This window comes from Nonomuraea sp. NPDC048882, assembly GCF_040649755.1.
GTDB lineage: Bacteria > Actinomycetota > Actinomycetes > Streptosporangiales > Streptosporangiaceae > Nonomuraea > Nonomuraea maheshkhaliensis.
Window position 1 is genome coordinate 56,077 of record NZ_JBEZGB010000020.1, and the last position, 115,343, is coordinate 171,419.

General features: G+C 69.7%; 98 protein-coding genes (2 of these 98 only partly in view). 38 read left to right on the plus strand and 60 right to left on the minus strand.

The annotated features are described in order from the left end of the window. From AB0C27_RS46330 to AB0C27_RS46340, 3 genes are all read right to left on the minus strand, one after another. Positions 1–2,620, minus strand: the 5' portion of a protein-coding gene (locus AB0C27_RS46330) for a LamG-like jellyroll fold domain-containing protein (RefSeq protein ID WP_357859224.1). It extends 635 nt beyond the left edge of the window; the window shows 2,620 of its 3,255 coding nt (coding positions 1–2,620); it begins with the start codon at positions 2,618–2,620; the stop codon falls past the left edge of the window. A gap of 171 nt (positions 2,621–2,791) precedes the next feature. Next, a complete protein-coding gene (locus AB0C27_RS46335) occupies positions 2,792–3,496 on the minus strand; it encodes an alpha/beta fold hydrolase (protein WP_357859490.1) in 705 nt (234 codons plus the stop codon). An 11-nt stretch (positions 3,497–3,507) separates the two neighbouring features. Beyond that, complete coding sequence (locus AB0C27_RS46340) at positions 3,508–3,798, minus strand: ATP/GTP-binding protein (protein ID WP_106248199.1); 291 nt, start codon at positions 3,796–3,798, stop codon at positions 3,508–3,510. 80 nt (positions 3,799–3,878) lie between these two features. Here AB0C27_RS46340 and nucS point away from each other — a divergent pair, with 80 nt between their 5' ends. The 3 genes from nucS (at position 3,879) to AB0C27_RS46355 (ending at position 7,010) form a co-directional block, all read left to right on the plus strand. Further along, complete coding sequence (gene nucS / locus AB0C27_RS46345) at positions 3,879–4,541, plus strand: endonuclease NucS (protein ID WP_357859228.1); 663 nt, start codon at positions 3,879–3,881, stop codon at positions 4,539–4,541. Between the two features lie 312 nt (positions 4,542–4,853). After that, positions 4,854–6,323, plus strand: a complete 1,470-nt coding sequence (locus AB0C27_RS46350) for an aldehyde dehydrogenase family protein (RefSeq protein WP_357859231.1) — start codon at positions 4,854–4,856, stop codon at positions 6,321–6,323. Positions 6,324–6,467: 144 nt separating this feature from the next. After that, the gene (locus tag AB0C27_RS46355; RefSeq protein WP_357859234.1) at positions 6,468–7,010 is read left to right on the plus strand and encodes a TetR/AcrR family transcriptional regulator; all 543 of its coding nucleotides are present in this window, start codon (positions 6,468–6,470) and stop codon (positions 7,008–7,010) included. 113 nt (positions 7,011–7,123) lie between these two features. Here the strand turns inward: AB0C27_RS46355 and AB0C27_RS46360 are convergent, their stop codons facing one another. From AB0C27_RS46360 to AB0C27_RS46375, 4 genes are all read right to left on the minus strand, one after another. Further along, positions 7,124–7,441: an STAS domain-containing protein gene (locus AB0C27_RS46360; protein WP_357859237.1), complete on the minus strand. Its 318-nt coding sequence runs from the start codon at positions 7,439–7,441 to the stop codon at positions 7,124–7,126. A gap of 84 nt (positions 7,442–7,525) precedes the next feature. Continuing rightward, positions 7,526–8,719, minus strand: coding sequence for a histidine kinase (locus AB0C27_RS46365; RefSeq protein WP_357859240.1), 1,194 nt, complete (start codon positions 8,717–8,719; stop codon positions 7,526–7,528). Beyond that, on the minus strand, positions 8,720–9,832 hold the full coding sequence (locus AB0C27_RS46370) for an ABC transporter permease (protein WP_357859243.1): 1,113 nt from the start codon (positions 9,830–9,832) through the stop codon (positions 8,720–8,722). After that, a complete protein-coding gene (locus AB0C27_RS46375) occupies positions 9,829–10,725 on the minus strand; it encodes an ATP-binding cassette domain-containing protein (RefSeq protein ID WP_357859246.1) in 897 nt (298 codons plus the stop codon). The genes AB0C27_RS46370 and AB0C27_RS46375 overlap by 4 nt, the downstream gene beginning before the upstream one ends. A gap of 228 nt (positions 10,726–10,953) precedes the next feature. Here AB0C27_RS46375 and AB0C27_RS46380 point away from each other — a divergent pair, with 228 nt between their 5' ends. Then, complete coding sequence (locus tag AB0C27_RS46380) at positions 10,954–11,544, plus strand: cob(I)yrinic acid a,c-diamide adenosyltransferase (protein ID WP_357859249.1); 591 nt, start codon at positions 10,954–10,956, stop codon at positions 11,542–11,544. 60 nt (positions 11,545–11,604) lie between these two features. Here AB0C27_RS46380 and AB0C27_RS46385 read toward each other — a convergent pair whose 3' ends face one another. The 24 genes from AB0C27_RS46385 to thrC all read right to left on the minus strand — a co-directional run bounded on the left by AB0C27_RS46385 (position 11,605) and on the right by thrC (position 36,028). Next, positions 11,605–11,985 carry a DUF2550 domain-containing protein gene (locus AB0C27_RS46385; protein ID WP_357859253.1) on the minus strand — a complete coding sequence of 127 codons (381 nt, stop codon included), beginning with the start codon at positions 11,983–11,985 and terminating at the stop codon, positions 11,605–11,607. A 30-nt stretch (positions 11,986–12,015) separates the two neighbouring features. Next, entirely contained in the window at positions 12,016–12,417 is a 402-nt protein-coding gene (locus AB0C27_RS46390; protein ID WP_357859255.1) for a F0F1 ATP synthase subunit epsilon, read from the minus strand. 69 nt (positions 12,418–12,486) lie between these two features. Then, on the minus strand, positions 12,487–13,935 hold the full coding sequence (atpD, locus tag AB0C27_RS46395) for a F0F1 ATP synthase subunit beta (RefSeq protein WP_346106004.1): 1,449 nt from the start codon (positions 13,933–13,935) through the stop codon (positions 12,487–12,489). 1 nt (position 13,936) lies between these two features. Continuing rightward, on the minus strand, positions 13,937–14,839 hold the full coding sequence (locus AB0C27_RS46400; RefSeq protein WP_357859258.1) for a F0F1 ATP synthase subunit gamma: 903 nt from the start codon (positions 14,837–14,839) through the stop codon (positions 13,937–13,939). Positions 14,840–14,842: 3 nt separating this feature from the next. Beyond that, positions 14,843–16,492 carry a F0F1 ATP synthase subunit alpha gene (gene atpA, locus AB0C27_RS46405; RefSeq protein ID WP_357859261.1) on the minus strand — a complete coding sequence of 550 codons (1,650 nt, stop codon included), beginning with the start codon at positions 16,490–16,492 and terminating at the stop codon, positions 14,843–14,845. Between the two features lie 23 nt (positions 16,493–16,515). Then, positions 16,516–17,325 (minus strand): F0F1 ATP synthase subunit delta, encoded by an 810-nt coding sequence (locus AB0C27_RS46410; RefSeq protein ID WP_357859264.1) that lies wholly within the window; start codon positions 17,323–17,325, stop codon positions 16,516–16,518. Continuing rightward, positions 17,325–17,885 carry a F0F1 ATP synthase subunit B gene (locus AB0C27_RS46415; protein WP_357859267.1) on the minus strand — a complete coding sequence of 187 codons (561 nt, stop codon included), beginning with the start codon at positions 17,883–17,885 and terminating at the stop codon, positions 17,325–17,327. Before AB0C27_RS46415 ends, AB0C27_RS46410 begins: the two co-directional genes overlap by 1 nt. 31 nt (positions 17,886–17,916) lie before the next feature. Continuing rightward, entirely contained in the window at positions 17,917–18,147 is a 231-nt protein-coding gene (gene atpE / locus AB0C27_RS46420) for an ATP synthase F0 subunit C (protein ID WP_138666586.1), read from the minus strand. 71 nt (positions 18,148–18,218) lie between these two features. Then, a complete protein-coding gene (atpB, locus tag AB0C27_RS46425) occupies positions 18,219–19,016 on the minus strand; it encodes a F0F1 ATP synthase subunit A (RefSeq protein WP_357859270.1) in 798 nt (265 codons plus the stop codon). A 67-nt stretch (positions 19,017–19,083) separates the two neighbouring features. Then, complete coding sequence (locus tag AB0C27_RS46430; protein ID WP_245956295.1) at positions 19,084–19,299, minus strand: AtpZ/AtpI family protein; 216 nt, start codon at positions 19,297–19,299, stop codon at positions 19,084–19,086. Between the two features lie 65 nt (positions 19,300–19,364). Continuing rightward, positions 19,365–19,787: a hypothetical protein gene (locus AB0C27_RS46435; protein WP_357859273.1), complete on the minus strand. Its 423-nt coding sequence runs from the start codon at positions 19,785–19,787 to the stop codon at positions 19,365–19,367. A gap of 130 nt (positions 19,788–19,917) precedes the next feature. Beyond that, the gene (locus AB0C27_RS46440) at positions 19,918–21,210 is read right to left on the minus strand and encodes an MraY family glycosyltransferase (RefSeq protein ID WP_357859276.1); all 1,293 of its coding nucleotides are present in this window, start codon (positions 21,208–21,210) and stop codon (positions 19,918–19,920) included. 57 nt (positions 21,211–21,267) lie between these two features. Next, positions 21,268–22,533 carry a serine hydroxymethyltransferase gene (gene glyA / locus AB0C27_RS46445; protein WP_357859278.1) on the minus strand — a complete coding sequence of 422 codons (1,266 nt, stop codon included), beginning with the start codon at positions 22,531–22,533 and terminating at the stop codon, positions 21,268–21,270. Between the two features lie 315 nt (positions 22,534–22,848). After that, complete coding sequence (locus AB0C27_RS46450; protein ID WP_357859281.1) at positions 22,849–23,208, minus strand: hypothetical protein; 360 nt, start codon at positions 23,206–23,208, stop codon at positions 22,849–22,851. Further along, entirely contained in the window at positions 23,208–26,120 is a 2,913-nt protein-coding gene (locus tag AB0C27_RS46455; RefSeq protein ID WP_357859284.1) for a hypothetical protein, read from the minus strand. The genes AB0C27_RS46450 and AB0C27_RS46455 overlap by 1 nt, the downstream gene beginning before the upstream one ends. An 88-nt stretch (positions 26,121–26,208) precedes the next feature. Continuing rightward, positions 26,209–26,856 (minus strand): L-threonylcarbamoyladenylate synthase, encoded by a 648-nt coding sequence (locus tag AB0C27_RS46460; protein ID WP_357859287.1) that lies wholly within the window; start codon positions 26,854–26,856, stop codon positions 26,209–26,211. Positions 26,857–26,975: 119 nt separating this feature from the next. Further along, positions 26,976–27,830 (minus strand): peptide chain release factor N(5)-glutamine methyltransferase, encoded by an 855-nt coding sequence (prmC, locus tag AB0C27_RS46465; protein ID WP_357859290.1) that lies wholly within the window; start codon positions 27,828–27,830, stop codon positions 26,976–26,978. Next, the gene (prfA, locus tag AB0C27_RS46470; RefSeq protein ID WP_357859293.1) at positions 27,827–28,879 is read right to left on the minus strand and encodes a peptide chain release factor 1; all 1,053 of its coding nucleotides are present in this window, start codon (positions 28,877–28,879) and stop codon (positions 27,827–27,829) included. Before prfA ends, prmC begins: the two co-directional genes overlap by 4 nt. Positions 28,880–28,963: 84 nt before the next feature. Continuing rightward, positions 28,964–29,182, minus strand: a complete 219-nt coding sequence (rpmE, locus tag AB0C27_RS46475; RefSeq protein ID WP_357859296.1) for a 50S ribosomal protein L31 — start codon at positions 29,180–29,182, stop codon at positions 28,964–28,966. A gap of 209 nt (positions 29,183–29,391) precedes the next feature. After that, positions 29,392–30,027 (minus strand): response regulator transcription factor, encoded by a 636-nt coding sequence (locus AB0C27_RS46480; RefSeq protein WP_346105985.1) that lies wholly within the window; start codon positions 30,025–30,027, stop codon positions 29,392–29,394. A 59-nt stretch (positions 30,028–30,086) separates the two neighbouring features. Then, on the minus strand, positions 30,087–31,355 hold the full coding sequence (locus AB0C27_RS46485; protein WP_357859300.1) for a sensor domain-containing protein: 1,269 nt from the start codon (positions 31,353–31,355) through the stop codon (positions 30,087–30,089). Positions 31,356–31,497: 142 nt separating this feature from the next. After that, the gene (gene rho, locus AB0C27_RS46490; protein WP_357859304.1) at positions 31,498–33,567 is read right to left on the minus strand and encodes a transcription termination factor Rho; all 2,070 of its coding nucleotides are present in this window, start codon (positions 33,565–33,567) and stop codon (positions 31,498–31,500) included. Positions 33,568–34,024: 457 nt separating this feature from the next. Then, complete coding sequence (gene thrB / locus AB0C27_RS46495) at positions 34,025–34,930, minus strand: homoserine kinase (RefSeq protein ID WP_357859306.1); 906 nt, start codon at positions 34,928–34,930, stop codon at positions 34,025–34,027. A 39-nt stretch (positions 34,931–34,969) separates the two neighbouring features. After that, positions 34,970–36,028: a threonine synthase gene (gene thrC, locus AB0C27_RS46500; RefSeq protein ID WP_346105981.1), complete on the minus strand. Its 1,059-nt coding sequence runs from the start codon at positions 36,026–36,028 to the stop codon at positions 34,970–34,972. Between the two features lie 198 nt (positions 36,029–36,226). Here thrC and AB0C27_RS46505 point away from each other — a divergent pair, with 198 nt between their 5' ends. Then, positions 36,227–37,657 (plus strand): glycosyltransferase, encoded by a 1,431-nt coding sequence (locus tag AB0C27_RS46505; RefSeq protein ID WP_357859309.1) that lies wholly within the window; start codon positions 36,227–36,229, stop codon positions 37,655–37,657. A gap of 172 nt (positions 37,658–37,829) precedes the next feature. Here AB0C27_RS46505 and AB0C27_RS46510 read toward each other — a convergent pair whose 3' ends face one another. From AB0C27_RS46510 to AB0C27_RS46535, 6 genes are all read right to left on the minus strand, one after another. Further along, the gene (locus AB0C27_RS46510) at positions 37,830–39,500 is read right to left on the minus strand and encodes a glycosyltransferase (protein WP_357859312.1); all 1,671 of its coding nucleotides are present in this window, start codon (positions 39,498–39,500) and stop codon (positions 37,830–37,832) included. A gap of 242 nt (positions 39,501–39,742) precedes the next feature. Continuing rightward, positions 39,743–40,819 carry a family 2 glycosyl transferase gene (locus tag AB0C27_RS46515; protein ID WP_357859315.1) on the minus strand — a complete coding sequence of 359 codons (1,077 nt, stop codon included), beginning with the start codon at positions 40,817–40,819 and terminating at the stop codon, positions 39,743–39,745. Between the two features lie 210 nt (positions 40,820–41,029). Further along, positions 41,030–42,319 carry a homoserine dehydrogenase gene (locus AB0C27_RS46520; protein ID WP_357859318.1) on the minus strand — a complete coding sequence of 430 codons (1,290 nt, stop codon included), beginning with the start codon at positions 42,317–42,319 and terminating at the stop codon, positions 41,030–41,032. Further along, a complete protein-coding gene (gene lysA, locus AB0C27_RS46525) occupies positions 42,316–43,698 on the minus strand; it encodes a diaminopimelate decarboxylase (RefSeq protein WP_357859321.1) in 1,383 nt (460 codons plus the stop codon). Before lysA ends, AB0C27_RS46520 begins: the two co-directional genes overlap by 4 nt. A gap of 124 nt (positions 43,699–43,822) precedes the next feature. Beyond that, the gene (locus AB0C27_RS46530) at positions 43,823–44,446 is read right to left on the minus strand and encodes an anticodon-binding protein (RefSeq protein ID WP_357859324.1); all 624 of its coding nucleotides are present in this window, start codon (positions 44,444–44,446) and stop codon (positions 43,823–43,825) included. A 12-nt stretch (positions 44,447–44,458) separates the two neighbouring features. Then, positions 44,459–46,303 carry a glycosyltransferase family A protein gene (locus AB0C27_RS46535; protein WP_357859327.1) on the minus strand — a complete coding sequence of 615 codons (1,845 nt, stop codon included), beginning with the start codon at positions 46,301–46,303 and terminating at the stop codon, positions 44,459–44,461. Positions 46,304–46,373: 70 nt separating this feature from the next. Between AB0C27_RS46535 and AB0C27_RS46540 the strand changes: the two genes are divergently transcribed. Together AB0C27_RS46540 and treS are read left to right on the plus strand one after the other, a co-directional pair. Continuing rightward, positions 46,374–48,008 carry an asparagine synthetase B family protein gene (locus AB0C27_RS46540; RefSeq protein ID WP_357859330.1) on the plus strand — a complete coding sequence of 545 codons (1,635 nt, stop codon included), beginning with the start codon at positions 46,374–46,376 and terminating at the stop codon, positions 48,006–48,008. A gap of 263 nt (positions 48,009–48,271) precedes the next feature. After that, a complete protein-coding gene (gene treS, locus AB0C27_RS46545; RefSeq protein WP_357859333.1) occupies positions 48,272–49,984 on the plus strand; it encodes a maltose alpha-D-glucosyltransferase in 1,713 nt (570 codons plus the stop codon). Here treS and AB0C27_RS46550 read toward each other — a convergent pair. Genes AB0C27_RS46550 through AB0C27_RS46560 form a run of 3 tightly spaced genes read right to left on the minus strand, consistent with a single transcriptional unit; the run spans position 49,971 to position 53,466 of the window. Then, positions 49,971–52,238 carry an FtsX-like permease family protein gene (locus AB0C27_RS46550; protein WP_357859337.1) on the minus strand — a complete coding sequence of 756 codons (2,268 nt, stop codon included), beginning with the start codon at positions 52,236–52,238 and terminating at the stop codon, positions 49,971–49,973. The two genes, treS and AB0C27_RS46550, sit on opposite strands and share 14 nt — an antisense overlap. Next, positions 52,235–52,963 (minus strand): ABC transporter ATP-binding protein, encoded by a 729-nt coding sequence (locus tag AB0C27_RS46555; RefSeq protein ID WP_106248131.1) that lies wholly within the window; start codon positions 52,961–52,963, stop codon positions 52,235–52,237. The genes AB0C27_RS46550 and AB0C27_RS46555 overlap by 4 nt, the downstream gene beginning before the upstream one ends. Then, on the minus strand, positions 52,960–53,466 hold the full coding sequence (locus AB0C27_RS46560; RefSeq protein ID WP_357859340.1) for a PadR family transcriptional regulator: 507 nt from the start codon (positions 53,464–53,466) through the stop codon (positions 52,960–52,962). The genes AB0C27_RS46555 and AB0C27_RS46560 overlap by 4 nt, the downstream gene beginning before the upstream one ends. Positions 53,467–53,595: 129 nt before the next feature. Here AB0C27_RS46560 and AB0C27_RS46565 point away from each other — a divergent pair, with 129 nt between their 5' ends. From AB0C27_RS46565 to AB0C27_RS46600, 8 genes are all read left to right on the plus strand, one after another. Then, the gene (locus AB0C27_RS46565) at positions 53,596–54,843 is read left to right on the plus strand and encodes an ABC transporter substrate-binding protein (protein WP_357859343.1); all 1,248 of its coding nucleotides are present in this window, start codon (positions 53,596–53,598) and stop codon (positions 54,841–54,843) included. Positions 54,844–54,850: 7 nt separating this feature from the next. Then, a complete protein-coding gene (locus AB0C27_RS46570) occupies positions 54,851–56,176 on the plus strand; it encodes an ABC transporter substrate-binding protein (RefSeq protein ID WP_357859345.1) in 1,326 nt (441 codons plus the stop codon). A 12-nt stretch (positions 56,177–56,188) separates the two neighbouring features. After that, on the plus strand, positions 56,189–57,568 hold the full coding sequence (locus tag AB0C27_RS46575) for an ABC transporter permease subunit (protein WP_357859348.1): 1,380 nt from the start codon (positions 56,189–56,191) through the stop codon (positions 57,566–57,568). Further along, complete coding sequence (locus tag AB0C27_RS46580) at positions 57,565–58,464, plus strand: carbohydrate ABC transporter permease (protein WP_357859351.1); 900 nt, start codon at positions 57,565–57,567, stop codon at positions 58,462–58,464. The genes AB0C27_RS46575 and AB0C27_RS46580 overlap by 4 nt, the downstream gene beginning before the upstream one ends. 83 nt (positions 58,465–58,547) lie before the next feature. After that, on the plus strand, positions 58,548–59,225 hold the full coding sequence (locus tag AB0C27_RS46585; protein WP_346105960.1) for a uracil-DNA glycosylase: 678 nt from the start codon (positions 58,548–58,550) through the stop codon (positions 59,223–59,225). A gap of 10 nt (positions 59,226–59,235) precedes the next feature. Beyond that, the gene (locus AB0C27_RS46590) at positions 59,236–59,556 is read left to right on the plus strand and encodes a hypothetical protein (protein ID WP_346105959.1); all 321 of its coding nucleotides are present in this window, start codon (positions 59,236–59,238) and stop codon (positions 59,554–59,556) included. Positions 59,557–59,667: 111 nt separating this feature from the next. After that, entirely contained in the window at positions 59,668–59,958 is a 291-nt protein-coding gene (locus AB0C27_RS46595) for an MTH1187 family thiamine-binding protein (protein WP_357859355.1), read from the plus strand. A gap of 92 nt (positions 59,959–60,050) precedes the next feature. Beyond that, positions 60,051–61,646, plus strand: coding sequence for an FAD-dependent monooxygenase (locus AB0C27_RS46600; RefSeq protein WP_357859358.1), 1,596 nt, complete (start codon positions 60,051–60,053; stop codon positions 61,644–61,646). A gap of 51 nt (positions 61,647–61,697) precedes the next feature. On the opposite strand, the gene AB0C27_RS46605 is transcribed toward AB0C27_RS46600, so the two are convergent. Next, entirely contained in the window at positions 61,698–62,762 is a 1,065-nt protein-coding gene (locus AB0C27_RS46605) for a serine hydrolase domain-containing protein (RefSeq protein WP_357859361.1), read from the minus strand. Between the two features lie 1,990 nt (positions 62,763–64,752). Between AB0C27_RS46605 and AB0C27_RS46610 the strand changes: the two genes are divergently transcribed. Then, complete coding sequence (locus AB0C27_RS46610) at positions 64,753–65,733, plus strand: hypothetical protein (RefSeq protein ID WP_357859364.1); 981 nt, start codon at positions 64,753–64,755, stop codon at positions 65,731–65,733. A 145-nt stretch (positions 65,734–65,878) separates the two neighbouring features. On the opposite strand, the gene treZ is transcribed toward AB0C27_RS46610, so the two are convergent. The 3 genes from treZ to glgX are packed head-to-tail and all read right to left on the minus strand — an operon-like array spanning position 65,879 to position 72,333. Continuing rightward, positions 65,879–67,594 (minus strand): malto-oligosyltrehalose trehalohydrolase, encoded by a 1,716-nt coding sequence (gene treZ, locus AB0C27_RS46615; RefSeq protein ID WP_357859367.1) that lies wholly within the window; start codon positions 67,592–67,594, stop codon positions 65,879–65,881. Next, positions 67,584–70,247 carry a malto-oligosyltrehalose synthase gene (gene treY, locus AB0C27_RS46620; protein ID WP_357859371.1) on the minus strand — a complete coding sequence of 888 codons (2,664 nt, stop codon included), beginning with the start codon at positions 70,245–70,247 and terminating at the stop codon, positions 67,584–67,586. Before treY ends, treZ begins: the two co-directional genes overlap by 11 nt. Then, entirely contained in the window at positions 70,240–72,333 is a 2,094-nt protein-coding gene (gene glgX, locus AB0C27_RS46625) for a glycogen debranching protein GlgX (RefSeq protein WP_357859374.1), read from the minus strand. The genes treY and glgX overlap by 8 nt, the downstream gene beginning before the upstream one ends. Positions 72,334–72,559: 226 nt before the next feature. On the opposite strand from glgX, the gene mscL reads away from it, so the two are divergent. From mscL to pip, 3 genes are all read left to right on the plus strand, one after another. Next, on the plus strand, positions 72,560–72,982 hold the full coding sequence (gene mscL, locus AB0C27_RS46630; protein WP_357859377.1) for a large conductance mechanosensitive channel protein MscL: 423 nt from the start codon (positions 72,560–72,562) through the stop codon (positions 72,980–72,982). A gap of 130 nt (positions 72,983–73,112) precedes the next feature. Further along, a complete protein-coding gene (locus AB0C27_RS46635; protein WP_357859379.1) occupies positions 73,113–73,691 on the plus strand; it encodes a hypothetical protein in 579 nt (192 codons plus the stop codon). A 229-nt stretch (positions 73,692–73,920) separates the two neighbouring features. Then, a complete protein-coding gene (gene pip, locus AB0C27_RS46640; protein WP_357859382.1) occupies positions 73,921–74,904 on the plus strand; it encodes a prolyl aminopeptidase in 984 nt (327 codons plus the stop codon). Positions 74,905–75,544: 640 nt separating this feature from the next. Here pip and AB0C27_RS46645 read toward each other — a convergent pair. Together AB0C27_RS46645 and AB0C27_RS46650 are read right to left on the minus strand one after the other, a co-directional pair. Next, complete coding sequence (locus AB0C27_RS46645; RefSeq protein ID WP_357859385.1) at positions 75,545–76,375, minus strand: phosphatase PAP2 family protein; 831 nt, start codon at positions 76,373–76,375, stop codon at positions 75,545–75,547. 58 nt (positions 76,376–76,433) lie between these two features. Then, entirely contained in the window at positions 76,434–76,736 is a 303-nt protein-coding gene (locus AB0C27_RS46650; RefSeq protein ID WP_357859388.1) for a hypothetical protein, read from the minus strand. A 79-nt stretch (positions 76,737–76,815) separates the two neighbouring features. Between AB0C27_RS46650 and AB0C27_RS46655 the strand changes: the two genes are divergently transcribed. Continuing rightward, positions 76,816–77,610 (plus strand): universal stress protein, encoded by a 795-nt coding sequence (locus tag AB0C27_RS46655; protein ID WP_357859391.1) that lies wholly within the window; start codon positions 76,816–76,818, stop codon positions 77,608–77,610. 140 nt (positions 77,611–77,750) lie between these two features. Here AB0C27_RS46655 and AB0C27_RS46660 read toward each other — a convergent pair whose 3' ends face one another. Further along, positions 77,751–78,866, minus strand: a complete 1,116-nt coding sequence (locus AB0C27_RS46660) for a glycosyltransferase (protein ID WP_357859394.1) — start codon at positions 78,864–78,866, stop codon at positions 77,751–77,753. Continuing rightward, positions 78,863–79,825: a glucosyl-3-phosphoglycerate synthase gene (locus AB0C27_RS46665; protein WP_357859397.1), complete on the minus strand. Its 963-nt coding sequence runs from the start codon at positions 79,823–79,825 to the stop codon at positions 78,863–78,865. The genes AB0C27_RS46660 and AB0C27_RS46665 overlap by 4 nt, the downstream gene beginning before the upstream one ends. A 119-nt stretch (positions 79,826–79,944) precedes the next feature. Here AB0C27_RS46665 and AB0C27_RS46670 point away from each other — a divergent pair, with 119 nt between their 5' ends. Both AB0C27_RS46670 and AB0C27_RS46675 read left to right on the plus strand, forming a co-directional pair. Then, positions 79,945–80,886, plus strand: coding sequence for a Gfo/Idh/MocA family oxidoreductase (locus AB0C27_RS46670; RefSeq protein ID WP_357859400.1), 942 nt, complete (start codon positions 79,945–79,947; stop codon positions 80,884–80,886). Further along, complete coding sequence (locus tag AB0C27_RS46675) at positions 80,879–81,982, plus strand: zinc-binding dehydrogenase (RefSeq protein WP_357859403.1); 1,104 nt, start codon at positions 80,879–80,881, stop codon at positions 81,980–81,982. The genes AB0C27_RS46670 and AB0C27_RS46675 overlap by 8 nt, the downstream gene beginning before the upstream one ends. 1,184 nt (positions 81,983–83,166) lie before the next feature. On the opposite strand, the gene AB0C27_RS46680 is transcribed toward AB0C27_RS46675, so the two are convergent. Both AB0C27_RS46680 and AB0C27_RS46685 read right to left on the minus strand, forming a co-directional pair. Further along, positions 83,167–83,952 (minus strand): sugar phosphate isomerase/epimerase family protein, encoded by a 786-nt coding sequence (locus AB0C27_RS46680; protein ID WP_357859406.1) that lies wholly within the window; start codon positions 83,950–83,952, stop codon positions 83,167–83,169. Further along, a complete protein-coding gene (locus AB0C27_RS46685) occupies positions 83,949–84,983 on the minus strand; it encodes a zinc-binding dehydrogenase (protein ID WP_357859409.1) in 1,035 nt (344 codons plus the stop codon). Before AB0C27_RS46685 ends, AB0C27_RS46680 begins: the two co-directional genes overlap by 4 nt. Before the next feature lie 113 nt (positions 84,984–85,096). On the opposite strand from AB0C27_RS46685, the gene AB0C27_RS46690 reads away from it, so the two are divergent. Genes AB0C27_RS46690 through AB0C27_RS46710 form a run of 5 tightly spaced genes read left to right on the plus strand, consistent with a single transcriptional unit; the run spans position 85,097 to position 90,294 of the window. Beyond that, a complete protein-coding gene (locus AB0C27_RS46690; RefSeq protein ID WP_357859412.1) occupies positions 85,097–85,984 on the plus strand; it encodes a sugar phosphate isomerase/epimerase family protein in 888 nt (295 codons plus the stop codon). A 32-nt stretch (positions 85,985–86,016) separates the two neighbouring features. Beyond that, on the plus strand, positions 86,017–87,381 hold the full coding sequence (locus AB0C27_RS46695; RefSeq protein ID WP_357859415.1) for an ABC transporter substrate-binding protein: 1,365 nt from the start codon (positions 86,017–86,019) through the stop codon (positions 87,379–87,381). Positions 87,382–87,434: 53 nt separating this feature from the next. Next, positions 87,435–88,301 (plus strand): sugar ABC transporter permease, encoded by an 867-nt coding sequence (locus AB0C27_RS46700; RefSeq protein ID WP_357859418.1) that lies wholly within the window; start codon positions 87,435–87,437, stop codon positions 88,299–88,301. Further along, a complete protein-coding gene (locus AB0C27_RS46705; protein WP_346105915.1) occupies positions 88,288–89,133 on the plus strand; it encodes a carbohydrate ABC transporter permease in 846 nt (281 codons plus the stop codon). The genes AB0C27_RS46700 and AB0C27_RS46705 overlap by 14 nt, the downstream gene beginning before the upstream one ends. 3 nt (positions 89,134–89,136) lie before the next feature. Then, entirely contained in the window at positions 89,137–90,294 is a 1,158-nt protein-coding gene (locus AB0C27_RS46710) for an ROK family transcriptional regulator (protein ID WP_357859421.1), read from the plus strand. A 15-nt stretch (positions 90,295–90,309) separates the two neighbouring features. On the opposite strand, the gene AB0C27_RS46715 is transcribed toward AB0C27_RS46710, so the two are convergent. Continuing rightward, positions 90,310–91,056, minus strand: coding sequence for a helical backbone metal receptor (locus AB0C27_RS46715; protein WP_357859424.1), 747 nt, complete (start codon positions 91,054–91,056; stop codon positions 90,310–90,312). 87 nt (positions 91,057–91,143) lie between these two features. On the opposite strand from AB0C27_RS46715, the gene AB0C27_RS46720 reads away from it, so the two are divergent. Then, positions 91,144–91,950, plus strand: a complete 807-nt coding sequence (locus AB0C27_RS46720) for an SAM-dependent methyltransferase (protein WP_357859428.1) — start codon at positions 91,144–91,146, stop codon at positions 91,948–91,950. A gap of 43 nt (positions 91,951–91,993) precedes the next feature. Here AB0C27_RS46720 and tpx read toward each other — a convergent pair whose 3' ends face one another. Together tpx and icmF are read right to left on the minus strand one after the other, a co-directional pair. Further along, positions 91,994–92,494, minus strand: a complete 501-nt coding sequence (gene tpx / locus AB0C27_RS46725; protein ID WP_357859431.1) for a thiol peroxidase — start codon at positions 92,492–92,494, stop codon at positions 91,994–91,996. 84 nt (positions 92,495–92,578) lie between these two features. Next, a complete protein-coding gene (gene icmF / locus AB0C27_RS46730) occupies positions 92,579–95,764 on the minus strand; it encodes a fused isobutyryl-CoA mutase/GTPase IcmF (protein ID WP_357859433.1) in 3,186 nt (1,061 codons plus the stop codon). Positions 95,765–95,882: 118 nt separating this feature from the next. Between icmF and AB0C27_RS46735 the strand changes: the two genes are divergently transcribed. Then, positions 95,883–96,938 carry a glucose 1-dehydrogenase gene (locus AB0C27_RS46735; protein ID WP_357859436.1) on the plus strand — a complete coding sequence of 352 codons (1,056 nt, stop codon included), beginning with the start codon at positions 95,883–95,885 and terminating at the stop codon, positions 96,936–96,938. 15 nt (positions 96,939–96,953) lie between these two features. Here the strand turns inward: AB0C27_RS46735 and AB0C27_RS46740 are convergent, their stop codons facing one another. Beyond that, positions 96,954–97,910 (minus strand): CHAP domain-containing protein, encoded by a 957-nt coding sequence (locus tag AB0C27_RS46740; protein WP_357859439.1) that lies wholly within the window; start codon positions 97,908–97,910, stop codon positions 96,954–96,956. 181 nt (positions 97,911–98,091) lie between these two features. Beyond that, positions 98,092–98,862 (minus strand): protein phosphatase 2C domain-containing protein, encoded by a 771-nt coding sequence (locus AB0C27_RS46745; RefSeq protein ID WP_346105901.1) that lies wholly within the window; start codon positions 98,860–98,862, stop codon positions 98,092–98,094. A 76-nt stretch (positions 98,863–98,938) separates the two neighbouring features. Between AB0C27_RS46745 and AB0C27_RS46750 the strand changes: the two genes are divergently transcribed. From AB0C27_RS46750 to AB0C27_RS46785, 8 genes are all read left to right on the plus strand, one after another. Then, on the plus strand, positions 98,939–100,771 hold the full coding sequence (locus AB0C27_RS46750) for an N-6 DNA methylase (RefSeq protein ID WP_357859442.1): 1,833 nt from the start codon (positions 98,939–98,941) through the stop codon (positions 100,769–100,771). A 151-nt stretch (positions 100,772–100,922) separates the two neighbouring features. Then, positions 100,923–101,813, plus strand: coding sequence for a serine/threonine-protein kinase (locus AB0C27_RS46755; protein WP_357859445.1), 891 nt, complete (start codon positions 100,923–100,925; stop codon positions 101,811–101,813). A gap of 214 nt (positions 101,814–102,027) precedes the next feature. Next, positions 102,028–103,326 carry an ABC transporter substrate-binding protein gene (locus tag AB0C27_RS46760; RefSeq protein WP_357859448.1) on the plus strand — a complete coding sequence of 433 codons (1,299 nt, stop codon included), beginning with the start codon at positions 102,028–102,030 and terminating at the stop codon, positions 103,324–103,326. Next, positions 103,323–104,285 carry a sugar ABC transporter permease gene (locus AB0C27_RS46765; RefSeq protein ID WP_357859451.1) on the plus strand — a complete coding sequence of 321 codons (963 nt, stop codon included), beginning with the start codon at positions 103,323–103,325 and terminating at the stop codon, positions 104,283–104,285. Before AB0C27_RS46760 ends, AB0C27_RS46765 begins: the two co-directional genes overlap by 4 nt. Then, entirely contained in the window at positions 104,282–105,085 is an 804-nt protein-coding gene (locus tag AB0C27_RS46770) for a carbohydrate ABC transporter permease (RefSeq protein WP_357859454.1), read from the plus strand. The genes AB0C27_RS46765 and AB0C27_RS46770 overlap by 4 nt, the downstream gene beginning before the upstream one ends. Continuing rightward, positions 105,082–106,452 carry a GH1 family beta-glucosidase gene (locus AB0C27_RS46775; RefSeq protein ID WP_357859457.1) on the plus strand — a complete coding sequence of 457 codons (1,371 nt, stop codon included), beginning with the start codon at positions 105,082–105,084 and terminating at the stop codon, positions 106,450–106,452. Before AB0C27_RS46770 ends, AB0C27_RS46775 begins: the two co-directional genes overlap by 4 nt. Positions 106,453–106,485: 33 nt before the next feature. Further along, positions 106,486–107,481 carry a LacI family DNA-binding transcriptional regulator gene (locus AB0C27_RS46780; protein WP_357859460.1) on the plus strand — a complete coding sequence of 332 codons (996 nt, stop codon included), beginning with the start codon at positions 106,486–106,488 and terminating at the stop codon, positions 107,479–107,481. Positions 107,482–107,483: 2 nt separating this feature from the next. Continuing rightward, entirely contained in the window at positions 107,484–108,464 is a 981-nt protein-coding gene (locus AB0C27_RS46785; RefSeq protein ID WP_357859463.1) for an aminoglycoside phosphotransferase family protein, read from the plus strand. 72 nt (positions 108,465–108,536) lie between these two features. Here AB0C27_RS46785 and AB0C27_RS46790 read toward each other — a convergent pair whose 3' ends face one another. Then, a complete protein-coding gene (locus tag AB0C27_RS46790) occupies positions 108,537–109,067 on the minus strand; it encodes a carboxymuconolactone decarboxylase family protein (protein WP_357859466.1) in 531 nt (176 codons plus the stop codon). A 138-nt stretch (positions 109,068–109,205) separates the two neighbouring features. Between AB0C27_RS46790 and AB0C27_RS46795 the strand changes: the two genes are divergently transcribed. Next, positions 109,206–110,693 (plus strand): nitrilase-related carbon-nitrogen hydrolase, encoded by a 1,488-nt coding sequence (locus tag AB0C27_RS46795; RefSeq protein ID WP_357859469.1) that lies wholly within the window; start codon positions 109,206–109,208, stop codon positions 110,691–110,693. Positions 110,694–110,773: 80 nt separating this feature from the next. Here AB0C27_RS46795 and AB0C27_RS46800 read toward each other — a convergent pair whose 3' ends face one another. The 4 genes in view from AB0C27_RS46800 to AB0C27_RS46815 are tightly spaced (at most 5 nt apart) and all read right to left on the minus strand, a layout consistent with a single transcriptional unit that may run on beyond the window. After that, positions 110,774–112,285 (minus strand): glycoside hydrolase family 13 protein, encoded by a 1,512-nt coding sequence (locus AB0C27_RS46800; RefSeq protein WP_357859472.1) that lies wholly within the window; start codon positions 112,283–112,285, stop codon positions 110,774–110,776. A 4-nt stretch (positions 112,286–112,289) separates the two neighbouring features. Next, positions 112,290–113,222, minus strand: a complete 933-nt coding sequence (locus AB0C27_RS46805; protein WP_357859475.1) for a carbohydrate ABC transporter permease — start codon at positions 113,220–113,222, stop codon at positions 112,290–112,292. Then, on the minus strand, positions 113,219–114,085 hold the full coding sequence (locus AB0C27_RS46810; protein WP_357859478.1) for a sugar ABC transporter permease: 867 nt from the start codon (positions 114,083–114,085) through the stop codon (positions 113,219–113,221). The genes AB0C27_RS46805 and AB0C27_RS46810 overlap by 4 nt, the downstream gene beginning before the upstream one ends. Before the next feature lie 5 nt (positions 114,086–114,090). Next, positions 114,091–115,343, minus strand: partial view of an extracellular solute-binding protein gene (locus AB0C27_RS46815; RefSeq protein WP_357859481.1) — the 3' portion only. It continues 103 nt past the right edge of the window; only the last 1,253 of its 1,356 coding nucleotides appear in the window; its start codon lies off the right edge, out of view — the gene reads right to left on this strand; its stop codon occupies positions 114,091–114,093.

A 115,343-nucleotide genomic window follows, 5' to 3' on the forward strand; every position in this document is an offset into this window, starting at 1 on the left:
CCAGCGTGGCAGCGCTGTTGACCAGGTCGGCGACCTCGTCGGCGAACATGGCGCGGCCGTAGGCGCGCACCTCGTCGACGTCTCCCTGCCAGTTGTCCGCAGCCGCCCCGCCGGCCTTTCCGCGGCCGATCGTCAGGGGGCCCGTGGCGTTCCATGGTTGCGGAACGGCGACCGTGGACTCCAGCCGTCCGTTCACGTAGAGCGTGATCTGGCCCGCCGCGCTGTCGTAGACGCCGGTGAGGTGGGTCCATTCGTTCAGCCTCGGCGCGGCGGCGGACTTGGCGCGCACGGTGGCCGCGCCGTCGGCGTCGGAGCCGGTCACGCTGAGCGCCCACCGGTCGTCGGCCTTGGAGTACTGCAGCGCGAACGCGCCCGTCCTGCCGCCCTCCTGGGTGACGGCGGTGGCGGTGGCGCCGTTGCCGGTGAGCCTGGCCCAGGCGGAGACGGTGAAGTTGCGGCTGGTGTCGATGACGGGGCGGGCGGTCTGGCCGTAGCCGCCGGTCAGCTTCAGCCCGCCGCCAGTCCTGCCCGAGGTCCAGGTGGCGGAGGTCAGGGTGGCGGGATGGGCGCCGGTGGCGTCGGCGGCCACGCTGCCCGTGCCCTCGTTCATCGGCCAGTGACCGCTGGGCCCGCGGCCGGCGTTGATGTTGAAGACGTAGGTGCGGATGGGGCCGAGCTGGCCCGCGCGGTCCTTGCTGCGCACGACGAGCACGTTGGGGCCGTCGTGGCGCGGGGTCAGCGCGATCGTGGCCGTGCCGTCCTGGTTCGCCGCCACCTCGGTCTTGGGCGTGGTGTCCAGGCCCCAGACGTAGGAGGTCACGTCGGTGATGCCGTTCGGGCCGAACGCGAACGTGCCGGGCAGGCCGACGCCGTCGCTCCAGCCGTTCTCGGTGAAGGTGGGCGAGGAGACCAGCGGCTCACGGCCGGGGGCGGTGGCGTCTACGGTGGCCTCGCACCAGGGGCTCCACGCGCTGTTGGCCTTGCCGTCCTCGGCCCGCACGCGCCAGCGGATCAGCTGGCCGTCGGCGTACAGGGTGGTCGGGATCGACGCGGAGAAGGCGGTGCCGGTGGAGCCGAGCGCGGTGACGTACTCGCCGATCTTGGTGCCGTCCTCCTTGTACCACTCGAAGCGGCCCTTGACCGAGTTGTCGGTGTCCTTCAGCTTCGCCCACAGCTTGGGGGCGTTGGTGCTGATGATCGGGCGGTCGTCACCCGAGACGCAGGGGCCGCCCGGGTCCGACCACACGTCGGCGGCCACGGGGGCGGCCGGCAGCGAGTTGTACTCGATGACCAGGCTCGGGTTGTTCTTGAACTTCTTCCAGGCGTAGACGTCGGTCTCGCTGGTGGCCCGCAGGCCGATGGTGACGTTGGCCCAGTTCTTGGCGGCGGCGTCCACGACCTGCGGGGTGACGTCGAACTCGACGCCGCCGGGCAGGCAGGACGCGCCCCAGCCCTTGGCCACGTTCACGGTGGAGAGCTTGGTGACCCAGGCGGGCTGCTTGTTCCAGGTCGTGCTCTTGCTGATCGTGTTGGTCGCCCACGCCTCGACCTTGCGGGCGCTGCACGAGTACGACCACGTCTCGTACGTCCGCAGCGTGGCCTTGATGATCTGCTTGCCGTGGATCGTCGAGCCGGTGTTCATCTGGTAGAACGTGCGGTTCTTCTGCGACTCCACGTGCCCCACCCGGGCGACGTCGCTGGAGTTGAGGTAGTTGGAGTTGGGCCAGTTGCTCCAGACCGCGGTCCAGGCGTTGCGCGCGGCCGAGAAGTACGGATCGAGGTAGACGGGGAACTTCGTGTCCGGGTCCGTCATCATCTTGCGGTCGGGCTTGAGCCGCAGCTGCCTGCCGGCCAGCTCCACGCCCATCGTGGCCTCGCGGGCCTCGGGCGAGCGGCCCTCCTTGAGCGCCTGCGGGCTGGAGATCCCCTCGGAGTCCCACATCTTGGGGGTGGGGGCGATGAAGATCGTGCCCTCGTTCTTGTCGGTGGCCTCCAGGTTGCCCGCCTTGTCCGACTCCAGCGTCAGGCCGGTCGCGGACAGCGGGAAGGCCAGCTCGGTCAGCTTCGCCGCGGCGTCCCTGTTCTTGACCACCAGGACGTGCGAGAAGCCGTCCACGTCGGCGGTGACCTGGAGGTCCACGCCCGGCATGACCTCGGCGTAGGTGGCGGTGTCGCCGTTGAGCGTCGGAGTGGGCAGCGTGCCCGTCCAGCCGAGCTCCATCGACTTGGCGCCGCGCGCGAGCCGGGCGAGCGGGGCGGAGCCGCCGCCGGAGAAGGTCAGGCCGACCGCCGTGGCCACCGGCTCGACGGCGCCGTCGGGGCGCAGGCGCAGGGTGGTGTCCACGGGCACCCAGCGGTCGTTCTTGCGCACGCGGATGGGCCTGACGTTCAGCTCCATGGACAGCGTGCCGTCGGGCTTGGCGAAGACCGTGCGGGTCTCGCTGCGCATCGACTCGATCTCGACCGGCCGGCCGGCGCCGCGCGCCTGGGCGACCGCCGCTAGCTCTTTGTCCGGAGGGGGTTGCGTCGTCTGTGGCCGTTCCTCCGCCACCACCGGCCGCACCACCGCCAGGGTGGTGAGAGATAACGCCGCCGCGACCAGCCCGTGCAGTACCCGCATACGTGACCGCCCATGCTGAGCAGAGGTTACGCGCGGGCAGCGCGCACCCGGCGTCTCCACGATCTTCGGTTGACGATCGGATTCTCACCCTGGGTGGAGGCCGGGGTCCAGAGTTTTGTGCATTGTGCTCAAAATATCTTTCATGACCGGAACCCCCAAGGGAGATAACCGTCAGACCTCGGTCGGGAGCGGATGGGCGGCCGGATTGACCCGCTTGACGATCTCGTCGAGGGCGATGCGCACGTACGGTTCACCCACCCACAGGTGCTTGGCGCCCTCCACCCCGATCACCTCGGCCTGCGGAACCCGGGCGAACCGCGTACGCGCCTCCTCCGGCCGCAGGTAGTCGTCGAACTCCGGCACCAGCGCCACCAGCGGCCGGCCGAAACGGGCCCAGGCGTCCAGATCGGCGTCCGTGGCCCTGTGCAGCGGCGGGGAGAGCAGGATCGCGCCCTCCACCAGCGGGTCGTGCGCCCACTTGAGCGCCAGCTCGGTGCCGAACGACCAGCCGACCACCCACACGTTGGGCAGATCGTGATATTCGGCGTATTCCAGCGCCGCGGCCACGTCGAACCGCTCACCCTCGCCCCCGTCGAACGCCCCCTGCGAGGTGCCCCGGTCGGAGGAGGTGCCGCGGGTGTTGAAGCGCAGCACGGCCAGGTCGGCGAGCGCGGGCAGCCGGTTGGCGGCCTTCTTGTACACGTGGCTGTCCATGAACCCGCCGTGGGTGGGCAGCGGGTGCAGGGTCACCAGCGTGGCGACCGGGGGGCGGTCGAGCGGCTGGGCCAGCTCGCCGACCAGGGTCAATCCGTCGCCCGTGTGCAGTTCGATCGGCTCACGCCGGGCGGGCAGCACGGTCGCCGCGCGAATCTCCACCATGGATCCCTTCAGTAACGGCTGCGGCCGGGGCCGCGGTCGAGTCTCTTACGCCAGCAGGTCTGGTGCCAGTGCCGGCGCTCCTCGTCGCCGCCCGGCCAGTTGGGCCAGGCCACCACGTGCGGCTGGCCGCTGCGGATCTCCTGGTCGCAACCGGGGCACCGGTAGTTCTTGGCGGAGGAGGCGCCGGTGAGCATGCGGACCTTCCACTCGCCGTCGGGCCACTCCTCCACCTTGTCCAGGCCGGTCGGGAAACCGAAGGGACGGGAGGACTCCCTGCGGCGGGCGCGACGCGGACTCATCGTGGGGGGAGCTCGGTCGTCGGCCTCACCCGTTCAAACGCCATGCGTCCAGTTTTCCAGAGGCACTAAGGTGGATGGTCATGCGGCTGGTCATCGCGCGCTGCAGCGTGGATTACATCGGACGGCTCACGGCACACCTGCCGATGGCGCCCAGGCTCGTGCTCATCAAGGCGGACGGCAGCGTGAGCATCCACGCTGACGACCGCGCCTTCAAGCCGCTCAACTGGATGAATCCGCCGTGCAAGCTCAAGGAGGACGGCGCGACCTGGACGGTCACCCACGGCAAGACCGGCGAGAAGCTGGTCCTGACCATGGAGGAGGTCCTCCACGACTCCAGCCACGAGCTGGGGGTGGACCCGGGGCTGATCAAGGACGGCGTCGAGGCCCATCTGCAGGAGCTGCTCGCCGAGCACATCACGACGTTGGGCGACGGCTACTCGCTCATCCGCCGCGAATACATGACGGCGATCGGCCCGGTCGACATCCTGTGCCGGGACGCGACGGGGGCGACGGTGGCGGTGGAGATCAAGCGGCGGGGCGAGATCGACGGGGTCGAGCAGCTGACCCGCTACCTGGAGCTGCTCAACCGCGACCCGCTGCTGTCGCCCGTGCGCGGGGTCTTCGCGGCTCAGGAGATCAAACCCCAGGCCCGCGTGCTGGCCACCGACCGCGGCATCGCCTGCCACACGCTGGATTACGACGCCCTTCGCGGCATCGAACCAGAAAATCCAACTCTGTTCTGATCTTTTACGGCTTCGCGGCGGCCTGCCTCCCGCCGCACTTCGGCTGAGGGCCCTCCAGGGAAACGGCTGCTGACCCTTCAGTGGTGACCCGCCATAACGGAGCGTTTTGTGGGCCGCCTTCGTGGTTCCAACGCCCCTTGCCGAGCGCTCACGGCCCGTCATGTCCCGGCATGGCCTCGTGCACCCCTGCCCCGTCTACGGCGCTGAGGGGCGGGATCAGGCGCGTCGAGGGGCCATTGTGGCGGTGGCGCGTGTGTTCCCACGGGTTCGGATGGTCTAGTAAGTAGTAAGTTACCGGATTATCGTGGCGTCATGACGACGACGTTCGACTCACTCAATCCGGCGACCGGTGAGGTCGTCGGGAGCCATCCCAAGCACTCCGCCGACACCGTGCACGAGGCCGTCGGGCGGGCGGAGGAGGCGGCCGCGTGGTGGGGCGGGCTGGGGCACGCCGAGCGCAGGCGCCGGCTGCTCGACTACAAGGCGGTCCTCACCCAGCACCTCAAGGAGCTGACCGGGCTCGTGCACCGGGAGACCGGCAAACCGGTCGGCGACGCCACCCTTGAGGTGGTGCTGGCGATCACCCACCTCGACTGGGCCGCCCGCAACGCCCACAAGGTGCTCGGCCGCCGCCGCGTCTCCACCGGCATGATCGGCCTCAACCTGGTCGCCACGCTCGAATACCTCCCGCTCGGCGTCGTCGGCGTCATCGGCCCGTGGAACTATCCGGTCTTCACCCCCATGGGCTCCATCGCCTACGCGCTCGCCGCGGGCAACGCCGTGGTGTTCAAGCCCAGCGAGCTGACGCCGGGCATCGGCGTGCGGCTGGCCGAGCTGTTCAGGGAGTCGGTCCCCGAGCACGAGGTGTTCCAGACCGTCACCGGCCTCGGCGAGACGGGCGCGGCGCTGGCCGCCGACCCCAGGGTGCGCAAGATCGCCTTCACCGGCTCCACCGCCACCGCCAAGCGCGTCATGGCGGCCTGCGCCGAGAACCTCACGCCCATCGTGGCCGAGTGCGGCGGCAAGGACGCGTTCATCGTGGACGCCGACGCCGACCTCGCGGCCGCCGCCGACGCCTGCCTGTGGGGCGCCCTGTCCAACGCCGGGCAGACGTGCGTGGGCGTCGAGCGGGTCTACGTCGTCGACGCCGTCTATGAAAGTTTCATGCGGGAGCTGTCCGAGAGGGTGACAAAGGTGAGGGCCGGCGAGGACTACGGCCCGATCACGATGCCCGGCCAGGTCGACATCATCAAGCGGCACATCGACGACGCCACCAAGTCGGGGCGCACGGTCGCGGGCGGCCCCGCGTCGGTGCGGGCCCCGTACGTCGACCCGGTGATCGTCGAGGACGTTCCCGAGGACTCCCCCGCGGTGCGCGAGGAGACGTTCGGCCCGACCATCACCGTGCGCCGCACCCGCGACGCCGCCGAGGCGCTGGAGCTGGCCAACGCCTCGGCGTACGGGCTGGGCGGCACGGTCTTCAGCCGTAACGCCCGCCGCGCGACGGAGCTGGCCCGCCGGATGCGCAGCGGCATGACGGCGATCAACTCGGTCATCTCCTTCGCCGGAGTGCCCGCCCTGCCTTTCGGCGGAATCGGCGATTCAGGTTTCGGCAGGATCCACGGGGCCGACGGACTGCGTGAGTTCGCCAGGCCCAAAGCGATCTCGCGGCAGCGCTTCGCCATGCCCGGCATGAACCTGACCTCGTTCACAAGGGGCCCCGCCGAGCTTGAGCGGCTGATCAGGCTTGTCACGTTCTTGCACGGCCGACGTAAAAGTTAATCTTCTTACCCTTTCCCAAAACGGATCATCCGACCATAATTGTGTGCTCTGGGGGCCACGATCATGTTGGACGGGTGGAATGTGAACCGGTCTTACCGGGGAATGTCGGCTGAGCAAAGGCTGGCGGACAGACGCGAGCGGCTGATGACGGCCGCGTACACGCTATACGCGAAGCCTGGTTTCGCGGCGACGACCATCGAAAGGCTGTGCTCGGAGGCGCGGATCTCCAACCGCGCCTTCTACGAATGTTTCGGCGGGCGCGAGGAGCTCCTGCGGGCCCTGCACGAGCGCTGCGTCGAGGAGAGCTTCGCGGTCGTCGCCAAGGCGCTGGAGGAGGCGCCCGCCTCGATCGAAGGAAGGGCCAAGGCGGGGATTCGCGCCTATATCGAGTTCGCCACCGCGGACTGGCGGCGGGCCCGCATCATGCATGTCGAAGTGCGGAGATCGGGTGATGTCCTGGCCGTGTCGCGGCAGCGCGCGGTGGACGCGTTCGCGCGTCTGGTGCAGGACGCTTCCGCCGATTTCCCGCAGGCCGCCCCGGTGAATCCGCGGCTGCTGGCACTCGGTGTCGTCGGAGCGTTACAAGAGTTGCTGATCGAATGGCTCCTGTCGGAAGAGCAGCCGGAGATCGACGAGTTGGTGGCCGCGGCCGTGCACATCTTCAACCGAAGTCTCGGCGACACATGATCGCGTCAAGAATGCCATTCCTGTTTCGCACAATCGGACATCCGTAATCGCCATTTTGTCTATCCAGAGAAAGAGCGGGTGACGGCTGATCGTCACCCGCTCGATATGTCACATCAGGCCACCGCGGCCGCCGGAGCCTCCACGTGCAGCACCCGATTCAGCCGGGTCACCGCGAGTATCCGCATGATCCTCGGTGGCACCCCCCGAAGAACGAGGCGGCGCTGCACGCTCAGCGCGCGCCGATGCGCGCCCACGAGCACCCCGAGCCCGGTCGCGTCGATCATCTCCAGCTTGGAGAGATCGAGGATGAGGTCACCCTCGCCAGAGTCCAGAGCCTTGTGCAGCCGCTCACGTACTCCCGCCGACGTGCCGGCGTCGAGCCGGGCGCCGATCCGCACCACCTGGGCTCTCGGATTGCCCCGGACGCGCATGCCACCTCCTCAGTCACGCGCGTAGCGTAGTCAGATGCCTTCGCCAAGCGCTCACAGGGGTCGAAACCCCCCACATGACTTCCCCTACCCATCTATCGGCAATGACACGACAGCATGGAGCAGGAACTCCCGGTCCTCGACCAGCCGGGCCTTCATCGTGCCGCCCACGGCGGCCAATCGCTCGGACATCCCGGTCAGGCCGCTGCCCAGATCGTCGGCCTGCCGCCGGGCCACTCCGTCGTTGCGCACCGTCAGCTCCGCCTCCTGCTCGGTGAAGCGGATCGTGATGTCGCAGAAGGTCGCGGTGCTGTGCTTGAGCACGTTGGTCACCGCTTCGCGCACGGCGTACGCGAACACCGGGGCCACGCCCGCGGGCAGGTCGCGGTAGGGCAGACGCACCTCGCAGCGGACTCCCGCCGCTTCGAGCACACCTTTAACGCTATTCAGCTCAGCGGCCAAGTCAAGCTCGCGGTAGCCCCGTACGGCCTCGCGCAGGTCCTTGAGCGCCTTCCTGGTCAGCCGGTTGACCTCGGCCATCTCCTCCTTGGCCCGGCCCGCGTCCACGTCGGACAGCCGTACGGCGAGCTCGGTCTTCACGGCGATGGCCGACAACTGGTGCCCGACGAGATCGTGCAGGTCCCTGGCGAAGCGCAGCCGCTCCTCCGCCAGCGCCAGCCGGGTGTGGGCCTCCCTGCCCCGGTGCGCCTCCACGGCCAGCCGCCAGATCCACACCCAGATCCGGTTGGAGGGCGGCACGATCACGCAGAAGACGCCGAAGGCGATCGCGTGGTAGCCCAGCGCCTGCAAGCTGGCCGGCTCCACGTCCATCCCCGTCAGCACGGCCCCCAACCCCAGCATGCCCGCCTGCCAGGGCAGGGTGCTCAGCCCCACACAGAGCACGAACGTGCCGATCTGCAGCAGCCGGACCACGCGCTTGGGGATCTCCAGCGTGGCCACGCCCAGCCAGCACAGCGCCACGAAGCCCCAGCCGAACGGATCGGCCCCGCCGAGCCCGGTCGCCACCATGGCGAGGACCGCCGCCACCGCCACCTGCTTGGTGGGGTAGTGACGGCGGTCCAGGAGCGGGCCCATGATGCGGGTGCAGATCCAGGTGAAGCAGGCGGCGGCGACCAGCGCGGGCCCGATCCGCCACCATCCGTCGAACCGGCCCGCCCAGAGCGGGACCAGGACGCTGATGGCGATCAGCACCCACATGGCCACGAAGTTGAAGACCAGGACCTTCCAGGTCGTCCGCCGCGCCTGCTCGATCGTGTCCATCTACCGGCTACGCAACACGTCGCCGATTTTCAACCGGGCCCCCGTCCGCAGCACGGCCCGCTCGTACACCTTGGCGCCGAAAGCAAGCGCCGCGAGCACGCCCAGCACCATCGCGGCCATCGACAGACCCACCTGCCACATCGGCACCTCCGTCGCCGCCATCCGTACCGGCATGACCATGGAGGAGAACGGCGGGATGTACGAAATGACCGTGGCCAGCGTACCCGTGGGATCGTTCGTGGCATAGAAGCTGACGAAGTACGTGCCCATGATGACCATGGTGAGCGGCGTCAGGACGCTGTTCACCTCCTCCTGGCGCGAGACCAGCGAGGCGAAGGCCGCCGCCAGCGTGGCGAAGAAGGCATAGCCGAGCACGAACCAGGCCAGCACCGCCGCCACCAGCCCGGGGATGCCGGGCGGGAACTCGGCGGCCAGCCCCGAGGCCATCGCCGCGCCGAGCCCGACCCCCAGGATCACGACCAGGTTGATCAGGCCGAGCACGCCCAGGCCGACGATCTTGCCACCGAGCAGTTGCCACGGCCGTACGGAGGAGAGCAGGATCTCCACGATCCGGCTGCCCTTCTCCTCGACCACGCCCATGGCGACCATCACGACCTGCCCGATGATCAGCATGAAGAGCACCAGGACGAGCACGGTGGCGATGCCCTTGCGGGCCGATTCGTACCGAGTGTCGGCCCCCACCGACTGCATCTCCAGCGGCGGGATGGCCACGCCGGCCGCGCCGAGCTTGAACTCCCGGTTCACGCTCTGCATGAGGACGCCCAGCTGAGTGTCGATCTCGCCGTCCGTGAGCACCCTGGCGCCGTCGACCAGCACCGCGTCCACGTCACCGTCCAGCACGGCCTGCTTGGCGGCCGGCTCGTCGGCGAACTTGCGCCACTCGAACTCGATGTCGGGCGCGGCGGTGTGCAGCGGCAACTGCTGGGAGTTGACCAGGCCGATCTTGTAGACGTCGCCGTCCCCGCCCAGCAACTTGGGGGCGAAGGAGAGCGCCGCCACCAGCAGGCCCGTGACGATCAGGCCGATGACGAACGCCTTCGTCCTGACCTGGGTGGCCACCTCGCGGCGCGCCACCAGCAACAATCCGTTCACGCCACGGCCTCCTTGAAGATCTCGGTGAGGGTCGGCTGCTCGACGCCGAAGTGCTCGACCCGCCCGGCCTTCACGGCGCGGCGCAGGATCTCCTGGTCGTCGCCGCCGGCCGTACGCAGGGTGTGGCGGTCACCGTCCACGGTGACCGTGCCGGGCAGGCCGTCGGCCCAGCCGGGGGCCGGGTCGCGGACGACCACGCGCAGCATGTTGCTCTCGGCCGCGCGCAGCTCCTCCACCGTGCCGGTGGCCACCATCCGGCCGGCCGAGACGATGCCGACGGAGTCGCACAGCCGCTCGACGAGTTCGAGCTGGTGGCTGGAGAAAATCACCGGCACGCCGCCCCTGCACCGCTCCTGCAGCACCGTGGCCAGCGCGTCCACCGCGATCGGGTCCAGCCCGGAGAACGGCTCGTCCAGGATGAGCACCTCGGGGTCGTGCACCAGCGCCACGGCGAGTTGCACGCGCTGCTGGTTGCCCAGCGACAGCGCCTGCACGGTCTCGCCCCTGCGCTCGGTGAGCCCGAGCCGTTCCAGCAGGTCGTCGGTGGCCTTCCTGGCGACCGGGATGGCCATGCCGTGCAGACGGCCGAAGTACTCGATCTGCTCGGCGACCCGCATCTTCTGGTACAGGCCGCGCTCTTCCGGCATGTAGCCGAACCGCTGGCGGTCGTCGTACGCGAGGGGCCTGCCCTGCCAGCTCACCGAGCCGGAGTCCGCCTGGAGCACGCCCATCACGATGCGCATCGTCGTGGTCTTGCCCGCGCCGTTCGCGCCGACGAAGCCGTACATCTCGCCCGGCTTCACGGTGAAGCCGATCCCGTCGAGGGCGACCTTGCCGCCGGGGGCGTCGGGGCCGCCCGCGAAACGCTTGCGCAGCTCGTTGATCTCGAGCATCAGGTCATCTCCTTCATCATGGGTCCATAGTGGCTTTCGCGGTGTTCGGCCTGGTAGTCGCGGAAATCATCCACCCGATATGGATCTCGCGTCCGATCGAGATGACATTTGTCATCTCGCGGCGATCAGCGCAGGCGGAACGCCTCTCACGGCCTGACGCCGCCGCGGGCAGGACGCCGGCGCGGGCTGTCAGCGGGAGCCGCCGGCGGAGGCCGTTACGCTGTGGCCATGACGCGCGCCGACAAGGACAAACCGGTCGTCCTCTCCAAGATCTACACCCGGGCCGGTGACGACGGCACCACGGGGCTGGTCGACGGGAGCCGCACCGCGAAGACCGATCCCCGGCTGGCCGCCTACGCCGACGTGGAGGAGGCCAACGCCCACCTCGGCCTGGCGCTCGCGCACGGCACGCTGCCGGCCGACCTCGTGGCGGTGCTGATCCGGGTGCAGAACGAACTCTTCGACGTCGGGGCCGACCTGGCCACGCCGGTCGTCGAGAATCCCGAGTTCCCGCCGCTGCGGGTGGAGCCGTCGTACATCGAGTGGCTGGAAGAGCAGTGCGACCGCCTCAACGCGGACCTCAAGCCGCTGCGGAGCTTCATCCTGCCGGGCGGCGACCCCGCCACGGCGGCGCTGCACGTGGCCCGCGTGACCGTGCGCAGGGCCGAGCGTACGGCCTGGGCGGCGCTACAGGCCCACGACGACGTCAACCCGCTGACCGCGAAATACCTCAACCGCCTGTCGGACCTGCTCTTCATCGCCTGCCGCGTGGCCCACGCCGGCGACGAGATCCTCTGGAAGCCCGGCGGCACCCGCTGATCGAAGCCGCACCCGCCCGCGCCGTTCGCCGGGCGATCGCGTGACTGCTCCGGCCGATCGCTAGGCGACGTCGAGATAGGCGCTGGGCGGGGCGGACTCCAGCCAGGCCAGGAAGCCGGTGAGCGCGTCGGCGCTCATCGCGAGGGAGATGCCCCGCGTGGTGCCCCCACAGTCGACCGCGTACAGGCCGCCGTCGATCTCACGACGGGCGGAAACGACGAGGCCGCGCCTCGCGATAGCGTGGCGCGGCCTCAGTCGGACGCCCAGGAGCGGAATCCAGTGGAGCTCCCCGTCTGCGTAGCGGGCTATCCCGCTCTGCCATCCTTGCTCCGCTACGCGCAGGCGACAGGGTACGCTCCCGCGCGAGCGCGTCAGCATGACCGCGCGCAACGCGACGAGGGCGGCCAGCAGCACCACGAGAATCACAACCGTCGCTACCATGCCGCCCCCCTGAGCACCGCTTACCTGTTATTAAACCTCTTCGCCCGCCGCGCGCAGACGTGCCCTGGCACGCTTGGCCTCGACAGCCGCGTCGGCGTCCTCCTGGTCGGCCTCGATCGAAGCCTGGGCCCGGTCGAGAGCGTCACGGGCCGCCGCGACGTCCACCTCGGAACCGAGCTCGGCCATCTCGGCCAGCACGGAGACCTCGTCGTCGGCGACGGAGATGAAACCCCCGTGCACCGCGGCGACCAGCTCCTGCTCGCCTTCCCGCTTCACGCGAAGCACGCCGCCCTCGACGAGGACGCCGAGAACAGGTGCGTGTTGCGGCATAATACCGATCTCGCCGTCCACGGTCTTGGCAATCACCATGTCGGCCTCGCCCGACCAGATCTCACGCTCGGGTGAGACAACCCCTACGCGTAGCTTCGCCACCTTTGTAGGTTCCTTTCCGATCAGATGACGGCGCGGGCTACGGGAAGCCCGCGCCGCCACCATGGGCGATTAGCGGCGCTCGAGTTCCTTGGCCTTGGCGATGGCCTGCTCGATGCCACCGACCATGAAGAACGCCTGCTCGGGCAGGTGGTCGTACTCGCCGGCGCACAGGCCCTTGAACGAGGCGATGGTCTCGTCCAGCGGCACGGTCTCGCCCGGCTGGCCGGTGAAGGCCTCGGCCGCGTACATCGGGTGCGACAGGAAGCGCTCGATGCGGCGGGCCCGCTGCACGGTGACCTTGTCCTCTTCGGACAGCTCGTCGATACCGAGGATCGCGATGATGTCCTGGAGCTCGCGGTACTTCTGCAGGATCCGCTTGGTCTCCTGGGCCACCCGGTAGTGCTCCTCGCCGACGATCTGCGGGTCGAGGATCCGGGAGGAGGAGTCGAGCGGGTCCACCGCGGGGTAGATGCCCTTCTCCGAGATCGGCCGCGAAAGCACGGTCTGCGCGTCGAGGTGCGCGAACGCGTTGTGCGGGGCCGGGTCGGTGATGTCGTCGGCGGGCACGTAGATCGCCTGCATCGAAGTGATCGAGTGACCGCGCGTCGAGGTGATGCGCTCCTGGAGCACACCCATCTCGTCGGCCAGCGTGGGCTGGTAACCCACGGCGGACGGCATACGGCCGAGCAGGGTCGAGACCTCGGAACCTGCCTGGGTGAAGCGGAAGATGTTGTCGATGAACAGCAGCACGTCCTGCTTCTGCACGTCGCGGAAGTATTCCGCCATCGTCAGCGCCGACAGGGCGACCCGCAGCCGGGTGCCCGGCGGCTCGTCCATCTGGCCGAAGACGAGCGCGGTGTCCTTGAGGACGTCCGCCTCCTCCATCTCCAGCCAGAGGTCGTTGCCCTCACGGGTGCGCTCGCCCACACCGGCGAAGCACGAGGTGCCACCGAAGTTACGGGCGACCCGGCGGATCATCTCCTGGATGAGGACGGTCTTGCCGACGCCGGCGCCGCCGAACAGGCCGATCTTCCCACCCTGCACGTACGGGGTGAGCAGGTCGATGACCTTGATGCCGGTGACCAGCAGCTCGGTGCGCGACTCGAGCTGGTCGAAGGCCGGGGACGGACGGTGGATGCCCCACCGCTCCTCGATCTTCAGCGACGAGGTCGGCACGTCGAGCGTCTCGCCCAGCGCGTTCCACACGTGGCCCTTGACGACGTCGCCGACGGGCACCGAGATCGGCGCGCCGGTGTCGGTGACCGCCTGGCCGCGGACCAGGCCGTCGGTGGGCTGCATGGAGATGGCGCGGACGATGTTGTCACCCAGGTGCTGGGCGACCTCGAGGGTCAGCGCCTTCGTCTCACCGCCGAGGGTCACCTCGACCTTGAGCGCGTTATAGATGTCGGGCATCGCCTCGACGGGGAACTCCACGTCGACGACGGCGCCGGTGACTCGGGCCACGCGGCCAGTGCCGGCCGCGGCGGCTTCTACAGTTTCAACAGCCTCTGCAGTCATTTCACTCTTTCCCCGCTGCGGCGTCAGCGAGCGCGTTGGCGCCACCGACGATCTCGCTGATTTCCTGGGTGATCTCGGCCTGGCGAGCCTGGTTCATCTGCTGGGTGAGCACCCGCATCAGCTCGTTGGCGTTGTCGGTCGCGGACTTCATCGCGCGCCGCCGCGCGGCCTCCTCGGAGGCCGCGGACTGGAGCAGCGCGGTGAAGATGCGCGACTCCACGTAACGCGGGAGCAGCGACTCCAGCACGTCGCCCGCGGTCGGCTCGAACTCGAAGTACGGCGGGATCGCGGTGGACTCCGACGCCTCGGTCTCCTCGACCTCCAGCGGCAGGACCCGCTTGACCACGACGTTCTGCGTCAGCATCGAGACGAACTCGGTCGAGACGATGTGGATCTCGTCGATGCCGTTGTCGTCCTTGAACGAGTCGATCAGCGTGTTCGCGATCTCCTTGGCGTCGGCGTAGGCCGGCTTGCGCGAGAACCCGACCCAGTTGCCGCCCATCTCCCGGTTGCGGAAGGTGTGCCAGGTGACACCCTTGCGACCGGTGACGAACGGCACCACGTCGAGCCCGCGGCTCTCCAGCAGGCCGCGCAGGGCCTCGGCCTCGCGCAGCACGTTGGCGTTGAAGCCGCCGCAGAACCCGCTGTCGCTGGTGACGATGAGGACGCCCGCCTTGGCGGGGTTCTCCTTCGCCACGGTCAGCGGATGGTCGACGCTCGCGGCGTTGCTGACGACGCCCGTGACGGCGCGAGTGATCTCACGCTCGTACGGCAGCGCCGCCTGCATCCGCTGCTGCGCCCTCACGATCCGTGAAGAGGCGATGAGCTCCTGGGCGCGCGTGATCTTCGCGGTCGACTTGACCGAGCTGATCCGCCGCCGCAGCAGCCTTAGCTGGGCACCCATGTCCTACTTCTTCTCCGCCGGCCGGACGACCTTCTTGATCTTCTCCTGGCCCACCTCGGCGGCGGCCAGCGGCTCGACCGGCTCGTCCTTGACCAGCAGCTCGCCCGAAGAGGTGGTGAAGCCCTTCTTGAACTCCGTGATGGCGTCCTTCAGAGCGGTCACCGTGTCGTCGACCAGTTCCCTGGTCTCACGGATGGTGTCGAAGATGCCCTTGTGCGAGGACTGGAGGTAGTCCAGGAACTCGGTCTCGAAGCGGCGGACGTCCTCGATCGGCACGTCGTCCAGCTCGCCCGTGGTGCCCGCCCAGATGGAGGCCACCTCGCGCTCCAGCGAGAACGGGCTGTACTGGGCCTGCTTGAGCAGCTCGACCAGCCGCTGACCACGCTCCAGCTGAGCCTTGGAGGCGGCGTCCAGGTCGGAGGCGAAGGACGCGAACGCTTCGAGGTCGCGGTACTGCGACAGCGACAGACGCAGCGTGCCCGCGACCTTCCGCATGGCCTTGGCCTGGGCGGAACCACCGACTCGGGACACCGAGACGCCGACGTTGATCGCCGGGCGCACACCGGCGTTGAACAGGTCGGTCTCAAGGAAGACCTGGCCGTCGGTGATGGAGATGACGTTGGTCGGGATGAAGGCCGAGACGTCGTTGCCCTTGGTCTCGATGATCGGCAGGCCGGTCATCGAGCCACCGCCCATGTCGTCGGAGAGCTTGGCGCAGCGCTCCAGCAGCCGGGAGTGGAGGTAGAAGACGTCGCCGGGGAAGGCCTCACGGCCCGGCGGGCGGCGCAGCAGCAGCGAGACGGCGCGGTAGGCGTCCGCCTGCTTGGTCAGGTCGTCGAAGACGATCAGGACGTGCTTGCCCTGATACATCCAGTGCTGACCGATCGCCGAGCCGGCGTAAGGGGCGATGTACTTGAAACCCGCGGCCTCGGACGCGGGCGCGGCCACGATGGTGGTGTATTCCATCGCGCCGGCCTCCTCCAGGCGGGCGCGCACCTGCGCGACGGTCGAGCCCTTCTGGCCGATCGCGACGTAGACGCAGCGGACCTGCTTGGCGGGGTCGCCGGAGGCCCAGTTTTCGCGCTGGTTGAGGATGGTGTCCACGGCGATCGCGGTCTTGCCGGTGCCGCGGTCGCCGATGATCAGCTGGCGCTGACCGCGGCCGATCGCCGTCATGGCGTCGATCGCCTTGATGCCCGTGGCCAGCGACTCCTTCACGGGCTGGCGCTGGACGACCGAGGGGGCCTGTAGCTCGAGGGCACGCGTGGCCTCGGCCTCGATGGCTCCCTTGCCGTCGAGCGGGTTGCCCAGGGGGTCGACCACGCGGCCGAGGAAGTTGTCGCCGACGGGCACGGACAGGACCTCGCCCGTCCTGCGGACCGTCTGGCCCTCCTCGATGCCGCTGAACTCACCCAGGACGACGACACCGATCTCGCGGGTGTCGAGGTTGAGTGCCAGGCCGCGCGTGCCGTTCTCGAACTCAAGCAGTTCGTTCGCCATCGCCGAGGGAAGGCCGGAGACATGGGCGATGCCGTCGCCGGCGTCGACGACGGTCCCGATCTCCTCGCGCGCGGCGCCTTCCGGTTCGTACGCCTGGACGAAGCGCTCAAGCGCGTCCCGGATCTCGTCCGGCCGGATCGTAAGCTCCGCCATCTCTACTCTGTCTCCCTCTTCGCCTAGCCGGCCAACCGGCGGCGGACTTCTTCGATTCGTCCCACGATTGTGGTGTCGATGATCTCGTCGCCGATGCGGACCGAGAACCCACCGAGCACTCGCTTGTCCACCTCGACATTCAGGTGCACGTCACGCCCGTAAGAGGTGCTCAGCCACGTCACCAGGCGCGCCTTCTGCGCCTCGGTCAGCTCGACCGCGGTGCGCACCACCGCCACAAGGCGCTGGCGCTGCTGGGCCACGAGCTGGCCGACCTCTTCCAGGCCTGTCTCCAGGCTACGCCCGCGCGGGTGCACAACCAGCTGCGCGATCAGGCGCAGGCTGGACTGGGCCACCTTGCCCTCGAGCAGGCCGCGCAGCAGTTCGCGCTTGCCCTCCTCGGGAGCGGCCGCGTCGGCGAGCGCGCGACGCAGTTCGGCGTTGCCGGCGACGATGCGGCCGAAGCGGAAGAGCTCGTCCTCCACCTCGTCGAGCTTGCCCTGACCCTCGGCCTCCGCCGCAGCGGCGACGACACCGAGCCGTTCGAGCACGTCGGCCAGGTCACCGGCCCGCGACCACTTCGCCGAGACCGCGGCCTCGGTGGTGGCCAGGGCCGCCGCGCCGACCTTGCCGTCGAGCAGGTTGCCGACGACGCGCGCCTTCTGCTCGGCCGGCCTGGCCGGGTCGGACAGGGCGCGGCGCAGGCCGTGCTCGCGGTCGAGCAGATCCGCGACCGCGAACAGCTCGTCGGAGAGCGCACCGAGGTCGGCGCTACCGGCGACCGCGTTGAACCGCTCTTCGACGTCGGCCAGCGAGGCCCTGCTCAGACCGCGCATCAGCGCACCGCCTGCGCGTTCGAGCTCTCCAGCTCGTCGAGGAACCTGTCGACGATGCGGCTCTGGCGAGCCTCGTCTTCAAGGGACTCGCCGACGATGCGGCCGGCCAGATCGGTCGACAGGCGGCCGATCTCCGTGCGGAGCTGGGCGAAGGCCGCCTGGCGGTCCGCCTCGATCTGCGCGTGCGCGGCCTCGACGAGGCGGCGGGCCTCGGCCTGGGCCTCCTCGCGAAGCTCGGCCTTGATCTGCGCGGCCTGCTCGCGAGCCTCCTCGCGCAGCCTGGCGGCGTCGCGACGGGCCTCTTCGAGCTGCTCGGTGTAGCGCTTCTGCAGGGCCTGGGCCTCCGCCTGCGCCTCCTCCGCCCTCTTGATGCCGCCCTCGATGGCGTCGGTGCGCTCGGCCAGCGTCTTCTGGATCCGCGGGACGAGCATCCGGCCGACGACGAAGAAGACGACGGCGAACGCGAAGATACCGACGACCAGCTCGTACGTGTGCGGGATGAGCGGGTTGCTTGCGTGCTCCTCCGGCGCGGCGAGAAGCCTAGCTGCCATGTAAGTCATGAGTGCAGCCTTTCGTCAGAAGGGCGGTCTATCAGATGCCCTGGAAGATGAACGGCGCGACGAGGCCGATCAGGGCGAGGGCCTCGGTGAGGACGAAGCCGAGGAGCATGTTCTGGCGGATCAGACCGTAAGCCTCCGGCTGGCGGGCGATGGCCTGCACGCCCTGACCGAAGATGATGCCGACGCCGATGCCGGGGCCGATGGCGGCGAGACCGTAACCGATGGCGGTGACGTTGCCGGAGACCTCAGCGAGAACGCTCATTGCTGTTATTCCTTTACTGGACGGCCGGCGACTCGGGTGTCACCGGTCATGGATATTCCGGTATGTGGATCTCAGTGCTCTGCGTGCAGCGAGCCGCCGATGTACATCGCGGCCAGCATCGCGAACAGGAATGCCTGCAGGAACTGGATGAACATCTCGAAACCCGTGAGGATGATGGTCATCACCACGCCGACGACACCGATCGGGGCGCCCAGCGGCGAGAGCTTTTCGAAGAGGAACCAGAAGCCGACCATGCTGAAGAACGCCAGCAGCATGTGACCGGCGAACATGTTGGCGAACAGTCGGACCGCGTGCGTGAACGGCGCGATGATCAGGTTCGACAGGAACTCGATCGGCGACAGCAGCAGGTAGATCGGCTTAGGCAGCCCCGGGGGGAACAGCATGTTCTTGAAGTAGCCCCAGGGACCCTGGTGCTTCATGCCGAGGTAGACCTTGAGCACGTAGATCACGATCGCGAGCACGGCGGGGAAGGCGATGTGCGAGGCCACCGGGAACTGCAGCACCGGGACGACGCCCATCAGGTTCCAGACCAGGACCGTGAAGAACAGCGTCACCAGCAGGCCCATCCACCGGTCGGCGTCCTTCCCCAGGAAGGGGCGGGCGACCTGGTCGCGGACGAACATGTAGCCGTACTCGACGACGTTCTGCACACCCCTCGGGACGACCTTGGGGCTGGCGAACGCGGCCCAGCACAGGCCGATCACGAACACTCCGCTGAGCAGCGCGAGCAGGACCGGCTTGGTGAACCATTCGACCCCGGGAATGATGGGGGGCAGGTTGAACAGCTCTTCAGGCGTAGGCGCCCCGAACTGGTCGGCTGGTGGAGCGAGGACCGTCAGCGCGTTCACGCGGCGTTCCCTTCAACGTCGTAGTGATTCACAAGGGTTTCCTCAGCGAAGCGATCGCTGCGTCGGGCTAGCGACCGGACTTCCGGTAGGCCAGATAGCCACCGAGCACGACCCCCAGGACGACGCCTATGGGGAAGAACGCGGACATGTCCAACCAGCGGTCCAGCAACCAGCCGAGACCGCCGTAGAAAGCCATCCCTGCGAGCAGATAGCTGGGGACTGACCACATGGCGTCGGCGAAGTCGCGACCGTCTTCTTCCGGTCGGCGTTCCTGTGCGCTCATCGCGGCCCCGACGATAGCAGGCGAGTGGAGGACTAGTCATATCGGACCCCGTCCGGGAACCGGACTCATGAGTCACCCTTACCGGGGACCCGGCCCTCGGGGTCGACGTAAAGCATCTTCGTCTTGACGAAAGCGCGCACTTCGAAGGCGGTCCACACCAGCGTGCAGATCACGACCGTCCAGGCGAAAGCCCTGGAGTTCCAGGCCGTGGTGTCACCGAAGGCGCTCAGCACGAGCATGATGACGACGACCTTGACGAGATAGCTGAGCATCGCGGCGATCGCCATCATTTGCGGGGAGACACGGGCGGCGTACGACACCGCGACCACGCTGATGCTGAAGAAGATCCCGACGAGCAGAGCGCCGATGGCCGCGCCGAGCGCTCCCTTGCCACCTGCCATCAGCAGCGCCACGACCACGGCGACCACTCCGACCGCCAGGGTCGGGATCGCGGCGCTCTTGAGTACGCGCACGTCGTTGGCCTGCATCAAAGCTCCATCAGCAAGTTATCAAGCGAGCGTTTGCTACCCCCAGAACCGGTACGTCTGGAGTCCCTGCTCGTGAAAGATATCACAAGCTCACGGAAGACCGCTTTTACCTGCCGTTTCTAGTTCGCGATCAAGAACGGCTCGGAAATGCTGGAATGACCGGATTGCCATCGGCGGTCGCGCGCTGCGCGGACGGGCCGCCCTCCGCGGGCGGCGGCTGCTGTCTGACCTGGGCCTCCGGCACGATCGGCGGCATCGGCCCGGTCGGCGGGCCGTCGTCGTCCTCGGGCTGCTTGCCTCTCGGCGCCGAGTGGGACCCGCCTCTGCCGCGCCAGCGCGGGGCGGCCATCAGCACGAGCACGGCCACCGCGAGGATGATGACCACCGGGAACATCAGCACCGGCACACCCTGGCGGGACATCAGCACCACGCCGAAGGCGAACAGGAACGCCCACGCGTACATGATCAGCACCGACTGGCGCATCGAGTGGCCGATGTCGAGCAGCCGGTGGTGCAGGTGGCCGCGGTCGGGCGCGAACGGCGACAGGCCCTGCGAGGTGCGCCGCACCACGGCGGTGATCAGGTCGATCAGCGGCAGCACCAGCACCGCGGCCGGCAGCATCAGCGGGAGCAGCACGGGGACCTTGTTCATGTCCTCGATGGCCGCCGGGTCGAGCGGGGTCACGGTGACGATCGAGGAGGCCAGCACGAGGCCGATCAGCATCGCGCCGGTGTCGCCCATGAAGATCTTCGCCGGATGGAAGTTGTGCGGCAGGAAGCCCAGGCAGGTGCCGATCAGCACGGCGGCGATGGCGGCGGTCGTGGTGATGTTGCCGACGCTCATGCTCTGCGCCAGGAAGATCGAGTAGGCCCAGGTGGCCATGGCCGCGATGCAGACGATCCCGGCGGCGAGCCCGTCGAGGCCGTCGACGAAGTTGACCGCGTTGATGGTCACCACCACGACCAGGATCGTGATGATCGTGCTGAGCGTGTAGTCGAGGCTGGTCGAGCCGCCCCAGTCCTTCGGCAGCGGGATGTAGAGCAGGCGCAGGTTGAAGGAGACCAGCACCCCGGCCGCCGCGATCTGGCCCGCGAGCTTGATGAAGGCGTCCATGCCCCACCAGTCGTCGAGGAACCCGGTCACCGTGATGAGCCCGCCCGCGACGATGAGCGCCGTGACCGCGTTGGCCTCGGACTCGGCCAGCGCCTGTCCGGTATGGGTGAGCTGGCTCGCCGTCAGCAGGCCCACCACCAACCCGCCGTACATCGCCAGCCCGCCGAGCCTGGGCGTCGGCGTGGTGTGCACGTCGCGCTCGCGAACCTCGGGCATGGCGCCGATACGGATGGCGAAGCGGCGCACCAGCGGGACCAGGAGGTAGGTCACCGCTGCTGAGATGAGCGCCATGAAGAGGTATTCGCGCACGTACCTAGTTTCCCGGATGCTCCGGCCGACTGTGACCGGAAAACGACACAGACCCTCTTAAAATTCGCTCAGATATGGCTGATGGATGGCGAGAAGCGCCGCCACTCTTGCCCTTACCTCCCCTGCGCGGGCCGGTTCCAGCACCGCCCGCGCCACCAGGGCGCCCACCTCTTTCAGATCTTGGGGCCCCATCCCCTGCGTGGTCACGCACGGGGTGCCGACCCGGATCCCCGAGGTGACGGCCGCGGGCTCGGGATCGTACGGGATCACGTTGCGGTTGAGCGTGATGCCCGCCGCCGCGCACCTGCGCTCCGCTTCGGCCCCCGACACCCCGACCCCGCGCAGGTCGATCAGCGCCAGGTGGGTGTCCGTGCCACCCGACACCGCCCGCATCCCCTGCACCGCCAGCGCCTCCGTCAGCGCCCGCGCGTTCACGATCACCTGCCTGGCGTAACCGGCGAACTCCGGCCGCATCGCCTCGCCGAACGCCACCGCCTTGGCCGCCACCACGTGCATCAGCGGCCCGCCCTGCACGAACGGGAACACCGCCCGGTCGATCCGCCTGGCCAGCTCCTCCGTGCACAGGATGGCGCCGCCGCGCGGCCCGCGCAGCGCCTTGTGCGTGGTGAACGTCACAACATCCGCGTACGGGACCGCCGACGGGATCGCGCCGCCGGCCATCAGCCCGATCGGATGTGCCACGTCGGCCAGCAACCAAGCGCCCACCTCGTCCGCGATGCCGCGAAACGCCGAATAGTCGATGAGCCTCGGGTACGCGGTCGCGCCGCACACGATGAGCTTCGGCTGATGGCGCAGTGCCAGGTCGCGCACCTCGTCGTAGTCGATGAGTTCGGTGTCGCGACGCACGCCGTACGACACGACGTCGAACCATCTTCCCGAGAAATTCACCTTCGAGCCGTGGGTGAGGTGGCCGCCGTGCGGGAGCGCCATGGCCAGCATGGTGTCGCCGGGCTGCAGCAGCGCGGCATAGGCGGCCAGGTTCGCCGAGGCGCCCGAATGGGGCTGCACGTTGGCGTGCTCGGCCCCGAACAACTCGCGCGCCCGGTCGATCGCCAGCCGCTCGGCCCGGTCGACGACCTCGCAGCCGCCGTAGTAGCGCCGGCCCGGGTAGCCCTCGGCGTACTTGTTGGTCAGGGTGGAGCCCAGAGCGGCCATGACGGCCGGCGAGGTGAAGTTCTCGCTCGCGATCAGCTGGATGCCGCCGCGTACCCGGTCGAGCTCGTCGATCAGGATCCGGGCGATCTCGGGATCCCGCCTCCGCAGCATCCCGAAGTCCGGACCGTAGTAGGGCTCCGTACCCATTTCCCCACTGTACGACCGTATGTCCGTTTCTCCCATACATCGGTCATGCCCGGAAATCTCATCTCATGCCGTCCTACGGCCGCTCTCTTGCCGAACAGGGCCGGTCTCTGACCGGGCGCGGACCGGGATCGGACCGGGATCGGACCGGATCCGGGCACGGGTGGGACACGGCACGAGCGCGGGCACGGGCCGAACCCAGACGGGCTCGGACCGCTCTCAGGCCGGTTCAACGCTGGCCTCGCGCAGGTCCCACGCGGCCCTCACGCTGGCCTCACACAGGTCCCACCCGGCCCTCACGCTGGTCCCACGCGTGCCTCACGCTGGGAAGGCGTGTGGTGCGTCCGCCCTAGCCTTCACCCATCGCGGCGTACCGGCAGCCTCGTCGCTGATCGCCGTGAGCACCGAATGGCGGTAGAGCGACAGCCTCATCCGCCACTCGCGCATCTCCTTGACGTAACGCTCGCCCACGGGGGCGTCCCACGTCTGGGGGTTGCTGGCCAGGCCGTACGCCTTGTCGAGGGCCGCTCTGAGGGCGTCGAGCTCGGGCAGCACGGCCTTCCACGCCACGACCAGGCGCTCGTAGTCGGGATTGAAGTACTGAGGGGCCGCCAGCGGGCCACCGGGCGGTGTCTCGCCGGGGCCCTGTTCCTTGGGCGCGGGTGGGTCGGCGTACATCACGAGCTCCTTTCCGGCCGGCCCGAGCCGACCTCACCCGGCGGGCCGTCCGGCCTGATGTCCTCGGGGGCCCACTCGCCCTTGCCGTACTCGCCCGGCGGGATCTGCACGGACGGCATCTCCTGGGGCGGGATGTCACGGTGGTCCTCGATCACGGTCCTGAGCGCGTCGAGGTCGAGCGGCGCCGCCTCGGCCGACACGACGTCACTGCCGTCATTCGCCCACGCGCTGACCTGGGTGGCCGTGGTGTCGGGCTCGGGCCGCACGTCGTAGGCGATCGGCAACTCCCGAACGGGACTCCCGGCCGATTGCCCAGGCGTCTCTCCGGGTCCAATGCCATACACGGCCGCACGGTCACCGGCCCTCAGCTCTGGCCCGGCATCCGGCTTCTCGCCCGGTCCGATGCCGTACGCGGCCGCGCTATCGCCCGCTCTCAGCCCCGGCCCGGTATCCGCCTTTTCACCCGGTCCGATGCCGTACACGGCCGCGCTGTCGCCCGCCCGGATGCCGCCGGTCCTGGAGTCGGGCTCCGTCGCCGTCCCTGCGCCGCCGGTCGGCGAGCCGCCGGGGGGATCGACGGACGGGTTGGTCGGTGGGATCGTGACGGGCCGATCTTGGCCGCCCGTGCCACGATCGCCCGTGCCCTGACCACCCGCACCTCGGTCACCTGCGCCCCGATCACCAGTTCCACGCTCGCCTGTGCCGCGGTCGCCGGTTCCCTGGCCGTCTCCAGTGCCCTGGCCAGGTCGATCTCCCGTCGGGCGGTCAGGGGTGGTGTCCTTGCCCGGCTCACATTCCTTGTCGGTCCCCGTGCCGCGTGGGTCGTCGGTCGGTGCGGGGGTGCCCGAGCCACCTGACGTCGTACCGTCTCCCAAGGGAGAGCCGTAACCCGAGGCCGGGCCACCGCGCCGGCCCGTGTCCTCCGACGAGGAGGCGCCACCGTGGGAGGCATCCGTCGATCTGGAGCCACCGTCATAGACGGCGTCCCCTGATGCGGAACCACCGCCATAGGACGTTGCCGCCGAGTGGGAACCGCCGCCGTAGGAGGTGTCCGTCGTGGTGGGAGTGCCGCCCACGGTCGTGTTCGTCGTGGTGGAGGTGTCTGCTGAGGGGGTGTCTCTTGGTGGGAGAGACACTGATTCGCTGCCCGCGTTGGGTCTGCCGGCGTCGATCGAGCCGGGCGGGCCGTCCGGGCGGATGGTGCGTTCCGACCACTCGCCCTTGCCGTACTCGCCCGCCGGGACCTCCACGCTCGGCATGTCCTGTGGGGCGATGTCCCGGTGGTTCTCGATCACCGTTCTCAGCGCGTCCAGGTTCGGTGGGTTCGCTTCGGCGGAGACCACGTCGCTGCCGTCGTTGGCGTACCCGCTGACGTTCGTGACGTCGGGGCGGTCGGCCGAGACCTTCGGCATGTCGGCCGGTTGGACGTCGCGGGAGTTCTCGAGCATGTCCTCGATCGCCGCGGCCGTGGGCGGGTCGAGCGGCACCTGCAGCACCTTGACCCCGTCGACCACCACGACCTGCGGTTTGGTGGCCTCCTGGCCGTCCCCGACGGGAGTGCCCGTCGCACCACCACCGGCCTCACCACCGGTGCCCTGCCCGGTGTCACCACCCTGACCGACGCCACCATCCCGCCCTGCTCCGGTGTCGCCGTCCTGGCCGGTTCCCGAGTCCTGACCCGTTCCTGTGTCCCGTCCTGTTCCGGTGTCCTGGCCTACGCCGCCATCCCGTCCCGTTCCGCCGTCCTGACCGGTGCCAGTGCCCTGGCCGGTCCCACCGGTGCCGTCGCCCTGGCCGATCCCGGTGCCCTGGCCCATGCCATCGCCCTGGCCGACGCCCGCGCCCTGACCGGCGCCGTCACCCCGGTCGACGCCCCCGCCTTGACCTGCGCCGTCGCCTTGGCCGACTCCCGTGTCTTGACCCGTTCCGGTGCCCTTGCCGGTTTCGCAGTCCTGGCCGGTGCCTGTGCCTTGGCCCGTCCCGCCGTCCTGGCCGGTTCCCGTTCCCTGGTCGGATCCCGCGCCCTGGCCGCCGCCTACCCCCTGACCCGCGCCGTCGTCCCGCCCGGTGCCCCTGCCCTGACCCGCATCGTCGCCCTGCCCGACTCCCGTGCCCTGGCCGACTCCCGTGCCCTGGCCCGTTCCTGTGTCCTTGCCAGTGCCGCGATCCTGGCCGGTCCCGCGGTCCTGGCCGGTCCCCGCGTCGTCGCAGGTCTTCCCGTCGGAATCGCCTCTCCGGTCGGCACCCGTGTTCCCGTCAGCGCCCGTCTTGCCGTCGGTGCCGGTCTTGCCATCCGCGTCAGGCTTCCCGTCCGCGCCGGTGCCCGTTTTCCCGTCCGTACCGGTGCCGGTCTTTCCGTCCGGGTCAGTCCCGGTCCTACCATCGGTACCGGTCTTACCGTCTGTGCCGGTCTTTCCGTCCGGGTCGGTGCCAGTCCGACCGTCCGTGCCAGTCTTACCGTCCGTACGAGTACCGGTCTTGCTGTCCGGATCGGTACCGGTCCGACCGTCCGTGCCGGTCTTGCCGTCCGTGCCCGTCTTACCGTCCGGATCAGTACCGGCCCTGCCATCGGTACCGGTCTTGCCGTCGGTGTCCGTCTTGCCGTTCGCGTCCGGGGTCGGGTCGGTTCCCGTGCCGGGCCCTCCGGGGCGGGTGGGGTCGGGGCCGGTGCCGGTTTTGCGGGGGTCGACCCGTTTCTCCAGATCCCCCAACCGCCCGTTGACGTCCTTCACCATCGCGTCGATCCGCTCGGCGATCTGCACGGGACGGTGCGTGGTCTGGGTGGGCAGCCCGGCGGTGCGCATGGCGCCCCTGACGCGGTCCTCGACCTCGCGCATCCGCGTGGCCGCCTGCCGCACCTCGGCCAGCAGTTCGCGGACCAGCTTGGGATCCATGCCGTCGTACTTGCCCATGGGCCACTCCCCGACGTATCGCCGCTCCGGGCCTCACCGTAGTGTCGGCCCGAGCGCGATGGCGGCCGGAATAAGCAGCGGGTATACGTCAGTCGTCGGTGGCGACGTAGCCGATGATGCCGCGCAGCTTCTCCACCGGGATGGCCCCGCGACGCAGCAGCCGGGGCACGGCGGTGGTGAGGTCGAGGATGGTGGAGGGCGTGTTGTCGGTGGTCTTGCCGGCGTCGAGGTAGACGGCGACCGACTCGCCGAGCTGCTCCTCGGCCTCCTCCGCGGTGGTCGCGGCGGACGCTCCGGAGCGGTTGGCGCTGGAGACGGCCATCGGCCCGGTCTCCTTGAGCAGGTCGAGCGCGACCGGATGCAGCGGCATGCGTACGGCCACCGTGCCCTTGGTGTCGCCCAGGTCCCAGGAAAGGGCCCTGTTGGCCTTGCAGACGAGCGTGAGCGGCCCAGGCCAGAAGGCGTCGATCAGGTCCTGCCCGTACGCCCCCATGTCGTCCACGAGCGCTGTGGCGGCTCTGACGGTGCCCACGAGCACCGGCGGCGGCATGTCGCGGCCCCGGCCCTTGGCGTCGAGCAGGGAGGTGACAGCGGCAGGGGTGAAAGCGTCGGCGCCGATGCCGTAGACGGTGTCGGTGGGCAGCACCACGAGCTCGCCGCGGCGGACGGCGGCCGCCGCCTCCGTCAGGCCCTCGGTCCGTTGCTCGGCGTTGGAGCAGTCAAAACGTCGTCCCACGATCTCATCGCCTCGCTCCGCTCGGCGGGGAGCGGCATTCGCGAGGCCTCCTCCTTCCTCCTAGTACGGTCGCCGGGCTTCCTGCTGGTCAGGAGGGGGCCGCGCCGCTGGCGTGAATCCTAGTCCTGGCCCAGCCTGGCCGTGACGAAGCGGTCTCTTCTGGTGAGGTCCTGGCGCAGGCGTACGTCCCGCCATCCGTTGTCCTCGGGGAAGGTCAGGTAGACGGCCCTGCCCTGCTCGTCAGCGTGTTCGACGGCCACCCAGCCGCCGGGACGCAGCAGCCGGCGCGCGGTGCGCTCGACCGCGCGGACCTCGCCGAGCCCGTCGTCGCCCGAGCCGAACAGGGCGCGGGACGGGTCGTAGTCGCGCACCTCGGGGTCGCGCGGGATCGCGCCGGGCGGGATGTAGGGCGGGTTGGAGATGACCAGGTCGACCTTGCCGTTGAGCTCGGGCAGCGCCTCGGCGAGGTCTTCCGGGTGCAGGTGGGTGCGGCCCTGACCGTGCTCGGAGATGTTGCGCTTGGCCCAGGTGTACGCCCCCGGATCGACCTCGACGGCGTGGACCTCGGCCAGCGCCACCTCCTGGGCGATCGACAGCGCGATGGCGCCGGACCCGGTGCCGAGATCGACGACGAGCGGCGCGGTGACGTCCATCTCCCGCAGCGTCTCGATGGCCCATCCGGCCATCACCTCGGTCTCCGGCCTGGGCACGAACACTCCGGGCCCGACCGCGAGCTCCAGGTAGCGGAAGTAGGCGTGACCGGTGATGTGCTGCAGCGGCTCGCGGGCCTCGCGCCGGGCGACGCCCTCCCAGAACAGCGCGTCGAACTCGGAGTCCCTGACGGCGTGCAGCTCACTCCTGCGCACGCCGTGGACGAATGCCGCGATCTCTTCCGCGTCGGTGCGCGGCGAAGGCACACCTGCCTCGGCCAGCCGGGCGGTGGCGAGCGCGATCTCGTCCAGCAGAAATGTCATGAGTGTTGTGCGAGCTTCTCCGCCATCTCGGCGTCGATGAGGGCTTGGGTGACGGCGTTGAGCTCACCGTCGAGAACCTGGTCGAGGTTATACGCCTTGAAGCCGACGCGGTGGTCGGAGATGCGGTTTTCCGGGAAGTTGTAGGTGCGTACGCGCTCGGAGCGGTCGACGGTGCGCACCTGCGACTTGCGCTCGGCCTGGGCGGCGGCCTCGGCCTGCTCCTGGGCGATGGCCAGCAGCCGGGCACGCAGGATGCGCAGCGCCGACTCCTTGTTCTGGAGCTGGCTCTTCTCGTTCTGGCAGGAGACGACCACGCCGGTGGGCAGGTGGGTGATGCGGACCGCGGAGTCGGTGGTGTTGACGCTCTGGCCGCCGGGGCCGCTGGAGCGGTAGACGTCGATGCGCAGGTCGTTGGGGTCGATCTGGACGTCGACCTCCTCCGCCTCCGGATAGACGAGCACGCCGGCGGCGCTGGTGTGGATGCGGCCCTGCGACTCGGTGACGGGCACCCGCTGCACGCGGTGGACCCCGCCCTCGTACTTGAGCCTGGACCACACGCCCTCGTCGCCCTTGGCCCGGATGCCGACCGTGACGTCTTTGTATCCGCCCAGGTCGGAGGGCTGGCTGTCGATGACCTCGGTCTTCCAGCCGAGCCGCTCGGCGTAACGCAGGTACATGCGCAGCAGGTCGCCGGCGAACAGCGCGGACTCCTCGCCGCCCTCGCCCGCCTTGATCTCCATGATGATGTCCTTGTCATCATTGGGATCGCGCGGGATGAGCAGATGGCGGAGCTTGTCCTCGAGCTGCGGGATGCGCGCCTCGATCTCGGCGGCCTCCGCGGCGAACCCCTCGTCCTCGCCGGCCAGCTCCTTGGCGGCCGTCAGGTCCTCGCGGGCCGATTCGAGCTCACGGTAGGTGCCGACGATCGGCGTCAGCTGTGAGTAGCGCCTGCCGAGGGTGCGTGCCTTGTTCTGGTCGGCGTGCACGGCGGGATCGGCGAGCTTCAACTCCAGCTCGGAATACTCCTTGAGCAACTCGTCGAGATTCACCGTGGTCCCTTTTCGTGGAGTGTGGCCGTTTCACCAACAACGCCGACCCGGCGCACGCGTGCGTCCGGGCCGGCGTGGGTGGAGCTACTTGCCCGCGGCCTTCTTGCCGAAGCGCTTCTCGAAGCGGGCCACCCGGCCGCCGGTGTCGAGGATCTTCTGCTTGCCCGTGTAGAACGGGTGGCAGGCCGAGCACACGTCGGCGTGGATCACGCCGTTCTTCGCGGTGCTGCGGGTGGTGAACGTGTTGCCGCAGGAGCAGGACACCTGCGTCACGTTGTAGTCAGGGTGAATGTCGCGCTTCATCGCTGTCCTTTCGGGGTGCGGCCGCCGGGTCGCCTTCACGCATGGCGGGAACCGGAACCGCAAAATGGTCAGCTACCAGTGTGCCAGATCGTGCAACCATCCCAGGCCATCGGGCATTCCCCACCGCCTCCCACCGCCTCCCACCGCCTCCCACCGCCTCCCACCGCCTCCCACCGCCTCCCGCCGGCCCCGCCGGCCCCGCCGGCGCCTCAGCGTCCCAGGTACGTCAGCACGGCGAGCACTCGCCGGTGGTCCTCGGGCGCCGGCCCCAGCGCCAGCTTGGCGAAGATGCCGGAGATGTGCTTCTCCACCGCGCCCTCCGTGACGACCAGCCGGGCGGCGATGGCGGTGTTGGAGCGGCCCTCCGCCATCAGCGCCAGCACCTCGCGCTCGCGCGGCGACAACGAGTCGAGCGGGGCGCCGCGCCGCTGCCGGCTGAGTAACTGCACGACCACCTCGGGGTCGATGACCGTCCCGCCGGACGCGACCTGGCGCACCGCCTCCAGGAACTCGGCCACGTCGGCGACCCGCTCCTTGAGCAGGTAGCCGACGGCCCTGCCGATGAGTTCGCCGGCGTAGCGCTCCTCGACGTACTGCGACAGCACGAGGATCGGGAAGTCCGGCCTGGCGGCGCGCACCTGCAGCGCCGCCCGCAGCCCCTCGTCGGTGTGGCTCGGCGGCATGCGCACGTCGACGATCGCCAGGTCGGGCTCGTGCCGCAGCACCGCCGTCACCAGCGCGGGCCCGTCGGAGACGCTCGCCACCGTCTCGATGCCGCCGTCGGCGAGCAGACGCGCGAGCCCTTCGCGCAGCAGTACGGAGTCCTCGGCGATGACCACGCGCATGGCCCCATGACTACAGGGCAGGACGCCGGGCTGTCCACCGCCCTGCGCGTCAGGCACGGCTACCACTCGCAGGGCAGCTCCGCGCGGATCAGGGTCGGGCCGCCCACCGGGCTGTGCACGACCATCACCCCGTCGATGGTGGCGGCCCTGTCGGCCAGCCCGGACAGCCCGCCGCCCGGGCTGAGGAGCGCGCCGCCGATGCCGTTGTCCCAGACGTCCACGACCACGCCGCGGTGATCCCTGATCAGGGTGACGGACGCCTCGGTGGCGCCGGAGTGCTTGGCCATGTTGGTCAAAGTTTCGGCCACGATGAAGTACGCGATGCTCTCCACGGCGGGCGGCGGCCGTTCGTCCAGTTCGACCGAGACGTCCACCCGGATGGGCGCCCGCGCGGCCAGCCCCGACAGGGCGGCGTCGAGCCCTCGGTCGCTGAGGATGGCCGGGTGGATGCCTCTGGCCAGGTTCCGCAGCTCGGCGATGGCCGCCTTGGTGCCGGCGTGCGCCTGGGCGATGAGCGTCCTGACCTCGTCGGGCTCGCTGTCGAACTTCGCCTGGGCGCGTCCCAAAGTCACCGCGACCGACAGCAGCCGCTGCTGGGCGCCGTCGTGCAGGTCGCGTTCGATCCTGCGCCGCTCGGCCTCGGCGGCGTCGATGCCCCTGGCCCTGCTGGCGCGCAGCCGTTCCTCCTCGTTGCCGCCGAGCAGCACCGTGGCGAGGGTGCCGTGCAGCCAGGCCATGCCGCGGACGAGGTAGGCCGTCAGCACGAGGAGCAGGCCGCCGAAGACCGCGGCGATCACCGCCCCCGGCGCCCAGTCGCCGACCAGCAGGTCGTTGTAGCCGCCGCCGGTCGCGTACCCGAAATAGAGCAGCGGCTGCAGGAGGAACGTGATCGACGCGAACCACAGCCCGAACGACAACCCCACCTCGACCGCGCCGAGCGGGAGCAGCATCAGCAGATAACCCAGGTCCTGCCAGGTGGCGGGGTCGGACAGCAGCCAGCGCAGGTGCGCGCCGACACCGCGCTCGGGCCGCGGCCGGTACGGGTCGGCGATCCTGACGCCGAACGCCGCGTGCAGCAGCCGGCGTTCCAGCATCGCCCCGCCGCGCCACATCAGCACGGTGGCCATCATGAGCGGGACGCCCACCCAGACGATCGTGAGCGTGAGCGAGAGGGGGACCGTGATGCTCAGCACCGCGAACCAGCCGAGCCCGACGAAGCCGGTGACCAGCAGGTAGGGGGCCGCCCGCCAGGTCATCGGGTCGACCAGAACTCCCAGCGGCCCCTTGGGCCCGAGCGGCACGCGGTCCTTCAACGCCACAGAACGCATGTAGTTCAGAGTGCACGCGCCGGGCCTCGCGGTGAATACGGATGACTCCCGTCACGGGGTAGGGCTAGCCCCAGTGCCCCGGCCCGGACGCGGAAGGGGCGGCGGGGGAAGACCCCCACCGCCCCTTCCGCGAACGCGGACGCTAGTCGCGGTCGTTGCTCACCGTGGTCTTCTGGACCTGGAGCAGGAACTCCGCGTTGGACTTGGTCTCCTTCATCTTCTCCAGGAGCAGTTCGAGCGCCTGCTGCATGTCGAGCGCGTGCAGCACACGACGCAGCTTCCAGACGATCTGGAGCTCGTCCTTGCCCATGAGGATCTCTTCTTTACGGGTGCTGGACGCGTCGACGTCCACCGCGGGGAAGATCCGCTTGTCGGCCAGGGAGCGGTTGAGCTTGAGCTCCATGTTGCCGGTGCCCTTGAACTCCTCGAAGATGACCTCGTCCATCTTGGACCCGGTCTCGACCAGGGCCGTGGCGAGGATCGTCAGCGAGCCGCCGTTTTCGATGTTGCGGGCGGCGCCGAAGAACCGCTTCGGCGGGTAGAGCGCCGTGGAGTCGACACCACCCGACAGGATGCGCCCGGAGGCCGGGGCCGCCAGGTTGTAGGCGCGGCCGAGACGGGTGATCGAGTCGAGCAGCACGACCACGTCGTGGCCCAGCTCCACCAGGCGCTTGGCGCGCTCGATGGCGAGCTCGGCGACGGTGGTGTGGTCCTCGGCGGGGCGGTCGAAGGTCGAGTGGATGACCTCGCCCTTGACCGACCGCTGCATGTCGGTGACCTCTTCAGGCCGCTCGTCCACGAGCACGACCATCAGGTGGCACTCGGGGTTGTTGCGGGTGAGCGCGTTGGCGATGGCCTGCAGCACCATCGTCTTACCGGCCTTGGGCGGCGAGACGATGAGGCCGCGCTGGCCCTTGCCGATCGGCGAGACGAGGTCGATGATCCTCGTGGTGAGGATGTTCGGCTCGGTCTCCAGGCGCAGGCGCTCCTGCGGGTAGAGCGGCGTCAGCTTGTTGAAGTCGGGCCGGCTGCGAGCCTGCTCCGGGTCCATGCCGTTGACGGTGTCGAGGCGGACCAGGGCGTTGAACTTCTCGCGCCGCTCGCCGTCGCGCGGCTGGCGGACGGCGCCGGTGATGACGTCGCCCTTGCGCAGGCCGTTGCGGCGGATCTGGGCGAGCGAGACGTAGACGTCGTTGCTGCCCGGAAGGTAGCCGCTGGTCCTGACGAACGCGTAGTTGTCGAGGATGTCGAGGATGCCGGCGATCGGGATGAGCACGTCGTCGTCGCCGATGACGGGCTCGCTGCTGTCGAAGCGGTCGCGGCCACGGCCACGGTTGCGCTCCCTGAAGCGGCCCCTGCGGCTGCGCCCGCCGCGGTCGTCGTCGTCGCTGCCGCGCTGGTCGCCCCGCTGGTCGCCGCGCTGGTCGCCGCGCTGGTCGCCGCGCTGGTCGCCACGGCTGCCCGCGTCGACGGCGGAGCGGTCTCGCTGCTCGCCACGGCCGTCGCGGCCACCGTCGCGGCCGTCACGGTCACGGCTGTCACGATCACGGCTGTCACGATCACGGTCACGGTCACGACCGCTGTCGCGCCCGCTGTCACGGCTCTCGGCGCGGCCGCCCTCACCGCGGTCGGCGGAACGGTCGCCGCGGTCGCCACGCTCACGACGCTCGCCGCGGCTGCGGCGCTCGCGCCGGCTCTCGCCGCGCTCGGCGCGCGTGTCGCTCTGGCCGGCCTCGACCGGCTGCGCCTGCTGCTCCACCACGGTCTCGACCGGGGCCGCGACCGGCTCGGGCGCGACGGCCACGGGCTCGGCGGCGGCCACCGGAGCCGCGGCGGCGGGCTGGGGAGCGGAGTCCTCGGCGGTCTTGGAGCGGGAACGTTCCCTGCGTGCACGGGTGGGCCGCTCCGTCGCGGGGGCCGCCTCCGTCGAAGCCGGGGGCGCCTCAGCCGCGGGTGCGGCAGTCGCTGCGCCGTCTCCGGAACCGCCACCCTGCTTCTCCTGGATGGCCGCGATCAGCTGGCTCTTCCGCATGCGCCCGGTCCCGCTGATGCCCAGCTCGGCGGCCATCTTCTGCAGCTCGGGCAGCACCTTGGCGGACAGGCCGGTGCCGGAGCGACGCGCACGCGGCTTAGCCGCTGCGCGGGTGGGGGTGTCGCCGGACGCCGGCTCAGCGCCTGATGCGTCGGAGAGGAGTTCGGTGGTGTCGCTCAACTAAAAGGTCCTTCCCAGGGGTCGGGCGCCGGTTTCGTTCTCCCGGGCGTCCCGGAGGTGCTTGCGATCCGGCGGGACAGACCGGGTCGGGGTGCACTCTGCGATCTTCGGCTGTCGTCTCAGGCAGCCGCCACTCTTGGGGAGGGGTTCGTCCACGCCGCCGATGGCCCTTGGCGCGTGGCTGACACCCCCCAGATTGCTGTCGCCAACCAGATGTCGAGATGATTCGAACGCGCAGATCCCCGTCGTCGCCACCTCACGTTGAGCCAACCGGGTGTGGGCCAACCGGAGGCAACGGATTCCGGGGAGACAGCCGCGCTGCTTCCGCCTCGCGACGTGAAGCATGATGCAGCGATGTATGGCTGACAAGCACGCACCCACCAAGGGGGCATCTGGTGCGGCTATCAGCCTAACATCACCAGCGCACACGGCTATTCCCTGAAGGTCTAAAGAGGTATCAGCGTGTCTCGGGGAACTGAACGTCCGCACCAACCGGGTCGACGTCCATTTGCTGGATGTGCCAGTCATTACCCACTTCTGGCGCGATCAAATCCTGCGTATCCGATGTCGAAAACGCAAGAACCGTGGGACCCGCTCCCGAAACGACCGCGGGCACGCCCACTGCACGGAGACGTTCTACCAGATCCGCGCTCTGCCGCATGGCAGGCGCGCGGTAGTGCTGGTGAAGGCGGTCTTCCGTGGCGGCGAGCAGGAGCCCCGGCTCCGGCCGCTGGGTCAGCGCGGCGATCAGCAGCGCGGCCCGGCCGGCGTTGAAGGAGGCGTCCTCGTGGGGCACGTCCTTCGGCAGGAGCCCCCGCGCGGCCTCCGTGGACAGCCGCGTCGAAGGAACGACGACGACTGGACGGACGCGCTGGTCGGGAGCCAGTTTCACCATACGCGGAACCCCGGCGTGGTCGAACCAGGCCACGGTCAGCCCACCGGCCAGGCAGGGGGCGACGTTGTCGGGATGGCCCTCCATCTCGGTGGCCAGCGCGTAGACGTCGTCGTCGGAAAGTTCGCCGTCGGCCAGGGCGCGCGCGGCGAGAATGCCCGCGCACACGGCGGCCGACGACGATCCGAGCCCGCGCGCGTGCGGGATCCGGTTGTGGCAGTGCAGGCGTATCCCTTCCGGCTGAGGCACCCCCATGCGGCCGAACGCCGCGCGCATCGCCTTGACGACCAGATGCCCCTCGCCGAGATCCACCTCCCCCGCGCCCTCGCCCTCCACGGTGACGTGGACACCGCGCTCGTCGGCGAGCGTGGCCCTGACCTCGTCGTGCAGGTTCAGCGCCAGCCCCAGCGCGTCGTATCCGGGCCCCAGATTCGCCGAGGTGGCGGGCACGCGGATGGCAACGGTCCTCATGCGTTCACTTTTCTCTCGTCACTCCCCCGTGCGCCCCCGTCAGGCGAGGTTGAGCGCCGCCGCGGCGGCGTGGACGTCGATGGGGATGACCACCGGCGCCGGCGCCCCCGAGATGGCCCAGTCGGGGTCCTTCAGTCCGTTGCCCGTGACCGTGCAGACGATGCGCTGCCCCGGCTCCACCATGCCCTGTGCGTGGGCCTGCAGCAAGCCCGCGACGCTGGCGGCCGAGGCGAGCTCGACGAACACGCCCTCCTCCTGCGCCAGCAGCTTGTACGCCGCCGCGATCTGCCGGTCGGTCACCGCCTGGATGGTCCCGCCCGACTCGTCGCGGGCCGCCGTGGCCAGCGACCAGGAGGCCGGGTTGCCGATGCGGATCGCGGTGGCGATCGTGTGGGGATGGGCGACGGGCGCGCCCTCGACGATCGGCGCCGAGCCGCTGGCCTGGAAGCCGAACATGCGCGGACGCCTGGTGGCGACCCCGTCGTCGAAGTATTCCTGGTAGCCCATCCAGTAGGCCGAGATGTTGCCCGCGTTGCCCACCGGGATGCAGTGGATGTCGGGGGCGTCGCCGAGCGTGTCGACGATCTCGAACGCCGCCGTCTTCTGCCCCTGCAGCCGGAACGGGTTGACGGAGTTGACCAGCGCGATGGGATAGCTGGACGACAACTTGCGGGTCATCTCCAGGCAGTCGTCGAACGACCCCTCGACCTGCAGCAGCGTGGCCCCGTGCACGAGCGCCTGGGCCAGCTTGCCCATCGCGATCTTCCCCCGCGGCACCAGCACGGCGCAGGTCAGCCCGGCGCGCACGGCGTAGGCCGCGGCCGAGGCCGAGGTGTTGCCGGTGGAGGCGCAGATGACCGCCTTGGCCCCCTCTTCCACCGCCTTGCTGATGGCCATCGTCATCCCGCGGTCCTTGAAGCTGCCCGTCGGGTTGGCCCCCTCCACCTTCAGGTAGACGTCACACCCCGTGAGGGCCGAGACGCGGTGCGCGGGCACCAGCGGCGTGCCGCCCTCGAGCAGCGTGATGACCGGCGTCTTCGCGGTGACCGGAAGACGTTCGCGGTACTCCTCGATGAGGCCACGCCACGACCTGCTCATGATGACTCCCTACCTGCGCTGTTGGGCACAGAGTGTACGGGGTGCCGGGGACCGTCGCTGAGCCGTGTCCACGGGTCGGACCCGTCCATTGGACAGGGGCACTATTCAGGAAATTCTCAGCATCTCCCGATAAGGTCTCGGCAGGGGGTCACGACCATGAACGCGCGTCCTGCTCTGAGGCAGAACGACTATTCACCAGTGGCGGCACCGCAGCTCGGCGCCTGGTCACCCGCACTTTCCGTGAGCGTGGTGATACCCGCGCACGGCGGGCAGGACAAGCTCGATCTGACGCTGGCCGCGCTGTCCGTACAGACGTATCCGGAGCACCTCATGGAGGTGCTGGTCGTCGACGACGGCAGCCGGCCGCCGATCCGGCTGCCTGAGCTGCGCCCGGTCAACACCCGTCTCGTACGGGTCCGGGACGGCTGGGGCATCTCCAACGCGGTCAACACCGGCGCCAAGGCGGCCGACGGCGAGATCATCCAGCGGCTCGACGCCGACATGGTGGCCTGCCGCGAGCACATCGAGGCGCTGGCCCGGTGGCACCACGTGACGGACTACCTGGTCACGATCGGGATGAAGAAGTTCGTCGAGGTGCCGCCCGTCACCGCCGCCCAGATCGCCGCGGCGAAGCGACTGGACGAGGTGTTCGACCTCGAAGGGGCCAGGTCGAGCTCGACCGAGGCGACGATCGCCAAGACGGACGGGCTGCGCAAGAGCCGCAATCCGTACCACGTGTGCACCGGCCCGACCTTCGCCCTGCCCCGGGAGGTCTTCCACGCCGTGGGCGGTCTCGACCCGAACGTGGCGCGGGGCGAGGACACCGAGTTCTCCTACCGCCTGGCCATGCACGGCGTCGTCTTCGTGCCCGACGCCGACGCCCAGGCCGTGCACCTGGGGCTGCCCGCCCAGCACCGCGACAGGGAGCGGGCGGTGCGGGCGGTGGAGCCGTACCTGGCGCACCGGATCCCGCTGCGCCGCGACCTGCGCAAGGACCGGGGGCGGCGGTGGCTGGTGCCGTACGTGGAGGTCGTGCTCGACGTGACCGACACCTCGGAGTCCGTGGTGCGGCAGGCGGTCGCGGCGGCGCTGGACGGCAAACTGCAGGACGTCGTGGTGACGCTGGTGGGGCCGTGGTCGCGGCTGGACGACTCGCGCCGGTTCGCGCTGTCCGACCCGTGTTTCGAGCTGCGGCTCATGCGTGACCTGTTCGCGCACGACGAACGCGTCCGGTTGATCGACGAAGCCGCGCCGACGCCCGCGCCGAGCCCGTTCCGCTACCGGGGGCCGGTGGACGTGCCGCTGCACCGGGCGACGCTGGAGCGGATGATCGAGTCGGTGCAGAAGGACCTCGCGGGCGTGCTCGTCGTGGACCTGCCCGACGGGCGCACGGCCCGCCTGGAGCGCACCTCGGCACTCGGCCGCGCCGCGCTCCTCTCCGGGCCCGGCGACGACCTCGACGCGGTCATCGACGCCACGCACGGGGTACGCCACGAGCCACCGGACCGCTTCTGGCCCGCGCCTGCGCAACCCGACCCGGTCACCATCCCGGCGCCGGTGAAGGTGACGGTGGAACCACCGGAGAAGACCCTCCTCCGCCGCCTCAAGTCGGCCCTACGCCCGAACTGACCAGCCGCGACGCCTGGCACCCGCTGCGACCGAACCGACCGCGCGATGCCCTGCGCCCCTGAGCCCGAACTGGGACACGGGGGCGACCAGGGACTGCCCTGAGCTCGGGGCCGGGCCGCGCGCCGCTGGCCCGCACGGGACCGACCCGCATGGGACCTGGTCGCGTGGGGTGTCAGCCGCGTAGGCGTTTGCGGAGGGCGCGTTTTGTGGCCGACATCATCGTGCGCAGGCCCTGCTGGGCCTGTGCCTGTGCGGCGCGTTCGGCGGCGGCGACCCGGCGGCGCAGCGTGCTGACCTCGCGGCGCAGCTCCACCGCCGACTTGCGCCAGCGGCCCGCCTCCTCCTTCCACTTGGCGATCTGACCCCGCAGCCGCTCGGCCTCCGCGGTCAGCCGCTCCACCTCCGCTCGCGCCTCGACCCCGGCCCGGTACGCCCCCCGCCGGCCCACCGGCGTCCGTGCCTCGGTGGTGAAGCCGTAGGTCTCGCCGTCCACCCAGACGACGCCCGACACCGTGTCCACCGCGTCGTCCAGGTCCTCCCCCGGCGCGGCGACCAGGCGGGCCCTGGCGAAGGCCGCGGCGCGTTCCAGGCGGGCCGTGACGACGTCATCCGCCGACTCGCGCAGCAGCACGTTCACCAGGCCAAGGCCCTCGTCGCGGGCCAGGTCGAGCAGGCGCGCGAGGGTGTCCTCGCCGGGGATCCAGCCTGCGGGCAGGCGCAGCACGTAGGGGACGGCCGGGTCCACGGCCCCGTCGCCACCCGCGTGTCCCCCGCCGTCGCCGGTCGTGGCCAGGCGTACCCGGCCCTCGTGCTCGTAGTGCCCATGGACCAGCACCAACTCCAGGGCCGGGTCCTTGAGCGGGGCGCGGCGGTCGCGGTCGAGGGTGTCCCAGGGCCCGGTCAGCAGCACGGACACATCAGGGACGGTGCCGGCCAGCAGCGCGTCCACGCTGGCCCGTACGGAGTCGTATCCGGCCGTGCCGTCCACGACCGCGGTGACGTACGGGACCTTCCACTGCCGCCCGGGATGACCCCTCAGCCAGCGGTAGGCCGGGATACGGTCGGCCACGAACGCGTGGCTGACCCGGTCGATGGACGGCTTGTCGCGCATCCGCATCGTCGGCCCGAGATGGTAGGCGCGGGCCACCGGCTCCGGTACGAAGACCGCGCCGGCCTGCCACAGCCGGTAGCCCATCTCGGTGTCCTGGCCGAGCACGAGATCGTCGTCCATCGGCCCCGCCGCCCTGATCAGCCGGGCGTTGACCGAGGTCGCGCCGCCGACGTGCAGGCTGAAGGGGCGCTGCGGGTTGGCGGTGAGGCCGTCGGTGCGGTCGACCAGGTCCACGATCCAGGCGTGCGGCTCGGCCGGCTCGAAGTAGCCTTCGAGGTCGGCGGGCAGCTCCGCGGGGAGCTCCGCCTCGGTGAACCTGAGGTAGCCGGTCACCACCACGTACGGCGCCGCGTGGTGCCAGCGCATGTGGGCCTCGATCGCGCCCGGCGTGAGCACCACGTCGGAGTCGAGCCAGTGGATCACCTCACCGGTGGCCGCGGCCAGCCCCGCGTTACGCGCGGCGGCCCGGCCGGGCCGTTCGCAGCCGATCAACCGGGTCATGTCAGGGCGCTCGGCGGGCAGCCGCAGCGGCGGCTCGCTGCCGTTGTCGACCACGACGACCTCGGTCAGCTCCGCCGGGTACGTCTGCCTGGCCAGCGCGGCGAGCACCAGGTCAAGCTGCTGCTGCCCACCGTAGGCCGGGACGACGACGCTGACCGTCAGGGTCGGCGTGAAGTGTTGGTCGGGCCCGGCGAGTACGCGATAGTCGTTCCCCCGCACCCGACGAACCACCGAACTCCCCGCCAACCCGCCGTTCTGCAACGAACTCCCCACCGACCGGTCTCCCGGCAACGCGCTCACCCCTGGCCGACCTTCCGCCAACGGACTCCCCACTGCCCGGCCCTCCGCCAACGGACTCGCCGCCGACCGGCCTCCGGCCGACCCGCTCTCCGACGGCCGGCCTGCCGTGGACGGGCTCTCGGCGTCGCCTGGGCCCCGGTCGTCCGGGTGGCTCACGGAGCCGTCGTGCACGGTCACGCCGCTTCCATGAGCGCGCTCGGACGGAAGCCCCGCCACTGGTTGACGGCCACCTTGAGGAAGTGGGCCAGCGGCAGCTGCCAGGTGTGGTCGCCGCTGAGCCCGCGCCGCAGGACGTAGCCCAGCCCGTGGGTGCGGTAGATGCGGGCTCCTGCCTGCTCCGCCGCCTTGAGGAATTCGCGATCGACGGCTTGCGGCAGCGCCGGAAAGCCGCCTATCTCCTGGAATTTCGCCCGCGACACCATGATCGTGCCACCGGCGACATGGTCGGAATAGACCTCACTCGGATAACTCGCCCCACTGGCGAACGTCGTGCGCCTGATCGTCGCCCGCAACGGCTCCAGGTAGAAGAACTCGGCCGTCGTGCCCACCACGTCGGCCCCCGCGTACGTGAGCGCCATGAACAGGTCGGCCAGGTGACGCGGGCCGTACCAGTCGTCGTCGTCCCACTTCGCCAGCAGGTCGCCGCCGGCCATCGCCGCCGCCTGGTTGAGCACGTCGCCGAACGGCACGGACGCGTCCGCCTCGATCCACCGCACGGGCAGGGAGCAGGACTCGACCGCCTCACGGACCTGCTCGAACGCGACCCCGTGCAGGCCCAGCAGCACCTCCGCCGAGACGTCGCGCTGACGCTCCATCTGGGCCAGCGCCGCACCGACGAACGCGGGCCGCCTGGTGGCCATCACGATGCTCACCTGCGGCACGGCCGCCAACGGATGGGCGAGGCGGCGCAGGCGTACGCTGTGCTCCTCGCGGCGCAGGTCGGCCAGGCAGCGGGCGGTGCCGTCGGCGGTGTGGGCCAGCCACTCACGGTCGGTGAGCAGCTCGGCCAGATCGGCGGGCACCCAGAGCGCGGCACGCTCGGCGGTGAGCGGCACGCCGGCGGCGGCCAAGCTCAGCAGGCCGTCGAGCGGCACCGGGCCGTCCGGCCACTCGATCTCCAGCCCGCGCAGCGGACGCAGGGCGGCCACGTCGGGCGGCTGCCCGTCGACCGCCCAGCCGGCTCCGGCCCAGTGCAGGCGGGCCGGCTCCTTCTCCGGCGTACGCGCGAAACCGCAGGGGGTGGGGGACATGAACGAGGTGCTCCTGACCGCTCGGCAACCGATCGGCGCCTACCCTACGCCCGTTCCACCACCCGGCGGACGCGGATACGGCCCTCGTTCACGACCGGTGAACGCGCCCGCCGGCCCGTTCGTGCAGACCTGCGCGAACGACGTCAGGACGCCGCAGACCCGCGCGAACCTCAGCACACCGCGCGGACCGGTGAGCGCGGGATCCCTGCGTTACTCGTCGCCCTCGACCCGCATCACGCTGGCCACCGCCCGCACGATGTCGAGCTCGCGCAGCCCCTCCATGGTCGCCGTCAGCGCGGCGTCCGTGGCGCGGTGGGTGACGATGACGAGCTGGGCGTCGTCGCCGTGCCCCTCCTGGCGCACGGTCTGGATCGACACGTCGTGCTTGGCGAACAGCTCCGCCACCCGCGCCAGCACGCCCGGCTTGTCGGCGACGTCGAGCGCCACGTGGCAGCGCGTGACGGTGTCGCCCATCGGGTGGACGGCCAGGTCGGCGTAGGTGGACTCCTCGGGCCCGCGCGTGCCGGCCAGCCGGTTGCGGCCGACGGCCACCAGGTCGCCGAGCACGGCGGAGGCGGTCGGAGCCCCGCCGGCGCCCTTGCCGTAGAACATGAGCTGCCCGGCCGACTCGGCCTCCACGAAGACCGCGTTGTACGCCTCACGCACCCCGGCCAGCGGATGGGAGCGCGGGATCATCGCCGGATGGACCCGCACGCCGAACGAGCGGCCGTCGTCGGAGCGGGCGCAGATGGCCAGCAGCTTGATGACGTAGCCCATGGCCTTGGCGGAGGCGACGTCGGTGGCGGTGATGTCGGTGATGCCCTCGCGGTGCACCTCTTCGGCGCGCACCCGGCTGTGGAAGGCGAGCCCGGCGAGGATGGCGGCCTTGGCAGCGGCGTCGAAGCCCTCGACGTCGGCGGTCGGGTCGGCCTCGGCGTAACCGAGGGTCTGGGCCTCCTCCAGGGCGTCGGTGAAGGAGGCGCCCGTGGAGTCCATCTTGTCGAGGATGTAGTTGGTGGTGCCGTTGACGATGCCGAGCACCCGTTTGACGTGGTCGCCGGCCAGCGACTCGCGCAGGGGGCGCAGCAGCGGGATGGCCCCGGCCACGCTGGCCTCGAAGTAGAGGTCGCCGCGCCCGGTCCTGGCGGCCTCGTGGAGCGCGGCGCCGTCGGCGGCCAGCAGCGCCTTGTTGGCGGTGACCACGGACTTGCCCCTGGACAGGGCGGAGACGATCAGCGAGCGGGCGGGCTCGATGCCGCCGATGACCTCGATCACGATGTCGACGTCGTCGCGGGTGACCAGCGCCTCGGCGTCGGTGGTGAGCAGCGCGGGGTCGACCTCGACGTCGCGTTTGCGGCCCAGCCTGCGTACGGCGACGCCGGTCAGCTCCAGCGGGGCCCCGACGCGCGCGGCCAGGTCGCCGGCCTGCTCGTGCATGAGCCTGATGACCTGAGACCCGACGACGCCGCAGCCCAGCAGAGCCACTTTCAGCGGTTTCACAGCTGCCCCCTCAACAAGTCGTCCTCGGTCTCGCCCTGCACGATCACGCGCGAGACACCGCCTGAGACGGCGACCACGGCGGGCCTGGGCAGGTAGTTGTAGTTGTTGGCCAGCGAACGGCAGTAGGCGCCGGTCGCGGCCACGGCGATCAGGTCACCGGGGGCGAGGTCGGCCGGCAGATGGAAGTCGCGCACGATGATGTCGCCGCTCTCGCAGTGCTTGCCGACCAGGCGGCTGAGCATGGGCTCGGCCTCACTGGACCGGCTGACCAGCGCGGCGGTGTATTCGGCACCGTAAAGGGCCGTGCGCACGTTGTCGCTCATGCCGCCGTCGATGCTCACGTAGGTGCGCAGGCCCTCGACGTCCTTGATGGTGCCGACCTCGTAGAGGGTGATGCCGCCCGGGCCGACGATGGTGCGGCCGGGCTCGACGGTCAGGCGGGGCACGGGCAGGCCGGCGTCCACGCAGACCTTGGCGACGATCTCGCGCAGGCCGTCGGCGAGCTCCTTGATGTCGGGAGCCTCGTCGCCGTCGACGTAGGCGATGCCGTAGCCGCCGCCCAGGTCGAGCTCGGGCAGCACGACGCCGTGTTCGTCCTTGATCTGGACGAGCAGCGTGGCCAGCCGGCGCGCGGCCACCTCGAACCCGGCCGTGTCGACGATCTGGGAGCCGATGTGGGAGTGCAGGCCGACCAGCTCGAGCTGCGGCATGGCGAGGATGCGGCGCACGGCCTCGGCCGCGGCGCCCGCGTTCAGCGACAGGCCGAACTTCTGGTCGTCGTGGGCCGTGGCGATGAACTCGTGGGTGTGGGCCTCGACCCCGGTGGTCACCCTGATCATCACCTTGGGCCGCTTGCCCAGCTGCTCGGCGAGGTAGCCGAGCCTGGTGATCTCGTCGTAGGAGTCGACCACGATGTGACCGACCCCGGCCTCCAGGGCCTTGGCCAGCTCGGCCTTGGACTTGTTGTTGCCGTGCATGGTGATGCGCTCGGCGGGGAAGCCGACGCTCAGCGCGACCGCCAGCTCGCCGCTGCTGGCCACGTCGAGGCCGAGGCCCTCGTCCTGGAGCCAGCGCACGATCTCCTTGCACAGGAACGCCTTGCCGGCGTAGTGGACCTCGGAGCCGGAGAACGCCGTCGCGTAGTCGCGCATGCGCGAGCGCACGTCGTCCTCGTCGATGACGTAGAGCGGGGTGCCGTAATCACGAGCGAGGTCGCGCACGTCCACGCCGCCGACGGTGAGCGCGCCTTCCGCCCGGCTCGACGTTCGGGGCCAGATCGAGGGGTTGATCCGGTTGAGGTCGGCGGGCGCCAGCGGCGGGCGCTCGTGCGGCAGCATCTCGGCGTGCCGGTCCCCGGCGGGGTGGGCGAATCGACTCACCCGATCGAGGCTATCGGAAGCACCAGGGAGCCATGACCCTGTGACCACGTATCGAGACACGATCACGCCCTGGAAGGGATATTTTTACGCTTTTTCGCCTTTTAACCGAATATTTTGTGATTCATTACAGCCGGTCGGGGCCCGGTAGGACCTCGCGCACGGCCGCCGCCACCCGTACCCGCGCCGTGTGCACAGCGCCTGGCTCCTCGTCCCCCACAGGAACGGCCGGAGCCCGCTCGTGGGCGTCGTGATAGGCCAGCGCCAGCCGCAAAAGGTAGCTCTCCCAGCCGGGCTCCCTGCTGACCAGCCGCCCTGGCAGCTCGGCCAGCGCCCGCAGCACCCGGCGGTGCCAGGGGTCGTCGAGCAGCTCGGCCGCGAACCCGGTCTCCGGCACCCCCAGCTCGCGGGCCCACCTCAGCGCGGCGCAGGCGCGTGCGTGCCCGTAGCGCACCACGAAGCCGGGGTTGTCCCACGTACGGGGAAAGTCCGGCCACGGAGGCTCGAACGGCGGGCGTGCCCAAGCCGACCGCAGCAGGTCACCCGGCACGGTGACGACGATCCGCAGGAACCCCTTCCCGCGCACCTCCACAGAAGCCACCCCGTCGAGCGCCCGCACCCGCCCGGCCAGCTCCCCCGCGTCCAGGCCCCGCCGCAGTGCGGCGGCCGAGACGTAGACGGCCTCGCGCTCCCACGACCCCTCGGGCGCCGGCGGCTCACCGAGCACGGCGGCCAGCTCCTCGGGTGTCATGGGGACACCCTCTCAGATGAGCGCGTGCGGCTCGGCCGAGCCGTATTCGACCAGGTGGGCCGCCCCCAGCAGCCAGCGGTCCTCGTCCCGCACCCGCACGTAGCCGAACCGGTCGGCGGAGAACACCTTGATCCCGTCCGTACGGCACTGCCGCATCAGGACCTCGTCCCAGCCCTCCGTGAGGTCGGCGAAGCCCAGCTCGCGCAGGGCGTTGCGCCTGGCCAGGAGGGTGCCGCCGGTGATCTCGGGCAGGTAGGAGTATTCAGCGTCGGGCTGCTTGAGCAGCGTGGCCTGAGGCTTGCGCAGGTGGGCGTAGAAGGCGGCCTTGCCGACGATGTCGGCGGTGGTGAACAGGAAGGCCCGGCGCAGGTCCGACAGGTAGTGGGGGCCGTAGACGTCGCGCGGGTCCATGACCGCGACGAGGTCGGCCTCGCACAGGTCGATGCCGGCGTTGAGCATCGCGCCCTCGGTCATCGCCGGCTGCGGGCGGCGGTAGATGACCTCCACGTCCGGCAGCACGTCGCGGGCGCGCAGCTCGGCCTCCGGCGGCCCGATGACGATGAGCTGGTCGACGCCCGACTGCCGGGCGACCTGGGCGAGCGCGTGCTCCATCAGGTACGGGTCGAGGATGGGCAGCAGCACGGAGGTGTTGAGCGTGGGCCGCGCGCTGGGCAGGCCGACGGCGTCGAGCAGCTCGTCGATGCGCTCGCTCATCGTCCCCATCGAGTACGCCCGCCGCAGCGCCACGTGCGCCCGCCGCGAGTCGTCCTCGGTGCCGATGGGCGTGCCGCAGGCCGCGATCTCGGCCAGCCGCCACTGCGGGGTGCCCGGCGGGCAGTCGGCGGCGGCGGGCCAGCGGTAGGAGGTCAGGACGTCGGGGTAGGCCAGGTGGCCGGGCAGGAGCTGGTCGAGCGTGAGCACCCGGTCGATGCGGCCCCCGGCCAGCGGCAGCGGGTTGTGCACCCGGGGCTGCACCCCGAACTGCAGCCGCGGCCAGGCCACGGTCAGGTCGGTGGTGAAGCGGTGCTCGAACAGGTCGGCCGCGGCGGCGTAGGCGGCGACGTCGCCCCCGGTGTGCCAGAAGACCGTGCGGATGCCGCGCTCGGCGCACCAGGCCAGCAGCGCCTTGAGCCCCTCGCCCGGCTCGCCGGTGATCTCCTCGGCCCACGGGCCCTGCGTGACGGACTCGACGACCAGCAGGTGGGGCACTTCGAGGGGCAGCACCCTGGCGAAGTCGCGGGGTGTGAACCCGGTGGTCTGCCGCCACTCGTAGCGCAGCAGCGCCTCGGCGTGCGGGTCGGCGATCACCGCGGTGGTCAGGTGCGGGCGCGTGTTGGGGCCCGTCGGCACCCGGAACGGCTTGAGCTTGAATGAGGCGCCGCCGAGCGTCCTGGTGGTGCTGGTGGCCTGGAACGCCGCACCCGGGCGCTCGTCCTTGGGCTTGACCGCGGCCACGGGCCTGCGCTTGGGCGCGCTGGGCCGCTTGACCGGCTTGGCGGCGCCCTTGAGGCCCCTGGCCAGGCGCACCGGGTTGCTCTTGCCGCTCTTGATGGCGTCACCGAGGCGGTTCCAGCGGGCGACCTTGATCGACGACAGCTTCCAGTTGGCCACCTCGGCCTGGAAGCGCTGCTCGGCCAGCTCCTTGCGCAGCTTGTCGGCCGCCGCCTGCTCGGCGGCGAGCCGCTCCTCGGCCTCGCTCAACTGCTCGGCCAGCGCCTTGGCCTCCTCGGCGTTCTGCTCAGCCGCTGCCAGCCTGGCCTGGGCGGCGTCCAGCAGCCTGGCCAGCTCGGCCGCCCGTCCGGCCTGGGACACGGCCTCACGCAACGCCCGGCGCGTGCTTTCAAGCTCTGTGGACACTGGACCTCCGCTCTCTCAGCCCGGCAAAGGATACTCTTTTGCGGGAAGCGTCTCGAAGGGATGAGATCCGGTGCAGTTCAATGTAAGGCCCTATATCTGTGGCGCTCTCGGCCGGATCGACGCCGCCGTACTCGGCAAGCTGACAGCCTCAGGACCGAAGGTGCTCCCGGCCCTGCAGTCGCCCGAGGCGACGCTGTACAGCTCCGCGCCGCTGCCGCCCTATCACCGCGCGGGCCACGCCTTCGCGTTCGCCTGGGGCGAGCGCAGGCCGAAGGCCCCCGACGAGTGGATCACGGTCGCGGAGACGTACGAGACGCCGGGGCTGATCGGCGACGGGCGCAAGGTGACGCTGCACACCGGCGCGCTGGGCCTGGTGGACCTCTACTACGTGCGCCTGGGCGACGCGGTCTACTTCTCCTCCCTCATCCAGCCCCTGCTGAACCTCGTGCCGGTCGCGATCGACTGGTCGGCGTGGGCCTCGATACTCCAGGTCACGTTCCCGCTGGGCGAGGCGACGCCGTACAGCGAGGTCAAGCGCCTGCCGGGCGCGAGCGCGCTGGTCTGCGAGGACGGCCGGCTGTCCACGGAGCGGCTGCTGCCGCGCTGGCTGCGCACGGAGCCGTTCGAGGCGTGGATCAGCCCGGGCGAGATCGTCGAGCTGCTGCACAAGGTCTACGAGGACTACGACGGCCGCAAACTCCTGGTGCCGGTCAGCGGCGGGTACGACTCGCGGCTGCTGGCCAGCGTGGCCAGTGCCAGGGGCATGGACGTGGAGTCGTGGACGACGAGCCCCGACGACGGCACCGACACCGACATCGCGTTCGCCCGGTCGATCACCAGGGAGCTGGGCATCGCGCACCGGGTGATCACCCAGGACGCGGCCGCCTACCCCGAGGACGCGATGGAGGTGGCGCGCAGGCTCGAATACCTGACCCCGCACCACGCCTGGTACGCGCCCTTCGCCAAGGAGGTGCACGGCGCCGGCCGGATCCTGGTCGACGGCCTGGCCGGAGGCCCGCTGCTGAAGAACTTCATGGTCAGCGGGGCCGCCCTGGAGGCCACCACGCAGGAGGAGCGCTCGGCGGCCGTGCTGGGCTCGCTGTCGCTGGGGCAGCCGACGCAGCCGTTCCTGTCCAAGGCGGCGGCCCAGTGGATGGAGGAGACCGTACGCGAGCAGTTCGCGACCGCCACCTCCATGCTCCACGGGCACCGGGCCGAGCTGCCCCTGTCGGTGCTGCACACCAGGACCGTGCGGGGCATCGCGCGCTCGGCGGTCAACCTGGTGGGCCCTGAGGCGTCGTTCGCGGCGCCGTTCATCCATCCGGAGTTCTTCGACGCGGCGCTGTCGGTGGGCGTGGCCCGCAAGGACAAGGGCCGCTTCTACCGCGAGGTGCTGCACGCGGCCAACCCGAGGGTGGCCGCCCTGCCCTCCACGAACGTGGTCAAGCAGCCCCTGCGAAGGGTGCCGCTGCGTTCCACGGCGGCGCCTGCCCGAAATTATTCGCACCGCATGCTGGAGATCGTGGTGAGCCGGGTGCCGGGGCTGCTGTCGGACGAGCTGCACGAGGTGGTGGCCGGCGGACCGGACGCGCTGACCAGGTTCAACGGCTGGAACGATCGATTCTGGGTGCGCGGTCTGGTGCTGTTCGGACTGTGGCTGAATGACTTCGAGAGCGACCTCTCGGACCTGGCCACACCTTTTTAGTGAACTCTCGGTAACAGGGCGATTACATACGGATCTCCCGGGTATTAACCGTCGCACAGCAGAAGCGGGTTCCGGAAAGCCAACGGGCTGGTAGTGTTCGGCCCGTAAGCGCCGCACAAACGGGCACCAGATCACAAATCAGGTTCCGTCCGAGGGCATGGGGTTCGCAGGGATGACGACCCCACGCGGCGCGGTCACCAGATAACAACGCCGGGGCAACCGGTGACTTCGTCCTGCCCACATCTCTTCCTGTGAGCGACATAATGATCAACGCATCCCCAATATCAGAGCCGATCTCCGAGGCCTTCGTCTCGGAGGATCCAGCCTGGTACAAGCGGGCGGTGTTCTACGAGGTTCTCGTCCGGGGGTTCAAGGACTCCAACGGCGACGGCACCGGCGACCTGCGCGGCCTCATCGAGAAGCTCGGCTATCTCGAGTGGCTGGGCGTGGACTGCCTGTGGCTGCTGCCGCTGTACGAGTCCCCGCTGCGCGACGGCGGATACGACATCTCGGACTACATGAAGATCCTCCCGGACTTCGGGGACCTGGGGGACTTCGTGCAGCTGATCGAGGCGGCGCACGAGCGCGGCCTGCGGATCATCACCGACCTCGTGATGAACCACACCAGTGACCGGCACCCCTGGTTCCAGGCGTCCCGGCACGACCCCGAAGGGCCGTACGGCGACTTCTACGTGTGGTCGGACCATCCTGGTGGCTATCCCGACGCGCCGATCATCTTCATCGGCGCGGAGGAGTCCAACTGGACCTACGACCCGGTGCGCAAGCAGTACTACTGGCACCGTTTCTTCCACCACCAGCCGGACCTGAACTATGACAACCCGGCGGTGCAGGAGGCCATGCTGGAGGTGCTGCGGTTCTGGCTGGACCTCGGCATCGACGGGTTCCGGCTGGACGCGGTGCCCTATTTGTTCGAGCGCGAGGGCACGGCCTGCTCCGGGCTGCCGGAGACGCACGCGTACCTGAAGAAGGTCCGCTCCGAGGTCGACCGCCTCTACCCCGACCGGGTGCTGCTGGCGGAGGCCAACGGCTGGCCGCAGGACGTGGTCGAGTACTTCGGCGACCCCACCACCGGGGGCGACGAGTGCCACATGGCCTTCCACTTCCCGCTGATGCCGCGCATCTACATGGCGGTGAAGAAGGAGACGCGCGAGCCGATCTCCGAGATCATGTCGCTCACCCCCAAGCTGCCCGAGAACGCGCAGTGGGGCATCTTCCTGCGTAACCACGACGAGCTCACGCTCGAGACGGTGACCGAGGAAGAGCGCGACTACATGCACAAGGAATACGCCAAGGACCCGCGCATGCGGGCCTACCTGGGCATCCGCCGGCGCCTGGCCCCGCTGCTCGACAACGACAGGGACCGGATCGAACTGTTCACCGCGCTGCTGCTGTCGCTGCCGGGCTCGCCGATCATCTACTACGGCGACGAGATCGGCATGGGCGACAACATCTGGCTGGAGGACCGCGACTCGGTCCGCACACCGATGCAGTGGAGCCCCGACCGCAACGCCGGGTTCTCCTCCGCCGACCCCGGGCGGCTCTACCTGCCCGCGGTCATGGACCCGATCTACGGCTTCCAGGCGGTCAACGTGGAGGCCCAGCAGCGCCACGAGGGATCTCTGCTGCACTTCACCCGCAAGATGCTGGAGATCCGGCGCAGGCACCCGGTGTTCGGCGTCGGGGCGTACACGGAAATGTGGTCCTCCAACCCCAGCGTGCTCACCTACGTGCGCGAGGACCGCGACGACGTGATGCTGTGCGTCAACAACCTGTCGAAGTTCCCGCAGCCGGTGGAGCTGGACCTGCGCCGCTTCGAGGGCATGACGCCCGTCGAGGCGCGGGGCGGGGTGCCCTTCCCGTCGATCGGGGAGCTGCCCTACCTGCTCACGCTGCCGGGGCACGGCTTCTACTGGTTCGCGCTGAAGAAGCCCGAGGACAACCTCACCGAGAAGTGACGGGCACCTGGGCACGGGCCGCGCGGCGCGCGGGGATGAGCGCGACCGCGAGCGCCGTGCCCACGGCCACCAGCACCGTCAGGGTCACCGTCAGCGGTGACGGCGCGCGGCCGATGCCCGCGCCGACCCCGCTGGTGTGACCCTGAAGGTCGATCAGGCCGGTGACGACGGAGACACCGGCCGCGGCGCCCACGCCGATGCCGAGCACGACCAGCAGGCCCGTGCCGGTCACGAGCGTGGCCATGACCTGGCGCGGGGTCAGCCCCATGGCCTTGAGCACAGCCAGGTCGAACGCGTGGTCGCGCAGCCCGAGCGCGCTGGCGGTGAGCAGGTTGGCCAGGCCGATGAGGGTCAGCACCGCGATCAGCGCCACGATCACCACCCTGATGATCGACAGCCGGTCGGCCGGGTTGATCGCGGCCTGCACGTCCAGGCCCTCCTTCGACTCGGCCAGCAACCGGCCGCGCACCTCCGACGGGTCGGCGCCCGGCTTGAGGGCCAGCGCGTAGAACTCCGGCGGCACCGAGTCCTTGGCCGCCAGGCTGTCGAGCCCCACCGAGAGCACCTCGCCGTCCTGCTCGGGCTCGACGGTCCTGCCGACGATCCTGACGATCAGCGGGGTGCCGCCCACGGTGAGCCGCACCCGGTCACCGATCTTGACCCCGAGCAGGTCCAGCAGGCCCTGCCCTGCGACCGCCTCGCCCTGGCGCCCGTATTCGCGGCCTTCGACCACGGGGAACGGGTACGGCTGCGTCGAGCTGCCGATCGCCCGCACCCTGACCGACCGGGCCTCGCCGGGGGCCAGCGCGTTCACGTCGGTGCCCGGATAGACGGCGGCCACGTCCTTGTCGGCCCTGACGAGCCGTTCGGCCTCGGCCGGCTCGATCTTGCCCGGCCTGGCGTAGAGGCCGGCGTGCTGGCCCACCTGTTCGGGGTGGGCGAGGAAGTTGTCGAGCGTGGCCCACACGCCGAGCCCGATGGTGATCATCATCATCGGCACGGCCAGGCCGAACGCCGTCAGGAAGGCCGGCACCCGCCGGGTGAAGGCGTCTCTGGTGCCGAGGACGAGGGCGGGCGGCAGGCGTACGAGCAGGGCCAGCCGGGCCAGCCTGGACAGGCGGCCCCTGGGCGGCGCGGCGGGCACGTCGGGGATGGGCGGCGTGCGCCCGCCCCGCCAGGCCGGCACCCCGACGGCGGCCAGTACGGTCAACGCCGTGCCCGCGACGATGGCCAGCACGGGGATGGGCGCCACGGAGGTCGCGCCGAGCATCGCCGCCATCACGCCCCAGCCGGAAAGCGCGCCGATCACCACCCCCAGCAGGCCCAGGGCGCCGTGCTCGACCAGGAGCAGCAGCGCGACCTGGCCCCGGGTGAAGCCCAGCGACTTGAGCGTGGCCAGGTCACGAAGCTGGCCGAGCACCCGGCCGCCGGCCGCGTTGGCCAGCGCGAGCGCGGCGGCCACCAGCCCGACCACGCCGAACAGCGCCAGCAGCGTGCCCAGCAGCCGGTTGTCCAGCTCCATGGCGGCTCTGACCTCGCGCCAGGTGTAGACGCGCTGCAGGCGGTCCTCCAGCATGACGACCACGCGCTGCGAGACCACCTGGGACGCCTCGGGGTCGGCCAGGCGTAACCCGGTCACCCACTCGCTGCGGCCGAGCATGGGCTCGATGCGGTCGAGCATGATGGGCAGCACGTAGGCCAGGCCGGGCGTCCACTCGGGGTAGAAGCCCTGGTCGGCGGAGTCGGCGATGCCGCGTACGTAGAGGGTGTGGCGCTCGCCGCTGATCGCGATGATGGTGAACGCGGCGCCGATGCGCAGCCCCAGCGAGGCGGCGAAGGAGCGCTCGACCACGGCTCCGTCGGGCTGGGCTGGGTCCAGCCACCTGCCCTCGGCCACCACGGGATGGGCCACCAGCGGCGGGGTGGCCGGCATCGCGCGCAGCGAGGCCGGCTCCTTCTTGCCGTCCTGTGCCACGGTGACGGGCGCCGACCGGTAGGGGCCCGCGGTCTGGGTGACGCCGTCGATGCCGCCCAGGGCCACCTGGGGGCTGTCCTTGGTGTGCAGCCAGACGTGGGCCCCGTCGGTCTGGGCGAACAGGCTGCGCCACGGGTTGGTGCCGTCTTCGAGCAGGGTCGCCGCGGTGATCAGCGCGGCCACGATCCCGGCCACGGTCAGCACGGTCAGCACCGCCTGGCCCTTCCTGGCCCGCAGGTCGGCCCTGATCCACCGGTTTCCCGCCAGAGACGCGCTCACCGGAGGTCGATCACTTCACCGGCCGTGCGCGTACGCCTGCGCGCGATGCGCCCGTCGTCCACGATCTCCCCGTCGAACAGCGACACCAGCCGGTCGGCCAGGCTCGCCACGCGGGCGTCGTGGGTGACCATGACGATGGTCTGGCCCTCCTTGTGCACCTCGCCGAGCAGGCGGAGCACGTCGCGGGTGTTGCGGCTGTCGAGGTTGCCCGTGGGCTCGTCGGCCAGCAGCAGGCTGGGCTCGTTGGCCAGTGCCCTGGCCAGCGCCACCCGCTGCTGCTCACCGCCGGAGAGCTGGGCGGGCGCGGCCTCGGCCCTGTCGGTCAGGTTGAGCGCGGCCAGCAGGCTCTCCCGGCGCTCGCGGGCCACCTTGGGCGAGGCTCCGGACAGCAGCGCGGGCAGCTCGACGTTGTCGCCGACGGTCATGTTGGCGACCAGGTTGAAGAACTGGAAGACGAAGCCGATGCGCTTGCGGCGCAGCAGCGCCCAGGCGCTCTCCGAGAGGGTGTCCACCCGCTTGCCGTCGAGCCAGATCTCGCCGCTGGTCCTGGTGTCGAGCCCGCCCAGCATGTGGACGAGCGTGGATTTCCCCGAGCCGGACGGCCCCATGATCGCGACGAACTCTCCCGGCTCGACCTGGAGGTCCACCCCGCGCACGGCAGGCACGGGCACCGCGCCATCCTGGTAGATTTTGACCAGATTGACCGTTTTCACAACCGTGCTCATGCCAGATCCTCCTGGCATCGCTCCAGCCAGTCAAGGTCGGCTTGAAGGTGCAACATCGCTCCCTCGATGAGCAGCATCGCCACCCGATCCGTGTCGGGCGTACGGGAGAGGATGTCGTTGAGATCGCTCATGAGCGACAGATAGTGGCGGCGCTGCCGGCTGATCAGCGCCATCCGGTCGGCGATGCCGGTGAGCGGGGCGAGCACGAGCTTCATGAAGAACTCGTCACGCACCCTGGGGCCCTCGGTCGGCTCGTCGACCCAGGCCTCCAGCGACTCCCGGCCCTTGGCGGTCAGATAGTAGACCTTCTTGTTGGGCCGGTTGGACTGCTCGACGTCGACCGCCCTGATCAGGCCGTCCTTCTCCAGCCGGCCGAGGGTCACGTATATCTGGCCGATGTTGGGGGAGGGATAGGCGCTGCCGAAGGTCTGCTCAAGCGCCTGTTTCAGCTCGTAGCCATGAGCCGGCTCCTTGGCCAGAAGCGCCAGCAGGTGCGGCCGCACCGCCCACCTCCCTCACTCATGTTACGTACGCGTTACAGAGATATCCGTTGACCTACAGATTACAGGTGTGCATAACATGAATGCATCTACCTAACACGTATGTAAACCGATCCGAACGCGGAGGTAACAGTGCTTCGCTCGCTGCCGGTGCTGCTGGCCGTCGCTCTGGCGGCTGGATGCGCGGCGACGGGCGACGAGGGCGGCGGCGAGACCGGGACGGGCGGAACAGGCCCGATCACGTTCGCCACCGGACGCGACACCACGGCGTACCTGCAACCCCTGCTGGACCGCTGGAACCAGGCCCACCCGGCCGAGAAGGTGACGCTGCTGGAGCTGCCCGAGGCCGCCGACGAGCAGCGTGCCCAGATCGGCGCCAACCTCCAGGCCCGCAGCAGCCGCTACGACGTGCTGGGGCTCGACGTCGTGTGGACCGCCGAATTCGCGGAGAACGGCTGGATCATCCCCCTGGAGCGCGGGTTGTTCCCGCTCGACAGGTTCCTGCCGCCCGTCGTGGAGACGGCGATCTACAAGGACAAGCTCTGGGCCGTCCCGTACACGAGCAACGCCGGGTTGCTCTACTACCGGACGGACCTGGTGAAGAAGCCGCCCAGGACTTGGGCCGAGCTTCGCCAGCAATCCCGACAAATTACGAAAAAGCACAACATAGGGGGCTATGCGGGGCAGTTTCTTGCCTACGAGGGGCTCACGGTCAACTTCTCCGAGGCCGTGCAGTCGGCCGGCGGGCAGATCGTCAGCCAGGACGGCACCGAGGTCACCCTCGACCCCGTCACAGGCGGCACCGCGCTCGGCTTCCTGCTCCAGGGGCTGCGCGAGGGCTGGATCCCCAAGGAGTCGCTGAGCTACAAGGAGGAGGAGTCGCGCCTGGCCTTCCAGGAGGGCCGCCTGGCCTTCGCCAGGAACTGGCCGCACGCGTACGGACCGGCCAAGGCCGAGCTGGGCCGCAAGCTGGGCGTAACCCGGCTGCCCGGCCTCAACGGCCCCGGCTCCAGCACGCTGGGCGGCGCGAACCTCGCCATCAGCGCCTACTCCAAGCACCAGCACACCGCCCAGGAGTTCATCCGCTACTTCACGAGCCTGGAGAACGAGCGCCGGGTCCTCACCGAGGGCTCGTTCCCGCCCGTGTGGACCGAGCTCTACGACGACCCCGAGCTCATCAAGCGTTTCCCTTACCTGCCGGTGCTCAAGGAGAGCATCCTCGCCGCCAGGGCACGGCCGGTGAGCGCCAACTACAACCAGCTCAGCCTGGTGATCGCCAGTTCGGTCTCCAAGGCGCTGGGCAACCCCTCCCCGGAGTCCGCCGACGACGTCGCGGCCTCCATGAAGTCAGAACTCGAAGAAATCATCAGAACCCAGTGAGGCAGCCATGCGAAAAGGCAGAGCAGCAGCGATCCTGGCCGGGCTCGCGGTAGCCGTCGCCGCCTGCGGTAACGCGCCGACGACCACCGCGCCCACCGCGTCGGAGTCGGCGCCCGCCAGCGGCGGAGGCGACAAGACGCTCCAGGGCGTGAAGCTCGAAGTCGCCGCCAAGTGGACCGGGGCGGAGCAGAAGAACTTCGAGCAGGTGCTCAAGGCGTTCGCCGACAAGACCGGCGCGGAGGTCACCTACGCCTCCACCGGCGAGGACACGGGCGCCTACCTGGGCCCGCGCATCCAGGGCAACAACCCGCCGGACGTGGCGATCCTGCCGCAGCCCGGCCTGGTGCAGCAGTACGCGGAGCAGAAGGCACTCAAGCCGCTGTCCGCCGACGTCACCAAGGAGATCGACGCCAACTACACCCCGTACTGGAAGGAGCTCGGCTCCGTCGACGGGCAGGTCTACGGCGTGCTGATCAAGGCGGCGCACAAGTCGCTGGTCTGGTACCGCTCGTCGGCCTTCGACGAGGCGGGCGTGCAGCCGGCCACCACCTGGGACGAGCTGGTGAAGTCGGCGCAGACCCTGGCCGACTCCGGCACCGCGCCGTTCTCGCTCTGCGGCGCCTCCGGCTGGACGCTGACCGACCTCTTCGAGAACGTCTACCTGTCCACCGCGGGCCCGGAGAACTACGACAAGCTCTCCAAGCACGAGATCCCGTGGACCGACCCGAGCGTGAAGACCGCGCTGGAGAAGATCGCGCAGATCGCCGGCAAGAAGGAGTTCGTCGCGGGCGGCTCGTCGGGCGCGCTCCAGACCGACTTCCCCACCTGCGTGAACGACGTCTACAGCACCAAGAAGGCCGCCATGGTGATCGAGGCCGACTTCGTGGCCGTCGAGGCCGTGCAGTCGGGCGCCAAGCTCGGCGAGGAGGCCAAGTACTTCCCGTTCCCCAAGGCCGGTGACACCGCTCCGGTCGTGCTCGGCGGCGACGTCGCGGTGGCCATGAAGGACTCCCCCGGCGCCATGGCGCTGGTGCAGTTCCTGGCCTCCAAGGAGGGCGGCGAGATCTGGGCCAAGCTGCCCGGCTACCTGTCGCCCAACAAGAACGTCTCCCCCGACAACTACCCCGACGAGCTGACCAAGCAGCTCGGCCAGACGATCGTCTCGGCCGGCGACGCCGTCCGCTACGACATGTCGGACCTGGCCCCGAGCGCCTTCGGCGGCACCGACGGCAAGGGCGAGTGGAAGGTGCTGCAGGACTTCCTGCGCAACCCCACCGACGTCAAGGGCACGCAGGACGCGCTCGAAGCCGAGGCCAAAAAGGCCTGGAAGTAAAGAGGTAAGGCCGTGACCGAACGGTTGGACGGCCGGCAGGACTCGCCCGCGGTGGAGGCCGCGGGCGAGCCCCCCACCGGACCGGCTGATACCCCCCGCAAGAGAACACGCCTAGGCCCCTCGCCGACGGTCGCCATCTTCTTCCTCCTGCCCGCGGCGCTGCTGCTGGGCATCTGGGTGATCTATCCGATCGTCTTCTCCATCTTCCGGAGCCTGTTTGACTCGGTGGGCACCGGATTCGTGGGGCTGGGCAACTACGCCACGATCTTCAGCGATCAGGGCATGCTCACCACGATCCGCAACAACCTCATCTGGGTCATCGTCGCGCCGATCATCGTCACCACGCTGGGCCTGATCTTCGCGGTGCTGACCGAGCGAATCAGGTGGGCGACGGCGTTCAAGCTGATCGTGTTCATGCCGATGGCCGTCTCGCTGATGGCCGCCGGCGTCATCTTCCGCCTCGTCTACGAGGAGAACCCGGACAAGGGCCTGGCCAACGCCATCCTCACCACCGTCCACGACACGTTCTCCTCCTCGCAGGGCTACCCCGAGGCGCGTCCCCGTGAGGGCGACCAGTCCCAGGTGGCCGCCCAGGACGGCGGCGTCGTCACCAAGCAGCCCGCCCAGGCGGGCCAGCCGGTGCTGATCCCGATCGTCGGCGTCAAGCCGGACGTCATGCCGTCCAACGCGCAGACCGCGCAGGCTCCGGCGGCGGCCGACGGGGTGTCCGGCACCGTCTGGTTCGACTTTACGCCAGGAGGCGGCGGCCAGAGCGGCACGATCGACGGCACCGAGAAGGGCCTGCCCGGCATGACGGTCGAGGCGGTCCAGAACGGTCAGGTCGCGGCGACCGCCACGACCGCTGAGAACGGCTCGTTCCGCTTCAACGGCCTGGCTCCCGGGTCCTACGTCGTACGGCTGCCGCAGTCGAACTTCGAGGCTTCGTACGGCGGCCTGACCTGGCTCGGCCCGGCGCTCATCACCCCCGCCATCATCGGCGCGTTCGTCTGGGTGTGGGCCGGGTTCGCCATGGTGCTGATCGCGGCCGGCCTGGCGGCGATCCCGCGTGACGCCCTGGAGGCGGCCCGCATCGACGGCGCCACGGAGTGGCAGGTGTTCCGCAAGATCACCGTGCCGCTGCTGTCGCCGGTCCTGCTCGTCGTCTTCGTGACGATGATCATCAATACCCTGAAGGTGTTCGACCTGGTCTTCATCATCGCTCCGTCCTCGGTGCAGCCGCAGGCGAACGTGGTCGCGCTGGAGATGTGGCGCGTGTCGTTCGGCGGCGGCGGGAACCAGGGACTGGGCAGTGCGCTGGCCATCTTCCTGCTCGTTCTGGTCCTTCCCTTCATGATCATGAACATCCGCAGGTTCAGGAGGGAAGACACGTGACCACGGCAACCGCTACGGCTCCGAAGGGGCTGGAGGCCGGGGCGCCGCGCAGGAGCCTGGCCAGCAGGATCGTCGATCGCATCGGCAGCGGCGCGGTCCAGGTGATCATGGTGCTGCTCGGCCTGTTCTGGCTGGTGCCCACGCTCGGCCTGCTGGTCGTCTCGATGCGGACCAACCAGGTCAACAGCGCCGAGGGCTGGTGGACGATCTTCACCAAGCCGGCCGAGCTGACCATCCAGAACTACGCCAACCTGCTGGGCAGCGGCTTCACCGCCTCGTTCTGGAACACGGTGCTGATCACCGTGCCGACCACGGTCCTGGTGATCGGCATCGCGGCCATGGCGGCGTACGCGTTCGCCTGGATGGACTTCCCCGGCCGCGACACCTCGTTCCTCATCGTCGTCGGGTTGCTGATCGTGCCGATCCAGATCGCGCTGATCCCCGTCGCCTCCCTCTACGGCGGCGCGGGCATCTTCGGCTCGATCCCCGGCGTGGTGCTGTTCCATGTGGCGTTCGGGCTGCCGTTCGCGATCTTCCTGCTGCGTAACTTCTTCGTCGGCATCCCCTCGTCGCTGCTGGAGGCGGCGCGCATGGACGGCGCCTCGGAGTGGAAGATCTTCGCCTCGGTGGTCTTCCCGCTGGGCAAGCCGGCCATCGCCTCGCTGGGCATCTTCCAGTTCCTCTGGGTGTGGAACGACATGCTCATCGCGCTGGTCTTCGCCGACACCGGCAACCAGCCGATGACCAAGTATCTGCAGTCTCAGATGCGGCAGTTCGGGTCGAACGTCGACATTCTCTCGTCCGGTGCGTTCATGTCGCTGATCATCCCGCTAGTCCTGTTCTTCGCGTTCCAGCGGTACTTCGTCCAGGGCATGATGTCCGGCTCCGTGAAGTAGCGGCCGTCTCGTGATCATTCTGGTACGGCTCGCCCCGACGTTTCGGGGACGAGCCGTACCAGACCTGACTAAGCTCAACGGGCATGGCCGGTCGTCCACTGAACGAAGTCGTCGAAGCCGGATGGGCACGTGCACTCGAGCCCGTATCCGAGCAGATCTCCCTGATGGGCGAGTTCCTGCGTAAGGAAATCGCCGAAGGCAGACAGTACCTTCCCGCGGGCTCGAACGTGCTGCGCGCGTTCAACCAGCCCTTCGACGAGGTCAAGGTGCTGATCGTGGGCCAGGATCCCTATCCCACGCCCGGTCACCCCGTCGGGCTGTCGTTCTCGGTGGCCCCCGACGTGCGGCCGCTGCCGGGCAGCCTGGTCAACATCTACAAGGAGATGGAGACCGACCTCGGCCTGCCCAGGCCCGCCAACGGCGACCTGACGCCGTGGGCCGACCAGGGCGTGCTGCTGCTCAACAGGGTGCTCACCGTCATGCCGGGCAAGCCCGCCTCCCACCGCGGCAAGGGCTGGGAACAGGTCACCGAGCAGGCCATCCACGCCCTCGTGGCGCGCGGCAAGCCGATGGTGGCGATCCTGTGGGGCCGCGACGCGCGCAACCTCGCGCCCATGCTCGGCAGCGTGCCGCGCGTCGAGTCCGCCCACCCCTCCCCCCTGTCGGCGCGCAGCGGCTTCTTCGGCTCGCGGCCGTTCAGCCGGGCCAATGAGCTGCTGATCCAGCAAGGCGCGACACCTGTCGAGTGGAAGCTGCCCTAGCATCGTCGCCATGAGTGATGAATCGAAGTTCCTGCGCCTGACGGTCGAACTGACCGTCGAGGTGCTCGACATGGACGCGCTGCAGGCCGCGGCGCTGGCGGAGATCCGGCACCCCGACTCCGACCTCACCGATGAGGAGCGGACCGAGCAGGCCGAGCTGGTCTCTTCCGACGACTCCGGGGCCTCCGCGCTGCAGTGGCTGATCGAGCCCGACCACGTGCTCGCTCTCGTCGACCACATCAGCGAGATCGAGCCGCGTGAGGCCGTTCTCGGCGTCGAGCCGGCCGAGGAGCCGAGCGAGGAAGAGGAAGACGAGCACGAGCACGCGTGAGGTTGAGCGGTGGCCACGGCGTTGTCAGGCGTCGTGGCTTTTCGCTTCCCGGCGGTCGTGTTTCCCCTGTTGTCTAAGATCGGAACCCTTCTTCGACTGAGAGGGTTTCCGATGATCGTCGCTTTTTCCATCACCCCGCTGGGCGTCGGCGAAGGGGTCGCCGAGCCGGTCGCCCGCGCCGTCAAGGTCGTCCGTGACAGCGGGCTGCCGAACCGCACCGACGCCATGTTCACCACCGTCGAGGGCGAGTGGGACGAGGTCATGGACGTGGTCAAGCGCGCCGTCGAGGCCGTGGGCGAGGTCGCGCCCCGGGTGAGCCTCGTACTGAAGGCCGATCTGCGCCAGGGCGTCACGGACGGGATGACCTCCAAGCTGGAGTCTCTGGAACGCCACCTTTCCTAAATCGCGATATATCTTGACTGTCTCCGCGAACGCGACATATCGTGTTGCCTGTTTCGCTGACGCGATAGTACGCGTTTACGGAGGTGGTCTCAATGGAGCAAGAGCGAGTGCCGGTCCTGGTGGTCGGCGCCGGATACGCCGGCCTGAGCGCCGCGACCCTGCTGGCCTGGCGCGACGTGCCCGTCATGCTGGTCGAACGGCATCCGGGCACGTCCGTCCAGCCCAAGGCGTTCGGCGTGGGGCCGCGCGCGCTTGAGCTGCTGCGTCCCGTACCGGGGATCGAGGAGGAGCTGGCCCGCGTCTGGGCCGGGATCGGCGAGAACATGCGCATCGCGATCGCCCGCGACCTGGCCGACCCATCGCCGCACATGATCATGGGCGATGAGAAGGAGGAGCTGGCCTTCATGCGCGAGCTCACCCCCGTCGACATGGTGGGCGCGCCCCAGTCCGAGATCGAGCGCCTGCTCCGCGTCAAGGCCGAAGAGCTGGGCGCCGACCTGCGCTTCTCCACCGAGCTCATCTCTCTGGAGCAGGACGACGACGGGGTGACGGCGCTCATCCGCTCGCGCGACGGCGACCGGCTGGTCCGGGCCGACTACGTGATCGCCGCCGACGGCTGGCGCAGCCCGCTGCGCGCGTCCCTGGGCGTGCCCACCGCCGGCAAGGGCACGCTGGGGCAGATGTGCTCGATCATGTTCGACGCCGACCTGTCCGGGCTGGTCAACGAGCGCGAGGTGACGCTCTGGTACCTGCAGAACGACGTCTTCACCGGCGTGATCGTGACCGGCACCGGGGTGGGGGCCCACGTGCTCGGCGTCAACCTCGCCGAGGGCGAGAGCGCGGCCGACTTCACCACGGAACGCTGCGTCGAGCTCGTCCGCCTGGCCGTCGCCCGGCCGGAGCTGGGCGTACGGGTGCTGGACAAGACCACGTTCGGGATCGCCCATGTGCTCGCGGAGACGTACCGGGCGGGGCGGGTGTTCCTCGCCGGCGACGCCGCCCACACGATGCCGCCCACCGGCGGCCAGGGCGGCAGCACGGCGCTGCAGGACGGGTGCGACCTGGCCTGGCGGCTGTGGCTGGTGCTGAGCGGGCAGGCCGGGGACGGGTTCCTGGACACGTACGACGCCGAACGCCGTCCCGCCGGCACGCTGACGGCCGACGCGCAGCTCGCCAACCTCGGCGTACGCATGCCGCCCGCGGCCCGCGTGGGTTACCCGGAGCCGCTGGAGGACCCGGTCGGGCTGCTGCTCGGCCTGCGCTACCACTCCACGGCGATCCTCGACGAGCCCGGCGACGACGGCTCGATCCTGGAAGACCCGCGCGTGCCCGACGGGCGTCCGGGCAGCCGGGCGCCGCACGTGGTGCTCGACTGGGACGGGCAGCGCATCTCCACCGTCGACCTGTTCGGCTCCGGCTTCGTGCTCATGGCCCCCGCCCCCGCCGGGCAGGGGTGGATGGAGGCGGGGCGGCTGGTCAAGGAGCGGCTCGGGGTGCGGCTGACGCGGCTGCTGGTGGACGACGAGCTGATGGACGTGCACGGGTGCTTCCAGGAGCGGTACGGGGTGGGCGGGGGCGGCGCCGTGCTGGTCAGGCCGGACGGGTATGTGGCGTGGCGGTCCAAGGACGGCGTCGCCGATCCGGTGAGCACGCTGGAGCAGGCGATGCGCCGGATCCTGAGCCGCTGACCGGGCCTTCGCCCGCGTACCGACCCCGCGCCCGCCCGCGTACCGAAGCCTTCAACCTTTTCCGCAGAAGGCCTTGGTGGCGATGCCCATGACCTCCTCGGTGGACGGATTCCTGGTCGAGGGGTTGATCGACAGGACCATCGACTTGCCGGAGTCGGAGCGGAAAGCGAACGTCATGTACCCGATCAGCTCCCCGCTGTGCCCCCACACCTTCCCGCACGGGAGCGGGTACGCCTGCAGCCCCAGCCCGTACGCGAACCCGGCCTTCGTCGGGACGGTCGTCCGCATGGCGCGCAGTGACGCGGCGCTGGTCAGCCGACCACCCAGCAGGGCCGACATGAACCGCTCCAGATCCGCCGTCGTCGAGATCATCTCTCCGGCCGCCCAGTCGAGGGAGGGGTTCATCCGGGTCGCGTCCACCAATTCGGGCATCGGCTCGTACCCCTTGGCGTGCGGCGACGGCACCCCGGTCCGGTTGCCCGGCACCACCGTGTGCCGCAGCTTCAGCGGGCGCAGAATGCGCCGTTCGACCTCTTCGCCGTACGGCCGTCCGGTCAGCTTGCCCACCAGCAGCCCGAGCACCACGTAGTTGGTGTTGGAGTAGTGCCACTCGCCGTCGTCGGGCAGCTTCTTCGCGAAGGCCACCTTGAGCAGTTCGCCCGGCTTGTACGAACGGAACCGCGCGTCGCCGCGCCACCGGTTGGTCGAGTAGCCCGGCTCGCTCATGTAGTCGTACAGGTGGCTGGAGTGGTTGAGCAGCGCGCGGACCGTGATGCTCGCACCGCCCGGCACGAGGCCCGGCAGGTGCTGCTCGATGGGGTCGTCGAGGCGTACCTTGCCCTCGTCCACGAGCTGGAGCACCACGGTCGCGACAAACGTCTTGGTGACGCTACCGATCCTGAAATATCCGGCAGGCGACGGCCGGCCGCCGCGCTTGATGTCACGCACGCCCACGGCGGCGGACCAGCTCTTCTCGCCATCGGAGATCCGCGCCAGCACGGCCGTCGCGCCTTTCCCCGCCACGATCTTCTCCATCTCGGGCCGCACCCCGGTCACGCCCTGGCCGGTTACGGCGACCGTAACGGCCGTCAGGACGTTCATCATCGTCTGAATCATGAGGCCCAACGCTAGGGAGAACGGGGTGGGCCCCAGAATGAGGCACTCCACCCACTCCACCTGCGGAAAACCACAACACCGGACCGGCCCTGTCACCTTGAGGTAGCAACCAGTCCTGATTCCGTCAATCCATTGGGCAGCCCGACATCGGCGGATACCGGATAGCCGCCGATCCAGCGGCTTACCAGAATCGGGCGAGGAGGGCACCAGCACAACGCGTTCTAGATGGGAGAAAAAGAATGCGATTCCGGCGGACTCTCATGATTCTCACCATGGCACTGGGGTTCCTTTTACCGTGGGCCTCGGCGGCGTCGGCGGCGCCAGAAGCATCGAACGTCTCGGCTGCGGCTGACTGTAACGGGTACCAGCCGTACGCCTATCCCCCGGGCCGGAACGGCGACGTCATCAGCGGAGTCGGCGGCTGCGGCAACCAAGTGGTCACGGTGGAGATCTGGATCGACGTACCCCTGGGGCTCGACATCAGAGCAGGCTGCTGCCCCCGATACACCAGCCCCGTCACCGCATACGCCTACTGCAGCAGTACCGGCGCCGGAAACTACTACACGCTGGCCAGGACCCCGGCCGGCACCCTCGAATCCGCGCGAAGGTGGCTTTGCTAGCTGATACCGCCAACTGAACGGCTGCATTCTGCACTCATATGTGAGCACAGAATGCAGCCGTTCATTGTGCGTGTGGCTGAGTGCCGGCCGACGCCGAAAGACCGCAATGCACGGCTGTCATGAATCACCCTGCGACCTGCCACCAGCCTTACTTGCACGTCCACCACCGGCCTTATTTCGCCAGCCAGTTCCAGCTCTACTTTGCCTGGCCGATACTGGCCCTATGTTGCAGACCAGCATCAACCCTATTTCACCGGCCAACACCGGCCCTACTTTGCAGGCCAACACCTTCCGGGCCAGCACCGGCTTTACATTGCCGTCCACGAGCGTCGTCCCGCCCTCCCTCCGACCCCGATTCCACCGGTCGGGAAACAATGGCCGAACGCGATGCCGCTGAGGCAAGGGCCAGAACCGCGCACTCTCTGCCAAGCCGATCCCCACCAACCCGCCGTCCTGGGCCCTGTGAACCCTGCGCCCTGTGATCCTGCACCCTGTGAACCCTGTCCCGCCTCATGCTCCACGCCGGGATACGCCCGCCCGCCCTCCAGAAGGGCTGGACCTTGAGGTCCAAAGTGACTGCCTTCCCATGGCGCCTTTCTGAGCTGCCTGGAGACCCGAAATTCGGCGGGGATGGAGTAGGGCGACAGCCGACGCAACATCACCGTGGAACTGTCTCCCCTGATGTCGGCGAGTTCTGCACGGAACGACGGCGAACGACACAACACCTGCGGACATAACCACCGCGACGCCTGTGACCAGGACAAACTCGTACACCACTCCCGTGGACGCAACCCCCGCCCCGGTCCCCCGTACCTGATGGTGATCCTGCGTCTTTCACCTGCCGACCTTCCGGCGGCTTCCGGTAGGCGACGTACCCGCGAAGCCGTCCTCACTCCCGCCGAGGGTCCCACGCAACCAGGACCAGCAGGAGCCTGACCCACGAAGACGCTGAGGCCAGGCCATCAACGGCGGACAACTCCCACATGGGGCAGCGTGCCCCAAGCCCCAAATCACCTCCCCACCTGTGGATAACCCAACGCCGTCCACAGAATCCCGTTCGGCTCCCCGCGTCCCTGCCCTCGCCCCCGATCCTGGGCTCCTCCCGATAACCCCGACCCGAACTCCCACCTACCCCAACCCCAACCCCGAGCCGAAGCCAGACCTCAACGTCTTACCTCGACCTCAACGCGTTGGCTCAGCCTCAACCCGAAGCCCGACCCCAGCCCCAGCCCCAGCCCCAGCCCCAGCCCCAGCCCAAGGCTCGACTCAGGCCTTGGCCCGAACCCACGCGAACCCCGCACGAACGCCGACACCAATCCGATCCCACCCAAAACCGCAACGCACCAAACCGCATACCGGAGGCATCGCTCATGAAGATCACCATCCCTCTCCCCGACTCCATGACCTCCCTCTTCATCGTCGCCATGGAGCACGTCCCCTTCGACGTGAAGTCATTCGTGCCATGGCGCATCGGCAGCACCTTCAGACGGGCCGCGATCACCTCGACGGCCAACGGCACACTGACCGTGACCCACCACCCGACCCCATGGAGACCGATTGGCACCGCCCTCACCGACGACGAGAGACACAGGCTGCGCCGCACCCGACATCACGTCGTGATCTCCTCCACCGCGCCGCCGCACAAGCTCCCCACCACCGTCCAGGTGGCCCGCGCTGCGGCGAGGGGGCTGGCCCGCGAGTGCGACGGCCTGCTGATCGACCCACTGACCAGCTCCACGATCCTCACGTGCGGCAGATGCCCGGGCGAGCCGGCCGGCTTCAGTCTCGACGACGACTGGCTGTCCTGGGACGCCCAGGTCCACGACGCCGCGACGTGCCCGCCGTGGGACCCTGCCGACCTGGGAGCGTGCGACTGCCTCCGCGTCACTTCCCAGGGCCTGCGCCGCTTCGCCCTCCCGGAGATCACCATCGACGGCGCCGCCTGCGCCCACAGCCTGTGCGCGACCAACCTCCTGCGTACGGTGGCCGGTCGCCTGCTGACCGATCACCTGTCCTACCTCGCAGCCCACCCGGAGTCCAGAGACCGCACGATCGACGACTTCCTCCGCATCCAGCCTTCCGACCAGCCGGACGGCGGCCTCCCGTTCGGGGTGCGGCTGACACCGTACGACGCGAACGTGGGCGAACTCGGTCGCACCGGCACCATCCGCCGCCTCAAGATCGGCCCCGCCCCGGGCTCGGGCCGCGTCAGCTGCCTCAAGGTCGGCCCACCCTCAGGCTTCACCGGCTCACTGAACGACTGGCTCTGCGCCAGACAAGCCACCCACCACACAACGCTGACCTCCATCGGCTGCCACCCACCCGAGCCCTCCAGAGCCCTGGCCGCATGACACCCACCTCCCCACCCCGAACCCGCGCCCACCCGTACCGAGGGCGGCCCCACGCAGGCCGAGCACCGGGCCGCCCTGGACCACGCATGCCGAACACCACACCACGCATGCCCGCCCCGGCGGCCCCGCACGAAAGCCGAATGGATCAGGAGGAACCGGGTCGGCTGATCACCAAGGACTGGGCGGGGAGCCGCAGCCCTTCCCCATCCACCGACACCGGCTCGTCCGAAGTCAGGAGGACCTTCCCCGGCACCAGCGGCAACGTCGCCGACTCCTGGGAGAAGTTGACCGCGACCGCCAACTCCCCCCTCCACATCAGCAGCCACCTACCCTCCGGATCGACCTCGGCCCGGACCCGATCCAGCCGAGGGTCCGACAGTTCAGGCAGGGCCTTGCGCAGCGCGATCAGGTCGCGATACCAGCACAGCAGCGACCAGTGCTCTTCCTCCTTCACCTCGGTCCAGTCCAGCTTGGAGCGCAGGAAGCTCTCCTCGTCCGAGGGGTTCGGCGCCTCCCACACGTACCCGAACCCGTCGAATTCGCGCTCCCTCCGCGTCCCCTCGCTCTCCCGAAGCTCCGGTTCGACGTGGTCGGAGAAGAACAGGAACGGCGTGCGCGCCCCCCACTCCTCCCCCATGAACAACATCGGCGTGAAGGGCGAGGTCAGCAGCAACCCGGCACCGATCTTGAGCGCGGGAATGGGCAGCCGGTCCCCGACGGGCCGGTTACCGATCTGGTCGTGATTCTGCAGACAGGCCACCAGCCGGTGACCGGCCACACCGTCGAAGGAGCCACCGTGCGCCCGAGCCCGGAAGCTGGAGTACGTCCCGTCGTGCAGCACCCCCTGCGTGAGCACCTTGGCCAGCGCCGAGAGCTGGGCGAAGTCCTGGTAGTAGCCGTGGCTCTCGCCGCTGACCGCGCAGTGCAGGGCGTGGTGCACGTCGTCGTTCCACTGCGCCGTCATGCCCAGCCCACCGGCGTCGAGCGAGCGCACCATCCGGGGGTCGTTGAGGTCGGACTCGGCGATCAGCGACAGCGGCCGGCCCAGCGAGCAGGCCAGCGCGTCCACCTCCTGCGCCAGCTCGGCCAGCAGGTGCGTGGCGCGTCTGTCGTGCAGCGCGTGGACCGCGTCGAGCCGCAGCCCGTCGATGTGGAAGTCGCGCAGCCACTGCTGCGCGTTGCCGATGAAGTACCGCCGCACCTCGTCGGAGTCCGGCCCATCCAGGTTGACTGCTTCGCCCCAGTAGCTGCCGTCATATCCGGCGAAGTACGGGCCGAAGGGCCGGAGGAAGTTCCCCGACGGCCCCAGGTGGTTGTAGACGACGTCCAGGATTACCCCGATCCCGGCCCGGTGGCAGGCGTCCACGAACGACTTGAGCCCGTCGGGACCGCCGTACGTCTCGTTCACGGCGTACAGGTCCACGCCGTCGTAGCCCCAGTTACGCCCGCCCGGCACCGGCGCGACCGGCATGACCTCCACGAAGTCCACGCAGAGCTCCACCAGATGCGGCAGCTTCTCGATGGCCGCGACGAACGTCCCCTCAGAGGTGAAGGTGCCCACATGCAGCTCGTAGATCACCGCCCCGCGCAGGTCGCGGCCCTTCCAGTCGTGGTCGGACCAGGTGAAGCGGGCGTGGTCGTACACCGCGCTCGATGCGAAGATGCCGTCCGGCTGGCGCCGCGACCGCGGATCCGGGTACGGCCCGTCGCCGTCCACCACGAAGGCGTACCGAGTGCCGTGCCCCGCGCCCTCCACCTCCGCCCTCCACCAACCACCTTCCCCGGGGGACATCGCCCTTCGCCCGCCCAGGACGTCCACTTCGACCACAGTCGCCTTCGGTGCCCAGACCTCAAAGATCATGTCGCTCCAGCAGTGAGACCGGATACTGACCGAGCAGGTGCCCGAGCGGAATCCGCCCGGTGTAGAGGCCGCCGGTGAGCAGATCCCGCCACGTGCCCGGCGGCAGCGTCAACGTTGTGGCTCCCCATCCCGTCGCGGCCAGCCGTACAGGCAGCCGGGTAGCCACAACGACCGCCCGCGCCCGCACCCCAGCCCCGACTTCCACCCCACCCCCAACCTCCGCATCCACATCCACCGAACCCTCCGCCCCCGCGCTGGTCGGCGTCCCCACACCTGACCCAGCCGACATCCCCGCACTCGAACCAGCCGGATCTTCCCCACCCCAGCCCGCCGAGGTCACCTCACCCCAACCCGCCGGAATCCCCATCCCCGGACCGGTCGAAGGTCCCGCGCCCCAGCCGGCCACGGTTCCCACCACGGCGTCGGCACGGATGGCGGTGCCGGAGCTGGTTTCCGGCCGCGTGTCGGCCCCAACATCCCGATCATCTCGAGGCCCCGAGGTTCCGAGACCAGAGTGCGCAGCGTGCCCGGTCCCGAGACCCGAGTCCGCACCACGCCCGGACTCGAGACCAGAGCCCTCGCCATGCCTGGACTCGAGACCAGAGTCCGCACCGCGCCCGGCCCCGAGATCAGAGTCCTCGCCACGCCCACCTTCGGCACCCTCCGCAGCACCAGCGTCGGCGGAGGCGACTGCGCGCCCGTCTGAGGGGGCGACGGGGTCGGTGCGGGCGAAGGCGATCACGTGGTCGGCGCGTTCGCCCTCCGCCTGCAGCGGCAGGTACGGCGCCGCGCCCCCGAGTCTGCGTCGCAGCCGCAGGGCCTGGGTGGTGACCAGCAGTTTGGCCGAATCCCACGACGTCTCCGGTTTGCAGGGATACGTCACCGGCCGGCGGTTGTCCGGGTCGACCAGGGAGAAGTCCGTCGTCTCGTTGCCCTGGTACACGTCCGGCACCCCCGGCATCATCAGCTGCACCAGCTTGGCCCCGAGGGAGTTGGACATCGCGTACGGGTCGATGCGTTCGGTGAAACCGCCGATCGGCAGGCGTACGGCGGCCTCGGCGAAGGATCGCAGGCGGCGTTCGTAGGAAGGATCAGGATGCACCCAGGAAATGGCGGTCTTGGCCTCGCGGGCCGCTTTGAGCAGATAGTCGGTGAAGCGTTCGGCGGAGATCGGCCAGGCGGCCATGAGGTTCTGCCAGGCCAGATAGTCGAGGTGCGGGTCGAAACTGACCTGCGCCGACCACTCCTCCACCTGCGCCGCCCACTCGCCGGGGATCTCCGACAGCACCGACAGCCGAGCCCGTACGTCCTCCGACCGCTTGGTGTCGTGGGTGGACAGGGTGGTCATCGAGTAGGGAGGCATCTCCTGGCAGAAGGCGTGGAAGTCGGCCACGCTGGTGCCGAAGGCGTCGGGCTCGCCGCCGACCTCGTTCAGACAGGCCAGCGGGAACCACCGGTAGAGCGCCGTGTCCTCCACACCCTTGGCCATGACGGGACCGCACGACTGCTGGAAGCGGACGACGGCCTCCGGCGAGCCGTGCAGCACCTCGCGGACCAGCGGGCGGACGGCGGGCGAGCAGGACTCGGCGGCCAGTTCGACGATCTCGGCCGACTCGGGGGGAGGCGGCTCGCCGGGCACCACGTACGCCCGGTAGACCGGCATGGCGGCGAGCAGTTCGCGCACGGCGACGGGGTCGCAGGAGGTCGCCCTGGCCAGGCGGTCGATCTCGGCGCCGAAGAACAGGTCGAGCACGTCCGCCTTCGACTGCTCCATCACCGGCCGGTATTCGGCGGGTTGTCCCGTCATGTCGGAGGAAAGGCGGATCAGTGGCTCTTTTCCCGCCGGGTCCACGAAGAGGCCGTTGACGCGGTTGAGCACCTCGTAGCCGGAGGTGCCGTCGCAGGCCCAGTCGCGGGGCAGGCGTTCGGAGCCGATGAGGATCTTCTCGACGACCGTCCAGGCGCCGCCCGTACGCTCGCGCAGCCGCTGGAGGTAGCCGCGCGGATCGGCCAGCCCGTCGGGGTGATCGACGCGCAGGCCGTCCACCAGCCCTTCGTCGAGCAGCCAGAAGATCACCTCGTGGGTGGCGAAGAACACCGACGGGTCCTCGACCCGCAGCCCGATCAGCGACGACACGTCGAAGAAGCGCCGGTAGCCGGGCCCTTCACGCCAGTCGACCAGGCGATAGTGGCCGGGGTGGGGGTAGGCGTGCTCGTGGTAGCGCAGCACGTCGCCGTCGACGACCGGCTCGGTGTCGTCGCCGAGCACGGGCAGCGCGACCTTCCCGTCGCGCCAGTCGATGTCGAACCACTTGGCGTACGGCGAGGCGGGACCGTCCTTGAGCACCGACCAGAACTGGGCGTTCACCGTGTTCATGTGGTTGGGCACGATGTCCACCACGATGCCCAGATCGTGGGCGGCGAGTTGCTGGGCCATCTCCCTGAACCCGGTGGCCCCGCCGAACTCCTCCCTGATCCGGGAGTGGTCGGTGACATCGTAGCCGTGCCGCGACTCGGGCGTGGCCTGGAGGATCGGAGACAGGTAGACGTGGCTCACGCCCAGGTCGCGCAGGTAGCCGGCGATCTCGGCCACCTGGGCGAAACCGAAGTCGGGGGTGAGCTGCAGCCGGTAGGTGGAGACGGGTCTAGACACGGCGCAGCACCCGTACGCTGCGGCCGGGCACCGCGATACCCTCGCCCGCCTTGATCATCCGCACGTCGAGCTTGATCGGCATGGCCGTGTCGATCTCGGTGTGCCACATCTCGCCGTAGTCCTTGGGGATCGTGAACTTGATGGTGTCGTAGTGGGCGTTGAACAGCAGCAGGAAGGAGTCGTCGCGGATCGGCCGGCCGCGCCGGTCGGGTTCGGTGATGGCGTCGCCGTTGAGGAAGACGGCCAGCGACTTGGCGTACCCCACGTTCCAGTCGCTGTCGGTCATCTCTTCGCCGGACGGGGTGAGCCACGCGATGTCGTTCAGCCCGCGCACCGGTTTGCCATAGAAAAACCTCCTACGCCGGAAGACGGGATGTTTCTTTCTCAGCTCGGCCAGGCTCTGGGTGAACTCCAGCAGCAGCCAGTTCTCCCTGACGTCCGACCAGTCCACCCAGGTCAGGTCGTTGTCCTGGCAGTAGCCGTTGTTGTTGCCGCGCTGCGTGCGCCCGAGTTCGTCGCCGTGCGAGAGCATCGGCACGCCCTGCGACAGGAACAGCGTGGTGAGGAAGTTGCGTTTCTGCTGTTCACGCAGCGACTCGATGGCGATGCCCGCGGCGCCCTCCTCGCCGCAGTTCCACGACCGGTTGTCGTCGGTGCCGTCGCGGTTGCCCTCCTTGTTGGCCTCGTTGTGCTTGTTGTTGTACGAGACCAGATCTTGCAGGGTGAAGCCGTCGTGGCAGGTCACGAAGTTGATCGAGGCGGCGGGACGGCGGCTGTCGTCCTTGTAGAGGTCGCTCGATCCGGTGAACCGCGAGCCGAACTCGGGCAGCGTGGCCGCCTGCCCCCGCCACAGGTCGCGGATGGTGTCGCGGTAGCGGCCGTTCCACTCCGTCCACCGCGAGGGGAAGTTGCCGACCTGATAGCCGCCAGGCCCGACGTCCCACGGCTCGGCGATCAGCTTGACCTGCGACAACACGGGGTCCTGCTGCACCAGGTCGAAGAACGCGCTCAGCCGGTCGACCTCGTGCAGCTCCCTGGCCAGCGTCGAGGCCAGGTCGAACCGGAACCCGTCCACGTGCATCTCGATGACCCAGTAACGCAGCGAATCCATGATCATCTGCAGGACGTGGGGCGAGCGCATGAGCAGGCTGTTGCCGGTGCCCGTGGTGTCCACGTAGTACCGCTTGTCGTTCTCGACCAGCCGGTAGTAGTTGAGGTTGTCGATCCCCCTGAACCCCAGCGTCGGCCCGAGGTGGTTGCCCTCGGCGGTGTGGTTGTAGACGACGTCGAGAATGACCTCGATGCCCGCTTCGTGCAGCGAGCGCACCATCGCCTTGAACTCCAGCACCTGACCGCCCCGCTGCCCCTGGCTGGAATAGCGGTTGTGCGGGGCGAAGAAGCCGATCGAGTTGTAGCCCCAGTAGTTGGACAGCCCGCGCTGCTCAAGGATGTGGTCGGTGACGAACTGGTGCACCGGCATCAGTTCCAGCGCCGTCACGCCCAGCTTGGTCAGATGGTCGAGGATCTCCGGGTGGCCGAGCGCGGCGTACGTGCCGCGCAGGTGCCGCGGGATCTTCGGGTGGCTGATCGTCAGCCCGCGCACGTGCGCCTCGTAGATCACGGTGTCGTGGTACGGCGTCGCGGGCGGCCGGTCGTGGCCCCAGCCGAAGAACGGGTTGATCACGATCGAGCGCGGCACGTAGGGGGCGGAGTCGAGGTCGTTCCTGGTGTCGGGCTGGCCGAAGCGGTAGCCGTACACCGCCTCGTTCCAGTCGACGCCGCCCTCGATGGCCATGGCGTACGGGTCGAGCAGCACCTTCGACGGATTGCAGCGCAGGCCGCGCGCCGGCTCGTAGGGACCGTGGATGCGATAGCCGTACCGCTGCCCCGGCCCGATCCCCGGCAGGTAGCCGTGCCAGATGAACCCGTCCACTTCGGCCAGCGGCACCCTCGACTCGACATTGGCCTCGTCGAACAGGCACAGCTCCACCTTGTCCGCGACCTCGGTGTAGAGCGAGAAGTTCGTGCCCGCGCCGTCATAGGTGGCCCCGAGCGGATAGGGGTCACCCGGCCAGATCTCGATCATCGAGGCTCCCTTGCGGTCTTTCCCCATGGTCTGTTCCCCCGCTCAACCCGGCAACCCCGGGCCCGACTGATCACCCTGTTCCTTCCCACGCTTGCGTCGTCCTTACTCCGCCCGAGGTCAACGGGGGGGTGAGCCGCCCTCGGCGGCGCGGTGCAGAAGACGGCTCACGCACCCAGCATGCGCCTGCTTCCGTTTGCCGTCGCCGTAACGGGCAACATGCGGGGTCATGGGCGGATTCAAGCAGTTCTTACTCCGAGGCAACATCGTCGAACTCGCGGTCGCCGTGATCATCGGCGCCACGTTCAGCGGTCTGGTGCAGGCGCTGGTCACCGATCTGGTCACCCCACTGATCGGGGCGATCACCGGCGGCCGGCAGCCCGATTTCGCCGACTACTCGTTCACCGTCAACGGCAGCCGTTTCCTCTACGGCGACTTCCTCAACCACCTGCTCAGCTTCCTGATCATCGCGGGCGTCGTGTACTGGCTCGTCGTGGCTCCGATGGCCCGGCTGATCTCGCTGTTCGACCGGAACAAGGCGGCCACCACCAAGCAGTGCCCCGAATGCCTGTCCGACATTCCCGCCGAGGCCCGCCGTTGCGCGAACTGCACGGTCGTGCTGGTGCCGGATTCGGAAAAGCCCAGGCAGTGACGCGCGACCCGGATGCGGGCGTCGGCCAAGATGAACCCGATCGGCGCGCCCGGGTTCCATCCCACGGCCGCGATCCGGCTACCCTCCCCGCTATGAGGCACGGGGATTCCAGCCTCCTCAAGGAGAGTCGATGAGCGTTGAGTTGATGGTCTGGGACGAGCCCGTACCGATCAGCAGGGACCAGGCACGGGCGACGTACCTGGCGGTCAAGCGGACGGAACCCGCCACCGGCGCCGCACCCGACGTCGCCAAGGAGCTGCCGGGGCAGGTCACGACTTATCCGGACGGGCACGTCCTGGTGACGATGGATCTGGACACGATGGACGAGATGTCCGCGCAGGTGTTCACGGCCGCGCGGGCGCACGGCTTGGTCTGCTACGACCCGCAGCGCGACCTCGTGCACAACGTGGCGCCGCTGGGGGTGTACGAGGGCATGCAGCTCCACACTGGTGACGGGATGATGGTCAACGATCCCGACCTCGGGCTGATCCACGACGTGCTCGGCACGATGTCACCGCAGAACCCGTTCGTGGCGGTGGTGAACTTCGGGCAGCACTTCCTCCAGGTTTCTCCCGGGTACGAGCTGGAGTACAAGGAGGGGAAGCTCATCAGGACCGAGGTGGGGGAGCTGGAGGAGGTACGGCAGGCGTTCCACGACTACGCGACCGGGAACCGTACGTTCCTGACCCGATACGACTGGTCCGACTGAGCCCTGACCCGCACCCGAACCGGGACGAATCGGCGGGATGGCTGAGCCCGTGCCGACACCCGATCCGGGTGGCGATACGACAGGGCACGACTGAACCCCCGCCCATGCTCGGCGCGGGACGATACGACAGGACGGCTGAGCCCTGCCCGCGTTCAACCCGCGACGATAGGACGGGACAGCTGAGCCCCTGGCCGCGTTCGACCCGGACTATGCGGCAGGATCAGGGCGTATGAGAACCCTGTACCCCGCCATCGAACCGTACGACTCCGGACTGCTCGACGTCGGCGACGGCAACCAGATCTACTACGAGGTCTGCGGCAACCCTGATGGCAAGCCCGCCGTCATGCTCCACGGCGGACCAGGGGGCGGGTGCAACGCCAAGCACCGCCGCCAGTGGAACCCCGCGCTCTACCGCATCGTCCTGTTCGACCAGCGCAACTGCGGCCGGAGCCTGCCGCACGCCTCCGACCCGGCCACCGACCTGAGCGCCAACACCACGTGGCACCTGGTGGCCGACATGGAGAAGCTGCGCGAGCACCTCGGGATCGAGCGGTGGCAGGTGTTCGGGGGTTCGTGGGGCAGCTCGCTGGCGCTGGCGTACGCGCAGACGCATCCCGACAGGACGACCGAGCTGGTGCTGCGCGGGATCTTCACGCTGCGGCCCCAGGAACTGCGCTGGTTCTACCAGGACGGGACCAGCCACATGTTCCCCGACCTGTGGGAGCGGTTCATCGCCCCGATCCCGGAGGACGAGCGGGGCGACCTGATCGCGGCCTTCAGGAGCCGACTGGAGGGTCCGGACGACGAGGCCCGGCTGGCGGCGGCCAAGGCGTGGGCCCAGTGGGAGGGCGGCACGATCACGATGCGGCCCGATCCCGGGCTGGTCGAGGAGTTCGGCGAGGAGAAGATGGCCGTCGCCTTCGCCCGGATCGAGAACCACTACTTCACCCATGGCGGCTGGTTCGAGCCCGACCAGCTCATCAGGGACGTGGACCGGATCCGGCACATCCCGGCGGCGATCGTCCAGGGCCGCTACGACGTCTGCACCCCTGTGGCCACGGCCTGGGACCTGCACAAGGCGTGGCCTGAGGCCGAGTTCCACGTGATCGACGACGCCGGCCACGCCTACTCGGAACCCGGCACCTTGGACCGCCTGATCTCCATCACCGACCGCTGGTCCAGCCCGAATAGCCAGGGCGGCACAGCGGTGTAGCCGGGGCGGCCTCGCGACGTAGCCGGGACGACCCTGCGGTGTAGCCGGTACGACCCTGCGGTGCAGCCGGGATGCCTCGCGGTGCAGCCGGGACGACCCTGCGGTGTAGCCGGGATGGCTTCGCGGTGCAGCCGGGACGATCGCGCGGTGTGGCGAGGGCGAGCCCACAGTGTAGGCAGACGGCCCCGCGATGCAGGCAGGACGGCCTTCAGTGCAGGGCCGGGGCAGGATAGGTGCAGGCGGGGCGACCCCACCATGTAGCCGAGGCGATCCCTCGATGCAGGCAGGGCGGCCCGCGATGTAGCCGCCCCGGCCCTGCAATGCAGCCAAGTGGCTCATGCAGTGCAGGCAGATGGTCTAGGCAGTGCAGGCAGGCGGCCTAGGCAGTGCAGGCAGGCCGAGCTGCGATGCAGCGGGAGCCGCCCTGTGATGGAGCCGGAACGATCCCACGGTGCAGCCCGGACGACCCCACGGTGCAACCCGGACGACCCCGCGATGCAGCCCAGACGAGCCCGCGATGGAGAGTCAGGGACAGCAGCGTCGAGCGAACTTGGGGCCGGCATGCCGCCTCATGCGGGGGACGGCTGCTCGCCGTAGCGACGGAGCGTCCACGCCGGCCCAGTTGGAGCGGCTGATGGGGTTACGGTCCCTCGGCATGGTGCCGCGACCGCCCTCCGGCGGAACCATGGGGCGGGCCGTCGGTGTAGCGATGAGGCGCGCCCCCGGCATAGCTCTGGGGTGCTCCTTCGGCGTACTGGTGCGGCGGCTGTGCGGCCCCGTGTTGCGGCGCCCTCCCCTGGCCGAACGGTGGCTGCGGGTCCTCGAAGTGTGGGTCGGCGGGGTGGCGGGCGTCCGGGATGGCGGGGCGTTGGCGCCAGTTCGGGGCCGGGTCGGGGGCAGCGGGGCGGAGGTGTTCGGGGAGGCGGGCGCGCAGCAGCCGTACGGCCGGGGTGACGGCCCCGACCAGCAGCAGCGCGAACAGCGGCGCCAGCGTGGCCCCCAGCAGGAAGCCGGCCGCCACGTCGTGCGGATAGTGCACCCCGACGAACACCCGCGAGAACGCCATCACCACGGCCAGCGGGAACACCGCCCAGGCCAGAGACCGCCAGGCCAGGACCAGGGTGGCGGCCGCGCCGGCCGCGATGACGGAGTGGTTGCTCGGGAAGGACCAGTCGTCGAGCGGCGGGCAGGCAGCGATCGTCGCGATCCCGCCCCGGCACGGCCTGTCCTCCTGGACGAAGGTCTTGATCACCTCGCTCAGGATGTACGCCAGCACGATCCCGGCCGGCCCCGAGACCGCGAGCGCCAGTTCTCTGGCCGGCGCCCGCCACGCCCGCACCGCGACGACCACGAAGAGCGCCGCGAACACGAATAACCCGGCGTCGGTCCCGACCTCGGCGAGGGTGTGCAGCCACCCGGGCGTGGAGCGGGCGAAGTCGACGATGTCCTCGTACACACGTGTCCAATCCATGAATATGCGATGGACACGACCTTACGAACTTCGGCCGTCAACCGTGGTTAAAACGGCGTCAGGACAGGAGTTGGCGGACGAGGGCGGCCTGTTTCGTCTCCAGCTCGCCCCGGCTGATCAGCCCTCGGTCGAACGCCTCGGCGGTGGCGTCGCGCTCGGCGATGTAGTACGCGGCCATGATCTCACTACGGAGCGGCGTGAACCCGCGCTCCACGCAGTCGGAGAAGATGGTGACCTTCTGCTCCAGCACGTCGGCGGCCACGGTGCAGGCCAGGTCGCGAGCCTTGAGTTGCTGAACCGCTTCACCGAGGGTGACGGGGCCGAGGGACCCGTTGAAACGGGTGTCAAGGGTGATCTTCACGTTCTTTGCGCCTCCGTACGTTTACAACGTTGTCGCCGAGGTCGCGTATTCCCAGCTCAAGTCGGGTAAGAGGGGGATCGTGATCGGTGCGCACGTGATCGTCGGCTATGCGAACGACCCTGGTGGGAGAGACGCCCTCGCGCTGGGATCCGCGATCACCCGGGTCACCGGCGGCGAGCTGACGATAGCCACGATCTACCCGCCGGGCAGCCCGGGACTGGCGGTGGAGGCGCAGGCCAATCTGGCGCACGCGGCCGAGGAGCTGGGGCAGGCCACGGCCGAATATCTGACGTACGAGAGCCGGGGCACGGGTCGAGGGCTGTCGGTGCTGGCCAGCCGGATCAGGGCCGACCTGATCGTGGTCGGCTCGGCGGGCGGCGGGCAGCACGGCCGCATCACCATCGGCTCGGCCGCGGACCACCTGCTGCACCGCTCGTCCGAGGCGGTGATGCTGGCGCCGTCCGGCTATCAGCCGCCGGTCGAGCCCGCCCGGCTCACGCTGGCGTACGTGCATCGGCCGCAGTGTGACGCGGCGGTCGAGCAGGTGGCGCACGCGGCGCTGCGGCTGGGCGTCCCGCTCCGGCTGATCACCCTCGACCTGCGTACGGAGGATCAGGGCAGGCTCAGGGACGATCTCGCCCTGGCGGTCCGGCTGGCCTGGGAGAGCACCGGAATCGAGGCGGAGGCGGCCGTGGCCGAGGGGCACGACGTGGTGGCCACCCTGTCGGACCTGGAGTGGCTGCCGGGCGAGCTACTGGTGTGCGCGGCGAGCGAGGACGCGGAGCCGCACCGGGTGTTCCTGGGTGAGCTGGCCATGAAGGTGCTGCGCGCGTCGGCCTGCCCGGTGACGGTCCTGCCCAGGGGCTTCTCCTGAGCCTCCGACCAGACCGGCGAACCGCCGGTGGGTTTCTCCCAGGCCGCCGACCGGGCCGGCGAGCCGTCAGTGTTCCTGACTGGCCGACCGGGCCGGCGAACCCTCAGCACTCCTGACCCACCGACCAGGCCGGTGAGCCGTCAGTGGCGGGCGAGTTGCTCGTACAGTTCCACGTACCGATCGGCCATCACCGACGGTGTGAAGCGGCGGCGGGCCTCGCGGCGGCACTCCTCGGGGTCCAGTTCGTCCAGCCGCAGCACCCACTCCGCCAGCTCCTCCTCGCTGTCCGCCAGGAACCCGGTACGGCCGTGGTCGATGAGTTCCGGTAGGCAACCCCGGCGCAGGCCCACCGGCGGCACCCCGAGCGCCATGGCCTCCACGACGGCGGTTCCGCCTGGTTCGTCCCACTGAATGGGGAACAGGGCTGCGCGGGCCGAGGCGTACAGGTTGTCCCGCTCTGCGCCGCCGACCGCGCCGACCCAGCGGACCAGGTCGCCGTCCAGGTAGGGGGCCACCTGGTCCAGGTGGTAGCGCACGTCGGGGTGGCTGTGCAGCGGGTGGTACGGGTTCTGGGCGACGACGTCCAGCTCGGCGGCGGTGTCGCGGCCGCTGACGGGGCCGGCCAGGACGAGGGGCAGGCCGAGCTTCTGGCAGATCCTGGCCGCCACGTGCTGGCCCTTGAGCGCGCAGATGCGGCCCATGACCATCAGATGCTCACCCCGCTCCACCCGTGGTTCGCGGTCAACCAGCGGGGTGGCCAGGTGGATGGAGCCGAGCGCGGCTGCGCGCAGGGCGTCGGGGGCGCGGGCGATCTGCGACTCGGAGACGCCGTTGACCGCGATCCCGGGCGGGAACGCGCCATAGAAGGCCGGATGTTTGCGCAGGTCCCAGTGCAGGGTGTGCAGGACGGGCGGCCCGCCGAGCGCCGAGAGCACGGCCGGGCCGACCACCTCGACGTGATCGTGCACGAGGTCGATGTCGTCGCGCCGCCGCAGCTCGGCCGCCACCCTGGCCAGGTGCGCGTGCGCGATGCCCATGACCTGGTTGTACGGCTTCTGCAGCTCGGTGAACTGACCTTCGTCGTACGCGCTGATCAGCTCGTCCACCTCCAGCCCGCTGGAGCCGACGGAGGCCAGCACGACGTGCACGCCGCGCTCGCGCAGCGCGGGCACGAGGGTGGCCACCACGTTCTCGATACCGCCGTAGCCCGCGGGCGGAACCTCCAGCCACGGGCCCGCGTTCACCAGGACTTTCACGCCAGGTCCTCCTCAAGCACGAGGGAGGCGAGCGGAGGTCGTTCCGCCACCGCCACGTCCACGACAGCGACATCGTTTTCGAGTCCGAACTGCAGCAGGGTGTGCGCCGGGGGCTCCGACGCGAGCACGCGGCCCTGGCGTTCCAGGCGGGACCACGCGGTCTGCATGATCTGCCCGGCCATCCGGCCCAGGGCGGCCATCGGCTGGTGGGTGTGGGTGCGGTGGCCCAGGTCGACCTGGGCCATGGCGTCCAGCCCGACGAGCTGGAGCAGGTCGACGAGGAGGCCGAACTCCACGCCGTACTCGGTGACGAAGGGCAGTCGTTCGAGCACGTCGCGGCGGGCGGCGTACTCGCCGCCGAGCGGTTGAGCGAATCCGGCCAGTTCCGGCCAGAACATGTTGAGCAGCGGCCTGGCCACCAGCTCGGTCACGCGCCCGCCTCCGCCTTGCTGGACGGAGCCGTCGGCGGCGACGTAGGGCCGTTCGTAGGTCGCTTTGACGAAGTGGATGCCTGCGTCCACCAGCAGGGGCCCGACCAGGCCCGTCACGTAGTGCGCGCCGAAGCTGCGCAGGTCGGAGTCGATGTAGACGACGATGTCGCCCTTGGAGGCCGCCAGCCCCTTCCACAGGGCCTCTCCCTTGCCGGTGAGGGGCGGGAGGTGGGGCAGGACGTCGTTCTGCGCCACGACCCGGGCGCCGGCCTCGCGCGCCCGTTCGGCGGTGGCGTCGGTGGAGTTGGAGTCGACGACGAGGATCTCGTCGACGAGTGGTGTGCGTTCGATGAGGTCTCTGCGAATGGTGGTGATGATGTCGCCCACCGTGCTCTCCTCGTCACGCGCGGGCAGGACCACGCTGATCGTGGTCTCTCCTTTGGCCATCATTAAGGCGTCCACCGGCCACTCGGCTGACGTGCTCGAGTGCGGGCCGTACCATTCCTGGACCCTGGCCAAGGCTCGCATATCTGTCTCCATGCATCAGCCCCGATCTCATGAGGTCACGGCTTCTGCCCAGCGGTTAGGCTTACGAACATGTTTGTTTGATGACGCCTGGACGTGGCATATGCCGGGTTGTGTCCCCAATGACCCGTGTCGGCATCGTAGGTGCCGGAAATGTCGCCGCTCGCCACGCAGACGTCCTGTCCGGCTTCCCCGATGTCACGATCGCTGGAATCGCCGACACCGATCCCCACAGGGCCGAGGCTCTGGCCTCGAAGCACGGCTCCCCCGCCTATGGCGGCCATGCCGACCTGCTCAGTGCCGGCGGTCTCGATGCTGTTTACGTCTGTGTGCCTCCTTTCGCGCACGGTAACCCGGAACATGATGTTCTGTCGTGTAATCTCCCGCTATTTGTTGAAAAACCCCTTTCACTAGACCTCCAAACCGCGGAAAAAATCGCGACCGAAATAGAGCGGAGATCCCTGCCCTCCGCCGTCGGTCACCACTGGCGTTATCTCGACATCGTCGAACAGGCCCGTGACCTGCTCTCCGGCCGTCCCGTACGCCTCGCGCTCGGCCACTGGCTGGACAAGGTGCCCCCGGTCGGCTGGTGGCTCAAACGGGAGATGTCCGGCGGCCAGATCGTCGAGCAGGCGGTCCACGTGCTCGACCTCGCGCGACTCCTGGTGGGCGAGGTGGAGATGGTGCACGCGGTTCCGGCGGGCGACAGCGTGGACGGTGAGGTCGACCGGGCCACCTCCGCCGTCATGCGCTTCGCCGGCGGCGCCTCCGGCCTGCTGGCCACCTCGTGCCTGCTGACGCGCAAGCACCGGGTGGGGCTGGAGGTGTGCGCGGAGGGGATCGCGCTCGAACTCAGCGAGACGCGGCTGCTCGTGGACGGCGAACGCGCGATCGAGGACGACGGCCGGGCGAAGACCCGGGTGGACCGGGAGTTCATCAACGCGGTGCAGGGCAGACCGGCCGATGTCCGCGTACCGTACGGTGAGGCGCTGCGCACTCATCGTGTGGCGCTCGCGCTCGCGCGGTCCGCCACCGAACGGAGGCCGGTGACTCTGCATGACTGAAGTGCTGAGCATCGAGGCGCCCGGCGAGGTGCGCCTGATCGAGGAGAAGCTGCCCGACCTGCCCGAGGGCGGCTTCATGGTGGCCACCACGCACAGCGGCGTCTCCGCCGGCACCGAGCTGACCTACGTCAAGGGCACCAACCCCTACCTGGGCGCGAGCTGGGATCCGGCGCTCGGGCTGTTCCGCGAGGGGGAGCCGTCGGTGTCCTATCCCGTGCGTGGGATCGGCTACATGCAGGTCGGCCTGGTGGTCGAGACGCGGACGCGGGCCGTGCGGGAGGGCTCGCTGGTGGCCATGTGCTACGGGCACCGCACCGCGTACGTGGCCGATCCCATGACCGACCGGTTCGTCGAGCTGCCCGACGACCTCGACCCCATCCTCGGCATCTACGTCGCCCACATGGGCCCCATCTGCGCCAACGGCCTCCTGCACGCCGCCCACGACCTGCACGGCCCGGCCGTGCGGCACCTGGGCGACGGCGTGCGCGGGCGGCGGGTCGCGGTCGTGGGTGCGGGCGTCGTCGGGCTGCTGACGGCCTGCTTCGCGCTCTCCTGCGGCGCGGCCGAGGTCGTGGTGGTGGACGAGACCCCGGAGCGGCTGGAGATCGCCGCGGCGCTCGGCGCGGACACGATGGCCGCCGGCGACGACCCCGCGGTGGACCTCAAGCGGCGCTGGCGCCACGGCCCCAACGACCGTGGCGCCGACGTGGTCTTCCAGTGCCGCGGCCAGACCAGGGCGCTGGCGCTCGGGCTGCGCCTGCTGCGCCCTCAAGGCACCCTGGTCGACCTGGCCTTCTACACCCAGGGCGCGCAGGAGGTGCGGCTCGGCGAGGAGTTCCACCACAACGGGCTGACCGTGCGCTGCGCCCAGATCGGCCGGGTGCCGCGCGGCCTGGCGCACGCCTGGGACAGGGAACGGCTCTCGCACGAGACCATCGGCCTGCTCAGGGAGCGCGGGCGACCGCTACGTGAGCGCGTGATCACCAACCTGGTGGGTTTCGCCGACGCTCCAGACTTTCTGACCGGCCTCGCGGGCGGACGGCTTCAGACCGTGCAGGCTGTGCTCTGCGACCATGTCGAGGACGAGGGCGGCTGACCAACTGAAGTCGCGGCAACCGTGCCCGCGCAGCGTGAACGGGTCGAAGTATTCGCGAAACCCCGACTTGACCACGGCGCTCAGCACCGAGTCGGCCAGGGTCGCCGCCAGGTCGGGGCGGCGGTCCTTCAGCCCCTGCCAGAGCAGCCAGCTCACGTTGATCCAGCTCGGCCCGCGCCAGTAACGGGCGGGGTCGAACTCGGGAGTGTCCGGGGCGTAGCTCGGCAGCGGCAGGTCCTTGATCCGAAAGCGGTCGAGCGCGGTGGCGATCAGCGTCTCGGCCACCTCGACGGGCAGGCCCGGCAGCATGAGCGGGGTCAGCCCGGCCGCGCTGGCCGTGTCGGTCAGCAAGCCGGTACGCACGTCGCGGGCCTGGAACAGGCCGCCGTCGTAGAGGTGCTCGACCATGGCCTGGGTGATCGCCTCGGCCTCGCGCTCGTGGGGCTCGGCGTCCAGGCCCAGCGTGTTCGCGATCTTGGCCAGGGTGGACTCGGCCAGCCCGTACGCGGCGTTGAACAGCGGATCCTCCACCTCGAACGCGCCCGGACCGGTGTAGCCGGAGTCGCGGTAGGCGGTGGCGAGCCCGATGTACTGCTCGTAGTCGCGGTCGGTGGGCCGCTCGGCGGCGTTGACGCTGTCGAGGTCCTTGCGGGTGAACCCCGACGCGCCGGTCTTCACCGCGCGCAGCGGCAGGTCCCACGCCGGGCTGTTGTCCATGCCCGACTCCCAGGGGTGCACGACCGAGATCAGCCCTTCGGGCGAGCGCCGGTCGCGGCGCAGGAACTCCTGCTGGGCCACCAGCCGGGGGTAGATCCGGCGCAGGAACGCGGTGTCGGGCTCGGCCAGATGCGTCTTCCAGGCGGCCAGCGCGTGGACCGGAGGCTGGACGATGCCGGAGGTCTCGGCCCCCGAGGGCGCCTTGGCCTGCCAGAAGCCCTGATCGGGAAAGTAGGCGCCGGCCGCCACCCGCGGGTTGAACACGATGTGCGGCACCCGGCCGTCCGCCCACTGGGCGCCGAACAGCGACAGCAGCTCCGACCTGGCCCTGCGCGGCGACCAGCGGGCGTTGCCGATCGCGATGAAGGCGGAGTCCCAGCTCCACTGGTGGGGGTAGAGGCGACGGGAGGGGACCGTGTGCGCGCCGTCCCAGTTGCTCACGAGGACGCGCACAGCGTCGCGGAGGATCATAGATATTTCCTGACGAAGGCAGCGGTTTGCGGCAGGACGATCTCGGGTTCGCCCCGCAGGCGGCATTCGAGGGCGAGGTAGCCGTCGAAGCCCACGGCGTCGAGCGTGGCCAGCTGCGCGCCCCAGTCGAGGTGGCCGGTGCCCGGCTGGTTGCGGTTGGATTCGCTGATCTGCATGTGGGCGATGTACGGGGCCGCGTCGATCAGCGCCCGGCAGGGGTCGTCCTCCTCGATGTTCATGTGGTAGGTGTCGCCGACGATCCTGATCGAGTCCATCGCGCAGTAGGAGACGGCGTCGGCCAGGGTGTTGACCATGTGGTTCTCGTAGCGGTTGAGCGGCTCCAGCATGATCAGCACGCCGTTGCGCTGCGCGTGCTCACCGAGGATGCCCAGCGCCTCGGCCAGCACCTCGCGGTCCTCCTCGGGCCCGCGCGGCGGCTCGAACGGGGGCAGCCGGCGCGAGAATTGGCCCCAGGAGGCGGGGGTCATCACGCCGATGCCGCCCAGCTCGGCGATCACCGTCAGCTGCGACCTGAGCTGCTGGATGGCGTCCTTGCGCTTGGCCGGGTCGAAGTCGCCGATGAAGTGGGGCATGTCCACGCACACCGTCGGCATCACCACGCCGTCGGCCAGCGCCCGCTTCAGTTCGGTGAGCCGCCCCGCGAAGTGGAAGTCTCCCTTGCCGCGCAGCTCGATGGCGTCGAATCCGGCATCGAGCGCGAACGCGTACTTCTCCTGGAGGGTACGACCGGGGAGAAGCTGCTCCTGTACGGCGAGCTTCACTGTGACTCCTCAAATTCGAAGACGAGCTGGAGCACCTCGGACTGGTGCTTGTCGATCAGGTCGAACGCCTCGGCGGCCCGGTCGAGGGGCATGATGTGGCTGACGAGCTCGCGGGCGTCGACCTCCCCCCGGTGCACGAGCTCCATGAACGTGCGCTGCATGCGCTCGACGTCCCACCGGTGCGCCAGCCACGAGGCGACGCCGCCGATCTGGGAGGAGACGAGCTGGACCTGGTTGTGGTGAAACTCCTCGCCGAGCCGTAGCCCGACGCCGTCACCCTGGTAGAAGCCGGCGGCGACGACCCGGCCGCCCTTGCGCACGGTCCTGATCGCCTCGTGCAGCCCGGCGTGGCTGCCGCTCAGCTCGATGGCGGTGTCGGCGCCCTCGACCCGCTTGCGCATGAACTCGGCCACCGACCCCGAGGCGATGTCGAACGTCTCGGCGGCGCCGAACTTCCTGGCCAGCTCCAGCCGGTCGGCGATGCCGTCGGCGGCGACCACGCGGGCACCGCTGAGCACGGCCAGGCGGGTGGCGAGCAGCCCGATGACGCCCTGGCCGAAGATCGCGACCTGGTCGCCCAGGTGGATGTCGGCGGCGTGGACCGCGTTGAGCGCGATGGCCCCGACCCGGGCGAACACGCCGGTCACGGGGTCGGCGCCGGGCGGCAGCACGTGGCCGACGAGTTTCTCCGCCGGCAGCACGGCCTCGGCGCGATGGCCCCAGATGCCCCACACCAGGCTGCCGACCGGCGGGTCGGCCACATCGGGCGCGGCCTCCACCACCTCGCCGACTTCCTGGTAGCCCCAGCCGGCCAGCGGGTAGGCATGAGTCTGGCCCTCGACGAAGAGCCGTCGCTCGGTGTCCCACTTGCGACTCAGATAGGGATTTGTACCGCGATAGGCGGTGAGTTCTGTGCCCGCTGAGACTCCTGAATAGAGAGTGCGCACGCGCACTGTGCCCGCCACCAGTTCGGCGGGCGACTCCAGGCTGACGCGGACTTTGCCTGGCTCTTGGAAGGTGATGACGCGCATTCCCCACACTTATGCGTTTTGATCAAACAAAAGTAGAAGATTTAGGTCTTGTTTGCACACGATAGTGGTGCTGATAACACTCTGAAGTCTACGACTTCTGTCGGAGGTGACTGATGAAATTGGGGTTTCTGACAGCGTGTCTTCCGGAAAGCGACCTTACCGACATTGCACACTGGGCTGCCAGCCGGGGTTTCGAGGCGCTAGAGGTCGCCGGGTGGCCCTCTCCGGATGACCGAAATCACATCAGAGTAGATCGTTTCGACGACGTCGAATGCTCGCGAGTCGGGCGAATCTTCGCAGAGAGCGGACTCACGCTTTCCTCGATCGCGTACTACGAGAACAATCTGCACCCTGAGGCTGGGCCGCAGGTGAACGCCCACGTACGGCGCTGCGTCGACGCCGCCGCCGCGCTCGGCTGCCCCACGGTCGGCACGTTCGTGGGCCGCGACCCCGGGCTGACCGTGCACGACAACCTCAAGCGGGCCGCCGACGTCTTCGGCCCGCTGGTCGAGTACGCCGCCCGGCACGGCGTCGAGATCGTGATCGAGAACTGCGTGATGAAGAGCTGGCATCCCGACGGATATCCCGGCAACCTGGCCTACTCCCCCGAGCTGTGGGAGTGGATGTTCACCCTCGGGCTCAAGCTCAACTGGGACCCCTCGCACCTGGTGGCGCTGGGCATCGACCCGGTCGCGGCGCTGACCCCGTACATCCCGAACATCGCGCACGTGCAGGCCAAGGACACGCAGATCCTGGCAGGCAAGATCGACCGGTACGGCTTCCACGGCCCGATCAGCGGCGAGAAGGGCTGGTACCGCTTCCGCGTGCCCGGCCTCGGCCAGGTCGACTGGACCCGGGTGATCGACGCGCTGCACGAGGGAGGCTACGACGGGGTGGTCTCCGTCGAGCACGAGGACGCCGTCTGGAGCGGAAACACGGAGAGGGTACAGACCGGTCTCGGTATCGCCTACCGCACGTTGCGTCACCTCGTCCGGGGGTAAGGGCGGCATATCCCCAACCAGAGGAGCGCGCCATGCCGACGAAGGTAACCGCCGTCCTCTCCGCCACGCTGCTCGCCGTCGCCCTGGCGGCCTGCGGCGACGGCGGTGGCGAACAGTCGTCCGACGAGATCACGGTCTGGACCGAGGAGAACCTCGAGGACCGGATGGCCGTGCAGAACGCGATCGTCTCCGAGTTCACCCAGAAGACCGGGATCAAGGTGAAGCTGGTCGGCGTGGCCGAGGACCAGTTCAGCCAGACCATCACGGCGGCCGCCGCCGCGGACGACCTGCCCGACGTGATCGGGGCGCTGCCGCTGGCCTCGATCCGCGAGCTGGAGGCCAACGACCTGCTCGACACCGAGACGCCGGGCAGGATCGTGGATCGGCTCGGCCGCGACACCTTCTCTCCGCGGGCGCTGGAGCTCGACACCTCGGGGGGCAAGCTGCTGGCGGTGCCCAGCGACGGGTGGGCACAGCTGATCCTCTACCGCAAGGACCTGTTCGACAAGGCCGGGCTTGAGCCGCCGGACACGTACGAGGCGCTGGAGACGGCCGCGGCCAAACTCAACACGGGCGGGGTCGCGGGCATCACGCTGGCGATCGCGCCGAAGGACTCGTTCACGGCGCAGAGCTTCGAGCACGTGGCGCTGGCGAACGGCTGCCAGCTGGTCGACAATTCCGGAAATGTCGCCCTTGGGACGCCGCAGTGTGCGAAAGCGTTCGAGTTCTACGCGAAGCTGGCCAAGGACTACTCGGTCAAGGGCAAGCAGGACGTCGACACCACCAGGGCCACCTACTTCTCCGGCAAGGCGGCCATGATGATCTGGTCGTCGTTCATCCTCGACGAGATGGCAGGGCTGCGTAAGGACGCGCTGCCCAGTTGCCAGGAGTGCCGCGCGAACCCCGAGTGGCTGGCCGAGAACACCGGCGTCGTCACGGCACTCAAGGGCCCCGACGGCGGCGCGCCCGCGCAGTACGGCGAGATCGTCTCCTGGGCGATCACGAACGGCGCCGCCACCGACCCGGCGAGCACGTTCGTCTCCTACATGATGAACGAGGGCTACGAGCGCTGGATCGGCATGGCCCCCGAGGGCAAGTTCCCCGCGCGCAAGGGCTTCGAGGACAAGTGGAACAAGTTGCCCGCCGGGGTCGACACCAAGAAGCCGCTGGCCGACGTCTACCCGGCCGACGTGCTCGAAGCCCTGCGCAAGAGCCCCGACACCTTCGCCAGGTGGGGCATCCCGCAGGGCCAGGGCAAGCTGGTCGGCGCCACGATGGGCGAACTGCCCGTGCCCAAGGCGCTCAGCATGGTCGTCGACGGCTCCCTGACCCCCCAGGCCGCCGCCAACCAGGCTAAGACCGAGGTCGAGTCCATCAAGCGCGGGATCCGGCAGTGAAGTCAGCCGCATCCGGCCGCACACTAAGGGAACAGGAAGCTCGGGCGGGGTTGGTGCTCATCTCGCCCACGCTGATCATCACGCTGGTCGTGGTGGTGCTTCCTCTGCTGTGGGCGATCATGCTGGCGTTCCAGGACGCGCGGCTGATCAACATCCGGCGGGTCGGGATCTTCGGTCACTACACGCTGGAGAACTTCACGTACGTGATGTCCGAGCCGGGCTTCTGGACGTCCCTGGTCAACACGCTCGTCTACACGGTCGCGGGGACCGCGTCGTCGATCGTGATCGGGCTGGTGACCGCGCTCGCGCTGCGCGACAGGTTCCGGGGGCGCACCCTGGTCAGGGCCTCGATCCTGATCCCGTACGTGGCTCCGGTGGTGGCCGTGACGTTCCTGTGGGAGACGATGCTCAACCCGCAGTACGGCATCGTCAACACCTGGCTGGACGAGCCGATCGCCTTCCTCACCCAGGCCAGAGGCGAGTTCCTCGGCATCGAGGTGCCGGTGGCGCTGCTCACGGTGATCGCGTTCGAGGCGTGGCGGTATTTCCCGTTCGCGTTCCTGTTCATCCTGGCCCGGCTACAGGCGCTGCCGAAAGAGCTGGACGAGGCCGCGGTCGTGGACGGCGCCACGCCCACGCAGCGCTTCCGGTACGTGATCATGCCGCAGCTGTGGCGGATCATCGCGCTGCTGTCGGTGCTGCGCTTCGTGTTCACCTTCACCAAGTTCGACGACGTCTACCTGCTGACCGGCGGCGGCGCCGGCACCGAGGTGGTCAGCGTGCGGGTCTACAACTTCCTCACCTCGCGCGACGACATCGGCGCCTCGGCGGCTCAGGCCATCGTGCTGGCGATCTTCCTGGTGGTCTTCCTGGCCGTCTACCTGAGGTTCTTCGCGGGAGGCGAACGTGAGCAGGGATAGGTTCGAGCGGGCCCTGCTCAAGGTGCTCAAGCCGCTGGTGATCGCGTTCCTCTTCCTGATCACCGCGTTCCCGTTCCTCTACATGGTGATGCTGTCGGTACGCGACATCCAGGAGCTCATCCTGGACCCCGGCTCGCTCTGGCCGCGTGCCTTCACCCTGGACACGTACGTGAACGTGCTGACCAAGCAGGGCTTCCTGACCTTCCTGCGCAACAGCGCGATCGTCGCGGTGGCCTCGGTGGCGGTCACGCTGCTGATCTCGATCCCGGGCGCGTACGCGGTCGCGCGGCTGCGTTTCTTCGGCCGGCGCCAGGTGCACTTCCTGTTCCTGGCGGTGTACCTCTTCCCGGCGATCGTGCTGGCCATCCCGCTGTTTGTGCTCTTCACCATGATCGGGCTGCGTGGATCGCTGATCGGATTGATCCTCGTGTATATCGCGCAAACGGTGCCCGTCACGGTATACATGCTCCGCAACTACTTCGAGACCGTGCCGCGCAGCGTGGAGGAAGCGGCCGCGATCGATGGGTGCACGAGGTTGTCGACCATCTGGCGCGTGGTGCTGCCGCTGTCCAAGCCCGCGCTGATGGCCACCGGCCTCTACGCGTTCATGATCGCGTGGAACGAGTTCCTGTTCGCCCTGCTCTTCCTGGTGGAGAGCCGGGAGAGCTGGACCGTGTCCCTGGGGCTCTCTCAGCTGGCGGGGAGCATCGAGATCCCGACGACGGTCCTGATGGCTGGATCGGTGGTGCTCACGCTGCCCATCGTGATCGTGTTCTTCGCCGGCGAACGCCTGCTGACGGAGGGCCTCACCGCAGGAGCGGAGAAGGGATAGACCATGCTGACGGCAGGGCAGATCCTCCAGCTGATCCGCAAGGGCACCTGCCGTACCCGCAAAGAACTGATCGAGTACACCGGCCTGTCCCGCTCGACCATCACCGACCGGGTCGATCGGCTCATCGATGCCGGCTACATCCACGAGTCCGGCGTGGGCGTCTCCGGGGGCGGGCGGCCGCCGTCCGTCCTCGACGTGGACGCCACCAGGCGCCTGCTGCTGGTGGCCGACCTGGGCGCCACCCACGCCAGGGTGGCGCTCACCGACCTGGCCGCCAAGCCGATGGCCGAGGAGCGCGCCGAGATGCGCATCGAGCTCGGTCCTGACGCCGTGCTGTCGTGGGTGCGGCAGGCGTTCCAGCGGATGCTCGACCGGGCCGGACGGCCGGCCGGAGACGTGTGCGGGGTCGGTCTCGACCTGCCCGGCTCGGTCGACCACACCACCGGGCGGGTGATCAGGTCGTTCCTGATGCCCGGCTGGGACGACCATCCGGTGGGCGAGGCCATCGGATCCATGTTCGACGTGCCGATCCTGGTGGAGAACGACGCCAACGCGATGGCACTGGGCGAGTGGTGGTCGTCCTGGCGCGGCACCGACTCGCTGATCCTGATCAAGGTCTCCACCGGCATCGGCACCGGCATCGTGCTCGACGGCCAGATCTATCGCGGCGTCGAGGAGGCGGCCGGCAACATCGGGCACGTCCGGCTGCGCGAGACCGACGACCGGGTCTGCACCTGCGGCTCGCGCGGCTGCGTGGCCTCGCTGGCCAGCGGCCACGCCCTGGCCACCGACCTCGGCAAGACGTCGAGCCGCGAGGTGGTCCAGCTCGTGCAGGCGGGGGACGCCGAGGCCATCGCACGGGTCCAGGAGGCCGGGCGCACGCTGGGGGTCGTGCTGGCCACGGCGGTGAGCCTGCTCAACCCGGGCGTGCTGGTGCTGGCCGGGGACATGGCGCGGACCAGGGAGCACTATCTGACGGGCATCAGGGAGGTCGTCTACCGGCGCAGCCTGCCGTACACGACGAGGAACCTGGAGATCGTCACGAGCTCGCTGGGTGACCGTGCGGGGATCGTGGGGATGGCGGTGATCGTCATGGAGCACGTGCTCTCCCCTGCCTCCGTGGACGCCGCCCTGGCCGCCAGGACCGACGCGGCGAGCTGACCCCGCACGGCCAGGTCAGGCGAGGGCGCGGCGCAGGATCTCCGGGGCCCGCACCAGGGAGGGGCCGTACCAGGTGAGCAGCCGGCCGCTGACGGGGACGCAGGTCAGGCCGGGGAACGACTCGGGGCCGTCGGTCTCGCTGAAGGCGTAGGGCTCGTCGGGCAGCACCACCAGGTCGGGGCGGCGCGAGGTCAGCTCGGCGAGCGGGATCTTCGGGTAGCGCTCGGGGTGGCCGGCGTACAGGTTGTCCACGCCGAGCCGGCGCAGCACGTCGCCGGTGAACGTGTCACGGCCCACGACCATCCACGGCCGCCGCCAGATCGGCACGATCGCCGTCCGCCGCGGCCCCTCGTACGGCGCCCGCCACGCCTCCCGCGCCTCCTCCAGCCATCCGGGCGGCTCCGCCCGGCAGGCGAGGGTGAACATCCGCTCCAGCGACGTGAACGCCTCCGCCACCGTCTCGATCTTCGTCACCCAGACCGCGACTCCCGACTCCCGCAGCGCCTCGATGTCGGGGGCGCGGTTCTCCTCGGCGTTGGCCAGCACCACGTCCGGTCGCAGCCGCCTGATCGCGTCGAGGTCGGGGTTCTTGGTGCCCCTGACCCTGGTCACGTCGAGGCCGGCCGGGTGCGAGCACCAGTCGGTCGCGCCCACCAGCGCCCCCGGCAGGCTCGCCGCGACCGACTCGGTCAGCGACGGCACCAGGGACACGATGCGGCTCACGGTCGCGGGAATCCGCACGGGCACACCGAGGTCGTCCACGTATGCAGCCTAGATCCTGCGAATGTCGGTCGGCGTCCGTATGATCCGAGCCTAAGATCGTTTCACTCGTTGATCGGGGGACCACGGTTGGAGCGGGAGTCACTCGGCTTCGATCCCAGCACGCCCAGCGTGGCCAGGCTCTACGACTACTTCCTCGGTGGGAAGGACAACTTCGCGGCCGACCGCGCGGCGGCCGAGAAGATCCTGGAGGTGGCTCCCGAGTTACCCGCGGCGGCCCGGGCGAACCGGGCGTTTCTCGGCCGGGCGGTGCGCCATCTCGCGCGAAACGGCATCACCCAGTTCCTCGATCTCGGCACCGGCCTGCCGGCGCCGGGCAACGTGCACGAGGTCGCCCAGGAGGTCGATCCGGGCGCGAGGGTGGTCTACGTCGACCACGACCCGGTGGTGCTGGTGCACGCCCGCGCGCTGCTGGAGGGCCAGGGCGGCACCACCGTCGTCCATGGCGACCTGCGCGAGCCCGGGGCGATCCTGCGCGAGCCCGGCGTGCTGGATGCGATCGACTTCGGCCGTCCGCTCGGGGTGCTGCTGGTGGCGGTCATGCATCACCTCGCCGACTCCGACCGGCCCGGCGAGGTCGTCGCGGCGCTGCGCGAGGCCGTGGCGCCGGGCAGCTTCCTGGTCATGTCCCACGGCACCAGCGAGGCCCGGCCGGCCGCGGTCGAGCGGTGCACCGAGGTCTACCGGAGCGCCGGCCTGCCGCTCACCCCGCGCGACCGCGACGAGATCGGCGCGCTGTTCGAGGGGTTCGAGCTGGTGGATCCGGGTCTGGTGTGGTTGCCGCAGTGGCGGCCGGATCTGTCGGACATGATCGACTTCGCCGCCGCCGGTCCGCAGTCGTCGCTGGCTCTGTGCGGCGTGGGCGTCAAGCGCTGAGGCGCCGCCCGCGACGTACGCGGGCGGCTCGCTCAGCGGCGGCTCACTTGAGGGCGGACAGCGCGCTCTCGTAGTCGGGCTCCTGGGAGATCTCGGGCACCAGCTCCGAGTAGATCACCTTGTTGTCGCCGTCGAGTACGACCACCGCGCGGGCGGCCAGCCCGACCATCGGGCCAGACTCCTGCGCCACGCCGTAGTCGGTGAGAAACTCGCGGCCCCGCATGAGCGAGAGCATGGTCACGTTCTCCACGCCCTCGGCGCCGCAGAAACGGCCCTGGGCGAAGGGCAGGTCGGCCGAGACGCAGAGCACGGCCACGTCGGGGTGCTCACCGGCCACCTGGTTGAAGCGGCGCACCGAGGCGGCGCAGACGCCGGTGTCGACGCTCGGGAAGATGTTGAGGACCTTGGTCTTCTGACCGAAGTCGTCGAGCGAACGATCGGCCAGGTCGGAGCCCACGAGCCGGAAGGCCGGCGCGCTGTCGCCGGGCTTCGGGAAGGTGCCGCCGACCGTGATCGGGTTACCTCTGAGCGTGACGTCGGACATGAAATCCTCCAGAATACGGATATTCCCCAGAACCGTGATCCTATCGGCGTCCCATGTCCGGCCCCGTCCCGGCATGCAGCTCGGTCAGACGTTGCGGCGGTACTGGCCGCCCGCCTCGAAGAGGGCGTCGGTGATCTGGCCGAGCGAGCAGACCCTGGCCGCCTCCATCAGCACCTCGAACGCGTTCCCCTCCGACATCGCCACCTCCCGCAGCCGGGCCAGCTGCGCGGGCGCCTCGGAGCGGTTGCGCTCGTGGAAGGCGTGCAGCCGGTCGAGCTGTGAGCGCTTCTCCTCCTCGGTGCCCCTGGCCAGCTCCACCTGGTGCGGCTCGGCCTCGTCCTCGCCGCGCGGGTTGCGGAAGGTGTTGACGCCGACGATCGGCAGGGAGCCGTCGTGCTTGCGCATCTCGTACAGCATGGACTCGTCCTGGATCTTGCCGCGCTGGTAGCCCGTCTCCATCGCGCCGAGGACGCCGCCGCGGTCCGACAGCCGTTCGAACTCGCTCAGCACCGCCTCCTCCACCAGGTCGGTGAGCTCCTCGATGATGAACGAGCCCTGCAGCGGGTTCTCGTTCCTGGCCAGGCCCCACTCGCGGTTGATGATGAGCTGGATGGCCATCGCGCGGCGCACCGAGTCGGCCGAGGGGGTGGTGACGGCCTCGTCAAAGGCGTTGGTGTGCAGGCTGTTGCAGTTGTCGTAGACGGCGATCAGGGCCTGGAGGGTGGTGCGGATGTCGTTGAAGTTCATCTCCTGGGCGTGCAGGGACCGGCCCGAGGTCTGGACGTGGTACTTCAGCTTCTGCGAGCGCTCGCCGGCGCCGTAGCGCTCGCGCATGGCCACCGCCCAGATCCGGCGGGCCACCCGCCCGAGCACGCTGTACTCGGGGTCCATGCCGTTGGAGAAGAAGAACGACAGGTTCGGCGCGAAGTCGTCGATCCTCATGCCCCTGGCCAGGTACGCCTCCACGTACGTGAACCCGTTGGCCAGCGTGAACGCGAGCTGGCTGATCGGATTGGCCCCGGCCTCGGCGATGTGGTAGCCGGAGATCGAGACCGAGTAGAAGTTCCTGACCCCGTTGGCGATGAACCACTCCTGGATGTCGGCCATCATCCGCAGGCTGAACTCCGTGGAGAAGATGCAGGTGTTCTGCCCCTGGTCCTCCTTGAGGATGTCGGCCTGCACCGTGCCCCTGACCGTGGCCAGCGTGCGGGCGCGCAGCTCGCGGGCCTCGGCCTCGTCGGGGTCGCGGCCCTGCTCGGCGCGGAAGCGGTCGATGGCCTGGTCGACGGCGGCGTTGAGGTAGAAGGCCAGGATCGTGGGCGCCGGGCCGTTGATCGTCATCGACACCGACGTGTTCGGCGCGGCCAGGTCGAACCCGTCGTAGAGCACCTTCATGTCGTCGAGCGTGGCGATCGAGACGCCCGAAGTGCCGACCTTGCCGTAGATGTCGGGGCGCAGGTCGGGGTCGTGGCCGTACAGCGTGACCGAGTCGAACGCGGTGGACAGCCGGGTCGCGGGCTGTCCCTCCGACAGCAGCTTGAAGCGCCTGTTGGTGCGGAACGGGTCGCCCTCGCCGGCGAACATCCTGGTCGGATCCTCGTCGTCGCGCTTGAACGGGAACACCCCGGCGGTGAACGGGAACATCCCCGGCAGGTTCTCCGAGCGCAGGAAGCGCAGCAGGTCGCCGTGGTCGGTGTAGCGGGGCAGGGCCACCCTGGGGATGCGGTTGCCGGACAGCGTCTCGCGCCAGAGCGGGGTGTGCAGCTCGCGGTCGCATACCTTCACCACCAGCTCGTCGGCGCTGTAGCGCTCCTTGACGGCGGGCCAGCCGTCGAGCAGCGCGCGGCTCTCCTCGGACAGCTCCCCCCCGACGCGGCCGATCTCCCGCGCGCCCGCCTCGCTGAGCAGGTCGCGTACGGCGGCCAGCTGCTGGCGGCGGCGGGCCACCTCGGCCTGGGCCAGCGTCTCGGCGTGGTAGCCGCGCACGGTCTCGGCGATGTCGGCCAGGTAGCGCACCCTGGCGGGCGGGACGATGGCGGCCGACGCCTGCGAGGTGCGGCCCTGGACCGGCGCCAGCAGGCCGGGGCTCGCGCCGGTCGGGAGGAGGGGCTTGAGGTGGTGGTAGAGAGCGGTGACTCCGGCGTCGTTGAAGCGGGCGGCGATGGTGCCGAAGACCGGCATGTCCTCGGGTGAGACGCCGAACGCCTCGCGGTTGCGTACGAGCTGGCGGCGCACGTCGCGCAGGGCGTCCTCGGCGCCGCGCCGCTCGTACTTGTTGATCACCGCGGCCTCGGCGAAGTCGAGCATGTCGATCTTCTCCAGCTGCGAGGCCGCCCCGAACTCGGGCGTCATCACGTAGATGGGCACGTCCACGTGCGGCACGATGCCCGCGTCGCCCTGGCCGATGCCGGGCGTCTCCACGATCACCAGGTCGTAGCCGGCCGCGCGGCAGGCGTTGATCACGTCGTCGAGGCAGGCGGGCACCTCGTTGGCCGCTCCCCTGGTCGCCAGGGAGCGGAAGTAGGTCTGGGGCCCCAGGCTGTTCATGCGGATGCGGTCGCCCAGCAGAGCGCCGCCGCCGCGCCTGCGGGTCGGGTCGATGGCGATGATCGCGATGCGCAGTTTGTCGTCGTTGTCCACACGGAACCTGCGGACCAGCTCGTCGGTGAGCGAGGACTTGCCCGAGCCGCCGGTGCCGGTGATGCCGAGGACGGGCGCGCGCCGCTCCGTGGCCAGGCCCGCCACCAGCTCGGCGGGGGCCCGGCCGCTCTCGATCAGGGTGATCGCGCGGGCCAGCGCCGCCTGGTCGCCCGAGACCACGGCCTCCACCGAGGGCGGGTCACCCAGCTCGACGTCGCACTCCTCGATCAGCTTGTTGATCATGCCGGGCAGGCCGTAGCGCTGGCCGTCCTCGGGCGAGAAGATCCGGGCGACGCCGCGTGAGTGCAGCAGCTCGATCTCCTCGGGGACGATCACGCCCCCGCCGCCGCCGTACACCTTCACGTGGCCGGCGCCGCGCTCGCGCAGCAGGTCCACCAGGTAGGTGAAGAACTCCACGTGCCCGCCCTGGTAGGAGCTGATCGCCACCCCCTGGACGTCCTCCTGGATCGCGGCGGTGACGATCTCGTCGACCGACCGGTTGTGCCCGAGGTGGATCACCTCGGCACCCTGGGACTGGAGGATGCGCCGCATGATGTTGATCGCCGCGTCATGCCCGTCGAACAGGGCCGCGGCGGTCACGAAACGGACGGGGTGTCGCGGGACGTGCACGCCTGATCACTCCTTCGTGGAGGCTTCACTTACGAAGATACTAGGACGTCCTACTATTTCCCAAGAGCGAGGTGGACGGGGGCAGCGTGGGTAGGGCCCTTCCGAGGAGGTGGCGGGGATGCGCGCGCTGACGTTCGAACCGGGGAGTGAGGGCACGCTCGACGTGCGGGAGGTGCCCGACCCGCGGCGGGGTCAGGGCGAGCTGCTCGTCGAGGGCCTGGCCGTCGGCATCTGCGGGACCGACAGGGAGCTGATCGGCGCCGGCTACGGCTGGCCGCCACCGGGCGAGGAGCGCATGGTCATCGGCCACGAGTCGCTCGGGCGGGTGCTCGAAGCCCCCGACGGGTCCGCGTTCTCGCCGGGAAAGCTCGTCGCCGGCGTCGTGCGCCGCCCCGACCCCGTGCCGTGCGGAGCCTGCGCGCGGGGCGAGTTCGACATGTGCCGCAACGGCGGCTACACCGAGCGCGGCATCAAGGAGCTCGACGGGTTCGCCAGTGAGCGCTGGACCGTCGAGGCCGGCTACGCCGTGAAGGTGGAGCGCTCGCTGGAGAGCGTCGGCGCGCTGGTCGAGCCCGCGTCGGTGGTCGCCAAGGCGTGGGAGCAGATCGAGCGGATCGGCGCGCGGTCCTGGTTCGAGCCGCGCACGCTGCTGGTCACCGGCGCCGGGCCGATCGGGCTGCTGGCGGCGCTGCTCGGACGGCAGCGGGGGCTGGAGGTGCACGTCCTCGACCGGTCCGGCCCCGGGCTCAAGTCGAGCCTGGTGGAGGGGATCGGCGCGACGTACCACTCCGGCTCGTCGCTGGCGGAGTTCGCCGAGGCCAAGCCGGATCTCATCATCGAGTGCACGGGAGCGGGGCCGCTCGTCATCGACGCCATGACCACCACCGCCGCCGCGGGCATCGTCTGCCTGTGCGGGCTCGCGTCCGGCGGGCGGTCGCACCGGGTGGACGCCGGTGTGATCAACCGGGACATCGTGCTGGAGAACGACGTGGTCTTCGGAACGGTGAACGGGAACCTGCGGCACTACCGCGACGCGGCGGCGGCGCTGGCCAAGGCGGACCTGGCCTGGCTGGAGCGGCTGATCACGCGGCGGGTGCCGCTGACGCGTGCCCTGGAGGCGTTCGAGCCCGCCGGCCACGACAACGTCAAGACCGTCATCGACCTGACCGCTTAGCGCTGTTTGCCGGGGTTAGTCCCGTTCGTACGGTCTGCGTCTCGACGCGGTGGGGTGTTTCGCGGCGGAACCGCCCGAACCGGCCGGCACCCGGCTCCTGACCGGACGGGCGGGCTTCTCGGGAGCCTTCTCGGAAGCCTTCTCGGGGGCCGGGGTCTTCTTCGGAACCGGGGCCTTCTCGCGGACCGGAGTCTTCTCGCGGGGCGGTGCCTTCTGGCGGGCCGGCGGCTTCTCGCGCGGCGCTTTCGCGCCGTCGGCGGCGGGCGGGGTCAGCGGGTTTCTGGGGGACGGGACCTTCGGGCCGGACGGCGGCTGCGCGGGCGGGTTGAGGCGGCGCAGGGGCCAGGCCCAGGCGAGGCGGCGGTGGGTGCCACGGCGGCGGCCCGAGACGCGGAGCGAGAGCACGATGGTCATGATCACCATGGCGGCGAGCAGCGCGGGCGGCGTGCCTAAGACGTCCAGCGGCGAGCCCTGCCCGACCCGCACGGGCGGCGGCGACGCGAACGGGCGCTCGGTCGAGCGGATCTCGTCCAGCTTGTCGGCGTTGGCCTTGACCACGCGCGGCAGGCCGTACCCGACGACCTTGTCCGTCTCCCTGGTCTTGCGCTTGAGCCAGACGCGGTCGACGTTCGCCTCGATGGTGTGGATCTTCTTGCCGCTGACGCGCTCGACCACGCCGACGTGGTCGATGCCCTTGTAGCTCTTGCCGCCGCGCCAGTCGAAGAAGACCAGCGCTCCGGGCTCGGGCTTCTGCGACCAGGCGCCCCGCTGGATGAACCAGGCCGCGTGGGAGGGCGTCCAGGCGAACTCGCCGACGTAGTCGGTGAGGCCGGACTTGTTCGCGGCCCAGGCGAGGAACATGTCGCACCAGGGCGCGTCGCGATATTGGGGGTCTTGGACGCGATCCGCGTACCACTGGCCGAACTTGGTGAACTGGCTGCTCTTCTCCTTGTAACCGAGTTCCTGCCGCACCGTCTTCAGCAGCTCGTCCGCGATCGGGTCCAGGGCGACTCCTCCCAGAAAACCGACAAATCACGATGGACTGTAATAGCGCCATCGCGAAAGTGCGCGTGTCATTCGGAAAGTGTCTTGCTATGAGCCGAAATTTCGGCAATGTGACTGCTGAGGCTGGTGTGACGCGCTACTACGATGGTCAGGCGCCGGCGCCCACGCGGAAGATGCCCGCGTCTCCCGCGCCCGGCGCGACCACGTCGGCCACGACCACGGTCACGTTGTCCGGCGAGCCGCCCTCGTTGGCCAGATCGATCAGACGCTGGACGGCCGCGGCCGGGTCTGCCACCGTGGTCAGCACCTCGTGCAGGACCTCGGGCCCGAGCACGGTCGTGAGCCCGTCGGAGCAGAGGAGGTAGCGATCATCAGGCTCGGCTTCGCGCAGCGCCATGTCCGGCTCCGCCCGGCCCTCGCTGCCCAGCACGCGCAGCACCATGGAACGACGGGGGTGCACGGCGGCCTGATCCTCCGTTATCCGTCCTTCGTCCACCATCGACTGCACAAGTGTGTGATCCTTGGTCATCTGGTAGAGAGCACCATCGCGAAGCAAGTATCCGCGGGAGTCACCGAGATGAGCCAGGGCGAACCGGTAGCCGTCCCACAGCATGGCGGTCACCGTGGTCCCCATCCCCCTGCGGGCGGGGTCGATGTCGGCCAGCTCGACCAGCCTGCGCGCCGCCTCGTGCACGGCGCCCTCCAGGGCCGCCTCCAGGTCGGAGCCCGTCTCGGGAAGCGTGGCATCCAGCTCGCGCATGACGGCGATCGCCGCCGAGCTCGCCAGCTCGCCGGCCGCGTGTCCACCCATCCCGTCAGCCACCACGAGCAACCGGCCGCTCGCATAGCCAGAATCCTCGTTCTGCTCCCTGCGGCGGCCCACGTCTGATCCGGCGGCATAGCGGATGTTGTGCTTCATACCCAGCAGTAAATCATTGGTTGAAAGACTTCACAAGCAGATGCGCTGAAGACTCTTGTGAACTACTGTGGGCTCCATGAGCCACGACCCGACCGTCAATGCCGGGGACATCGCCCGGCTCGCCGGTGTCGGGCGTGCCGCGGTGAGCAACTGGCGCCGTCGCCACGACGACTTCCCCCAGCCCATCGGCGGCACCGCCAACCAGCCGCTGTTCTCCCTGCGGCAGGTCGAGTCGTGGCTGCGGCGCTATGGGAAGTCCTACCAGGTCTCCCTGGGAGATCGGGTGTGGCAACGCCTGAAAGCCGCGGGCGATTTGCGGCTCGGCGAGCTGGTGGCCCAGGCCGGAGCCCTGCTCACCAGGGCCTCCGCCGCCGCGAGTGACGGCGCGGGATCCCGTGATGATCTGCCGGGCGCCCGCGATCCCCGCGTGGCCGGCGAGTTGGAGCCCGAGCTGGCGGAGCTCGTTCTCGAACTGGGCGAGCAGCACGGCGCGCGGGCCGCGTACGAGTTCCTGTGTGAGCGTTATCTCGAAGCCCACTCGCGGCAGTTGTCGATCACCCGCGAGGACGTCGCCGCGCTGATGGTCCGGCTCGTGAGCGCCGACGGCGCGACCCTGTTCGACCCGGCCTGCGGCGTCGGCACGCTGCTGCTCTCCCCCGCCGGTGCGGCACGGGTGCTCGGCCAGGAGCTCAGCGAGACCTCGGCCGCCATCGCCGCCGCCAGGCTGCGGCTGCGCGGCCTGGCGGCCAGGGTCGTGGCCGGCGACGCCATGCGTCACGACGGGTTCGCCGGCGAGCGCGCCGACGCGGTCGTGTGCGATCCGCCGTTCAACGAGCGGGCCTGGGGCTACGAGGAGCTGACCGGCGATCCGCGCTGGGAGTACGGCCTGCCGCCCCGTGGCGAGCCCGAGCTGGCCTGGGTGCAGCACTGCCTCACCCATGTCAAGCCGCGCGGCCTGGTCGCCATCCTGATGCCCCCGGCCGCCGCCAGCCGCAAGGCGGGCCGCCGCATCCGGGCCAACCTGCTGCGCGCGGGCGCGCTGCGCGCGGTCGTGGCGCTGCCCGGCTCCGACCTGTGGCTGCTGCGCCGCCCGGCGGCGGGTGACCGGCCACCGTCCGAGGTGCTGATCCTCGACGCCACGGCCGACCTGTCGGTGGTGGAGCCGGCCTGGCAGGCGTATCTGGAGGAACGGTCCGATCAGACCGTGCGCATCATCGACCTGCTGGCCGACGAGGTCGACATGACCCCGGCCAGGCACCAGCGGCGCGACGACCTCGGGCGGGCCTTCGCCGAGGCACGCGACCGCTTCCTCGCCGCCACCGCCGTGCCGCCGGACCTCAAGGTGCTGGAGCAGCCGCTCGACCAGCCCGCCACCACGCTGGGCGACCTGATCAAGGAAGGCCTGGTGAGCACGTCGCAGGCCCCGCCCAAGATGGCCGCCGACGGGGGCGACGTGCCGGTGCTGACCGCCGACGACGTCTTCACCGGCGGCGCGCCGTCCGGCTCGACCACCGTGCAGCAGGGGCTGGTCGCGATCAGGCCCGGCGACGTGGTGGCCTCCTACTCCGCCGTACGCGTGATGGAGGACGGCGCAGGGGCGGTGCTCGGCCCCCACCTGACCCTCTACCGGGTCGACGGCCGTCGGCTCGACCCCGACTTCCTGGCCGGCTTCCTGCGCGCGGCCGGCGGGCGGGTGACGACCGGTTCCAGCCGGTTCGACGTGCGCCGCACCCGGCTGCCCCGGCTGTCGCTGAAGGAGCAGAAGGCGTACGGCGAGGCGTTCAGGCAACTGGCGGTGCTCGACGACGCCATCCGCGAGACCTCGACGCTGGGTCAGACGCTCATCAGACTCGGTCTCGACGGCCTGGCCGACGGCCACCTCCATCCCCCCGCCCACGGGGCCCAGTGATCGGCGCAGTGATTGGCCCAGTGATCGGCGCAATGATCGCCGCCCTGTTCGCCGCACGTCGTCGCCCAGCACCGGAATCGTCTCGCTTTATGAGGCGGGCTCAGCCGTCCGACAGTGTAGTTTTTCCCGGAAGGATGCGGGAGGGACGGTAATGGTCATCGGCGACCGCTATGTGCTCGACGACCTTCCTCTTGGGCAGGGCGGCATGGGCGCGGTCTACGCGGGTCACGACCGCCACCTCGACCGGCGGGTCGCGGTGAAGCTGCTGCGGCTGCCCAGCGGGCCCGATCACGAGCTGGAGCGCAGGTTCATCCGCGAGGCGCGCATCCTGGCCAGGCTTGAGCATCCGGGCGCGCCCGTGCTCTACGACTTCGGCACCCACGAGCAGCGGCTCTACCAGGTGATGCAGTTCATCGAGGGCGTCACGGTGGCCGACGTGGTGCACGAGCACGGGCCGCTGCCCGTGCCGTGGGCGGCGGCCATCGCGGCCCAGGCGTGCGCGGTGCTGTCGGCCGCCCACGCGCTGGCGATCTGCCATCGCGACCTCAAGCCGACCAACCTCATGCTCTGCCCGGACGGCAGCGTGAAGGTGCTGGACTTCGGCCTGGCCATGCTGCGGGACGCCGACGTCACCACGTTCACCAGGATCGGGCAGATCCTGGGCACGCCGGCGTACATGGCGCCCGAGCAGATCCAGCACGGCGTGGCCGAGCCGCGCAGCGATCTCTACTCGCTCGGCTGTGTCCTGCACGAGATGCTGACCGGCCGCCAGCTCTTCACCGGGCCCACCGACTACGTGGTCTTCGAGCAGCAGGTCAAGGAGCGCCCGCCGACCATACCAGGGCTGCCGGGGCCGCTGGGCGCGCTGCTGGCGCAGTTGCTGGCCAAGCAGCCGGACGACCGTCCCGCCGACGCGAACGAGCTGTACGAGCGCCTCGACCCCTTCGCGGTGGATCTGCCCATGTTGCCCGGCTTCCTGACGCAGGCCCCGAGCCCCGGCCGCATGTACGCCCGCATGGCGGGACGCGCGCTCACCGGCTGACCGGCCGCGACCTCCCTCGCCGCCTGACCGGCCGCGACGGCTCTTTCCCGCCCTTCCCCCATGGCCCCCGGCACGCTGGGGAATCAGTGAACGCGCTCTCTCGCAGAATTCGGATCGTTATTTAACACCCGTTGACAGCAGCGTGTGAGCTCCAACAATCTCTTGAGAGAGCGCTCTCTCACTCGTCCCCCAGCTCCAACCATGGAGGGTTTCCATGACCCCTCGCATCCGGCGGCTCGGCCTGCCCGTGCTCACCGCGTCCGTCCTCGCCCTGGCGACCGCGTGCGGTGGCGGCGGCGGTGGCAACACCGCGGCGGAGTCGAGCGCCAAGCCAGGAGAGAAGATCAAACTGACCGTCGACCTGTTCGGCGACTTCGGCTTCAAGCCGCTCTACGAGGAGTACAAGAAGACGCACCCGAACGTCGAGATCGTCGAGAACGTCACGCAGTTCAACGACCACCACAGCAACCTGGTCAAGCGGCTGGCCACGAACGCCGGCGCGGGGGACGTCGCGGCGGTCGAGGTCGGCTACATCAGCACGTTCACCGCCCAGCCGGGCAAGTTCACCGACCTCAAGCAGTTCGGGCTGGACAAGCGGCAGGCCGACTACCTCGACTGGAAGTGGCAGCAGGGCCTGAGCAAGGACGGCACGCAGGTCCTCGGCCTCGGCACCGACGTGGGCGGCCTGGCCATGTGCTACCGCAAGGACCTGTTCAAGAAGGCCGGGCTGCCGGACGACCGCACGGAGGTCGCGGCGCTCTGGCCGACGTGGGATCAGTACATCGAGACCGGCAAGAAGTTCGCCGGGGCGAACGTGGCCGGCGCCAAGTTCGTGGACTCTCCCGGTGAGATCTTCCGCGCCATGGTCAACCAGGCGCCCGTCGGCCTGTACGACGCCCAGGACAACATCATCGTGGAGAGCAACCCCGAGGTGAAGAAGGCCTGGGACCTGTCGAACCGGCTCACCCAGGAGGGCCTGACCGCCAAGCTGGCGGCCTTCTCGCCCCCGTGGAACACCGGCTTCGCCAAGGGCTCGTTCGCCACGATCATCTGCCCGGCCTGGATGACCGGCTTCATCCAGGAGCAGGCCAAGGACGCCTCCGGCAAGTGGGACATCGCGGCCGTGCCCGGCGGTTCGGGCAACAGCGGCGGCTCGCACCTGATGGTGCCCAAGCAGAGCAAGCACCCGAAGGAGGCGGCCGAACTGATCGACTTCCTCACCTCCAAGGACAACCAGGCCAAGGTGTTCAAGGAGGAGGGCACCTTCCCGTCGATCCCGTCCCTCTACGACGACCCGTCCATCCAGAACTTCACCAAGCCGTTCTTCGGCGACGCCCCCATCGGCAAGATCTACTCCGAGGCCGCCAAGGCGCTCAAGCCGCAGCACCTCGGCCCGAAGGAGGCCGACGTCCGCACGGTCATCGGTAACGGCCTCGGCCGGGTCGAGCAGGGCAAGCAGACGCCGGACGAGGCGTGGGCGCAGGTGCTCGAGGACGTCAAGAAGATCAAATGAGCACCCTTCCCCTCGCGGTGTCGCGACGGCGTAGGCGCGGCGTGCGGCACACCCTCGACGTGAGGGTGTCGCCGTACGCCTACGTGGCCCCGTTCTTCCTGCTGTTCTGCGCCTTCGGCCTGTTCCCGCTGATCTACACGGCCTGGGTGAGCCTGCACGAGTGGACCCTGCTGTCGGAGACGCAGGAGTTCGTCGGAGCGGCCAACTACACGACGCTGCTCGCCGACGACTACTTCTGGAACGCCACCTTCAACACCCTGTCCATCGGCGTGCTGTCGACCGTGCCGCAGCTCGCGCTGTCGATCTGGCTGGCGCACCTGCTGAACCGGCGGCTGCGCTTCCAGACGCTGTTCCGGGTCGCGCTGCTGCTGCCCAACGTCACGAGCGTGGTGGCGGTGGTGGTGATCTTCAGTCAGCTCTTCGGCCGCGACTTCGGCATGATCAACTGGATCCTGTCCTGGTTCGGGGCCGGGAACATCGACTGGGCGGCGGGCACGGCCACCTCGCACATCGCGCTGTCGGTGATGATCATGTGGCGCTGGACCGGGTACAACGCGCTGATCTTCCTGGCGGCCATGCAGGCCGTACCGCGTGAGCTGTACGAGGCGGCCACCCTCGACGGCGCGAGCAACTTCACCCAGCTGCGCCGGATCACGATCCCGATGATCCGGCCGACGATCATCTTCGTGGTCATCGTCTCCACGATCGGCGCCATGCAGATCATCGCCGAGCCCCTGCTGTTCGGGCAGAGCAGCGGCGGCGGTGGCGGCATCGCCACGGGCGGCCCCGACCGTCAGTTCCAGACCCTGGCGCTGTACGTCTACGAGCAGGCCTTCGCGAACTCGACGTTCGACTTCGGTTACGCCTCCGCGGCGTCATGGCTGATGTTCCTGGCCGTGGTGATCGTCGCCGGGATCAACTTCCTCATCACCCGCAAGGTGAAGGGCGGTGTGCTGTGAAGCTGCGTTATCTGACGTTGACCGCGGTGGCCTTCTTCTCGGCCTTCCCGCTCTACTACAGCGTCGTGGTGGCCTCTAGGCACAACTCCGCGCTGGCCGAGGTGCCGCCGCCGCTGCTGCCCGGCGGGAACTTCTTCGCCAACGTGGCCCGGGTCTTCGACACCGTGCCCTTCGGGCTCGCGCTGGTCAACTCGGTCATCGTGGCAGGGTCGATCTCGATCGCGGTGATGTTCTTCTCGACGCTGGCCGGGTTCGCCTTCGCCAAGCTGAGGTTCAGGGGCAGGAACGTCATGCTCGTGATCACCGTCGCGACCATGATGGTCCCGGCGCAGCTCGGCATCATCCCGCTCTACATGCTCATGGTGAAGCTGGAGTGGACCGGCACCAACTACGCGCTGATCGTGCCCGCGCTGGTCAACGCGTTCGGCGTGTTCTTCATGACCCAGTACCTCTCCCGCGCCCTGCCCAACGAGCTGCTGGAGGCGGGCCGGGTGGACGGGTGCAGCACCTGGGGGCTGTTCTGGCACGTGGTGCTGCCGTCCGCGCGGCCGGCGGCGGCGGTGCTGGGCATGCTGACGTTCATGTCGGCCTGGAACGACTACTTCTGGCCGCTGGTCGTGCTGAGCCCGGACAATCCGACCGTCCAGGTGGCGCTGTCGACCTTGGCCAGTGGGTACGTCAACGACTACGTGCTCGGCCTCGCGGGCACCGCGATCGGGACCCTGCCGCTCGTGGCCGTGTTCGCCCTGTTCGGCAAGCAAATCATCGGTGGAATCATGCAAGGAGCTGTTAAGGGATGATCTTTCCCGAGGACTTCGTCTGGGGAGCCGCCACGGCCTCCTATCAGATCGAGGGGGCGGTCAAGGAGGACGGGCGGGGCCAGTCGATCTGGGACACCTTCTCCCACACCCCCGGGAACGTGGCCGACGGCGACACCGGCGACGTGGCCTGCGACCACTATCACCGCTATCGGGACGATGTCGGGCTGATGCGTGAGCTGCGGCTGGGGGCTTACCGGTTCTCCGTGGCGTGGCCGCGCATCCAGCCGGACGGCGAAGGCCCGATCAACCCGCGCGGCCTGGCGTTCTACGACCGGCTCGTGGACGAACTCCTGGCCGCCGAAATTTCGCCATATGTCACCCTTTATCACTGGGATCTGCCCCAGGCGCTGGAGGACCGTGGCGGCTGGACCGACCGCGACACCGCCTACCGCTTCGCCGACTACACCCAGGCCGTCTATGACAAGCTCGGCGACCGGGTCACCGACTGGGCGACGCTGAACGAGCCGTGGGTGGCCGCCTTCCTCGGCTACGGCAACGGCGTGCACGCGCCGGGCCGCCGCGACCCGGCCGACGCCCTGCGCTCGGCGCACCACCTGCTGCTCGGCCACGGCCTGGCGGCGCGGCGGCTGCGCGAGGCGGGGGCGCGCAGCATCATGCTGGTGGTCAACTCCGCGCCCGTGCTCACCCCGGCCCAGGTCAACGACCCCTCGGCGGTGGCCTCGGAGGCCGACGCGGCCGCCACCGACCGCATCCACGCGCTGCTCACCCGGCAGTTCCTCGACCCGGCCCTGCGCGGCACGTACCCGGAGGAGGTGCTGGCGGCCGCCGAGCGCAACGGCGGGACCGGCCACGTCAAGGACGGCGACCTGGAGCTGATCAACGCGCCCATCGACCTGATCGGCATCAACTACTACAACCCGTGCGTGGTCGAGTCGGGCCCAGGGCTGCCCGCCGACGCCGCGTGGCCGGGCTCGGAGGACGTCAAGTTCGCCGCCGCGGACGCACCCACGACCGCGATGGGCTGGCCGATCGTCCCCGACGGCCTGTCCCGGCTACTCATCCGGCTCTCCAAGGACTATCCGCAGGTCGGACTCATGGTGACCGAGAACGGCGCGGCCTTCGACGACGTCGTGGAGGACGGGCGCGTGCACGACGACGATCGGGTGGCCTACCTCGACGGGCACCTGCGTGAGGTGCACAAGGCCATCGAGGCGGGCGCCGACCTGCGCGGATACCTGGTGTGGTCGCTGCTCGACAACTTCGAGTGGGCCGAGGGCTACCGGCGCCGGTTCGGCATCGTGCACGTCGACTACGCCACGCAGACCCGGACGCCCAAGGACAGTGCGCTGTGGTACCGGGACGTCATCGGCCGCAACGGGCTGTAGATTTTTGCCCGTGCTCTCCCTTCTGAGACAGTCATGAGACGCCCGACCCTGGAGGCGGTCGCCGCCCGGGCGGGTGTCTCGCGTGCCACCGCGTCCCGGGTGGTCAACGGGCAGACGACGGTGGCCCCCCACATCCGCGACGCGGTGCAGCGCGCGATCGACGAGCTGGGCTACGTGCCCAACTCGGCGGCCCGCAGCCTGGTCACCCAGCGCACCGACTCGGTCGCCCTGGTGGTCAGCGAGCCGGGCACCCGCGTCTTCTCCGAGGACCCGCTGTTCTCCACCGCCATCAGGTCCGCCTCGATGGAGTTGGAGGCGATCAACAAGCAGGTCGTGCTGATGCTGGCGTCCTCACCCAAGAGTCACGCCAGGGTGGAGCGTTACATCTCCGGCGGTCACGTCGACGGCGTGATGCTGCTGTCCATGCACGGCGCCGACCCGCTGCCGTCCGCGCTGTCCCGGCTGCGCGTCCCCGTCGTCTCGTACGGGCGGCCCGCCGTTCCCGTCGACATCCCCTTCGTCGACAACGACAACGTGGGCGGGGCCGAGGCCGGGGTGCGGCACCTGGTGGAGGGCGGGCGGCGCAGGATCGCCACGATCGCCGGGCCGCAGGACATGATCGCCGGCCAGGACCGGCTGTCCGGCTACCGCAACGTGCTGCGCGACTCCGACCGCCGCTCGATCGTGGCCGTCGGCGACTTCACCCGCGAGTCAGGGGCGGTGGCCATGCGCCAGCTCCTCGGCGACGATCCCGGGCTCGACGCCGTCTTCGTGGCCAACGACCTGATGGCGGTCGGGGCGCTGCAGTCGCTGCGGCAGGCGGGCCGGCGGGTGCCGGACGACGTGGCCGTGGTGGGCTTCGACGACATCGAGGCGGCGAAATACACCGAGCCGCCGCTGACGACGCTGCGGCATCCGGTCACGGAGCAGGCGGCGGCCATGGTGCGGCTGCTGCTCAACCTCTTCGAGGGCGGGCCGACCGATCCGATCATCCTGCCCACGGAGCTCGTGGTCAGAGAGTCCGCCTGAGCATGGTCTCCCGCGCCGCCGCCGGATCCGCCGACGGGCCCGCCGCAGTGCTCGCCGCTGTGTCCACCGCCGTGTCCGCTGCCGTCGCTCTGGCGGAGGAGCACGGCGTGCGGGTGCGGGAGCCGGTCGTGCTCAACGACTCCTTCAACCTGCGCGTCCACCTGCGGCCCGCGCCGATCGTGGCGCGGATCCCCACCGTCACCGCGCTCGGCCGTCCCCGGCCCGCCGAGGCGCTGGAACGCGAGCTGGCCGTCGCGTCCTACCTGCACGCGTCCGGGGCGCCGGTGGTGCCGCCGAGCGACCTGCTGCCCCCTGGGCCGCACGTACGGGACGGGGTGACGCTGTCCCTCTGGGCCTACGCCGAGCACGATCCAGGCCACGTGCCGACACCGGACACGGCCGGGCGGATGCTGGCCGAGCTGCACGCGGTCCTGCGCGCGTTCCCCGGCGAGCTGCCGCTGCTCGGGCCGGTGCTCCAGGAGCCGGTACGGCTGCTGGAGCTGCTCTCGGGCAAGATCGACCCCGAGGCGCTGGACCGCCTCCGCACCGCCCACGCCGCCCTGGCGGAACGCCTCGGCGCCGGCCTCAGCACCGGGCAGGGCGGGCAGGCGGGCGGGGACGTCCGGACGAGCGGAGCCGAGCAGGCGCCGCCGGCGCAGGTCGTGCACGGGGACGCGCATCCGGGCAATCTGCTGGCCACGCCGGCCGGGCCGCTGTGGAACGACTTCGAGGAGTGCATGTCCGCGCCCGTGGGATGGGACCTGGCCTGCCTGTCGCGGACGACCCGCCTCGACGGGCGGGCAGCCGTGCGGGCGTACGGGGCCGATCCCGACGACCCGGAGCTGCGCACGTTCGTCGCGGCGCGCGGGCTGCAGGGCACGCTGTGGGTGCTGGTCAGGGCGCTGCGCTTCCCCGAGCACGCCGCCGGCGCCCGAGCCGCCCTGGATGCCTGGCTCCGCGACCCCAGCGGCGCCACCCGCTGACCAACGGCTGACGGGACGGACCCGCCGCTGGCAGCCGGAGTTGACCCCCGCCGCCGACCGACGGCTGAGGAGTCAGACGCGGAAGACCCGGAGCTGGAGCGCCAGGGTCGAGTAGTAGCCGACCAGCGTGGTCAGCTCGAACAGCTCCCGTTCCCCCAGCACCGCGTACTCCTCGTCGTCCAGATCCCCCTTCGTCACCAGGGCGCGGGCCACCCGCAGCACCGCCGCCTCCCCCGGATCGGACAAGGCCGGCGGCGAGCCGGCGCGCAACGCCCGCAACTGCTCCTCGGTGAAGCCCAGACCGCGGGCGATGGGCTCGTGGGCCGCCTGCTCGAACGCGCTGTCCTGGTGCCCGGCCACCACCAGGATCGCCAGCTCCCGCGCCCGGTCGGTGAGCGTCGAGCGGTAGCGGAGCGCCGCCCCGAGCTCCTGCAGCGGATCGCCCACGGGCGGGCTGAGCAACATCGCGTTGAACGGCCCGGTGAGTCCGCCCTCCCCGTCGACCATGAACCCGCCGCGCGGACCCGAGGTGATCTTGTCGTAGAGCGTCCTCGTCTCGGCGTCCAGGTCGTGCGGGAGCGTTCTGCGCAGCCGTGGGGTCACTCTGGTTCCCTCTCCTCGGGGCGTTCACCGTCGTCGCCTGGAGGATACGACGGCCGGGCCCGCGCGGAGGCGGCCCCTACGTTGACACCGTAAACAATCGCCGTTTACGGTGTATACATGATTCGGGGGAAATTAGCGGTGACGTACTCGGTCGTGGCGCTCGCCGCCTCGGCCGGGCTGTTCTTCCTCGGCACCGGCTTCGCGCCGATCCCGGCGCTGACGTGGATCGCGCCTCTGCCGATCCTCTGGCTGGCGCCCAGGGTGAGCGGCCGGACGGCCTACGGAGTCACCTTTCTGGCCTATCTGCTGGGGCTGGCCGGGCAGATCGAGTTCTTTCTCCGGACGCCGTCGGTGCCGCTGCCGGTCGGGATGCTCATCGTGGTGGGCAGCTCGCTGCTGTTCGGCCTGCCGGTGCTGCTCTTCCGCGCGCTCGTGCGGCGCGGGCGTCCGACGGCGGCGGCGTTCGCCGCGCCGGCGCTCTGGGTGGCCGCCCTGCACCTGTTCACGCTGGTCAACCCGTCGGGGATCATCTGGCCGCTGGCCACCAACCAGGCCGAGGTGCCGGTCGTCGTCCAGCTCGCCTCAGTGACGGGGGCCTGGGGCGTGGAGTTCCTGGTGCTGTTCGTGCCGTGCGCGGTGGCGGCGCTGCTGTCGCCGGGGGCGGACGCGCGGGCCCGGCTGCGCGGCGGGCTGGCGGCCGTGCTGGTCTGCGGGCTCGCGCTGGGGTTCGGAGCGTGGCGACTGGCCGGCGCCGGCGACGACGGCTCGCGGCGGGTGGCGGTGCTGGCCGCGACCAGGTACCAGTGGGCGCCGGACGCCGCGAGCGCGGGCGGGCGTGATCTGGTGCGTTCGTACGTCGAGCAGATCGCGGCCCTGCCCGGCGGAGTGCGTACGGTGGTGCTGCCCGAGGGGGCGTTCGGCACCGACGAGACCAGCCTGCCCACCGTGGTCGGCCCGCTCGCGGAGGCCGGGCGGGCACGCGGCACCGACGTGGTGGTGGGAGTCGTGCACAAGGCTCCCGGGCTCAAGTACAACTACTCGGTGCTGCTCCCCGCCGACGGGACGAAGCACGTGTACTACGCGAAGTGGCACTTCGCGCCGGGCGCTCCGTTCAGAAAGGGCACAGAGCTCGCGTTCTCCAGTGATGGGCTGGTCGGCCTGGCGAACTGCATGGACCTCAACTTCCCCGACCCCAGCCGGGGCTACGGGCGGGCGGGGGCGCGGCTGCTGGCGGTGCCCGCGGCCGACGAGTACGGCAACGGCTGGCAGCACAGCCGGATGGGGCTGCTGCGCGGGGTGGAGAGTGGGTTCTCGCTGGCCTGGGCGGCGCAGTGGGGCACACCGATGATCTCCGACCCGTGGGGGCGGGTGCTGGCCTCGGCCGACACGGAGGGGACGCGCGAGCCGTTCGTCACGGCCGTCGCCGACGTGCCCGCCGGGCCCTCAGGACCCACGTTCTACGCGCGCTTCGGCGACTGGTTCGGCTGGGTGTGCGTGGGCATGACGCTGGCCGCACTGCTCGTCATCCGCCGCAGGCGCCCGTCAGCCCGTACGGGAGAGTCCCGCACGACGCGCGGGAATGGGGACGGCGCGAGCCGGGCCGTCCCCGAGCGAAGCCAAGCCTGACCGGGCCCACCGGCGAAAGGCCCTGAGCGCCCCCGGGCGGCGGCAGGACCGCCCGGGGGCCGTCAGGTCCGTCAGTCAGGTCAGGTCAGCCAGGCGGTGGTGTCCGAGGGCAGCAGGCCGTCCTCGATCGGGCCGCTGGCCAGCACGACCGTGGTGCCCGCGGGCAGTGGGATCGGGTCCTGGCCCAGGTTCGTGACGCTGGTCAGGCCCGAGTCGCGGGTGAAGGCCAGCACCTCCTCCCCCAGCGGCAGCCAGGTCAGCGTCCCGTCCCCGAGCAGCCTGCGCCGCAGCTCCAGGCCCCTGCGGTAGAGGTTGAGCATCGAGTCGAGGTCCGTCCGCTGGGCCTCGGCCGTCAGCTTGCGCCAGCTCTCCGGCTGCGGCAGCCAGGGTGTCCCGTCGCCGAACCCGAACGGGGGCTCGTCGCCTGACCACGGCAACGGGATGCGACAGCCGTCGCGCCCCGGGTTGGTGCCGCCCGAGCGGGCGTACATCGGGTCCTGACGCAGCTCGTCCGGCAGGTCTTCCACCTCCGGCAGGCCCAGCTCCTCGCCCTGGTAGACGTAGAGCGAGCCGGGCAGGGCCATGGCCAGCAGCGCCGCGGCGCGGGCCCGGCGGTAGCCCAGTTCGGGGTCCGACGGGGTGCCGTGCAGGGCTCCGCCGTGCGCGAACGAGGTGTCGGCGCGGCCGTACCGGGTGACCGGCCTGGTCACGTCGTGGTTGGACAGCACCCACGTCGGCGGGGCGCCGACCGGGGTGTGCGTGGCCAGCGTCAGCTCGATCGACCTGCGCAGGTCGGCCGGGTCCCAGGCGCAGGACAGGAAGTCGAAGTTGAAGGCCGTGTGCAGCTCGTCGGGGCGGAGGTAGAGCGCGAAACGCTCCTGATCGGGGAGCCATACCTCCCCGATCAGGACGCGCTCGCCATACTCGTCGGCCACCTCGCGCCACCGGCGGTAGACGTCGTGGACCTCGTCGAGGTCTTCGTACGCGGTGTCGGACTTGATCAGCAGCGCCGCCGAGTCGATGCGGACGCCGTCCACGCCGCGGTCGAACCAGAAGCGCAGCACGTCCTCGAACTCCCGGTGCACCTCGGGGTTCGTCCAGTTGAAGTCCGGCTGCTCGGGAGCGAACAGGTGCAGATACCACTGGCCGTCGGGGAGCTGCGTCCACGCCGGGCCGCCGAAGATCGACTGCCAGTCGTTGAGCGGCTCGTCGGCGAACCAGAACCGGTCCCGGGCGGCCGGGTCCGCCAGGGCCTCCTTGAACCAGGCGCTCTCGGTGGAGCTGTGGTTCGGGACCACGTCGATGATGACCTTGACGTCGAGGTCGTGCGCCTCCTGGATGAAGCGCTCGGCCTCGCCGAGCGTGCCGAAGACGGGCTCGATGTCCCGGTAGTCGGCCACGTCGTAGCCGCCGTCGGCCATCGGCGACGGGTACCACGGGTTGAGCCAGATGGCGTCGATCCCGAGTTCCTTCAGGTACGGCAGGCGGGCGCGCAGGCCGGCGAGGTCTCCCACGCCGTCGCCGTTCCCGTCGGCGAAGCTACGCAGGTAGACCTGGTAGATCGCGGCCCCCCGCCACCACGTTTGCGACATGCGCTCATCCCTTGATGCTTCCGGCGGTCAGGCCCGCCATGATGTGCCGTTGGAAGATGAAGAAAACAACGATCATGGGAATGCTGGTGATCAGCAGACCGCCCATGACCTGGTTCTGGGTGACGGCGCCGGCCGTCTGCGACAGGCCCACGCTGATCGTCATCTTGTCGCTGTCGGTCATGACCAGCAGCGGCCAGACGAAGTCCTTGAACGAGGTGACGATCGTGAAGATCGAGACCACGCCCAGGATGGGCCTGGAGATGGGCAGGACCACCGAGCGCAGGATGCGCACCGGCCCCGCCCCGTCGATCTGCGCGGCCTCGATCAGTTCCCTGGGGATCGAGTCGAAGAAGCGCTTGAGCAGGAAGATGTTGAAGCCGTTGGCCGCCGCGGGCAGCCACAGCGCCCACGGGTTGTTCAGCAGGCCCAGGTCGACGACCGTGACGTACAGCGGGATCAGCACGACCATCGCCGGGATCATCAGCGTGGCCAGCATCATGGCGAGGATGACGTTGCCGAACATCGGCCGCAGCTTCGACAGCGCGTACGCCGCCGAGACGTCCACGGCCATGCAGACGACCCAGCCGCCGAGCGAGTAGTAGGCGGTGTTCACCAGCAGCGTGCCGATGTCGAACAGGTCCCACGCCTCGAAGAACGCGTCCGTGCTCGGCTCGGCCGGCACGAGCGTCGGCGGCATCTGCGCCAGCTCCTCCGGCGTCTTCAGCGCGCCCGTCACCATCCAGTAGAGCGGGAAGACGAAGGCCAGCGTGAACGTCACCAGTACCGCGGCCAGCACGAGCCAGTAGATCCGCCGGCCCCACCTGCTGTTGAGCTGATGAGGCGAGACGATCGTGCGGAACTGCACCTCGATGGGCTTCGGCGACCTCTTCCTGCCCCGCTTGTGCCCGGTGGTCGCCCGGGCCCCGACGGAGATCACGCCTTGTCCTCCCTGGTCAGCCGGAGCTGGAAGGCCGCGAAGACGAGCAGCACGATCATCAGCATCATGCCGAGCGCCCCGGCCGAGCCGTAGTCCTGCAGCGTGAACGCGTTCTGGAACATCAGGTACGCGACCGTGACCGTCGCGTTCTCCGGCCCGCCGCCGGTGAGCATGTACGGCTCGATGAACACCTGCATGGTCGCCACGATCTGCAGCATGAGCATGAGCAGCAGGATCAGCCGGGTCTGCGGGATCGTGACGTGCCTGATCCGCTTCCAGATGCCGGCGCCGTCGAGCTCGGCCGCCTCGTACAGCTCGGGCGGGATGTTCTGCAGCGCGGCCAGGTAGATCAGCGTCGCGCTGCCCATGTTCATCCAGGTCGAGACGATGACCAGGGAGATCAGGGCGGTGGACGAGCTGTCCAGCCAGGCCAGCGGCGGCAGGCCGAGGACGTCGAGCATCTGGTTGAACAGCCCGGGCCCCGGGTCGTAGAACCACCTGAACAGCAGCACCGCCACGATCGGCGGCAGCATGACCGGCAGGTAGACCACGAACCGCAGGTAGGCCCGGGCGTGGCGCAGCTCGTTGAGCACGAGCGCGACGACGAACGGCACGGCATAGCCGCACAGCAGGGCGAGGAGCGTGAACTCCAGGGTGTTCAGCCAGGCTTCGCCGAAGGCCGGGTCCAGGAAGGCCGTCTTGAAGTTGTCCAGGCCCACCCAGATCGGCTCGTTGATCAGGTCGGTCTTCTGGAAGCTCAGGATGAACTCCCTGACCATCGGATACCAGGCGAACACCGTGAAGCAGGCCAGCGCCGCGCACAGGAACCCGTAGGCCGTCAGGTTGCGCCTCAAGATCTGCATACGGGTCAGCCCTTGGCCGCCAGCACCGAGTTGGCCTTGGTCTCGGCGTCCGCGAGCAGCTGGTCGATGTCGGCTTCCTTACGGCTCAGGACGCCCGACATCGGCACGTCGAGGATGGCGTACAGCTCCTGGGCGTGCACCGGCTCGGCCTTCGGCGGGATCGTGCCGGCCGCCTCGACGTAGGAGGCGTAGTTCTCGACCGGGAGCGAGGCGTTCTTGACCCGGTCGGCCTGGATGGCCTGGCCGGTCGGCGAGTCGCCGAAGACGGCGTTGTCCGGGACGCCGACGGGGTTGCCGATGCTCTTGCCGCGGGCGAAGTCGAAGCGGCCCTTGCCGACGGTGTTGAAGCGGAAGTCGATCCACTCCAGCGCGGCCTTGGCCTCCTCAGGCGTGGCCTTCGGGTTGATCATGAACGCTTCGCCGCCGCTGAGCGACGCCTTGGCCTCGGGGAAGCCGGTGATGCCGTAGTCGGCCACGTTGCCCTTGAACTTGTTCACCACGTCGGTGACCACGTCGGGCGCGCCGAGCATCATGCCGACCTTGCCGCTGCCCATGGCGACCATGAGCGACTCCCAGCCGACCAGCAGTTTGGTGCCCATGCTGTTGTCCACCCAGCGCATGTCGTGCAGGGTCTGCAGCACGGCCTTGCCTTCGGGCGAGTTGAACGCGGCCTTCTTGTCGTCGGGGGTCAGGATGCTGCCGCCGCGGCCGTAGACGGCCTGGGTGAAGTGCCAGCCGCCGGTGTTGCCGCCGGAGTACTCGCCGAAGCCGACGTGTCCCGCGCCGAGCCCGGCGATCTTCTTGGCCGCCTCGCGGACTTCGGCCCAGGTCTTCGGCGGGCTGTTGGGGTCGAGCCCGGCCTTGGTGAACAGGGCGCGGTTGTAGACCAGGCCGACGCTGTAGTGCACGTTGGGGACGCCGTAGACCTTGCCGTCCTTGGTGAGCAGTTCCTTGTGGTCGGCGCGCAGGTCGTTCCAGTTCTTGATGGCGCTCGTGTACGGCGTGATGTCCAGCGCCTGGCCCTTGCCGATCACGTCGTTGTAGTTGGTCACGGGCACCACGAAGGCCGTCTCCATCTGGCCGCCCGCCAGCTTGGGACCGAACGTCTTGGGGTCGAAGCACGGCTGCTGGTCCGTGCTCTTGACCGTCACGCCGGGATGGTCCTTCATGAACGTCGCCACGTCGTCGTCCCAGGCCTGCCGTTCCTTCGGCGCGGACTTCGCCGGCTGGCAGGCCACCGTGATCGAGACGGCCTTGG

Excerpts from the sequence above, each read along its gene's own strand:
- AB0C27_RS46340 (WP_106248199.1), bottom strand. The coding sequence starts at position 3,798 with ATGAGTCCGCGTCGCGCCCGCCGCAGGGAGTCCTCCCGTCCCTTCGGT.
- nucS (WP_357859228.1), top strand. The coding sequence starts at position 3,879 with ATGCGGCTGGTCATCGCGCGCTGCAGCGTGGATTACATCGGACGGCTC.
- AB0C27_RS46350 (WP_357859231.1), top strand. The coding sequence starts at position 4,854 with ATGACGACGACGTTCGACTCACTCAATCCGGCGACCGGTGAGGTCGTC.
- AB0C27_RS46355 (WP_357859234.1), top strand. The coding sequence starts at position 6,468 with ATGACGGCCGCGTACACGCTATACGCGAAGCCTGGTTTCGCGGCGACG.
- AB0C27_RS46360 (WP_357859237.1), bottom strand. The coding sequence starts at position 7,441 with ATGCGCGTCCGGGGCAATCCGAGAGCCCAGGTGGTGCGGATCGGCGCC.
- AB0C27_RS46365 (WP_357859240.1), bottom strand. The coding sequence starts at position 8,719 with ATGGACACGATCGAGCAGGCGCGGCGGACGACCTGGAAGGTCCTGGTC.
- AB0C27_RS46375 (WP_357859246.1), bottom strand. The coding sequence starts at position 10,725 with ATGCTCGAGATCAACGAGCTGCGCAAGCGTTTCGCGGGCGGCCCCGAC.
- AB0C27_RS46380 (WP_357859249.1), top strand. The coding sequence starts at position 10,954 with ATGACGCGCGCCGACAAGGACAAACCGGTCGTCCTCTCCAAGATCTAC.
- AB0C27_RS46385 (WP_357859253.1), bottom strand. The coding sequence starts at position 11,985 with ATGGTAGCGACGGTTGTGATTCTCGTGGTGCTGCTGGCCGCCCTCGTC.
- atpD (WP_346106004.1), bottom strand. The coding sequence starts at position 13,935 with ATGACTGCAGAGGCTGTTGAAACTGTAGAAGCCGCCGCGGCCGGCACT.
- AB0C27_RS46400 (WP_357859258.1), bottom strand. The coding sequence starts at position 14,839 with ATGGGTGCCCAGCTAAGGCTGCTGCGGCGGCGGATCAGCTCGGTCAAG.
- atpA (WP_357859261.1), bottom strand. The coding sequence starts at position 16,492 with ATGGCGGAGCTTACGATCCGGCCGGACGAGATCCGGGACGCGCTTGAG.
- AB0C27_RS46410 (WP_357859264.1), bottom strand. The coding sequence starts at position 17,325 with ATGCGCGGTCTGAGCAGGGCCTCGCTGGCCGACGTCGAAGAGCGGTTC.
- AB0C27_RS46415 (WP_357859267.1), bottom strand. The coding sequence starts at position 17,885 with ATGACTTACATGGCAGCTAGGCTTCTCGCCGCGCCGGAGGAGCACGCA.
- atpE (WP_138666586.1), bottom strand. The coding sequence starts at position 18,147 with ATGAGCGTTCTCGCTGAGGTCTCCGGCAACGTCACCGCCATCGGTTAC.
- AB0C27_RS46430 (WP_245956295.1), bottom strand. The coding sequence starts at position 19,299 with ATGAGCGCACAGGAACGCCGACCGGAAGAAGACGGTCGCGACTTCGCC.
- AB0C27_RS46435 (WP_357859273.1), bottom strand. The coding sequence starts at position 19,787 with ATGCAGGCCAACGACGTGCGCGTACTCAAGAGCGCCGCGATCCCGACC.
- glyA (WP_357859278.1), bottom strand. The coding sequence starts at position 22,533 with ATGGGTACGGAGCCCTACTACGGTCCGGACTTCGGGATGCTGCGGAGG.
- AB0C27_RS46450 (WP_357859281.1), bottom strand. The coding sequence starts at position 23,208 with ATGTACGCCGACCCACCCGCGCCCAAGGAACAGGGCCCCGGCGAGACA.
- AB0C27_RS46455 (WP_357859284.1), bottom strand. The coding sequence starts at position 26,120 with ATGGGCAAGTACGACGGCATGGATCCCAAGCTGGTCCGCGAACTGCTG.
- prmC (WP_357859290.1), bottom strand. The coding sequence starts at position 27,830 with ATGACATTTCTGCTGGACGAGATCGCGCTCGCCACCGCCCGGCTGGCC.
- rpmE (WP_357859296.1), bottom strand. The coding sequence starts at position 29,182 with ATGAAGCGCGACATTCACCCTGACTACAACGTGACGCAGGTGTCCTGC.
- AB0C27_RS46480 (WP_346105985.1), bottom strand. The coding sequence starts at position 30,027 with ATGCGCGTGGTCATCGCCGAGGACTCCGTACTGCTGCGCGAAGGGCTC.
- AB0C27_RS46485 (WP_357859300.1), bottom strand. The coding sequence starts at position 31,355 with ATGCGTTCTGTGGCGTTGAAGGACCGCGTGCCGCTCGGGCCCAAGGGG.
- thrB (WP_357859306.1), bottom strand. The coding sequence starts at position 34,930 with ATGAGGACCGTTGCCATCCGCGTGCCCGCCACCTCGGCGAATCTGGGG.
- thrC (WP_346105981.1), bottom strand. The coding sequence starts at position 36,028 with ATGAGCAGGTCGTGGCGTGGCCTCATCGAGGAGTACCGCGAACGTCTT.
- AB0C27_RS46515 (WP_357859315.1), bottom strand. The coding sequence starts at position 40,819 with ATGTCCCCCACCCCCTGCGGTTTCGCGCGTACGCCGGAGAAGGAGCCG.
- AB0C27_RS46530 (WP_357859324.1), bottom strand. The coding sequence starts at position 44,446 with ATGACACCCGAGGAGCTGGCCGCCGTGCTCGGTGAGCCGCCGGCGCCC.
- treS (WP_357859333.1), top strand. The coding sequence starts at position 48,272 with ATGATCAACGCATCCCCAATATCAGAGCCGATCTCCGAGGCCTTCGTC.
- AB0C27_RS46555 (WP_106248131.1), bottom strand. The coding sequence starts at position 52,963 with ATGAGCACGGTTGTGAAAACGGTCAATCTGGTCAAAATCTACCAGGAT.
- AB0C27_RS46570 (WP_357859345.1), top strand. The coding sequence starts at position 54,851 with ATGCGAAAAGGCAGAGCAGCAGCGATCCTGGCCGGGCTCGCGGTAGCC.
- AB0C27_RS46585 (WP_346105960.1), top strand. The coding sequence starts at position 58,548 with ATGGCCGGTCGTCCACTGAACGAAGTCGTCGAAGCCGGATGGGCACGT.
- AB0C27_RS46590 (WP_346105959.1), top strand. The coding sequence starts at position 59,236 with ATGAGTGATGAATCGAAGTTCCTGCGCCTGACGGTCGAACTGACCGTC.
- AB0C27_RS46595 (WP_357859355.1), top strand. The coding sequence starts at position 59,668 with ATGATCGTCGCTTTTTCCATCACCCCGCTGGGCGTCGGCGAAGGGGTC.
- AB0C27_RS46600 (WP_357859358.1), top strand. The coding sequence starts at position 60,051 with ATGGAGCAAGAGCGAGTGCCGGTCCTGGTGGTCGGCGCCGGATACGCC.
- AB0C27_RS46605 (WP_357859361.1), bottom strand. The coding sequence starts at position 62,762 with ATGATTCAGACGATGATGAACGTCCTGACGGCCGTTACGGTCGCCGTA.
- AB0C27_RS46610 (WP_357859364.1), top strand. The coding sequence starts at position 64,753 with ATGAAGATCACCATCCCTCTCCCCGACTCCATGACCTCCCTCTTCATC.
- treZ (WP_357859367.1), bottom strand. The coding sequence starts at position 67,594 with ATGATCTTTGAGGTCTGGGCACCGAAGGCGACTGTGGTCGAAGTGGAC.
- glgX (WP_357859374.1), bottom strand. The coding sequence starts at position 72,333 with ATGATCGAGATCTGGCCGGGTGACCCCTATCCGCTCGGGGCCACCTAT.
- mscL (WP_357859377.1), top strand. The coding sequence starts at position 72,560 with ATGGGCGGATTCAAGCAGTTCTTACTCCGAGGCAACATCGTCGAACTC.
- AB0C27_RS46635 (WP_357859379.1), top strand. The coding sequence starts at position 73,113 with ATGAGCGTTGAGTTGATGGTCTGGGACGAGCCCGTACCGATCAGCAGG.
- pip (WP_357859382.1), top strand. The coding sequence starts at position 73,921 with ATGAGAACCCTGTACCCCGCCATCGAACCGTACGACTCCGGACTGCTC.
- AB0C27_RS46645 (WP_357859385.1), bottom strand. The coding sequence starts at position 76,375 with ATGGATTGGACACGTGTGTACGAGGACATCGTCGACTTCGCCCGCTCC.
- AB0C27_RS46665 (WP_357859397.1), bottom strand. The coding sequence starts at position 79,825 with ATGCGAGCCTTGGCCAGGGTCCAGGAATGGTACGGCCCGCACTCGAGC.
- AB0C27_RS46670 (WP_357859400.1), top strand. The coding sequence starts at position 79,945 with ATGACCCGTGTCGGCATCGTAGGTGCCGGAAATGTCGCCGCTCGCCAC.
- AB0C27_RS46675 (WP_357859403.1), top strand. The coding sequence starts at position 80,879 with ATGACTGAAGTGCTGAGCATCGAGGCGCCCGGCGAGGTGCGCCTGATC.
- AB0C27_RS46685 (WP_357859409.1), bottom strand. The coding sequence starts at position 84,983 with ATGCGCGTCATCACCTTCCAAGAGCCAGGCAAAGTCCGCGTCAGCCTG.
- AB0C27_RS46690 (WP_357859412.1), top strand. The coding sequence starts at position 85,097 with ATGAAATTGGGGTTTCTGACAGCGTGTCTTCCGGAAAGCGACCTTACC.
- AB0C27_RS46695 (WP_357859415.1), top strand. The coding sequence starts at position 86,017 with ATGCCGACGAAGGTAACCGCCGTCCTCTCCGCCACGCTGCTCGCCGTC.
- AB0C27_RS46710 (WP_357859421.1), top strand. The coding sequence starts at position 89,137 with ATGCTGACGGCAGGGCAGATCCTCCAGCTGATCCGCAAGGGCACCTGC.
- tpx (WP_357859431.1), bottom strand. The coding sequence starts at position 92,494 with ATGTCCGACGTCACGCTCAGAGGTAACCCGATCACGGTCGGCGGCACC.
- AB0C27_RS46735 (WP_357859436.1), top strand. The coding sequence starts at position 95,883 with ATGCGCGCGCTGACGTTCGAACCGGGGAGTGAGGGCACGCTCGACGTG.
- AB0C27_RS46745 (WP_346105901.1), bottom strand. The coding sequence starts at position 98,862 with ATGAAGCACAACATCCGCTATGCCGCCGGATCAGACGTGGGCCGCCGC.
- AB0C27_RS46750 (WP_357859442.1), top strand. The coding sequence starts at position 98,939 with ATGAGCCACGACCCGACCGTCAATGCCGGGGACATCGCCCGGCTCGCC.
- AB0C27_RS46755 (WP_357859445.1), top strand. The coding sequence starts at position 100,923 with ATGGTCATCGGCGACCGCTATGTGCTCGACGACCTTCCTCTTGGGCAG.
- AB0C27_RS46760 (WP_357859448.1), top strand. The coding sequence starts at position 102,028 with ATGACCCCTCGCATCCGGCGGCTCGGCCTGCCCGTGCTCACCGCGTCC.
- AB0C27_RS46765 (WP_357859451.1), top strand. The coding sequence starts at position 103,323 with ATGAGCACCCTTCCCCTCGCGGTGTCGCGACGGCGTAGGCGCGGCGTG.
- AB0C27_RS46775 (WP_357859457.1), top strand. The coding sequence starts at position 105,082 with ATGATCTTTCCCGAGGACTTCGTCTGGGGAGCCGCCACGGCCTCCTAT.
- AB0C27_RS46780 (WP_357859460.1), top strand. The coding sequence starts at position 106,486 with ATGAGACGCCCGACCCTGGAGGCGGTCGCCGCCCGGGCGGGTGTCTCG.
- AB0C27_RS46785 (WP_357859463.1), top strand. The coding sequence starts at position 107,484 with ATGGTCTCCCGCGCCGCCGCCGGATCCGCCGACGGGCCCGCCGCAGTG.
- AB0C27_RS46800 (WP_357859472.1), bottom strand. The coding sequence starts at position 112,285 with ATGTCGCAAACGTGGTGGCGGGGGGCCGCGATCTACCAGGTCTACCTG.
- AB0C27_RS46810 (WP_357859478.1), bottom strand. The coding sequence starts at position 114,085 with ATGCAGATCTTGAGGCGCAACCTGACGGCCTACGGGTTCCTGTGCGCG.